This is a genomic window from Pantoea sp. GW821-FHT03E06, from assembly GCF_059420725.1.
Genome location: NZ_JBWKUG010000002.1, coordinates 1 through 115343, shown reverse-complemented (window position 1 = coordinate 115343; position 115343 = coordinate 1). Strand labels below are relative to the sequence as shown.

Annotated in this window: 91 protein-coding genes and 1 riboswitch (1 of these 92 running past the window's edge); of the genes, 37 read left to right on the top strand and 54 right to left on the bottom strand. The window is 52.7% G+C overall.

Annotation, left to right across the window (positions count from 1 at the left end; genetic code table 11):
* Together AC07WB_RS20090 and AC07WB_RS20085 are read right to left on the bottom strand one after the other, a co-directional pair.
* Positions 1 to 7422 carry the 5' portion of a hemagglutinin repeat-containing protein gene (locus AC07WB_RS20090; RefSeq protein WP_494941140.1) on the bottom strand. The gene continues 3462 nt to the left of window position 1, outside the view, so 7422 of the gene's 10884 nt are visible here — the first part of the coding sequence; the start codon lies at positions 7420 to 7422; its stop codon lies beyond the left edge, outside the window.
* A gap of 12 nt (positions 7423 to 7434) precedes the next feature.
* A complete protein-coding gene (locus AC07WB_RS20085) occupies positions 7435 to 9099 on the bottom strand; it encodes a ShlB/FhaC/HecB family hemolysin secretion/activation protein (protein ID WP_494941139.1) in 1665 nt (554 codons plus the stop codon).
* 777 nt (positions 9100 to 9876) lie between these two features.
* On the opposite strand from AC07WB_RS20085, the gene uraH reads away from it, so the two are divergent.
* Positions 9877 to 10290, top strand: coding sequence for a hydroxyisourate hydrolase (gene uraH / locus AC07WB_RS20080; RefSeq protein ID WP_494941138.1), 414 nt, complete (start codon positions 9877 to 9879; stop codon positions 10288 to 10290).
* 444 nt (positions 10291 to 10734) lie between these two features.
* On the top strand, positions 10735 to 11313 hold the full coding sequence (locus AC07WB_RS20075) for a hypothetical protein (RefSeq protein ID WP_494941137.1): 579 nt from the start codon (positions 10735 to 10737) through the stop codon (positions 11311 to 11313).
* A gap of 416 nt (positions 11314 to 11729) precedes the next feature.
* Here the strand turns inward: AC07WB_RS20075 and AC07WB_RS20070 are convergent, their stop codons facing one another.
* The gene (locus tag AC07WB_RS20070; RefSeq protein ID WP_494941136.1) at positions 11730 to 12509 is read right to left on the bottom strand and encodes a hypothetical protein; all 780 of its coding nucleotides are present in this window, start codon (positions 12507 to 12509) and stop codon (positions 11730 to 11732) included.
* 784 nt (positions 12510 to 13293) lie between these two features.
* Between AC07WB_RS20070 and AC07WB_RS20065 the strand changes: the two genes are divergently transcribed.
* Together AC07WB_RS20065 and AC07WB_RS20060 are read left to right on the top strand one after the other, a co-directional pair.
* Positions 13294 to 14310, top strand: a complete 1017-nt coding sequence (locus AC07WB_RS20065) for a hypothetical protein (RefSeq protein WP_097098293.1) — start codon at positions 13294 to 13296, stop codon at positions 14308 to 14310.
* 284 nt (positions 14311 to 14594) lie between these two features.
* Positions 14595 to 14723, top strand: a complete 129-nt coding sequence (locus AC07WB_RS20060; protein ID WP_494941135.1) for a hypothetical protein — start codon at positions 14595 to 14597, stop codon at positions 14721 to 14723.
* A gap of 40 nt (positions 14724 to 14763) precedes the next feature.
* Here the strand turns inward: AC07WB_RS20060 and AC07WB_RS20055 are convergent, their stop codons facing one another.
* On the bottom strand, positions 14764 to 15207 hold the full coding sequence (locus AC07WB_RS20055) for a VOC family protein (RefSeq protein ID WP_400457207.1): 444 nt from the start codon (positions 15205 to 15207) through the stop codon (positions 14764 to 14766).
* Between the two features lie 475 nt (positions 15208 to 15682).
* Between AC07WB_RS20055 and AC07WB_RS20050 the strand changes: the two genes are divergently transcribed.
* Both AC07WB_RS20050 and AC07WB_RS20045 read left to right on the top strand, forming a co-directional pair.
* Positions 15683 to 15916 (top strand): YgdI/YgdR family lipoprotein, encoded by a 234-nt coding sequence (locus tag AC07WB_RS20050; RefSeq protein WP_097098291.1) that lies wholly within the window; start codon positions 15683 to 15685, stop codon positions 15914 to 15916.
* A gap of 20 nt (positions 15917 to 15936) precedes the next feature.
* Positions 15937 to 16167: a YgdI/YgdR family lipoprotein gene (locus tag AC07WB_RS20045; RefSeq protein WP_345830204.1), complete on the top strand. Its 231-nt coding sequence runs from the start codon at positions 15937 to 15939 to the stop codon at positions 16165 to 16167.
* Between the two features lie 103 nt (positions 16168 to 16270).
* On the opposite strand, the gene malT is transcribed toward AC07WB_RS20045, so the two are convergent.
* Complete coding sequence (malT, locus tag AC07WB_RS20040; protein ID WP_494941134.1) at positions 16271 to 18973, bottom strand: HTH-type transcriptional regulator MalT; 2703 nt, start codon at positions 18971 to 18973, stop codon at positions 16271 to 16273.
* Between the two features lie 274 nt (positions 18974 to 19247).
* Here malT and malP point away from each other — a divergent pair, with 274 nt between their 5' ends.
* The gene (malP, locus tag AC07WB_RS20035; protein WP_494941133.1) at positions 19248 to 21641 is read left to right on the top strand and encodes a maltodextrin phosphorylase; all 2394 of its coding nucleotides are present in this window, start codon (positions 19248 to 19250) and stop codon (positions 21639 to 21641) included.
* Entirely contained in the window at positions 21638 to 23695 is a 2058-nt protein-coding gene (gene malQ, locus AC07WB_RS20030) for a 4-alpha-glucanotransferase (protein ID WP_494941132.1), read from the top strand. The genes malP and malQ overlap by 4 nt, the downstream gene beginning before the upstream one ends.
* A 193-nt stretch (positions 23696 to 23888) precedes the next feature.
* Here malQ and malM read toward each other — a convergent pair whose 3' ends face one another.
* The 3 genes from malM to malK all read right to left on the bottom strand — a co-directional run bounded on the left by malM (position 23889) and on the right by malK (position 27362).
* Entirely contained in the window at positions 23889 to 24812 is a 924-nt protein-coding gene (gene malM, locus AC07WB_RS20025) for a maltose operon protein MalM (protein ID WP_345830210.1), read from the bottom strand.
* A 97-nt stretch (positions 24813 to 24909) separates the two neighbouring features.
* Positions 24910 to 26211 carry a maltoporin gene (locus AC07WB_RS20020; protein ID WP_097098285.1) on the bottom strand — a complete coding sequence of 434 codons (1302 nt, stop codon included), beginning with the start codon at positions 26209 to 26211 and terminating at the stop codon, positions 24910 to 24912.
* A 41-nt stretch (positions 26212 to 26252) separates the two neighbouring features.
* Complete coding sequence (malK, locus tag AC07WB_RS20015) at positions 26253 to 27362, bottom strand: maltose/maltodextrin ABC transporter ATP-binding protein MalK (RefSeq protein WP_494941131.1); 1110 nt, start codon at positions 27360 to 27362, stop codon at positions 26253 to 26255.
* A 363-nt stretch (positions 27363 to 27725) separates the two neighbouring features.
* Here malK and malE point away from each other — a divergent pair, with 363 nt between their 5' ends.
* From malE to malG, 3 genes are read left to right on the top strand one after another with little or no spacing between them, the layout of a single operon-like run.
* Positions 27726 to 28916 carry a maltose/maltodextrin ABC transporter substrate-binding protein MalE gene (malE, locus tag AC07WB_RS20010; protein WP_141400280.1) on the top strand — a complete coding sequence of 397 codons (1191 nt, stop codon included), beginning with the start codon at positions 27726 to 27728 and terminating at the stop codon, positions 28914 to 28916.
* 60 nt (positions 28917 to 28976) lie between these two features.
* Positions 28977 to 30497, top strand: a complete 1521-nt coding sequence (gene malF, locus AC07WB_RS20005; RefSeq protein WP_494941130.1) for a maltose ABC transporter permease MalF — start codon at positions 28977 to 28979, stop codon at positions 30495 to 30497.
* Between the two features lie 9 nt (positions 30498 to 30506).
* Complete coding sequence (malG, locus tag AC07WB_RS20000) at positions 30507 to 31397, top strand: maltose ABC transporter permease MalG (protein WP_097098281.1); 891 nt, start codon at positions 30507 to 30509, stop codon at positions 31395 to 31397.
* 83 nt (positions 31398 to 31480) lie between these two features.
* Here malG and AC07WB_RS19995 read toward each other — a convergent pair whose 3' ends face one another.
* The 6 genes from AC07WB_RS19995 to AC07WB_RS19970 form a co-directional block, all read right to left on the bottom strand.
* Entirely contained in the window at positions 31481 to 32011 is a 531-nt protein-coding gene (locus AC07WB_RS19995) for an O-acetyl-ADP-ribose deacetylase (RefSeq protein ID WP_494941129.1), read from the bottom strand.
* 60 nt (positions 32012 to 32071) lie between these two features.
* Positions 32072 to 32551 (bottom strand): Hcp family type VI secretion system effector, encoded by a 480-nt coding sequence (locus AC07WB_RS19990; protein WP_494941128.1) that lies wholly within the window; start codon positions 32549 to 32551, stop codon positions 32072 to 32074.
* A 197-nt stretch (positions 32552 to 32748) separates the two neighbouring features.
* Positions 32749 to 33447 carry a hypothetical protein gene (locus AC07WB_RS19985; protein WP_494941127.1) on the bottom strand — a complete coding sequence of 233 codons (699 nt, stop codon included), beginning with the start codon at positions 33445 to 33447 and terminating at the stop codon, positions 32749 to 32751.
* 335 nt (positions 33448 to 33782) lie between these two features.
* Positions 33783 to 34550 carry a 3-oxoacyl-ACP reductase gene (locus AC07WB_RS19980; RefSeq protein ID WP_400457234.1) on the bottom strand — a complete coding sequence of 256 codons (768 nt, stop codon included), beginning with the start codon at positions 34548 to 34550 and terminating at the stop codon, positions 33783 to 33785.
* 77 nt (positions 34551 to 34627) lie between these two features.
* The gene (locus AC07WB_RS19975) at positions 34628 to 36076 is read right to left on the bottom strand and encodes an acyl-CoA reductase (protein WP_494941126.1); all 1449 of its coding nucleotides are present in this window, start codon (positions 36074 to 36076) and stop codon (positions 34628 to 34630) included.
* The gene (locus AC07WB_RS19970) at positions 36073 to 37155 is read right to left on the bottom strand and encodes a LuxE/PaaK family acyltransferase (RefSeq protein WP_494941125.1); all 1083 of its coding nucleotides are present in this window, start codon (positions 37153 to 37155) and stop codon (positions 36073 to 36075) included. Before AC07WB_RS19970 ends, AC07WB_RS19975 begins: the two co-directional genes overlap by 4 nt.
* A 99-nt stretch (positions 37156 to 37254) precedes the next feature.
* Positions 37255 to 37381: riboswitch (TPP riboswitch) on the bottom strand.
* A gap of 136 nt (positions 37382 to 37517) precedes the next feature.
* On the opposite strand from AC07WB_RS19970, the gene AC07WB_RS19965 reads away from it, so the two are divergent.
* The gene (locus AC07WB_RS19965; RefSeq protein WP_097098273.1) at positions 37518 to 37784 is read left to right on the top strand and encodes a DksA/TraR family C4-type zinc finger protein; all 267 of its coding nucleotides are present in this window, start codon (positions 37518 to 37520) and stop codon (positions 37782 to 37784) included.
* Between the two features lie 47 nt (positions 37785 to 37831).
* On the opposite strand, the gene AC07WB_RS19960 is transcribed toward AC07WB_RS19965, so the two are convergent.
* The 3 genes from AC07WB_RS19960 to AC07WB_RS19950 all read right to left on the bottom strand — a co-directional run bounded on the left by AC07WB_RS19960 (position 37832) and on the right by AC07WB_RS19950 (position 41881).
* Positions 37832 to 38950: a hypothetical protein gene (locus tag AC07WB_RS19960; protein WP_494941124.1), complete on the bottom strand. Its 1119-nt coding sequence runs from the start codon at positions 38948 to 38950 to the stop codon at positions 37832 to 37834.
* A 1-nt stretch (position 38951) separates the two neighbouring features.
* Complete coding sequence (locus AC07WB_RS19955) at positions 38952 to 40745, bottom strand: AAA family ATPase (RefSeq protein ID WP_494941123.1); 1794 nt, start codon at positions 40743 to 40745, stop codon at positions 38952 to 38954.
* A gap of 143 nt (positions 40746 to 40888) precedes the next feature.
* Positions 40889 to 41881 carry a helix-turn-helix domain-containing protein gene (locus AC07WB_RS19950; RefSeq protein WP_494941441.1) on the bottom strand — a complete coding sequence of 331 codons (993 nt, stop codon included), beginning with the start codon at positions 41879 to 41881 and terminating at the stop codon, positions 40889 to 40891.
* Between the two features lie 117 nt (positions 41882 to 41998).
* On the opposite strand from AC07WB_RS19950, the gene AC07WB_RS19945 reads away from it, so the two are divergent.
* Complete coding sequence (locus tag AC07WB_RS19945; protein ID WP_494941122.1) at positions 41999 to 43501, top strand: MFS transporter; 1503 nt, start codon at positions 41999 to 42001, stop codon at positions 43499 to 43501.
* 19 nt (positions 43502 to 43520) lie between these two features.
* Here the strand turns inward: AC07WB_RS19945 and AC07WB_RS19940 are convergent, their stop codons facing one another.
* The 3 genes from AC07WB_RS19940 to AC07WB_RS19930 form a co-directional block, all read right to left on the bottom strand.
* Positions 43521 to 44732: an MFS transporter gene (locus tag AC07WB_RS19940; protein ID WP_494941121.1), complete on the bottom strand. Its 1212-nt coding sequence runs from the start codon at positions 44730 to 44732 to the stop codon at positions 43521 to 43523.
* 158 nt (positions 44733 to 44890) lie between these two features.
* Positions 44891 to 45928: an AI-2E family transporter gene (locus tag AC07WB_RS19935; protein ID WP_494941120.1), complete on the bottom strand. Its 1038-nt coding sequence runs from the start codon at positions 45926 to 45928 to the stop codon at positions 44891 to 44893.
* Positions 45929 to 46077: 149 nt separating this feature from the next.
* Positions 46078 to 48765: a cation-transporting P-type ATPase gene (locus AC07WB_RS19930; RefSeq protein WP_494941119.1), complete on the bottom strand. Its 2688-nt coding sequence runs from the start codon at positions 48763 to 48765 to the stop codon at positions 46078 to 46080.
* Between the two features lie 756 nt (positions 48766 to 49521).
* Between AC07WB_RS19930 and AC07WB_RS19925 the strand changes: the two genes are divergently transcribed.
* The 3 genes from AC07WB_RS19925 to AC07WB_RS19915 are packed head-to-tail and all read left to right on the top strand — an operon-like array spanning position 49522 to position 54622.
* The gene (locus AC07WB_RS19925; protein ID WP_494941118.1) at positions 49522 to 50607 is read left to right on the top strand and encodes an efflux RND transporter periplasmic adaptor subunit; all 1086 of its coding nucleotides are present in this window, start codon (positions 49522 to 49524) and stop codon (positions 50605 to 50607) included.
* Positions 50607 to 53660, top strand: coding sequence for an efflux RND transporter permease subunit (locus AC07WB_RS19920; protein ID WP_494941117.1), 3054 nt, complete (start codon positions 50607 to 50609; stop codon positions 53658 to 53660). Before AC07WB_RS19925 ends, AC07WB_RS19920 begins: the two co-directional genes overlap by 1 nt.
* Positions 53657 to 54622, top strand: a complete 966-nt coding sequence (locus tag AC07WB_RS19915; RefSeq protein ID WP_494941116.1) for an acyltransferase — start codon at positions 53657 to 53659, stop codon at positions 54620 to 54622. The genes AC07WB_RS19920 and AC07WB_RS19915 overlap by 4 nt, the downstream gene beginning before the upstream one ends.
* Here AC07WB_RS19915 and AC07WB_RS19910 read toward each other — a convergent pair.
* The 4 genes from AC07WB_RS19910 to AC07WB_RS19895 all read right to left on the bottom strand — a co-directional run bounded on the left by AC07WB_RS19910 (position 54609) and on the right by AC07WB_RS19895 (position 59429).
* On the bottom strand, positions 54609 to 56126 hold the full coding sequence (locus AC07WB_RS19910; protein ID WP_400457252.1) for an alpha/beta hydrolase: 1518 nt from the start codon (positions 56124 to 56126) through the stop codon (positions 54609 to 54611). The genes AC07WB_RS19915 and AC07WB_RS19910 overlap by 14 nt on opposite strands.
* Positions 56116 to 56673, bottom strand: coding sequence for a lipid IV(A) palmitoyltransferase PagP (pagP, locus tag AC07WB_RS19905; RefSeq protein ID WP_494941115.1), 558 nt, complete (start codon positions 56671 to 56673; stop codon positions 56116 to 56118). The genes AC07WB_RS19910 and pagP overlap by 11 nt, the downstream gene beginning before the upstream one ends.
* A gap of 219 nt (positions 56674 to 56892) precedes the next feature.
* Complete coding sequence (locus AC07WB_RS19900; protein WP_345830244.1) at positions 56893 to 58290, bottom strand: YfcC family protein; 1398 nt, start codon at positions 58288 to 58290, stop codon at positions 56893 to 56895.
* Positions 58278 to 59429, bottom strand: a complete 1152-nt coding sequence (locus tag AC07WB_RS19895) for a M20 family metallopeptidase (protein WP_494941114.1) — start codon at positions 59427 to 59429, stop codon at positions 58278 to 58280. The genes AC07WB_RS19900 and AC07WB_RS19895 overlap by 13 nt, the downstream gene beginning before the upstream one ends.
* 114 nt (positions 59430 to 59543) lie before the next feature.
* Here AC07WB_RS19895 and AC07WB_RS19890 point away from each other — a divergent pair, with 114 nt between their 5' ends.
* Entirely contained in the window at positions 59544 to 60467 is a 924-nt protein-coding gene (locus tag AC07WB_RS19890) for a LysR family transcriptional regulator (RefSeq protein ID WP_494941113.1), read from the top strand.
* 172 nt (positions 60468 to 60639) lie between these two features.
* On the opposite strand, the gene AC07WB_RS19885 is transcribed toward AC07WB_RS19890, so the two are convergent.
* Positions 60640 to 61458 carry a LysR family transcriptional regulator gene (locus tag AC07WB_RS19885; RefSeq protein WP_097098260.1) on the bottom strand — a complete coding sequence of 273 codons (819 nt, stop codon included), beginning with the start codon at positions 61456 to 61458 and terminating at the stop codon, positions 60640 to 60642.
* Positions 61459 to 61566: 108 nt separating this feature from the next.
* Here AC07WB_RS19885 and AC07WB_RS19880 point away from each other — a divergent pair, with 108 nt between their 5' ends.
* Positions 61567 to 62301: an SDR family oxidoreductase gene (locus AC07WB_RS19880; protein WP_494941112.1), complete on the top strand. Its 735-nt coding sequence runs from the start codon at positions 61567 to 61569 to the stop codon at positions 62299 to 62301.
* A 77-nt stretch (positions 62302 to 62378) separates the two neighbouring features.
* Here the strand turns inward: AC07WB_RS19880 and AC07WB_RS19875 are convergent, their stop codons facing one another.
* Positions 62379 to 63050, bottom strand: coding sequence for a nucleoside/nucleotide kinase family protein (locus AC07WB_RS19875; RefSeq protein WP_494941111.1), 672 nt, complete (start codon positions 63048 to 63050; stop codon positions 62379 to 62381).
* 381 nt (positions 63051 to 63431) lie between these two features.
* Between AC07WB_RS19875 and AC07WB_RS19870 the strand changes: the two genes are divergently transcribed.
* Together AC07WB_RS19870 and AC07WB_RS19865 are read left to right on the top strand one after the other, a co-directional pair.
* Positions 63432 to 63638: a hypothetical protein gene (locus AC07WB_RS19870; protein WP_494941110.1), complete on the top strand. Its 207-nt coding sequence runs from the start codon at positions 63432 to 63434 to the stop codon at positions 63636 to 63638.
* Between the two features lie 31 nt (positions 63639 to 63669).
* Entirely contained in the window at positions 63670 to 65052 is a 1383-nt protein-coding gene (locus AC07WB_RS19865; protein WP_494941109.1) for an MFS transporter, read from the top strand.
* A gap of 28 nt (positions 65053 to 65080) precedes the next feature.
* Here the strand turns inward: AC07WB_RS19865 and AC07WB_RS19860 are convergent, their stop codons facing one another.
* The gene (locus AC07WB_RS19860; protein ID WP_494941108.1) at positions 65081 to 65680 is read right to left on the bottom strand and encodes a TetR/AcrR family transcriptional regulator; all 600 of its coding nucleotides are present in this window, start codon (positions 65678 to 65680) and stop codon (positions 65081 to 65083) included.
* Positions 65681 to 66368: 688 nt separating this feature from the next.
* Here AC07WB_RS19860 and AC07WB_RS19855 point away from each other — a divergent pair.
* Both AC07WB_RS19855 and cspE read left to right on the top strand, forming a co-directional pair.
* Positions 66369 to 67121: an SDR family oxidoreductase gene (locus AC07WB_RS19855; RefSeq protein WP_400457266.1), complete on the top strand. Its 753-nt coding sequence runs from the start codon at positions 66369 to 66371 to the stop codon at positions 67119 to 67121.
* 421 nt (positions 67122 to 67542) lie between these two features.
* Positions 67543 to 67755, top strand: a complete 213-nt coding sequence (gene cspE, locus AC07WB_RS19850; RefSeq protein WP_007885867.1) for a transcription antiterminator/RNA stability regulator CspE — start codon at positions 67543 to 67545, stop codon at positions 67753 to 67755.
* Positions 67756 to 67873: 118 nt separating this feature from the next.
* Here the strand turns inward: cspE and AC07WB_RS19845 are convergent, their stop codons facing one another.
* Positions 67874 to 68755, bottom strand: coding sequence for a LysR family transcriptional regulator (locus tag AC07WB_RS19845; RefSeq protein ID WP_494941107.1), 882 nt, complete (start codon positions 68753 to 68755; stop codon positions 67874 to 67876).
* Positions 68756 to 68981: 226 nt separating this feature from the next.
* On the opposite strand from AC07WB_RS19845, the gene AC07WB_RS19840 reads away from it, so the two are divergent.
* Entirely contained in the window at positions 68982 to 70169 is a 1188-nt protein-coding gene (locus AC07WB_RS19840; protein WP_494941106.1) for an MFS transporter, read from the top strand.
* Positions 70170 to 70220: 51 nt separating this feature from the next.
* On the opposite strand, the gene AC07WB_RS19835 is transcribed toward AC07WB_RS19840, so the two are convergent.
* On the bottom strand, positions 70221 to 71555 hold the full coding sequence (locus tag AC07WB_RS19835; RefSeq protein WP_494941105.1) for an aminotransferase-like domain-containing protein: 1335 nt from the start codon (positions 71553 to 71555) through the stop codon (positions 70221 to 70223).
* 153 nt (positions 71556 to 71708) lie between these two features.
* Between AC07WB_RS19835 and AC07WB_RS19830 the strand changes: the two genes are divergently transcribed.
* Positions 71709 to 72560 (top strand): DMT family transporter, encoded by an 852-nt coding sequence (locus AC07WB_RS19830; RefSeq protein ID WP_494941440.1) that lies wholly within the window; start codon positions 71709 to 71711, stop codon positions 72558 to 72560.
* Positions 72561 to 72629: 69 nt separating this feature from the next.
* Here the strand turns inward: AC07WB_RS19830 and AC07WB_RS19825 are convergent, their stop codons facing one another.
* A complete protein-coding gene (locus AC07WB_RS19825; protein WP_494941104.1) occupies positions 72630 to 73532 on the bottom strand; it encodes a LysR family transcriptional regulator in 903 nt (300 codons plus the stop codon).
* Positions 73533 to 73627: 95 nt separating this feature from the next.
* Between AC07WB_RS19825 and AC07WB_RS19820 the strand changes: the two genes are divergently transcribed.
* Positions 73628 to 74635 (top strand): zinc-dependent alcohol dehydrogenase family protein, encoded by a 1008-nt coding sequence (locus tag AC07WB_RS19820; protein ID WP_097098252.1) that lies wholly within the window; start codon positions 73628 to 73630, stop codon positions 74633 to 74635.
* 124 nt (positions 74636 to 74759) lie between these two features.
* On the opposite strand, the gene AC07WB_RS19815 is transcribed toward AC07WB_RS19820, so the two are convergent.
* From AC07WB_RS19815 to AC07WB_RS19800, 4 genes are all read right to left on the bottom strand, one after another.
* Complete coding sequence (locus AC07WB_RS19815; RefSeq protein ID WP_494941103.1) at positions 74760 to 75227, bottom strand: GNAT family N-acetyltransferase; 468 nt, start codon at positions 75225 to 75227, stop codon at positions 74760 to 74762.
* 153 nt (positions 75228 to 75380) lie between these two features.
* On the bottom strand, positions 75381 to 76457 hold the full coding sequence (locus AC07WB_RS19810; RefSeq protein ID WP_345830267.1) for a diguanylate cyclase: 1077 nt from the start codon (positions 76455 to 76457) through the stop codon (positions 75381 to 75383).
* 147 nt (positions 76458 to 76604) lie between these two features.
* Positions 76605 to 78440: a methyl-accepting chemotaxis protein gene (locus AC07WB_RS19805; RefSeq protein ID WP_494941102.1), complete on the bottom strand. Its 1836-nt coding sequence runs from the start codon at positions 78438 to 78440 to the stop codon at positions 76605 to 76607.
* A gap of 139 nt (positions 78441 to 78579) precedes the next feature.
* On the bottom strand, positions 78580 to 79023 hold the full coding sequence (locus tag AC07WB_RS19800; protein ID WP_494941101.1) for a LysR substrate-binding domain-containing protein: 444 nt from the start codon (positions 79021 to 79023) through the stop codon (positions 78580 to 78582).
* Here AC07WB_RS19800 and AC07WB_RS19795 point away from each other — a divergent pair.
* Entirely contained in the window at positions 78979 to 79122 is a 144-nt protein-coding gene (locus tag AC07WB_RS19795; protein ID WP_345830272.1) for a hypothetical protein, read from the top strand. The genes AC07WB_RS19800 and AC07WB_RS19795 overlap by 45 nt on opposite strands.
* Positions 79123 to 79329: 207 nt before the next feature.
* Here AC07WB_RS19795 and AC07WB_RS19790 read toward each other — a convergent pair whose 3' ends face one another.
* Positions 79330 to 80379, bottom strand: a complete 1050-nt coding sequence (locus AC07WB_RS19790; RefSeq protein WP_494941100.1) for an NAD(P)-dependent alcohol dehydrogenase — start codon at positions 80377 to 80379, stop codon at positions 79330 to 79332.
* Positions 80380 to 80490: 111 nt separating this feature from the next.
* Here AC07WB_RS19790 and AC07WB_RS19785 point away from each other — a divergent pair, with 111 nt between their 5' ends.
* Positions 80491 to 80922: a winged helix-turn-helix transcriptional regulator gene (locus tag AC07WB_RS19785; protein ID WP_097098246.1), complete on the top strand. Its 432-nt coding sequence runs from the start codon at positions 80491 to 80493 to the stop codon at positions 80920 to 80922.
* On the opposite strand, the gene AC07WB_RS19780 is transcribed toward AC07WB_RS19785, so the two are convergent.
* Complete coding sequence (locus AC07WB_RS19780) at positions 80864 to 81688, bottom strand: helix-turn-helix transcriptional regulator (RefSeq protein ID WP_494941099.1); 825 nt, start codon at positions 81686 to 81688, stop codon at positions 80864 to 80866. The genes AC07WB_RS19785 and AC07WB_RS19780 overlap by 59 nt on opposite strands.
* A gap of 103 nt (positions 81689 to 81791) precedes the next feature.
* Here AC07WB_RS19780 and AC07WB_RS19775 point away from each other — a divergent pair, with 103 nt between their 5' ends.
* A complete protein-coding gene (locus AC07WB_RS19775; RefSeq protein ID WP_097098245.1) occupies positions 81792 to 82679 on the top strand; it encodes an SDR family oxidoreductase in 888 nt (295 codons plus the stop codon).
* 238 nt (positions 82680 to 82917) lie between these two features.
* Here AC07WB_RS19775 and AC07WB_RS19770 read toward each other — a convergent pair whose 3' ends face one another.
* Together AC07WB_RS19770 and AC07WB_RS19765 are read right to left on the bottom strand one after the other, a co-directional pair.
* Positions 82918 to 83739 (bottom strand): Cof-type HAD-IIB family hydrolase, encoded by an 822-nt coding sequence (locus tag AC07WB_RS19770; protein WP_097098244.1) that lies wholly within the window; start codon positions 83737 to 83739, stop codon positions 82918 to 82920.
* Positions 83740 to 83869: 130 nt separating this feature from the next.
* Positions 83870 to 84508, bottom strand: coding sequence for a TetR/AcrR family transcriptional regulator (locus AC07WB_RS19765; protein WP_494941098.1), 639 nt, complete (start codon positions 84506 to 84508; stop codon positions 83870 to 83872).
* A gap of 91 nt (positions 84509 to 84599) precedes the next feature.
* On the opposite strand from AC07WB_RS19765, the gene AC07WB_RS19760 reads away from it, so the two are divergent.
* Complete coding sequence (locus AC07WB_RS19760) at positions 84600 to 85268, top strand: O-methyltransferase (RefSeq protein ID WP_097098242.1); 669 nt, start codon at positions 84600 to 84602, stop codon at positions 85266 to 85268.
* Positions 85269 to 85301: 33 nt separating this feature from the next.
* On the opposite strand, the gene zigA is transcribed toward AC07WB_RS19760, so the two are convergent.
* The 3 genes from zigA to AC07WB_RS19745 form a co-directional block, all read right to left on the bottom strand.
* Positions 85302 to 86522: a zinc metallochaperone GTPase ZigA gene (zigA, locus tag AC07WB_RS19755; RefSeq protein WP_345830284.1), complete on the bottom strand. Its 1221-nt coding sequence runs from the start codon at positions 86520 to 86522 to the stop codon at positions 85302 to 85304.
* Positions 86523 to 86723: 201 nt separating this feature from the next.
* Positions 86724 to 87830 carry an ABC transporter substrate-binding protein gene (locus AC07WB_RS19750; RefSeq protein ID WP_097098240.1) on the bottom strand — a complete coding sequence of 369 codons (1107 nt, stop codon included), beginning with the start codon at positions 87828 to 87830 and terminating at the stop codon, positions 86724 to 86726.
* Between the two features lie 114 nt (positions 87831 to 87944).
* Positions 87945 to 88697: an IclR family transcriptional regulator gene (locus AC07WB_RS19745; protein WP_345830286.1), complete on the bottom strand. Its 753-nt coding sequence runs from the start codon at positions 88695 to 88697 to the stop codon at positions 87945 to 87947.
* A gap of 393 nt (positions 88698 to 89090) precedes the next feature.
* On the opposite strand from AC07WB_RS19745, the gene AC07WB_RS19740 reads away from it, so the two are divergent.
* The 6 genes from AC07WB_RS19740 to AC07WB_RS19715 all read left to right on the top strand — a co-directional run bounded on the left by AC07WB_RS19740 (position 89091) and on the right by AC07WB_RS19715 (position 93906).
* Positions 89091 to 89483 (top strand): RidA family protein, encoded by a 393-nt coding sequence (locus tag AC07WB_RS19740; protein ID WP_494941097.1) that lies wholly within the window; start codon positions 89091 to 89093, stop codon positions 89481 to 89483.
* Positions 89484 to 89624: 141 nt separating this feature from the next.
* A complete protein-coding gene (locus tag AC07WB_RS19735) occupies positions 89625 to 90461 on the top strand; it encodes an ABC transporter substrate-binding protein (RefSeq protein WP_097098237.1) in 837 nt (278 codons plus the stop codon).
* Between the two features lie 49 nt (positions 90462 to 90510).
* Positions 90511 to 91248 carry an amino acid ABC transporter permease gene (locus AC07WB_RS19730; protein ID WP_494941096.1) on the top strand — a complete coding sequence of 246 codons (738 nt, stop codon included), beginning with the start codon at positions 90511 to 90513 and terminating at the stop codon, positions 91246 to 91248.
* On the top strand, positions 91245 to 91889 hold the full coding sequence (locus AC07WB_RS19725) for an amino acid ABC transporter permease (RefSeq protein WP_345830288.1): 645 nt from the start codon (positions 91245 to 91247) through the stop codon (positions 91887 to 91889). Before AC07WB_RS19730 ends, AC07WB_RS19725 begins: the two co-directional genes overlap by 4 nt.
* A complete protein-coding gene (locus AC07WB_RS19720; protein ID WP_345830290.1) occupies positions 91886 to 92623 on the top strand; it encodes an amino acid ABC transporter ATP-binding protein in 738 nt (245 codons plus the stop codon). The genes AC07WB_RS19725 and AC07WB_RS19720 overlap by 4 nt, the downstream gene beginning before the upstream one ends.
* A gap of 11 nt (positions 92624 to 92634) precedes the next feature.
* Entirely contained in the window at positions 92635 to 93906 is a 1272-nt protein-coding gene (locus AC07WB_RS19715; RefSeq protein WP_494941095.1) for an alanine racemase, read from the top strand.
* Between the two features lie 373 nt (positions 93907 to 94279).
* On the opposite strand, the gene AC07WB_RS19710 is transcribed toward AC07WB_RS19715, so the two are convergent.
* Together AC07WB_RS19710 and AC07WB_RS19705 are read right to left on the bottom strand one after the other, a co-directional pair.
* Positions 94280 to 94969, bottom strand: coding sequence for an aspartate/glutamate racemase family protein (locus AC07WB_RS19710; protein WP_494941094.1), 690 nt, complete (start codon positions 94967 to 94969; stop codon positions 94280 to 94282).
* 15 nt (positions 94970 to 94984) lie between these two features.
* The gene (locus tag AC07WB_RS19705; RefSeq protein ID WP_494941093.1) at positions 94985 to 97042 is read right to left on the bottom strand and encodes an FUSC family protein; all 2058 of its coding nucleotides are present in this window, start codon (positions 97040 to 97042) and stop codon (positions 94985 to 94987) included.
* A gap of 265 nt (positions 97043 to 97307) precedes the next feature.
* Here AC07WB_RS19705 and AC07WB_RS19700 point away from each other — a divergent pair, with 265 nt between their 5' ends.
* Positions 97308 to 98255: a sulfonate ABC transporter substrate-binding protein gene (locus tag AC07WB_RS19700; RefSeq protein ID WP_345830294.1), complete on the top strand. Its 948-nt coding sequence runs from the start codon at positions 97308 to 97310 to the stop codon at positions 98253 to 98255.
* Between the two features lie 237 nt (positions 98256 to 98492).
* Here the strand turns inward: AC07WB_RS19700 and AC07WB_RS19695 are convergent, their stop codons facing one another.
* The 8 genes from AC07WB_RS19695 to ssuD all read right to left on the bottom strand — a co-directional run bounded on the left by AC07WB_RS19695 (position 98493) and on the right by ssuD (position 107966).
* Complete coding sequence (locus AC07WB_RS19695) at positions 98493 to 99707, bottom strand: acyl-CoA dehydrogenase family protein (RefSeq protein WP_494941092.1); 1215 nt, start codon at positions 99705 to 99707, stop codon at positions 98493 to 98495.
* Positions 99708 to 99710: 3 nt separating this feature from the next.
* Positions 99711 to 101144: an MFS transporter gene (locus AC07WB_RS19690; protein ID WP_097098228.1), complete on the bottom strand. Its 1434-nt coding sequence runs from the start codon at positions 101142 to 101144 to the stop codon at positions 99711 to 99713.
* A 176-nt stretch (positions 101145 to 101320) separates the two neighbouring features.
* Entirely contained in the window at positions 101321 to 102196 is an 876-nt protein-coding gene (locus AC07WB_RS19685; protein ID WP_400457305.1) for a MetQ/NlpA family ABC transporter substrate-binding protein, read from the bottom strand.
* Positions 102193 to 102891: a methionine ABC transporter permease gene (locus tag AC07WB_RS19680; protein ID WP_097098226.1), complete on the bottom strand. Its 699-nt coding sequence runs from the start codon at positions 102889 to 102891 to the stop codon at positions 102193 to 102195. Before AC07WB_RS19680 ends, AC07WB_RS19685 begins: the two co-directional genes overlap by 4 nt.
* Entirely contained in the window at positions 102888 to 103907 is a 1020-nt protein-coding gene (locus tag AC07WB_RS19675; RefSeq protein WP_494941091.1) for a methionine ABC transporter ATP-binding protein, read from the bottom strand. Before AC07WB_RS19675 ends, AC07WB_RS19680 begins: the two co-directional genes overlap by 4 nt.
* Positions 103904 to 105298: an LLM class flavin-dependent oxidoreductase gene (locus AC07WB_RS19670; RefSeq protein WP_494941090.1), complete on the bottom strand. Its 1395-nt coding sequence runs from the start codon at positions 105296 to 105298 to the stop codon at positions 103904 to 103906. The genes AC07WB_RS19675 and AC07WB_RS19670 overlap by 4 nt, the downstream gene beginning before the upstream one ends.
* Before the next feature lie 74 nt (positions 105299 to 105372).
* Entirely contained in the window at positions 105373 to 106779 is a 1407-nt protein-coding gene (locus tag AC07WB_RS19665; protein WP_494941089.1) for an FAD/NAD(P)-binding protein, read from the bottom strand.
* 14 nt (positions 106780 to 106793) lie between these two features.
* Complete coding sequence (gene ssuD, locus AC07WB_RS19660; protein WP_097098222.1) at positions 106794 to 107966, bottom strand: FMNH2-dependent alkanesulfonate monooxygenase; 1173 nt, start codon at positions 107964 to 107966, stop codon at positions 106794 to 106796.
* A 272-nt stretch (positions 107967 to 108238) separates the two neighbouring features.
* Between ssuD and AC07WB_RS19655 the strand changes: the two genes are divergently transcribed.
* Positions 108239 to 110170 (top strand): sigma-54-dependent Fis family transcriptional regulator, encoded by a 1932-nt coding sequence (locus AC07WB_RS19655; protein ID WP_494941088.1) that lies wholly within the window; start codon positions 108239 to 108241, stop codon positions 110168 to 110170.
* Between the two features lie 448 nt (positions 110171 to 110618).
* On the opposite strand, the gene AC07WB_RS19650 is transcribed toward AC07WB_RS19655, so the two are convergent.
* From AC07WB_RS19650 to AC07WB_RS19640, 3 genes are all read right to left on the bottom strand, one after another.
* A complete protein-coding gene (locus tag AC07WB_RS19650; RefSeq protein ID WP_345830306.1) occupies positions 110619 to 111590 on the bottom strand; it encodes a ParB family protein in 972 nt (323 codons plus the stop codon).
* Between the two features lie 7 nt (positions 111591 to 111597).
* Positions 111598 to 112797, bottom strand: coding sequence for an AAA family ATPase (locus AC07WB_RS19645; RefSeq protein ID WP_345830308.1), 1200 nt, complete (start codon positions 112795 to 112797; stop codon positions 111598 to 111600).
* 1616 nt (positions 112798 to 114413) lie between these two features.
* Positions 114414 to 115343 carry a RepB family plasmid replication initiator protein gene (locus tag AC07WB_RS19640; protein WP_007886110.1) on the bottom strand — a complete coding sequence of 310 codons (930 nt, stop codon included), beginning with the start codon at positions 115341 to 115343 and terminating at the stop codon, positions 114414 to 114416.

Here is a 115343-nt window from a genome sequence, read left to right as displayed (position 1 = left end):
GCGCTCGCTGTTACCGGAACCGGATGCTGCGGCGTTCAGATTAATATCGCGGCCCGCTTTTAGTCCGACATCACCTTCCGCCGCCAGCGCTGCTGACTGGCTGGTAATATCCTGCCCGGCTACCAGCGTCAGGTTGCCTCCGCTGGAAACCGTCGTGCGTTCAGTACCTGAGCTATAGGTTTCCTTGTTGCCGATTTGGCGGCTTTCGCTGGTCTCAATATTGTTGAGACTGAGATCGTGCCAGGCGTTGAGCAGCAGATCACCACCTGCATTGAGTGAAGCGCCGGTGATGTTGATATCGTTGCCGGACTTCAGGCTGAGCGTATCCAGTGACGTAATCGCCGCCGTCTGGCCCATTAGCGTCTTGCTCGCCTGCATCGATCCGTTGCCGCCGATCGTCCACTGTGAGCTGACGGTGGTGTTATTGATGTCGCCGTTAACGCTCTCCAGCGCCACTTTTTTGCCGCTGATCGTCGAACTGACGTTATTGATGTTATTCAGCGCGCCCAGCTGCAGCTCGCCTCCGGCTTTAATCAGCCCGGCTTTAAGGTTGTCGATATTGTTTTGGCTGTCGGTGCTGACAGCGTTCTGCGCCACAATGCTGCTGGCGCTGTTGGTAATGTTACCGCCAGAGAGCGTGACATTGTTTCCGGCAATCACGCTGCCGTTGTTCATCGCTGCGTCTTTCTCGGACAGGTACACTTTCGGCACCATCACCGTCTGGCCATTTACCGAGGTGGCTTCCCACCAGATAATGCTCTTATCCAGTGAAGCAACCTGATCCGCGCTAAGCGACACGCCAAACTGCAGGCCTAAAGCCTGCTGTGACGCGGCGGCGTTATCCATCAGGTAACGCATCTGATCCAGATCGGAACCCACGCCATTCAGATAGCGGTTGCCCGTCTGATTCAGCACAACGTTGCTGACGTAACGCGTATCAAACGCCGCATCGCCGAGGAAGCGGTAATCGTTGTCTGGCTTGAGATTCAGCCTGTCCAGCAGATAGGACGATCCGAGGAACGCATTCGCGTCGGTATACTGCTGACGGGTTTCCTGTGGTGCACTGCCAGGCTGTTTACCCAGCAACTGATTGAGGTCACCAAACAGGCTGCTATCCAGCTGCCCAAGACCGTTTAATTTTGGGTTTACGGTGATGAGATAAGGACTGCTGCTGTCGCCCGCGACGAAGTAGCCATTGTCACTGGTTGGGAGTGGATAGGCGCTGGTATCCACCGCTGAAGCAGCATAGCTGCTCAGAGCCGAGGGTTTTACTGCGCTGCCTAACGCCAGTTCAGCGGCCTTCCCAAGGTTCGCCTTGTCCTGTTGTTTGCCATTGTGATTTGAGAGCCCAACGGTTTCAGGCTGTGCATTTTGCAGCGACGTGCCGCCGTTGACCTGCTGCAAGGCATTTTGCAGCTGATCGCGCCATTCCGGTGAATTGATCGCCACCTTATCTGTGGCGGCGAGTTGCTGGCGCTGCTGAGCCGCCACCTGGCTGATTGCGGCGAGGTGATTTAATGCAGGTGCATTGACAGTGGTGCCTGCCCATCCGGCGTTGGGCGTGGTGGAGGTGTTGCTGATATCACCGCTGAAGCTGGCGTTAACGCTGCCGCCGGCCTGAATGACGGCATGAAGGCCGTCCCCGGTATAGGTGGTTTCATATTCTGGTGCAGAAGATAATTGATAAGTCACTGTTGCAGATGAGTCGTTTCCCCTGAAAGGTGAGTACTCTGAAGTCGGAGAAAAGTATTGCATGTTACGGCTATCATTCAGCTTGTTTACGCCAATCCGCCCATCATAGTTGTAAGTCAGGTAAGTACTGGTTACTCCATTTACCCAGGATTGATTATTGAGCGTGGTACCACTGAGTGAAATTGAGTTACCTGCCAGAAGTGAGCTTGCGAGGTTGTTGAGCTGGCCTGCGGTGACATCGAGATTTCGCCCTGCAGAGATACGTCCACTGCCTCCATTAGCCTGAGCCGTCACCGTGGTTGTCTCTGTTAGATAACGTTTGACAGCTGCCTGTGCATTGGGAGCCAGATAGAAGTAATCATCATCTGAACCATTGCCTTTACCAGGGCTGCCGCCCGTTCGAACATGGATGGTGTAATAGCCCAAATCATCTACATTCATCTTGCTCAACTGATACTTTATCGATGCGCCTCCAACCCCCGCAGGCAGTCCTGATATTTGCTGTGTATTCTGCTGGGTGGTAAGGCCCTCTCTTTGATTGAGCAGATTGGCCGTTCGCACTGTGATATCACCATTCTGCGACTCAATAGTTCCCGAGGTATTGATCACCTCGCCATTGGCATTGCCCGCCGCGTCGCGCTGCATCCACACACTGTTGCCCGCCAGCATATCGCCGCGCTGGTTTTTAATGCTGTTGGCGTAAAGATAGAGATTCTGCCCGGCATACAGCAGCGCCGTATTCACAATGCTGCCCGGCGAGGAAACGGTGAGGTTACCACGCGTGCCGGTAAAGCCGTTGAGCGTGACGTCACTGCGGCTGATCAGCGCAACATTGCCACCGCCCTGCAGCGTGCCCGCACCGTTCATGCTGATGCGGTTACCACTCAGGCTGCTGTCGCCGGTTCCGGTGGTGAGCTGGCCATTGTTCGTCAGATCGCCGCCTGCGCTCAGCGTCAGCGCCTGGCCCTGCAATGTTCCCTGGTTATCAATCGCGCCATTACTGCTGATAGTCAGGCGATTACCTGCGGCCAGCGTGTTGCGTGCGGTAAAACTATTGATGAGTTTGACCGTCGCATCGCCCAGCGCCACCACCTGTCCAAGCTGATCAAATCCCGTACTTTCCAGCAGCAGGTTACCGCCGCTGAACAGCTTCCCCGCCGCCTGTTGCGTCACCTGTGTAGCTTTAACATTCAGCTGATTGGCGCCCAGCAGCGTGCCGCTGTTGGTGAGTTGCGCGTAGTTCACCGTCAGGTTTCCGCCCTGCGCGGTGCCCTGGTTCTGCAGGCTGGTGCCGGTGAGTGTCGCCTGCTGATCCGCCATAAACGTGCCGCTGTTGCTGGCGCTGGCCGCATTCATGACCAGCTGCGAAGCCTGCAGCCAGCCGCTGTTGACCAGCTGTGGCGCGCTGAGCGTGAGATCTGCCGAAGAGAGCACTTTGCCGCTGTTGCTGGCCAGGCCGCTGGTGGTTATGCGGCTGGTGCCTCCCTGGATCACGCCGTAGTTATAGAGTTCGGGCGCGGTCAGCGTCAGGCCGTTCTGGCTGAGTAGCGTACCGCTGGCGCTATTAGTGAGGCGTCCGCCGGCGTTCAGCTGCAGACTGCTGTCGCCCTGCATGCGCCCGCTGTTGGTAATAACGCCGCTGTTGAGTGATAAATTCCTGCCCTGCATTCGGCCCGCGCTATCCACGGTTGCTGCATGCACATCCAGCGTGCCACCGCTCAGCAGCGCCGCGTTTTGCTGCTGCGTCAGCGCGCCCGACAACGTGGTGGTCAGCCCTTCAACGCCCGAGATCTCGCCGCCGTTGTTAAGCGTTGCACCCTGTAACGTCAGGTTGCGGGCAATCCACTGTCCCTGATTGGTGAGGCTGAGTGCGTTCAGTGCGGCATTGCCGTTCGCCGTGATTTTGCTGCCGGAGGCGGACGTCAGCGCCTCACTGAGGTTGAGCGTCAGATCGCCTGCGCTCTGGATAGCGCCATTGTTGGCAAGGCGGGTGGCGTTCAGCAGGATTTGCTGTCCCTGCCAGCTGCCGTTGTTGGTGATGACATCCTCGGCAATGTTCAGCGTGCCCTGCGTCAGCAGCTGACCGCCAGCATTGTTGATTAATTCCCGTGCTGGCGGCGTCTGTACCGCCAGCATGCGGAAACTGCGGGCCTGCGCCGGACCGATAGTCAGAGATTGCAAGCCAATCAGACTGCCCTGATTGGTTACGCTGGCCGGGGTAATTACGAGCGTTTCGCCCTGCACGCTGCCGCTGTTATTCAGCGCAGCGCCACTCAGCGTCATCGCTTTATCCGCCAGCAGCGAGCCGTTGTTGTTCAGATCTTGCGCGCTGACCTGTGCCGTGCCTTGCGATAGGATTTCACCGCTATTGCGCAGCTCACCCTCAACCTCAGCTGACACATCAGTGGTGCCCAGCAGCGAGCCCTGATTCTGCCAGCGGTCTGCGTTGATTTGCGCCTTGTCACCCTGGATTGTGCCGGATGTGTTGAGGTCGTTAACGTTCAGCAGCAGGTCACCGCCAGTCAGCATTTTGCCGCCAGCTGTCTGTGTCAACGCGCCGCTTGACTGCGCATCCAGCGAAGATGTTCCCTGCCATAGGCCACTGTTGCTAAGGCTGCTCCCGCGTAACACCAGACGATCGGCCAGCACTTTACCGCTGTTCTGCAGATTACCCACCGTCAGGCTGGCATTGCCGCCCGCGGTCAGACTGCCACGGTTATCCAGCAGCCCGTCAGATTGACCTTTCAGTGAGTCAATACCGTAAACGGTGCCACTGTTGGTCAGCGATCCAAACTGATAGTCGATGCTATTGCCCTGCCACACACCGGCGTTGTTAGCTGTTGCACCTTTAAGTGCAAGAATACCGTTGCTCAGTAGCTGCCCCGCGCCCTGGTTGCTGAACTGTTTGAAATCCGCGCTAAGTCCATTGTCACCCTGGAGCAGACTTTGGTTCTTCAGCACATCACCTGTCGCATTTAACTGCTGTGCCGCAATCGAACCGCCGTTGTTCAGCTCGCTGGCATGAATATCCGCCTGACGCTGGGCAAGCAAAACACCCTGCCCGTTGTTATTCAGCGTGCCGCTCAGGTCTGCATTCAGATTGGTTGCGGTGATGCGCCCGCTGTTGGTCAGGTTGTGACCGTTAATGCTGAAGTCACCAGCCACCTGTAGCAGGCCCGTATTCGTCAGCTGTACCGGGGAAAGCGTCAACGAACCGCCGCTGATAAGCTGACCGCTGGCGGCGTTGGTGATACTCGCGCTATTTAACAAGAGTGAGCTGTTACCCTGCAGCAGTCCGGCGTTGGTCAGCTGAGGTGCGGTGATGCTGAGTCGGTCGGCTGCCAGCGTACCGCTATTAATGATGTCGTTGCTGATGAGGGCAAAATCATTCTGGCTCAGCAGTGTGCCACGGTTTTCCAGTGCGCCGTTCAGCGTACCAATTAATTGCGTGGTCGCCTGAGCGAGGCCGGCGTTCTGCCAGCTTTGCAACTTCATATCAAGCGTGTCGGCCTGAATGCTGCCCTGATTATCCAGGCTGTCAGCTTGAGCCGCCAGCGTGCCGGCACTCAGTAACTGGCCGCTGATCTTATTACTGAGCTTATCGCCCGCAATGGTCAGTGCATCACTGCCCTGAATCAGCCCGCTGTTAACTAAATCACTCTGCAGCGTAAGCGCCTGTGCCATCAGCCAGCCGCTGTTATCGATGGAGTGAGCTTTTACATTCAATCCCTGCTGACCAAGAATTTTTCCGCTGTTATCCAGCGTGCCGGTTGTCAAATCTGCATCGCCAGCGCTCAGCAGGTTGCCGCTGTTTTGCCAGTCAACAGCGGTGAGCGCCAGCTGTTCTCCCTGCAGTAATCCGCGGTTATCAAGCTTGTCTGCGCTGACTCTCATCTGGCCGCCACTCAGCAGCGTGCCGCTGTTAGTCAGCTGTTTGCCCTGGGTTTGCAGAGAATGATTGCCCTGCAGCGCACCCGCGTTGTCCACTGATACCGTATCGATATCCAGTCGATCTGCGGTTATCTGACCGCCGTTAATGAGCGTATTGTTCTGAAGTAGTAGCCGTTGATCGGCAATCAGCAGCGCGCCCTGCTGATTAGTGAAAGCCAGATTGCGCGCAGCGATGTCCGCCGCATTAATTTCACCGAGGTTGATGAGGTTACCACCACCCAGCGACAGCGTGGCACCGCTGGTGATCAGCCCGCTGTTATTCAGCTCCGGCAAATTCAACGCAAAGCTGTTATCAGAGCTCAGCGTGCCGCCTGCAAGGTTGGTCAGACGATTGCCTGTAATGCCGAGGGAGTTTGAGCCTTGAATCAGACCGCTATTATCGATCTGTGTGCTATCAAGTCTCAGCACCGGTGCGGAGAATATGCCTTGGTTGAAAAGGCCTTTGCTGCTGAGTGACACAGATTCTGAACCGGAAATCGCGGCGCCTTTGCGGTTTTGCAGGCTGCCTGCCGTAATCGCGGTCGTTGCGCTGGCCAGCATGCCTGTGTTGTTCAACTGCTGTGTGTTTGCAGTGAGATTTTTGCTGGCCGTAAGTTGGCCGCTGTTGTCGATACGGGTTTGCGCCTGCAGCTGAATATCACCACCCGCTTTGCCGCCTGAGGCTGAATCCACCGAAATGACTGCACTGCTAAGACGAATATCACGCCCCGCCGTCAGATTGCTGCCCGAGGCTTCAAGCGTACCTTTAGCGGTTAAACCTATCCCGACATCACTGACCAGCGCACCCGTTTGTAGTGCAATATCCTGCTGCGCATTTACCGCGATCTGCCCGGTCGCTTTGTTATTGCCGCTGAGCGTTACCGAATCCGCATTGGCTGTCAGCGCCCCACTACTCAAGCTGTTGTTCAGCGTCAGCTTGCCGCTGGCATCGAGCTGAATATCACCCTGTTTCGCCACCAAATTACCGAGGTTAACCCCAACCCCTTTCTCACTCGACACCAAATGAATACGGTTGGCGTACATGCCGCCGAGCGCACCGGTATCCACTGCCACTGATGGCGCGGCACCTTCGCCAGCAATCGGCGTCACGGAACCCTCCGCACCCACGCGGTTAGCCCCCGCTGTCACCGACAGATCTTTCGCATAGATCCCGGCGTTGATCTCCGTCGCGCGTGCGACGATCGCCACCGCATCGGCGTTGCTGCCGTCCAGTCCCTGACCTTCGACGATCACCGAGCCTTTTGTCACCTCCAGCGCCGCCAGATTACCGTTGGCATCCAGCTGCGGCTTGCCGGTGGTGAGCGTAACGTTGGGTGTGTTGATAAAGCCACAGCCGTTACAGGTGATGCCATAAGGGTTGGCAACCATTACGTTAGCGGCTTTGCCCGCTACTTCGGTGTAGCCCTGGAGCTGCGAACGATTAGCGCCAACCACTTCGTTGATGATCGCCTGCGCTTCTCGACCCGCTTTCAAATTCGGGTTGTTCTGAATCAGGCCGCCGAGCTGCGTCTGATTAAGCTGGCCGGTGGCGTTATTAAGGATTAAGCCCTCTTTGCCAACGTTGTACTGCTGATACTGGTTGTGGGATATGCCTGCGCCGTTAGGCGTAGCGATATTCACCACCGGCACGCCGTTACCGGCGGCATCCAGCTGGGTGCCAGGCGTGACCGGCGTGATTTGTGCCGCCATCGCAGGCAGCATCGGCTGTACCGCCACCAGATAACAGATGACGTAGCTCAGCGCGCGACGGGCGAGGGAAACGGGTTGACGATCGTCCATAATCTTTGCCTCTTAGAAAACCAGCCCGACGCGGGCGTAAATGCTGATGTGATCCGGCTGCAGATAGCCGGGATAGCTGAGGGGAACGCCCACGGTGTACTGGGTGTAGAAATAGCGCCCGCGCGTGCTGAGGCCCACCGCGCTGCCCCACAGCGTGCCGGTGGATTCACGGTTCTGCGCATCGCTTTTTAACCAGCCGCCGTCAATGGCGGCCAGCGCGCTGACGTCGCCTATAACGGGCAGCGTGAACAGGCTGTAGCTCAGCTCGTTGCGCAGGTAACCGCCAGCGTCGCCGGAGAGATACTGTTCTTTAAAGCCGCGCACCGAACTTTCGCCGCCAAGCGTTAGACGCTCGCTGCCGTACAGCCGATCGGGCGACCACTGTCCGTAAATGCTGCTCAGCAGCCACAGATTGTTAGCCAGCGGGCGCTGGAAGCTGCCGCTGATGCTCCACTTGCGGAATTGTGCTTTGGGCAGGTCGCCAGTTTTGCCCGCGTCATCCTCGGCATCAAACCACGGCATACCGCGGCTGAAAGCCGGGTTGAGCGTGGCAACGCCGCCAAGGATTTTCTGGGTGTGATTGATTCCCAGCTGCGTGCTGGTGATCTTGCGGCTGCTGCTCTGCAACAAAGTATTGTTGAGGTAGTTGTGGCTGGAGTAATGATTGAAGCCGAGCTGGACGCCGGTTTTAATATCGCCATTGCGGAACAGTACCCACGAACCGTTAATCCGGTGCGCGACGTTGTCGCCGTTGCTCAGCCACGTGAAGCCGTTGTTGACGAAGCTGCTGTGATAGTTGCTCCAGCTGTAGCTATAGTCGATCAGGCCGTAGCCGTACGGTACGCTGACGCCCGCCTGCAGGTTCTGCGCATCACGCCAGTCGCTGAAGGCGCTGCTGCGCCCGCCGCTGATGAACCAGCGGTCGGCCAGTCCCAGCAGGTTATTGCCGGTCAGCGCGCCGTTAAGCTGCCCAACGCCCGTGCTCTTCTGGCCGCTGTTATCGAATCCGAACGACGCGCTCAACGGAAACTCAGGTTCAGCCGTCAGGTTCACCACCGAATAGCCAGTTTTCGGCGACGGCTGGATTTCAATCTGCACCGGCTTGCTGCGCACGCGGTTAATCTGCTCCATACCCTGTTCAATATCGCGCAGGTTGAGGATTCTGCCTTCGAGCCCCGGAAAGGCCATCTGCAGAGCACGCGGATGCTGTCCGTCTAAACGAATGGCGTCTAATTTCCCCTCCAGCACCGGAATAATTAACTGGCCCTGCGATAAATCCTGCTCGGTTAAAAATGCCCGGCTGGTAATATAGCCCCGCTGCATATACCAGTCAGAAACGGCATGTACCAGCGAATTAATTTCCGTTAAATTCAGGCAGCGATTAATATAAGGCGCAATAAGATGGTGCTGCTGGCCTGCAGAGATAAGCGTGGCGTGCTGAATAATAATTTTCTGCACGGGAAAGCACGGTCCTGACGGGTTGGAGCCCGCTAATGGCGTACTCTGCGCCGTGGCGGTGTTCCACAATGCATTCCGCTGCTGCTGGTCCTGCTGCAGACGCTGTTGCTGCTGATTCTGGATGTAATCACGATCACCCGGATTTAACGGTGCCGCAACTGCTGATGCAGTCAATAAGCTGACGCATAGCGCCAGGAACTTCCCTGTATTTGCCATCATAAAAGACTTAAGTAAAATTAATTGTAAATATTTTGTAAGTTTGCTCGCGCAGAATATCACCTAAACAATGAGAAAGTTCCTGAAGGCGATATAAAACGAAAATAATTTTTTAATATTAATTAGATCGGCTTTTTGCTTTGGATTAACTCAAATAAAAAGAGGGTTGTTTCCGTACAGTGAGAAAAGCTGAAATTACCCAGATATATTCCCCCCCCCTTTCCATTAGTACCTGAAGCGGAATTAACCGCACATCGTCTCTGAATGATTAGGTAAACCGTAGCGATAGCCTATTTAGGCGATCAAAAGTTCATTCTGGTGCCAGTCGGAACCTGCATGAGACGGTGTAAAATTCGCAGGAAGACAGATTATTTGAGCTTCGAACATTAAAAGATGGCCTAATAAAAGAACAGCTTTTGAACATCATTGGATTGTCAGGAAGTCATCAGATGGAGATTTTTGCCAGTTTACCAATTGTGTTATTCTTAAATAAGATTAATGAGATTCCTGTTGACATTAAAAAATAGGAAAACAGGGTGATATTATCAACAGGCATAGAAAAAGGTGCTTACTCATTTTTTTCCCGTCATCGATACCTTTTATTGGGAAGATAGCCCGCAACAAATGAGAATGTATGAATTCTAAACATGCTCAACATTGTCAGATTGAGTCCGCACCGGCCGTTCCTTCCAGGAAATTTCAGAGATTCTATTCCGATTTGATCATTCATATTCGTTTGGTTATATCCTTCCGCCACCAATTGATCTAAAGGAAGATGATATGAAGTTTCAGCATTATTTACTGGGAAGCGTGATGAGTATGTTCAGCGTCTCTGGATTTGCCGCAGAAATGATAAATCCGATAAGCGTGCATGTACTGAATTTACAGACTGGCGTCCCGACCGCAGGCATTAAGGTCGAATTGGATAGAAAAAAAGGAAATGAGTGGTTAAAACTGGCCGAAGGAACCACCAACGCACAAGGGCGCATTTCAGCGCTTTATCCTACTGGTCAGGCAACTCAAATGGGGATTTATCGTGTCATTTTCAAAACCGGCGACTATTACCAAAAAAGCGGTGAGCCAACATTCTTCCCGGAAATTCCAGTGATATTCACTCTGGATAAAGCCGATCAGCACTATCATATTCCACTACTGCTTAGCCAGTTTGGCTACTCAACTTATCGCGGTAATTAAGCGCAACTCCCACTTTTTTTGACGGAGTAATACTGCTGGCGACAATATTACTCCGCGCAGACATGGTCGCGCCATAGTGCCAGCCAACGGCTGGTTCGAATGGAAGAAAGAAAACGGAAAAAATCGCACATGATGTAGCGCTTCCGGAGCAGGATGTTACATGGCACCCTGTAAGTAAGAAGGTTGGGAACATACTTAACCATGGCAAAGTGCTGGTTGAGCCCGATAAGTAGGCGCTCCCTTGATAGAGTTTGCCGGTGCTCTGGCCGGCATATCAGGATTGGGGCATTCTGCGTAAAGCAGGTAGTGAAATTATCTTGCTCCTAAACGGCAAGGTCTGCTGGACGATGATCGCCGCCAGCACGTCGCGGTGGGCGGGGACTTATTGACGATATTCAGGCAAATGTAGTTGTAAATGAATTTTTGAGATCACAAGGAAGTCATATGCTAAATCCTGGGTTTGTTAGTCGCAAAGCGCTTGCTGAATGGCATGATGTCCCCGCTTTGCTACCTCAGTTCCAATTTCATGAAAAACACTGCGCCGTTATTAAGACGAATTCACCTGATAAAATCCTGCCCCTGGTTACTGAATTCGACATTCAGCAAGATGCCGTTATCCGGCTAATGATGTTTGTGCGGCAACTCCCGCAAAATGTTGGGTTCAGAAAGAAAGGTCAGGTGGTAAATCGCTTCGGACTACACAGCTTTACTCTTCTGGAAAAGTCAGCATCGGAGCTTTGTTACGGCTTACGCGGAAAATTCTGGCGTGCAGATTTTGGTCTGGAAAACGTGCCTGATGCCAACGCTTACCTGGCGGCGGTCCCACCGGGAAGCGCAAAGCTTCTATTACGTTATCGGGTAGCGGAATTAAAGGAAGCTCAATATGAGCTATGTACTGAAACGTTTATCTACTGCCCGGATAAAATTACTCAGATGAAAATGGCCGCTTACTGGCTGGCGATACGTGCAGGAAGTGGCTGGATCCGAAAAAGAACGCTCAACGCTGTTCAGTCAAAAATTTAAGTCCAGATTACGCAACGGAAAAAAGCTTATGAAAAATGAATGATGCTTGGCACTGAGTAATCAATTGAGATTCAAATGGGCAGTTTTGAGCAATTTGCGGATGTCAAAAACATGATGACAAGGTAGTACTACCACATTAAATATCCCCCCATGTACTCCTTCTTTTTCTGGCGCAAAAGGGCCAGGCCCAAGGAACATGGCGTCTGCTATGAGCGAGAAGCGGACATTCGTAATTGAGTCGCCATGGATCTTGCTAACCAAACCGTGTATATCTACTGGGAATAGGTGATACTTAACAAATTGTGCATTTTAGTACTCATGCTTTGGTTTAATGAACATATTATAAAAAATCGCCGTCAGAGTGTTAGGTATGCAGAACAGGATCAGTATTGATGATTAGCGAACCGGTAGAGGGACTAGGTACAATCATCTTTTTTCTGAGTAGACATTTTTAATGGCGGGCCTAGCCACCTAGCGATTAACCAGTCATGATGCAGATGCCCATCTTTTGAAAAAAGATCCTTTCCCTGTGATAGTTTGAAGTTGAAGGTATGTTTATCACTGCTTTCGCCAGTAAAAAGATTGGCAACAACTTCAGTGTGGGCGCCATAATAGTTTTCAAAAATCTTATTAAGGTAGTCAACATAAAATGTTTCATGTATTCCAATAGGATCGTCTAAGAATACATGTATCTGACTTGCAGGAAGGAGATCCATCAGGTTGTGCAAATTTTCAAGCCGGATTGCACCGCCTATCTCAATTTCTACGGTATCGCCAGGTCTAATAGTCAGTGGAGTATTCACGTTAGCATCTGCACCGAATACACATTTCCCTTGTGAACCAGCTTTACCTTTCCCTGAATACATACCGCCCACTATGTCTGCATCGGCGCTAATTAACATAAGCGGCTCCTTGCCATAGTTCCTGACAGTTAGAATAAGAAAAGCATCATCAACGGAATGTCTCACTAAAGGCGATATTCTGAAAGGTTGAAGGCGAGCGTTGATAACTTTTAGCGGTTCAGGACGGAATACATTAGATATCATGCTCCAGCTATCATGGATAGCGTTAATGCCAGTTGCAATCGCAACTGTAACTACCGCGCTAGGAACAACATATTTAATCCACTTTGTTTTGAAAAAATAAAGTAGATTGTTAGAAAAATTATTACGCAAAAATTTTTCCTTAACCTGCATTTATAAATACCATCTCTACATGGTCTCATACACGCTAAAAAAATAAAATATTAATCGCCCCTGATTCCTGGAGGACTAAAATCATGAGCGAAAACCTTAAGTCAGACCTGAAGACAGCTCCTATTGTTTGCAACGTCCGCTTCTGGCACAGAGCGGACATTCAGTAACGCTAGTTCAGGGCAAAAGCAATCGCCGCGCCACGTTGGACGTTCAGGTTATTCTGGCCAGCGAGGCTGGCTGCATCAGCTCTACTCAAGTAGAATCGAAGCCAGTTTAAAGCCTTGGTAAAAAAATGATTGAACTAAAGTGCAGTGAGTGCGGGCAGATGAACGGCGTCAATTTTGATGAACTTCATCGGGTCAATAACGGCGCATCCGGAGAGGACACAACAGCCTTCACTTACGATGACGAGATTAAATGTTGCCGATGTGGTGCTGTTAACTCTGTAGAGTACGGTAAAGTGAAGGGGGTTACTGTAACGCAGAATTTTAATCAGCTGGCTAATCCAAAAATAGGCCGCGTCAGCGGCCTTCTTTCTGCCCCGCGTTTAATTTCAGCCGCACCCGGACAGACAGTTTATTCTGTCCAACGCGGGTAGCTTCGCTACAGATACGCAGTAGGTAATGTTCGGCATCTAAACGGCAGCTATCAGCGAGGAACGGACAGTTACAATCATCACCAAAGCCATTAGCCTCATCACGAGTATCAAGCTGTATTAATTAATGGGGAGCAGGTTAATGCGGGGTTTTCGACTTATGGATTTGATACAGGTGTCAAAATTAAAATGAGCAGTGTAAAGATAGACAAGTACATTAGGTATAGTTTTGCGCTTGTGGCGATAGTTGCCATACTCATAACTACTTTCACAACTCCCAATCCAACATCTTACCAATATACAGTTTACCGAATAGTTCTGGCTCTAGCTGCTGGATGTATTGGTGCAGTTCTGCCCGGTCTCCTGGAAGTAAAATTTAAAGGGTGGTTAAGAGCATCTGGCGCAGCGGCGATCTTCGCTATAGTGTATTTCAAAAGCCCAGCTTTGCTTCAACAAAATCCTGAATCTGCAAGTAAACCTGTACCGCCTACGATGATTGATACATATGCCGTTAATAGTTCCAATCGCGATAGATACCTCGAATTATTTCGAACAGGACAGTTTGGTCAGCGGGATAAGCTGCGCATCGGTTGTGTTGAGTGGAGCGAATCATCGTGCGTGGCTGCTGGTAATTTTTTGCGATTGTTAAGCGAAGCTGGCTGGGAAATCGATTCGGACACTGTAGTCACAATGCAACCATCCTTGCCAGTTGAGGGCGTATCGATTGTAAGCCGTGGCGATGATCTGGTCGGTTTGCCGAAAGTACCACCCCACATGGGCCGTTGGAGTCGATCAGACATTAGCTATGAAATTTTGACGGCGGCATTTAAATTGATGGGAGTCCCGGTTTATTTTTCTAGTGACCCAACATTACAACCAGGTACTACCGGAGTGTACTTTGGACCGAAACCGAAACTGGATGTGTCAAGCAAGCAAAAAGATGAAAATGTACGACGTGAGCTTCTCCGCTACGTCGGTTTGGGAATGGCTATTCAGCGAGCCTGCTCTCAGCTGTCCGTCGAACTTTGCACGGGTGAACTCTTTACCTGGGAAACGTCTGTATCTTCGTTTCTAAGTCAACAGCGATTCAACTCCGATGCCGTAAACAGATGGCTTGCCTTGCCGCAGGCTAATGCGGCTTCGGTAACTGTAGACATGAAAATAAAGCTAGATATGTTGATGCCATTTGTACTGGGCATCGAATAACTATACCTCATGTGAGGATGAATGTTCGTCTAGTGGGCCGCCTAGCAGTTAGCGCTATCTGTTTGTGTAAGCCTGCGGAATCCAACTAGTGTTCTACGATGCGTTGTTTGGCGAAGAATCAGTGTTGAAGCATTGGTATTAGACAACTAAAGCCACAATTTGCTCGTGCGTCGAAAATGCAGACGCCTATTGTATAGCACGAAGGCGATATTCAAAGGCTCACACTTGCCAAGCCACTAAGGTCTGTTCTTGGCACAAAGCGGACAGATACGGGAGCCGTTCAAATGAAGCTCGGCTACACGCCCAGTGCGGAAGCGGGCGGCCGTTTAATTGAGCCGCCAGCAAACCCAGCCTTCGTAGCGTTTTTTGCGGGCAAAGGCTGGATGCCGCCAGACAGGCGCAGCAGTAATTAACAGCCGATGTCGAATGTCGCTCTTACGAGTAACACGCTGATCAATCTCTATTTGAAAGACGGTGAGTGATAATCTCCAAACCAATCTGTTGACCGTGTGAAAGCTCAAGTGTGTTGCCATCAGGATCGGCAAAAAATGCCCAGTAACCTACCGGTGCTGATGATTGCTGCGCTGGACGACGTAAAACGCCCTCTTGTTCCGCTAAAGCCACTTTGGCATCAATTTCTTCCCTGGTTTTACAGGCGACGCCAATGTGACCAAAAGGTCCCAACGGGGTATCTACAGTAGTTTGAGACTGCACGAGTACCAATGCAAACGGACGGGTCAAATCGGAAAGCCATGCCACCTTTTGCGCTTCTGCAATCCCAGGTTCGCGCTCATGGATCACCTGCATTCCGGCGTAACGCTGATAGAAATCGACGCTACTTTCTATATCTCTCACTTGCAGCGCTATATGGCTAAAACCAATATCGTGTTCCAACATATTCCATTCCTTTAAAATAAGCAGGATTTGAATATGCCATAAATCATTAATAGCATTTGTTCTCAGGTGCTTTTACGTTCTGGCTCCACAATATGCATCTCTCACATCAGGTGCGGCATGTATTTAAACACGACATTTCTCGCTTTATTTTTTTAAATAACCCAAAAATCTTACCTAACCAAAATATAAAGTTTTAATCATGAATTCTGTATTGATATATTCAGATTAATATTCATCATCCGCCCTTGAATAATCAGCTCCGCATGGATTATTTACGTAAGGTTATCATTATATTGTTAAGTAATATTGTCTGGTAGATTTCCTGCTCAAAACGAAAACGGTGCAAGGATCGGCGCGTTTTTTATAGCCGAAATGAGGAGTTCGTGCCATGTTCTGCTCCCTCGCCTGGCTGTTTGTGAAATATGTTCTAAGCTAGTTGAGTAGTTAAAATTATTTCTGAAAGGAACTCATTACGATGAAAAAAACAGTGCTGTTAACCGCTTTTCTGGGCTCTTTTGTGGCTTTAACCCTGGCAGGTTGCTCATCTAATCAGGCAATCAAGACAACGGACGGGCGCACTATCGTCACTTCTGGCAAGCCGCAAATTGACAGTGACACCGGCCTGGTTTCTTACAAAGATGCGCAAACGGGTAAAACTGAGCAGATTAATCGCGACAAGATTACCAACATGAGCGAACTGGATAACTAATAACGCGCCTGGAGAGAGTGATGAAAAAAGCCCTATTGATCTCAATTGCTGCAGTTGTGGCACTATCCGCCCTGACGGGTTGTACTCGCACCTCTTACGCCATCCATACCAACGATGGTCGTACTATCGTGGCCGATGGTAAACCGCAAGATGCGGAAACCGGTCTGCTGGGTTACACCGATGCCAACGGCGTCAAGCAGCAAATGAATAAGAGTGATGTGAAAGAAATTTCCGAGATCCCGAAAAAATAGGTTTATGTAGTAAAGCGCCCGCTGTATGGGAAAATCCCATACAGCGGAGCGAAATTAAAACCTCGTAGCTAAATATCCGTTCGCTCTCCGCTCATCATCGCTCTCATACATATCCCATCATCCTCAACATGGCCTGCGCCTGATTCATGGCGTCTGCACGATGCGTTACGCCCAATTTCTGATAAAGATTGCGAATATGCGTTTTGATGGTGGTGGCGGCAACATCCAGTTCGCCGGCAATCTGATCGTTACTGTAGCCCGAATAGATCAACCCTAATACCTGCCACTCTCGCTGGGTGAGCGGGCTGGTGCGGATAAGCTCTGGTACATCAGGATGGTTAAGCAATCGACTCACAAAACCTTCATCAAAGTGGGCAAACTTGTGACGATGATATTTATTGATCTCACTCAGAATGCGTCTGGCGCGATGATTATCCAGCTCATCCAACGTATTGAGCTGGATGAGCTGTCGCAGCTGCTGCGCCATCGCTTCTCCCTCAATAACAAAATGGCTGACGAAACCGGTGCTGCGCGCCAGTTTTAGCGCGTCTGTTAACGCCTGCTGCGCCTCGGCTTTGCGCTCGCTTTGCCAGTAAATCTGGTTCAACAGCAGCAGGTTGCGGTTCATGTCGCTCATCAGGTTGAGCGCGCGAGCATTATCATTCAGCTCATCCAGCACCACTTCGGCCTGGCTCATATTCCCCAGCAAAATTTGTGCGCGCGCCACGTTGCGCCACTGCCCTTGTAAGAAATGGTTATTGGCAAACTCAGGTTTCGCCGTCTGCCGCATCCAGTTGCTGGCGCTCTGGCTGTCGCCGGTCATCTGCCAAAAAATCACTCTGACTTTATCGGCATTGGCGATCCAGTCGCTGTGTAATGACCCATTGTTAAGCAGGTTCTCAAGACGACTCAGGTGGCTGCGCGCGTTATCGAGATTGCCGCGCGCCAGCGAACACTGCACCAGCAAACCCAGACACTGAATCTGCTGCTGCGGCTGATACCCTTTCAGGACTTTAATCCCTTCGCGCGCGGCATGCTCCGCTTCGTCCAGCCGGCCCCAGGCCCACAGCAGCTGCGCCCGGATGCGCAGCAGAAATTCATGCATTGGGAACTGCGCCAGATGCTGCTCGTTAACCAGCGCAAAGGCTCGTTCCTGCATCTCATACGCAGACTGCAAGAAACCCTGCGCGAATAAGATTTCACTCTGCTGGATCAGGCTCCACAGCGCGTAATTCCACGCTTCTTCACGACGCGCCATCTGCTCCGTTTGGCGCATGAGCTTCAGCGAGCTGCTGAGTTCACCTTTGCAGTGCATCACTTCACCCAGCACGGACGTGGCGACAATGCAGCTGTATTGACGGCTCTGCGGCAGCACATTGAGTGCCAGCAATGCCAGACGTTCGGCTTCCTCGGCATTGCCATCATTCATGGAAACCTGCGCCAGTAGCGCATTGAATTCCCCACGCAGCGCATCGTCAATTTCGCTGCTGCAGGATTGTTCAAAACGCATCAGCAGCGTGTTCACTTCGGAAAAACGGTGCTGGCTTTGCAGCAGCCAGGCCTGAAGCAGCAGCAGCTTGGGGTTTTCCTGCAGGATCGCCCACGGCAGCGCCTTTAATGACGTCTCCAGCAGCGTAAGCTCGCTTTGATTAAACAGCGCCCAGGCATACTCAAGTAAAACATCACGTAGCATCAGCGCATCACCGGCGGCCAGCGCATGATGAATGGCTTCACCGGGAAAACCCAGCGTCATCCAGCTCTCAGCCGCCGCGCGATGCAGCGCGGGCAGTTCTGCCGCTAGCTCCCACTGACAGCGCTGACGTAAAAAATTGCCAAACAGCGGGTGATAGCTAAACCATTCGCCTGAGTTATCCATGCGCTGTAAAAACAGCCCTTGCCGCTCAATCTCTTCCAGCCGCATCTGCCCTTGTTCTTCCCCGGTTACGCAGGCGATCAGCGTGTCGTTCATGGAGCGCAGCAGCGCACTTTTCAGCAGAAATTGACGCGTGGCGTTATCGACGTTATTCAGCACTTCCTCAACCAAATAATCAGCTAAATGGCTGGCGTTGATACCAGAAAGACGACGCGCGGAGTCCTGCGCCGAGCCGGCACCCTGGCGGGTGGAGAGCGCGATCAGCTGCAAGGCCGTTGCCCATCCCGCGACATCATCACACAAGCGTCCGCTCTCATCCGACGCCAAAGGCGTGCTCAGGCGGCAATCGAAAAATTGCTTAGCTTCATGATGAGTGAATGCCAGCTGCTGGCTGCCTAATTCAATCAGCTGCTCGCGCACGCGCAGATTGGCTATACCGAGCTGTGGCAAATTACGTGACAGCAAAATCAGCGTCACATTCTCCGGCTGATTACGTAAGAAGAAGCGCATCGCATCATGGATGGCAGGGTTGGTGATGTGGTGATAATCGTCGATGATCAACCACACCGGTTGCTGCCACAACGTCAGTTCACTGAGCAGCTGAGCAAACAAGGCGTTGAGGTTGATGTATTGCCGCTTCTGCGCCAGTGCTTCGCTGCGGGCACAGCCGCCAAGCGTTGCCTGCTGCAGGGCCGCAATCAGGTAATCAACGAAACGTTCAGGCTGATTGTCGCCCTCATCCAGTGAATACCAGCCAAGATTGGGCTTGCCTGCTGCCCATTGGGATATCAGCGTGGTTTTGCCATATCCCGCCGGACTGGTTACCAGCACCAGACGATAATTCCCCGCGGCGCTCAGTTTCTGAATCAGGCGATTACGCGCTACCGTGCTCTCGAGGCGGACTGGACGGCTGAGTTTTGAGGGTATTAACATCGGCGAACGTTTCTCCCTTAACGTGGCGCATCATTATTTTACGCTTCGTAATTAATAGTCACATACGTTCAGATATTCGTTTACCTATTGCAAGCGAACCCATAAAGCAATCTTAACAAAAGCGAGGGTTATCACATTCCTGCCACGCTTTCAGATTTCCCTCAGCCTCTCCACCCCGATCATCCTCCCCCCTGAATTTTTCGCAGGAGGAGGAGCGCCAACAGCCCGTCGCGCAGAATGGCAGGTACTTCCTCTCGTACTGGATAACCTGGTTATGAAATTTGATCGCACCCGTTTTAAACACGCACTGACCCGCCAGTGGCAACGATTTGGTCTGCAGGATGCAAAAGAGATGACGCCGGATCAGTGGTGGCAGGCGCTCAGCGGTGCACTGGCCGATATGCTGGCCGACAGGCCCGCAGCGCCACCGGCCACCTCACAGCGTCATGTGAATTACATCTCTATGGAATTTTTGCTGGGCCGCCTGACCGGCAACAATCTGCTGAACCTTGGCTGGTATGACGACGTCAATGCAGCGCTAGCCGAGTGGGGTATCTCACTGAGTGACGTGGAAGAGCGTGAAATCGATCCGGCGCTGGGTAACGGTGGTCTGGGGCGTCTCGCGGCCTGTTTTCTGGATTCAATGGCGACGGTGGGACAGTCGGCCACCGGCTACGGCCTTAATTACCAGTACGGACTGTTCCGCCAGCATTTTGTTGATGGCGCCCAGCAGGAGCAACCGGATAACTGGCAGCGCGACCGCTATCCCTGGTTTAACCACAATGCGGCGCTCACGGTAGAGGTTAAGCTGGGCGGAAAAGTCATCACGCAGAACGGTGTTCCACATTGGGAACCCGCGGTGCAGATATTGGGGGAAGCCTGGGATCTGCCGGTTGTGGGTTACCAAAACGGCGTGACGCAGCCTCTGCGCCTGTGGCAGGCGAAACAGGCGCAACCGTTTGATTTGCAACGCTTCAATAACGGCGATTTTCTGCGGGCCGAGCAGCGCGGCATTGACGCTGAAAAACTGACGAAAGTGCTCTACCCCAACGACAACCACGACAGCGGCAAAAAACTGCGCCTGATGCAGCAATATTTCCAGTGTGCCTGCTCGCTGGCGGACATCCTGCGCCGTCATCATCGCGCCGGACGCCCTATTGAATCTTTGCCAGATTATGAGGTGATTCAGCTTAACGATACCCATCCGACCCTGGCGATTCCGGAGCTGATGCGCCTGCTGCTGGACGAGCATCAACTGAGCTGGGAAAACGCGTGGCAGATTACGCAGCACACTTTTGCCTACACCAACCACACCTTAATGCCTGAAGCGCTGGAGTGTTGGGACGTACGCATGGTGCGCGCCCTACTGCCGCGCCATATGATGATTATCAACACCTTAAACGCACAGTTGAAGAAGCAAGTTAACGCGCGCTGGCCTGGTGAGGACGCGATCTGGACGAAGCTGGCGCTGGTGCACAATAATCAGCTACGCATGGCAAATCTCTGCGTCACCAGCGGTTTTGCGGTGAACGGCGTGGCCGCGCTGCACTCACAGCTGGTGGTCAACGATCTCTTCCCCGAATACCACGCGCTGTGGCCAGAGAAATTTCATAACGTCACCAATGGCATCACCCCACGCCGCTGGATCAATCAGTGCAATCCCGCGCTTGCCGCGCTGATTAGCCAAACGCTCGACCAGCCGTGGTTAACCGATCTGAGCAAGCTTGAGGCGCTAGAGGTGTACGCCGATCATGCCGCATTCCAGGCGCAATACCGCGCGATTAAGCAGCAAAATAAGCTGGCACTCACGGCCTGGATTGCAGAACGCACCGGCGTGGTAGTGAATCCCGAGGCGATGTTTGATGTGCAAATCAAACGCCTGCACGAATATAAACGTCAGCATCTTGCGCTGCTGCACATCATTGCCTTGTGGCAAACCTTAGTAAGCGACCCGCAGGCCAATCTGGCGCCGCGCGTGGTGCTGTTTGGCGCGAAAGCCGCACCGGGATATGTACTGGCGAAAAATATCATCTACGCCATTAACAAAGTGGCGGCCACTATCAACAACGATCCGCGCATTGGCGACCGCCTAAAAGTCGTGTTTATTCCGGATTACAATGTGTCGGTGGCGGAACGACTGATTCCGGCGGCGGATTTATCCGAGCAGATTTCCACGGCAGGCAAAGAGGCTTCCGGCACCGGCAACATGAAGCTGGCGCTCAACGGGGCGTTAACCATCGGCACGCTGGACGGCGCTAATGTGGAGATCGCCGAGCAGGTTGGCAGTGAAAATATCTTTATCTTCGGGCATACAGTGGATCAGGTCCGCGCGCTGAAGGCCAATGGATACGCGCCTGACGCCTGGCGGAAAAAAGATCCGCAGCTCGATAGGGTGCTCAAGGCGTTAGAAGATGGCACCTTTAGCGACGGCGACGCCAGCGCTTTCGCCCCCTTATTGCAAAGTCTTAGCACTGCGGGCGGCGATCCCTATCTGGTGCTGGCCGATTTTCGCCACTACCTGAACGCCCAGGCGCAGGCAGAGGCTTTGTGGGCCGATCAACATGGCTGGACGCGCGCCGCCATCCTCAACACCGCGCGCTGCGGTATGTTCAGCTCCGACCGCGCAATACGAGACTATCAGCAACGCATCTGGCAGGCCGCGCGATGAGCAGCACCATGACACCAGCATTTGAAATCGAGTCTGCCATCGCCAGCGATTACATCGACGCGCATGGTCGTTTGCAATCCGTCTCCGCCGTTACCCGCCAGCGTCTGCTGGCGGCTATGCATCCTCGCCGGCAGAGATCCTCACCGCTGCCGCCGGTCTGGATCGTGCACGCGCAATCGGCTGAAATTGTGCTGCCCGCGTCTGACGTAAGTGCGGCCTGGCAACTGGTGAGTGAACAGGGCGAAAGCTGGAGCGGCCAATGCGTAGCCAACCAGCCGATCGCCTTGCCGTCGCTGCCGTTGGGCTACCACCAACTGACTGTGCACGCGCAGCCGCAGCCGTTGCACTGCCGTATTATTGTCGCGCCCGTTCGCTGCTATGAGCCGCCGGCCATCACGCAGGGACAATCGTTGTGGGGTGCGTGTATTCAGCTGTATACCCTGCGCTCTGCCACCAACTGGGGCATCGGCGACTTCGGCGATCTCCAGCAGATGCTGGCAGAGGTAGCCCAGCGCGGCGCGGCCTGCGTTGGCCTTAATCCTTTGCACGCGCTGTTCCCGGCACTGCCGGAGAGTGCCAGCCCTTATAGCCCGTCGTCGCGTCGCTGGCTCAATATGCTGTATATCGACGTCGCCGCCGTAGAGGACTTTAAGCAGAGTGAAGAGGCGCAGCGCTGGTGGCATTCGGCTGCGACACAGCAGGCTTTGCAGGCGGCGCGTGATGCTGAGTGGGTCGATTATTCGGCCGTTACCCACCTTAAGCTGGAAGCGCTGCGCCTTGCCTGGCAGCACTTCAGAAAGCGCGATGCTGACGATAAGCAAGTGAACGCTTTTGCTGCTTTTATCGCAGAAGGCGGAGAAAGTTTGCTGCATCAGGGCGTTTTTGATGCGCTGCACGCCGCACAAATCGCCGAGGATCCTCAACGCTACGACTGGACAACCTGGCCTGCCGCCTTGCAATCACCTGATAGCCCGGTGGTACGGGCATTTCGTATCGAGCATACCTACGAGGTGCGCTTCTATCTGTGGCTGCAATGGCTGGCCGCCAGCCAGTTCGCTGCCTGCTGGGCTGTTTGTCAAAAACACCGGATGCCGATTGGTTTATACCGCGATCTGGCGGTTGGCGTGGCACAGGGTGGCGCAGAAACCTGGAGCGATCGCGAGCTGTACTGCTTGCAGGCCAGCGTCGGCGCGCCACCGGATATTCTCGGCCCGCTGGGACAGAACTGGGGACTGCCACCGATGGATCCGCAAATCATGCAGGCCCGCGCTTACGAGCCGTGGATTGCACTACTGCGCGCCAATATGCGCGACTGTGGCGCACTGCGTATCGATCACGTGATGGCGCTGCTGCGACTGTGGTGGATCCCGCTGGGAGAAACCGCTGCAGAAGGCGCTTACGTTCATTATCCTATCGACGATTTGCTCGCCATTCTCGCGCTGGAAAGCCAGCGCCATCGGTGCATGGTTATCGGCGAGGATTTGGGCACGGTACCGGAAAAGATTATCGGCAAACTGCAGCAGGCGGGCGTTTACTCCTACAAAGTGCTCTACTTTGAACAGACGTCAAAAACGGCGTTTCGTCCCCCTTCTCACTGGCCACGTCAGGCGATGGCGGTGGCAACCACGCACGATATGCCGACGCTGCGCGGCTGGTGGCAAAGTGACGATTTGCGCCTCGGGAGTGAGCTTGGGTTGTATCCGGATAAGCAGATTCTGGCTGGGCTCCACAAAGCGCGCTTAGCGGCCACGCAAGCATTGTTCAAGACTTTGCAACGCAGCGGCTATCTGTTAGATCGGGTTGACACACCGATAATGAATCAGGCATTAAGCGCGGCGCTGCATCGCTATCTGGCTGACAGCCGCAGCGCGCTGCTGGGATTGCAACCCGAGGACTGGCTGGATATGGCGGCCCCGGTGAATATTCCCGGCACCACCACGCACTATCCGAACTGGCGACGCAAGCTGAGCGCCTCGCTGGAGGAGATGTTCGCCAACCCGCAGATTAACGCCTTGCTGGCGGATATCGATCGGCGGCGGCGGAAAGTGAAATGAATGTTGGCCATGGATGGCGATAGTGCAGAATGCGCTCACTTGTAGCGGCGCGATTTATCGCGCGATGTTATGCCACCGAGCTTATTTTTGCGCCATAAATGGCGCCGCTACGAATTGTGCGATGTGTGGATTTTAACAAAAAAAGGTGCGCCGAAGCGCACCAGATGGAACAAATCAACACTGTCGGGGCGCTTTACCCCTTGCCTTTAACACTGCTGATAAAAACTTTCCTCGCCGAAGTTGAGCCCAAACGCTCGGCCTCATCCAGCAGCTTCAACGCTTTATCGATATTGCCCTGATCGACCGCCTGACGAATGTTCTGATTAAAATAGCCTTCGGTATCGGTCATGATCGGTTCACGTTTGGCTTCCGGTGCGGGTGCTGCGTGATACACCGCAGGCGCAACCGGCTGGGTATTTCCTACCGTTACCGGCGCGGGACCAGATGAACCAAACAACGGCCCGACCAAAATGGATGAACCTGAACTGGTTTTTACTTTCAACTTCAACGTGCCTTCACGGCTGTGGCGCGCAATGGGATCGGGAATATCCGGTATCGCATTGCCGGTGCCTTTGGCGTACGCCTTAGCCGGATCCAGTAACGTAGTGGTTTCGGTCAAATCCTTATCAGTGGTGAACACCAGCAGATAAATCTTTTGCTGCCCGAGCGCAGGGGTCAGCTTCATCACCCCTTCCAGCCGATCCGCGGCCATTACGCCCGGTTGCTGATAGGTGAAGAAGCGTGCCGGGAACCAGGCCGCAGGGCGCATATTCTCATCCAGAACCAACACATTCGGCGCAAATACCCGATTCTGCTGCACTTCGCTGCTTAGCGTGATGGTGAGTTCACCGATGTTAGCCGGCAGGCTATAGGCAGCCACCGCTCCCGTTACGCCTGCGGCATTCAAATTCGTTCCCTTTTCCGTCAGCGTGGTGGCCTGGGTGCGGGACGTATCCACCGGCAGCCAGCTTAACGTTTGCAGGCTGGCTGCAGGAATCGTTGGCGCGGCAGAGAGATCCTGCGGCACCAGATTCACTTCGGCGAAGGCCGGTAAACTCTGGCCAGCCAGCAGCGCCGCGCTCAGGCAGAGCGCAAAAACCGTTTTTTTCATTCTCATTGTGATACCTCAAAAAGCTGTCAGGCAGCGGCGCGAACCAGGCAATGGCGCGCCGCGCCGAAAAGAGATGGTCTCAGTCAGGACATCAGCGGGAGCATTACCACCAAATCTCCATCTGCGCCCCGAACGTCCACTCATCGTTGTTGCCACGGCTGTTGGTTAAAATGCCGTTGCCGCTGCTGTCGTTAGACGCAAATGAGGTCAAGTCGCCGGCGCTGTCTTTGCTGTAACCCCACTTCTCATCCCACTTGGCGTAAGTGGCGAACAGACGCAATGCCGGACGCGACCAGATGCTATCGCCCGCCTGCCACTGTTGCGCCAGTGTCACTTTGTATTGGCCGTTGCGCTCGCTCACCTGCTGCGACTTCACGTTGTCGTAGCCCACTTCCAGCAAGGTGCTCATGATTGGCGTCCATTTGTACATTGGGCGCACGCCCACGGTGTACCACTCGGTACCGCGGTTGTTATCAAGATCGGTGTTCTGGTACATGGCGACATACATCAGATCCCAGCGTTCGGCGAGGTTGATCGCGCCGTGATCGAGCACGCGGTACATGCTGCCGCTGTTATTGATATTGGTGCCCTGCGGCAACCCTTTGCCCTGCGAGGTCAACGCATCGGTGGCGTATTGCAGCACGAATTTGTTGTAGCCCTTCATCATGCTTTGGGTATGTTCGGCAGTGAACATCCAACCATCTTTGGAGGCGTTATCTTCCAGACGATAGCCATCACGCGCGTTGGCGCGGCCGTAATCGACGCCCAGTTCCAGCACGCCGTCCGGGTTGGTCTCAATGCCCGCCAGACGCACATCGAACACGTCGTTCGCAGTACTGGTGGCGTAATCACGGATCCGATCGCTGGAGAAGGTGTAAGAACCGCCGGCTTCTGAGGAGCGCGTGGCGGCGAACGAAAGTTTACCGAAGCCGAGGTCAACATCTTCCAGACCGGCACCCGGACCGGAGATATCCCAGTAGTAGAAGTCGATCATGTGGACGTCATGGCGCTGATAGAAACGCTTACCGGCCCAGATGGTGGATCCCGGCAGGGCGTCAATCAGGTTTTTACCTTTTACGTTGGCTTCACGAAATGCCGGGGACGTCGCTTCCCAGTCATTCTGTTGTGAGACGGAGTAGGCGACGTTGGTATCGAAATAGAAGCTCTTATCGCCCTCTTTCCACACTTCCTGGCCCAGTTTCAGTTCAGCGTAGGTTTCACATTCGTTCCCCAAACGGTATTTACTTTGAGCACCGGTGGCCTGAAAACATTGCTGTTCCCCGCCGCTGCCGGTCCAGCCGATGCCCGAACGAGCATAGCCGGTAAAATCGACTGCCATTGACGGGGCAGAGAGCGTGCCCGCCGCGATAGCAACCGCGAGAGGGAGTTTGCGCAGAGTTAACATTTTCTATCTCCTGAGGTCATTGCTTTTATTGTTTTGCAGGGCTAAACACCGGGCTCCTGATGAAGCCTGCGACAGGCGCTGCCATCTTCACGGAAAAGATGGCAACGCTCCGGCGGCAGGCCGATGCCCATCAGGGCGCCCTCTTCTACCAGCACGACGTCCTCCTGGCGGTAAACCAGGCTTTGACGAATAGCGGGAATTTGGATGTGAATTTGCGTTTCGTGACCCAACTGCTCGACGACCATCACCTCGCCTTCGAGGGTGACGTCGGCAATATCGCTGGAGAGCAGATGCTCGGGCCGGATGCCTAACGACATGTTGCTGCCCACCTGAACGTCGGCGCTATCGACCGGCAGCCACACCAGCTGCGTGTTGGGTAAGCGCACCTGAACCTGATCGATCGCGGTGGCGGTCACTTTTACCGGTAAGAAATTCATGCGTGGCGAACCGATAAAGCCGGCGACGAAACGATTGGCGGGATAGTGATAAAGCTCGAGCGGCTTGCCGACCTGGGCAACGCGTCCGGCATCCAGCACCACGATTTTGTCGGCCAGCGTCATCGCTTCGGTCTGATCGTGGGTGACGTAAATCATGGTGCGATTCAGGCGCTTATGCAGGCGAGAGATCTCAATTCGCATCTGCACGCGCAGTGCCGCGTCGAGGTTAGAGAGTGGCTCATCCAGTAAAAACACGCGGGGTTCTGCCACCAGCGTACGACCAATCGCCACGCGCTGGCGCTGCCCGCCGGAGAGCGCTTTAGGACGGCGATCCAGCAGATGCGCCAGCTGCAGCACCTCCGCGACCTGGTTGACCCGCTGCTGGACTTCCGCTTTACGCGTTCCGGCCAACTTCAGGCCAAATGACATGTTCTCTGCCACTGAAAGATGCGGGTACAGCGCGTAAGACTGGAACACCATGCCGATGCCGCGCTCCGCAGGCGGCACTTCGTTCATGCGTTGGTCACCAATAAACAGATCGCCGCTGGTGATGGTTTCGAGACCGGCAATCATGCGCAGCAGCGTCGATTTTCCACAGCCTGAAGGACCGACAAACACCACAAACTCCCCTTCAGCTATTTCCAGGCTGATGTTTTTCGACACCTCGGTATCACCCCACACCTTGGAGACGCCGCGTAACGTAACGCTCGACATGATCATTTCCTCTCAGCTCACTCACTCTTGTCCGCAGGTTGGCGGACAGACCCCGGCGACCACTATGGGCAAGGACGTTACGCCCGACATCCTCCACCGCAGCGCATCCGCGTGGGGGAGGAGACGGGAGGAGGAGAACGCGAGGAGTCAGGCGTTAAAGCGCGGAAGGCGATGATTTTTGTGATCGATAACGCAGAGCTGCGCGGTAATTTTGTGCGCCAACCCGTGATAAGGGGGCGGTTTTGTAACGCAGATCACAGTGAATGAGCGGCAGGCGTAGAGATGGGGAGGATGAGAAGCCGAGACAGATACGCAGAATGTGGTGGGTAAAACGATTTCCGTTTCCGCTAACAGGATGGAGTTATGACAATGAAAACCGGTGCACGCATTCTTGCCCTTTCCGCCCTGACGGCCGTGCTGTTTTCAGCTTCCGCCGTTGCCAAAATTGAAGAGGGAAAGCTGGTCATCTGGATCAACGGCGATAAGGGCTATAACGGCCTGGCTGAAGTGGGTAAAAAATTTGAGCAGGAGACCGGCATTAAGGTCACGGTTGAGCATCCGGACAAAATGGAAGAGAAATATCCGCAGGTTGCCGCCACCGGCGACGGACCGGATATCATCTTCTGGGCGCACGACCGTTTCGGCGGTTACGCGCAGTCAGGCTTGTTAGCGGAGATCTCACCGGACGCCACTTTCCAGCAGAAAATTTTCCCGTTCACCTGGGATGCGGTGCGCTTCAACGGCAAACTGATCGGTTATCCGATTTCAGTCGAGTCGTTATCGCTGATTTACAACAAGGATCTGCTGCCTGAGCCGCCAAAAAGCTGGGAAGAGATCGCTGCGCTAGACAAAAAAATGCGCGCGCAAGGCAAGAGCGCCATGATGTTCAACCTGCAAGAGCCGTACTTCACCTGGCCACTGCTGGCAGCCGGTGGCGCCTATGCCTTTAAGCTTAACGATGGCCGCTACGACGTGAAGGATACCGGTGTCGATAATGCCGGCGCTAAAGCGGGCATGACCTTCCTTGTCGATCAGGTGAAGGCGAAAACGCTGAATGCCGATACCGATTACTCCATCGCCGAAGCCGCCTTCAACAAGGGGCAAACCGCCATGACAATTAACGGGCCGTGGGCGTGGAGCAACATTGATAAGAGCAAGATCAACTACGGCGTCACGCTGCTGCCTACGCTCAATGGCAAACCCTCGAAAACCTTTGTCGGCGTGCTGAGTGCGGGTATCAATGCCGCTAGCCCAAATAAAGAGCTGGCGAAAGAGTTTCTGGAAAACTACCTGCTGACCGATGCTGGCCTCGACGCCGTCAACAAAGACAAGCCGTTAGGCGCAGTGGCGCTGAAATCTTTCCAGCAGACGCTGGAGAAGGATGAACGCATTGCCGCCACCATGAATAACGCGCGTAACGGCGACATCATGCCAAACATTCCGCAGATGGCCGCCTTCTGGTACGCCATGCGCACCGCCACGCTAAATGCGCTGAGCGGTCGTCAAAGCGTGGACGCGGCACTGAAAGATGCGCAGGCGCGTCTCAACAAGTAATCCTCTCTACCAGAGCCGGATCGCTCCGGCTCATTACTGGCTGTTAAGGAAAACCGCATCATGTCAGGAAAACCGAAAACAGCACGCTACGGCGCCGTGCTGAAGGCTCTTTTTCTCGGTATCTGCTGTCTGCTGGTCGGCTATCTGCTCGTGCTGATGTATGCAAAAGGTGAATATCTGTTTGCGCTGGTGACGCTGATTATCAGCGCCGTCGGCATCTGGATTTATGCAAATCGTCGCGCCTACGCCTGGCGCTATGTCTATCCCGGGCTGGCGGGCATGGCGCTGTTCGTGCTGTTTCCCCTCGCCTGCACCGTTGCGATTGCTTTCACTAACTACAGCAGCACCAACCAGCTGACGCTGGAGCGGGCGCAACAGGTGTTGCTGAGCCGACAGTATCAGGATGGCTCGGCGCTCAATTTTTCGCTGTTTCCGGCGGGCGATCGTTGGCAGTTGGTGCTGACGGAAGCCTCCAACGGGCAAAGCTTTGTTTCCCCTGCATTTGCCTTTGGCGGCGCGCAACAGCTGAAACTCACCAGCGCCCCGCCGCCTGCCGGTGAACGTGCCACGCTGCGCATCGTCACCAGCAATCGCCAGGCGCTGAACCAGATTCAGGCTGAACTGCCGGATGGTCGTCGCGTGGTGATGAGCTCGCTGCGCCAGTTCTCTGGCACGCGTCCGCTGTTTGTGCTGCAAGCCAACGGCGATCTGAAAAACCAGCAGAGCGGTGCGCTGTATCAGGCCAATCGTGACACCGGCTTCTATCAGAACGCCAGCGGCGAAGCGCTCAGTCCGGGCTTCACGGTGAACAGCGGCTGGAAAAACTTCATCCGTGTGTTTACTGATGAAGGGATTCAGAAGCCGTTTCTGGCCATTTTTGGCTGGACGCTGCTGTTCTCATTCATCACCGTGATCCTGACCGTGGCGGTCGGTATGGTATTAGCCTGTTTGGTGCAGTGGGAAGCGCTGAAAGGCAAGGCGGTGTATCGCGTGATGTTGATTTTGCCGTATGCCGTGCCGGCGTTTATCTCGATCCTGATCTTTAAAGGGCTGTTCAACCAGAGCTTCGGTGAAATCAACGTGATGCTAAAGGCGCTGTTTGGTTTTCAGCCCGCCTGGTTCAGCGATCCGACGCTGGCGCGCACCATGCTGGTGATTGTGAACACCTGGCTCGGTTATCCCTACATGATGATTCTGTGTATGGGATTGCTGAAAGCGATTCCGGACGATCTCTATGAAGCGTCGGCAATGGACGGCGCCGGGCCGATGCAGAATTTCTTCCTGATTACCCTGCCGCTGCTATTGAAGCCGCTGATGCCGCTGATGATCGCCAGTTTTGCCTTTAACTTTAATAACTTTGTGCTTGTGCAGCTGCTGACCAACGGCGGGCCAGATCGTATCGGCACCACCACGCCGGCCGGCTATACCGATTTACTGGTGAATTACACCTGGCGTATCGCGTTTGAAGGCGGCGGCGGGCAGGACTTTGGCCTGGCGGCAGCGATTGCCACGCTGATCTTCCTGCTGGTGGGCGCGCTGGCGGTGATCAATCTGAAAGCCGTGCGGATGAAATTCGATTAAGGAGGCGTTATGGCTATGGTACAACCCAAGTCGCAAAAGCTGCGTCTGTTGATGACGCATCTGCTGCTGCTAATGTTTATTGCGGGGATTCTGTTTCCGCTGCTGATGGTCTTCGCCATCTCACTGCGCGCCGGTAATTTCGCTACTGGCTCGCTGATTCCGGATCAGATTTCCTGGGAACACTGGCAGCTAGCGCTAGGCTTCAGCGTGGAGCACGCCGACGGCCGCGTGACGCCACCGCCGTTCCCGGTGCTGCTGTGGCTGTGGAACTCGGTGAAGATCGCCGCCATCAGCGCCATTGGCATTGTGGCGCTCTCCACCACCTGCGCCTACGCATTTGCGCGCATGCGCTTTGCCGGGCGAGCCACCTTGTTAAAAGGCATGCTGATTTTCCAGATGTTCCCCGCCGTGCTGTCGCTGGTGGCGCTCTATGCGCTGTTTGATCGCCTGGGACAATATCTGCCGTTTATCGGCCTCAACACCCATGGCGGCGTGATCTTTGCCTACCTTGGCGGCATTGCCCTGCATGTCTGGACTATTAAAGGCTATTTCGAAACCATCGATGGTTCGCTGGAAGAAGCCGCCGCGCTGGATGGTGCCACGCCGTGGCAGGCATTCCGCCTGGTGCTGCTGCCGCTGTCGGTACCGATTCTGGCGGTGGTGTTTATTCTGGCGTTTATCGCCGCTGTAACGGAAGTGCCGGTTGCGTCGCTGCTGCTGCGCGATGTGAACAGCTACACGCTGGCGGTCGGCATGCAGCAATATCTCAACCCGCAAAACTATCTGTGGGGCGACTTTGCCGCTGCGGCGGTGTTGTCTGCGATTCCGATTACGCTGGTGTTCTTACTGGCACAACGCTGGCTGGTCAGCGGCTTGACGGCCGGTGGCGTGAAAGGCTAACCCGATTATTATCCTCCTTCCTCAACGTTCACTGCAGTTGAGGTTTTTGGCGGCCTTAGGGCCGCTTTTTTTATTCTGAAGAATTATTGATCATGTTGTTCATCCAACATTTTTAAATACAGACCGTAATTTTCCTCGTCAAAGCAGACCAAATTGACTCGCTCGATTTTGGGGTTATCACGCAAACTTTGGTTAATCACATCCAGCGCGATTTGAGCCGCCAGCGCTTTAGGAAATTTGTAAATACCAGTGCTGATATTGGGAAACGAAACGGTTTGAATGCCATATTCAGCGATCAGTTTAAAACAGCTCAGATAGGCATTTTTCAACAACATTTCTTCGTCATGTTTCCCATCATGCCAGTGTGGTCCAACGGTGTGAATGACATATTTTACCGGCAAATCTCCCGCCGTGGTGATGACTGCATCTCCGACTTTACAGCCACCTTGTCGATTCCTGATTTTCTGGCATTCAGCCAGAATCGCTGGCCCGCCTGCCCGATGGATGGCACCATCAACACCGCCTCCGCCCAGTAAGGAGGTGTTGGCGGCGTTCACAATAGCGTCTGCCGGAACTTTGGTTATGTCATCTTTGAGCAATACTATTTTGTTCATGTTAGTTCTCCTCCTTAAAATCAGCTGTCCTGGACTTTACAGTCACAGCATCAAACGAAATTAAGCGATCATTCTCTCATTCCATCCATCCTTGAACACAATGTTGCCGTCGACATATTTCCATGTGATCGTTTCATATCGTAGCTCAATATTTTCCAGATGCGTGCTGGTCTGGCCGTTTGGCAGCAGGGTCGGAGAGATGCTGGAGATTTTGACGTTATCCAGGAGAATATTAAAATATTCAACTTCAATGCCCGCTTCGTTAATTCGGTACATCTTGATGGTGGCAGATTTCAGCGTTCTGGCCTGACATAATGCACGCAACAGCACCGGCGTTGTTCTATCGAACTCCTTTTGAATGGATATCGGTGCATGAATCCGTGTGGCTGTCAGCCTTCCCGTATGCGAATCCACCGGAATCGTAATATTGTGCATGACCGAATTGAGCTCTATCGAACCAAGTCTTGTCGGCATTGTGCACGAACCCACAATCGGAGAACCACTTTCATCTTCTAACCAGAGATGTGCTGGAGTTGACATATTTAATCCTTTAAATTAACGAAATTTATAAACAAAAAATGTCAGAGCGCATAGATAAAATATCCCCACACTCAACATCCCACTATCTGGATAATAAATTACCTTTAACACGCCAAATATTAAAGTAGTTATAACCGGGCCATAGATACATAACAAAAACTTTCCTTCAGTTATTAACCACTGTTTTAAAAATCTCTTCATGCTTTTCTCATTAATTTCATTAAAACTTCAGCGATCTCATAATCTGAAAGCCATTCGTTTTTAAGTGCGCCTGCACGCATTAGCGTAGTTTCAACAAGGAAATACATCATTTCGAGCTCACGGACATATAATGCGTGATAATAAGGCGGATGCATTAACTGCAGGCGCTTCGCGCTATCTGCTGCATTCTGAACTACCCCATAAATTCCCAAGCCACCGGCCATAACCCCAACGACTTGTCCAATGTTTCTTCCAACAGGTAGCGTAATGTTGAGTCCCGCTACGACCGCAAGAGTCGCGCCCAGACTAAATGAAGATGAAGTGAGTGTACTTGCAGCGATATGGATGTTAGCCCGCATTAGATGCATTTTTATTACTTCAAGCTGCCGGAAGTTTCTGTTTTGCAGTTGATAATCTAAGTATGTTTTTAGCAGTGAGAAAACAATATTTCGCTCTTTTACTAACTGCGCTACCCCCATCAGGAATCGATTATCTTCGATCGCCTGTTTTTTACAAACATCATAATATTCATCAGTAAAACACGATGCATAAAATGAAAGCCGGGTCGCCCCTTTATTGATCTTACTGACTTGATCCGAAACGGCATCAATAACGCCTGCAACCGCATTGTCGAGTTTTTCTGCCAGAATCCTTTGCGCCTGAAGCTGCCGTATCACCGCATCACTGTGGTACATAAATATCCCTATCGTTAATTCTGTTAACCACAAAAACTATAGGGAAATGATAAAATTCAGTGAAGCTAAATTTTAGCCAGTTGTGATCCGTATTCATAAAAATAACATCGCTGAAAACCGCCCTTAGCAATGCGATTTACTCTTTCAACTAAGGAAATTTCTGAGGTAGATCAGTTAGCGTATTATCTATAATTTAATGCGCTAACTCACCGTTGATTAGCACAATTAGTTGCGGCGCGATTATCGCGCGTATTGCTGACAGCACTGCGCCCATCCACATATTGCGCAATAAATTGCGCCGCTACGACGCGTGCAGATAGGTTTATGCGCACGCATCAGCTCATCACCAATCCACCATCCACATACAGCGTCTGCCCGGTGACAAACTCGCTCCAGTCTGATGCCAGAAACAGCACCGGTCCGGTGATATCTTCCGGCCGTGCGATGCGGCGCAGCGGGGTTTGTGCGGTGAGGAAATCGCGCACCTCTTCGCGCGTTGCCTGGCTGGCATCGGTGGGATAAACCAATCCCGGAGCCACGCAGTTGACGCGAATCCCCAGCGGGCCGAGTTCTGTGGCCAGCGTGCGGCTAAAACCGATCAGCCCCGCTTTCGCAGTGATGTAATCGTGATAAGGCACGGAAGGACGCGCCACCAGATCACTGACGATATTGACGATGCTGCCGCGCACCCGTGCGCGCATCAGCGGCAGCGCCGCCTGGCACAGGTTATAGGCGGCTTTGACCGAGCCATCGAACTGTGCCTGATAGGCTGACCACGGCGTTTCCCAGAAACGCTGGCGATGGTCGGTATCAAACACATAGGGGGCAAAGGCGTTGTTGATTACGGCATCAAGGCAGCCGGTGGCGCTGACGATCTGCTCCATCATGGCGTTGACCTGCTGCTCAGAGGTGACATCTGCCGCGATGGCTAATGCCTCGCCGCCCAGCGACCGGCACGCCTCAACCACGCTAGCGGCGGCGTCTGCATTGCGCAGATAATTGACCACCACAAAAGCGCCTTCCGCGGCGAAGGCTTTGGCAAGGGCAGCGCCAATACCCCGGCTTGCACCGGTAACCAGCACCGTACGGTTAGTGAATTTCATTAAAGGCTCCTGAAATATGGGATGTGAATCTTAGAGGTGTCTGGGTATGTATGAATGCGCGCCCTACAAAACGCATATCAGTCTGCATAGGGCGCGAATCGTTCAGCCGCCGCCTCTGCGCCCTGCTCGATCTCGGTGATAGTGACCAGATCAAGCAGGCTAAAACGGCCATCGTGATGCCAGCCCGCTTCAGGCGACGTCATGTCACCGAACGCCGTAATGCGGGTAACACCCGCCTGGCCCAGCAAAGCGGAAAGACGAAACAGTTCGGCAGGCGTTGCAGCCACGCCTGCCGTCTGGAGAACCTGGCGCTGCTGCGCTAACGCCTGTATGGCCTCCTCCAGCGCATCAACGGCGACCACTTTCAGCGTGCGTCCGAGTGCGGAAGGTAACAGCGCTTCCGCTTGTGCCACGCTCACCACCGCCCAGCCGTCGGTGGGATGGCCGTAAAGCGTTCGGCCATCCGCCAGCGCACGCATCTCTTCGCCATTACGCCATGCCGCGAGGCTGTTCATCTCTTCAATAGCCAGTGGGCGGCGCGGATGTTTACGTGCCAACGCGGCAAGTTCATGCGCGATATAGGCGGCGAATTCGTCCGATGACACCGCTCCTCCGCGCTCGACAAACAACATCTGCGGCGAGTAGCAGCCGGCCTGGTCGTAACGCATCACGTCATAAGCCACGCGTCGTGCCAGTTGTGCGCCCTGACGGGTATTGAGCGCCGAGGCGGCTACCAGCCCAACGCTGATTTTATGGCCATGCGGCAGGAAACGCGTGGTGACAGGCAAACGCTGCTGAATGGCGGCGAGCGTGTTGTTGCCACCATAGGCCAGCACCACATCCGCTTGCCGTAACCAGGTCGGCTCAGTTTCCGCGCTGCCGCCCTGCCACCAAACCACCGCCAGACACGCGCCAAGTTGAGGATCGATTTCGGCCAGCAGCTGCGCAAACCAGCTCGCCATCAGCGGTTCATTGCCGGGTAATTTGCCAATGGTGCCGGCCTTCACCAGCAAACCACAAATCAGGCTCCACAGCGGTAAGCCCGGCACATTGCCAGCCCAGATATGCAGCAGGAGTTCCGGGCCAAACGCACGGGCAAAACCGCCTTTGGGCCGTGGCTGAAAATCATCCAGCATCTGCGGATGGGCGAAGTCCTCCGCCAGAAAGCGCTTAAGCTGCGGCTGGCGAAATGTCTTGAGATAACCGGTGAGGCCAAGGCGCACCATGTCTGCGTCATAGCCCGTCACGATCGGCAGCAGCTTTTCGGCCTTAATGCGCAAGGGATGCGTGCGATCCAGCAGTCGCGCCACCGCTTCATCAATAATGGTGATGATCTGCGCCACGCTCAGCTGATGCAGATAGGCGCGCGCATTGGCGCGTACGCGGGCAGTCAGCGCGATGATTTGCGCTTCGTCCAGCGCCGGAACATCCACTTCCACGATCTCACTACCCTGACCAAATCGCAGCGTGTGCCATTGCACTTCGCTGGCGCATAAGCCCGGCAGATGCCCCGCCACTTCTTTCACGGATTCACCTGCGCGGCAGCCAGAAAATCTTCCATGGTCAGTGAGCATCCCTTTGCATCCGCGCCGTTTACCCGTCCAAGCAGGTGAAAACCACCAGGCACGATGATGCCTGCATCCTCCGTCAGCAAAGCGGAAACGGAATTGAAATGGGCCAGATCGTGATGTACCAGCACGCCAACTTCGCCATCGGGCATGTCGTCGCCGGTTAATGGGTTCACAACACGCGTGCGGATCCAGTGCGGGCCGGATTTGACCGGCGGGCAGATTTCATTGCCCTCGTCATAAAATTGCGTGCTGATTTCCGTCATGCCGTACATGTTGATGCACTGCGCGCGTGGAATGCCAAAGGCATTGGCAAGCGATGTGTAAAATGCCTCTGCGGCAACCTCGCGGGATTGGCCTTTAAATCCGCCGGTGTCAAGAATACGGCTGCCGGCGGGAAGGGAGAAACGACGCTGCTGGCGCTGCATTTCGTCCAGCAGCGGTACAAAGCTGTAGCTGGCACCCAGCAGCGCATAGGGTTCACCGCTGTGTTCAGCCTGCTCAAGCGCGGCGAATACGCGTTCCACGTCGAGGCCGTGTTCACCCACCATCACTTCACTTGCGGGTGTACCAAAGGCCTGTACCGCCAGCGCCAGGTATGTCGCCAGCGAGGAGTTCGGCATCGCGACGGTATCCGGAAACAGAATCCCCATACGAATGCGATCGACGCCTGCCATAAAGCGCTGGCGGAAATTCAGCATCATCGAACATTGCCAAACGTCCAGCGTTGGATGGTAGCTGCGACCTTTGACTGTACCGGTGGTGCCGCTGGTCATAAAAACAGCCTGCATCGCTTCGATGGGGCCACAGCTCAGGGTAAAGTCTTTGAAAGCGGTAATCGGAATCGCCGGAATATTGCGCCAGTGTTTGACCGTCAGCGGCGTGCGTCCTCGCTGGATGGCGAAGCGGCGATAGGGTTGGTTGTGGGCGAATTGATAGGCGAAGATTTCGAGGGCCAGCTGGTTGAAATCGTCATCCGAGCTGTCGCTGCGCTGGAGGAAAGCCAGCAACGTTGAGATTATTGCCGATTCGGTCATGTTCGTAGCCACCTTTGCGATTGCATTAAAACTCCCCGGCATCACCCGAAGAGCGCGAACTGTCCGCTACAAAGCACAAAGATGGAATCAGGGCGTGCAAGCCCTGCGGTTCCGCATCCCTACGCCGGTATTAGCCGGATCAGGTTCGGAGGGTCACTACGATGCCAGTAAAAAACACCAGCCGGTAGAATCTCAGCCCCCTAACAGGGCACCCCTTGGAACAAGCCGCAGTCTAGGATGGCGCCTGATGATGTGTCAATAGGAGTAAAAAGACGGCTGATGTTGCACGGCATCTTTGCCTGACCGGCATTTATTGCATGTTGCCTTATACTTAGTTCATGGCTTTGCGTAAGAGGTGAAATATGGCGGGCGGTTGGTCTGATGATGGTGCAGTAAACAAACAAATTGATGCCACGGTAGATGATGCAGTGGCACGGGCGCGCAGTCATCTCGGACACGGTGAAAGCGCCGAGTTTTGCGACGAGTGCGGCGCTCCCATCCCGGAAGCGCGCCGTGCGGCGTTAAAGGGCGTGCGTTACTGTGTAAATTGTCAGAGTAACATCGATAAAAAACAGGCGGCGATTGGCGGTTACAACCGTCGCGGCAGTAAAGATAGCCAGCTAAGGTAATCAAAAGATGATCTCCCCAACAAGAAAAGTACATACCCCCAGTGACGCTAAAATATGTCCTTTGAAAATAAAATGTCCTTTGTTAACTTTGCGAGTGGCGTGGCCGATATAACACCGTCTTCAATGGTGGTGTTGAAAAGCATTACCCTCAACTGACTATCGGTGATCGTTTCCTTTAAAATCCCCTCCAACGATTTCTTATAATTTTGATTGTATAAGTTTGACTTCGTGAGCAGGTTAGCAACATCCTGCTTATGGTTTTCATATATTTCGGCCGCATTGAAGAATGAAAGCTGGTGATAATAATCATTGGCTTTATTTAATGAGATAGATATGTCACTTGGATGATAAACAGTTTTAACACTCTCTGTGTTGATGAGGAAGATGACATCATCATTATTTTTATCAACGTAAGGATACTTATAGGGAAAAAGAAAATCTCTTTTCAAGATCGTATTGCAGTATGCACAAGAAGGAATGAAATTAGCTAACGTCAAGGAGAATAAAGAAAATACTGACTTATTATAGAAATGATCCAATTGCGCGATGGCTTCGCCTTGTTTGTCTTTTTTGTAAGTCTCGATGTACTGCCTATTACAATAAGGACAGATTGGGACATTTATTTTTTGAATAATATTATACCTCGTTTCTTTATCAATAAAAGAATAATCAAATACCTCCTCGAAATTAACGTTAATTAATTTTAATTCTTTAAGAATCAGATCATAAAACGCCCAGTACTTTTCATTACTTTTTTTGGCATCATCGATAAGATTTGCGTTTACCAGCCCAATCAGCGGAGTAATACTGTTACCTCTGAGGTCACGGTAAATGCCCTTCATTTCATGATTCTTTACATTCACAAGAGATTGGCGTTTAACATAATCAAAATACGCTTTCCCTTTGATTAAAAAATCTTTCAACAATAAATACCCGGAGATAAATAATTCTCCTTTCAACCCTTTAAGATTATTGTTGTCAAAAGGGTTAGTCAGGATAACTTCGATAAAATCATTGTCTAGCGACACATTATTTGGCAGAGTAAGTAATTTATGCTTAATGGTTAACCGCTTGCTGGCTGGTAAGGTCATCTTTTTTGAAATGAGATCGATGTAATTCTTAACGAAACTTTCATCATCAAATGGCGTACTGGCGAGATTGATCATTTCAAAGCTCCTTTTTTAATTGCGCAATACGTTTTTCAAGTTTTTCAATCTCAGCTAAAGTGCTTTCATTCTCGCCAAATGTAGAATGAAACATTTGTAAAATCCTGTTTTTTATTAATGGATCACCGATTAAGTCAATTACATTTCTGGCACTACTTACAGTATATTCTGCGGTGTTCTCACCCCTAATGAAAGCAATTAACCCTGCTATTTTCGTATTAGCAAATTCTCCAATGGGCGAATCTAAAAAAAAGCTATCATTAATAATGTCATAGATGTTACTGCCGAAACCAAAGTTAGAGTGAGAAACGGACAGGCTATCACTCACTCGAGAGATTCTCAGGATGTTCTCTTTCGGCAAATCGCTAATAAGATACGGTGAATGCGTTGTCATTATTATTTGAAATCCTGCCGTATCTTTATACTTATTTAATACCGAAAGCAGTCGACTAAGAAACGTTCTGTTCCATTCGGGGTGTAAATGCCGATCTATTTCATCAATTAATATGAGGAATTTTATTCTACCATACTCAAGGTTAGTTTCTATTTTGCTGTATATCGAAGCCATGATCTTGATAATTGAAAACTCACCATCACTTTTTTCCGGGAACTTAATTTTGAAAGGATTAACTATACAGCCTTTACTGCGTAACGTTAGCAAATCAAAAACCCTACTATCATACTGACCTAATGTTATGGTTAAGCAGCACTCGTTATTATTATAAGTGAAATAATTCTCCGGGAATTCTTCCAGAAGATTGACAATAGCGCTCCAATCCATTTCAGTAGGAATCCCATGAACCTTGTCGGCGATATTCACAAATTCATAAAGTCTATCTAATAGAAAATACTTTATTCCAGGATAATCATTAAGCTTACCGCTATACAAGTTATTATTATAAACCATAAATTTTGCAGCAATTTTTTTATCTATTGATTGATCAATGCTGTCAGGAAAAGGGTCTTTCGAGCTTAATAACATGTGTTCGTTAATCAGCATTTCAAGCATATGCAATATAAACAAGTGTTTGCCATTTTTTATTTTATCGAATTTTTTAATACCTCTTTGATAAATCCTTTCCTTTGTATAAAATCCATCCAATTCATCATATAGAAGAATATTATCTAAATCACTGATGTCGGAAGATGAAAACCGTGAAGGAATAAAGAGTTTCACATGATCATGTTTAACTCTATCATCTAACTCGGCATATTCTTCAAGAAGGTATTTATACACCCATTGATTTTCGATTAATAAATAATCTCTTTTAAATGAGATATTAGCATCCTCCTGAAAACTAGGCTTCCTTTTTTTCATTTCCGCAAAATGCAACACAACAGATTGATTTTTGAAGAGATTTATCTTCTCGGCATTGAGATCCCACTGATATATGGCACCAGGATTTTTTTCGTTAAAATAGAAAATAAAATCCTTTTCGACCTGGATGGGACTGCAAAGTAGCAATTCAGAGTTGTATCCCTCAACCGCAAAGAGATCATCTTCAAGGTGGTAAACTGCAAACCATTCAGCGGGAGAAAGCTCAAACCTACGGTCTATTTTTTGCAGACCTAAAAGTGACAAAAGTGTGCTTTTACCTACACCATTCCTCCCTACCACTGCGTTAATATTGGTTATATGTTTATCAAACAAACCTGAGGCACTATTATCATTAGGGCCAATATCTATTTTTTTATCTTTTTTATTGTAAGCGACCTTATAAGATCCATTAAATGCAAACTCCAGGTCGTAACTTTGACCTCTGACTGTTTTTACATAGATAAACAATAATTCCATTTAAACGTCCTTTTACGCTTGTAAGCTCGAAAGTGGTATTGTTTGACCAAGATAAGTCTTTCTGACGACAATAATAAGTTCAATAAGCAGGTCAAGTTTTTAAAAAACTTCGTTGATTAAGACGATCAATATCATTTAATTCGTTAACGCGCACTAAACGCCTTGCGCCACTTAGTCGGCGTGGTGTTAAGCCGCTGCCGAAAGTGATGGCGCAACGTTTCGGGCGATCCAAAACCGGCCTGCTCGGCTACCCGCTCAATACTCAGCATGCCGCTCTCAAGCAGCGCGCAGGCTTTCTCCAGACGAACGCTCAACATCCACTCGCCGGGTGTGGTACCGGTGGCATCATGAAAGCGACGCAAAAACGTGCGTCGACTCATACCGGCTTGCCTGGCCAGCTGCTCAATAACCAGCGGCGTATTCAGATTGCCGCGTAAATCATCCAGCAGCGGAGAGAGCGTTTTTGCCTGACGCTGCGGCACCGGTTGCTGAAGCAACTGCGCCTGATTGCCTTCACGCAGCGGCGGCGTCACCATTCTGCGGGCGGTACGATTGGCGACTTCAATACCATAATCCCTTCGAATCAGGTGCAGACATAAATCGACACCCGCCGCACCGCCCGCTGAAGTGATGATGTTGCCCTCATCGACATAAATCATGCCATGCTCAACGTGAACCGCCGGGAACCTTTGCGCCAAAATATCGGTGCTATTCCAGTGGGCCGTGGCACGCTTTCCATCCAGTAATCCGGCCGCTCCCAATACAAAACTTCCGGCACAGATGGAAACAATGCGCGTCCCCTTGCTGTGCGCTTGCTGTAACGCCGCAATCAGCCGGGGCGATGCAGGCTCATGCACGCTACGCCAACCAGGAATAACAATGGTGCCCGCGGCTTCCAGCAGTTCAAGTCCGCCATCCACCACGAGGCGAATTCCCCCCTGCGCGCCAAAGGTGCCCTCTTCCACTGAGGCTACGCTCAAATCATATAACGGTGCGCCAAAAACCTCGTCTACCCGACCGAAAGCCTCAACGGCCGTACCGAATTCAAAGGTACAAAGGCATTCATACGCAAGAAGCACCAGGCGGCGATTGATGGGTGCAGGAGAATCGGCGCAGCGCGCTGAGGTGATGTGCATATAAGGTCTATCCGCAATATTGGCATGATCTTGACGATATATGGCATCGCGCGCAATTTCCATCATCACGTCACTGTTTCATGCTGGCACTCACTTACCGTTTTACAGGGATTGCGTATGAAGAACATGTTAGCGCTGATGGCGGTTTGTCTCGCCGCTTTAATGTCTGGTCTGGAAATATCCAGCGTGCCGGTAATTTTGCCGGCGCTTGAGCGCGAAATGCACGCCAGTTTCCGCGAGTTGCAGTGGATCATGAACGCCTATACGCTCGCCTGCACCGCAGTGCTCATGGCCACCGGCACGCTGGCGGACACCTATGGACGCAAGCGTGTTTTTCTCATCAGTATCTTGGCGTTTGGCCTCACCTCACTGATGTGTGGCGTGGTCGACAGTGCGCGCTGGCTGATTATTGGACGCGCGCTGCAAGGCTTAAGCGGTGGTGCCATGCTGACGTGCCTGATTGCCATCCTTTCATCCCAGTTCCCGCAGGGAAAATCACGCAGCCGCGCGTTTGCGGCATGGGGGATGACGTTTGGCTTTGGTCTGGGTTTTGGGCCGATCATTGGCGGCATGCTGGTGGCCTGGTTCAGCTGGCAATGGGTATTTTTGGTACACGGTTTTATCGCGTTACTCACCCTGATTCTGGCGATGAAAAACGTGGTGGAGTCACGAGATAGCGACGCCAAAAAACTCGATTTTGGTGGGCTGGTGACGCTATCTCTCAGCGTAGTGGGCATCACCTACCTTATCACCCAAGGGCGTTCCCTGGGTTGGGGCAGCGCAATCGTGCAGCTCTGTATGCTGGTCACCGCGGTCAGCGCGCTGCTGTTTGTGTGGATTGAAACGCGCCATCCTCACCCGATGTTTGATTTCACCGTGTTTCGCATTCGCCCATTCTCTGGCGCGCTGATGGGCTCGATTGGCATGAACTTTAGCTTCTGGCCGCTAATGATTTATCTGCCGGTTTATTATCAGAGCGGTCTGGGCTACAGCAGCATGGCAACCGGGCTGGCGCTGCTGGCCTATACCTTGCCTACGCTACTGATGCCGCCGATTGGTGAAAAACTGGTGGTCCGTTTTGGCGCGGCGCGCTTGATTCCGCTGGGTTTGTTGAGCATCGGCGTGGGCTTCATATTGATGAAATTCGCCGCTGAATATCACACCAGTTTATTACCCGGCGCGCTGCTGGCAGGCATGGCGTTGGGGCTCACCAATACACCGGTGACAAACACCACCACCGGTTCAGTGCCCGGTAACCGAGCGGGCATGGCATCAGGAATTGATATCAGCGCGCGGCTGATTACGCTGGCAATCAATATCGCCTTGATGGGGAGTTTGCTGGTAGCCAGCGTGGCGGCAAGTTTGAAACGCATCATACCAACCCTCAACGATGCGCACGCGCTGGCAGAACAGATTGCCAGCGGTGGCGAGGTTGCGCTTGCTCATGACGTGGCGCAGCAGGTGCTTACTGAGGGATTTTCAGCGGTGCTGACGTATGGCGCGACCGGCGTGTGCGGCCTGGCGCTGGCGAGTTATTGGTTATTCAACGGCAAATCGAAGCGCACGCGTACCATCGCCGATAAGGGCTTTGTCGGGTGCACTGTTAAGCGCACCCGCTAGAACATAGCCCGAAATCTTCCTATTCAGGCGTCTGTGAGGAGGAACGATTATTCGATGACAAAGAGATGCCCAGGCCTAATGCCGCCATTGCAACGACTGGAATGCCGATCATCCACGGCAGGGTAAACGTCACAGCAAACAGCGCCGTGCCCGTTGCCGGCCCCACGGAGTCACGCAGATCGCTGACCACGGATAGAGCGGCCATATAGGTTGCCCGCAGCCGGACCGGAGCCAGTTGATTGACTGCTGCGGGCATCAACGGTCCGACCATCATTTGGGAAAGGGAGTAGAAACAGACGGCCACGATCAGGGAGAAGAGATGAGAGAAAATCAAAAGCACGGCAAAAGCCAGTATCAACGTCGCGCCAGCACTGAGAATGATGAACATCGGCGAACGCAGAGCCAGCATTCTGGTCAATGTTAACTGCCCAAGTGTGTTAAGCACCGCGCCCAAAGTGAAGAGCAGCCCGACATTGGCGCTGCTGATCCCCAGTTGATTATAGGCATAAAGCGGCATGACGGCTTCGACCCAGCTGCCAGCAACACCCAGCAGCAGCGCCCAAATCAATAATGCGGCAAGTCGGCGATCGCGAAAAGCGGGCATTAACGCACTAAAGCCCTCCTCCTCTTCAGCGTCTTCGTCTGCAAGTTGCTGCCGGGTTTCGGGCAAGAGAATAACCAGCATCACGCCACCGCAAAGCATAGAAATGCCACTGGCCAAAAACACGTAACCCAGGTTGCTTTGCACGATTAGCGCTCCCAGCAGCGGCCCCGCGATCCCCCCCGCGCAGGCGAAAACGCGAGCTTTACTGAATTGGTTGCGATGCTCAGCCTCTGGGGTTACATCAGCGATCAGCGTGTATATCGTCGGATGAAGTACGGATTCAAAAATCCCGATGATAACCAACACGCAGGCGGTTTCTACCACGCCATGGGTGAAAAAGAGGGCGATGAAACCAAGGCCGATGCCGCTAGCCGACCCAATTAGCACCGGCCTACGACCAATGCGGTCGGCAATGCCGCCAATAAACGGAGCGGCGATCAGTTCACCGCCGGCATAGCAGCCAAACAAAAAACCGATTAGACCAATGGGAATCGCCGCCGAGTGCTGAGCCCAAAGTGGAAAGAAAGGCACCATAAGACCGTCAGCGAAGCCCGCAATAAAGAAGAGAATGAAGCCAGCAATTTGTGGGTGGGGAAATGAAATCAGCGGAAGAGAAATTTTAGACATGTAATCGTTACCTGCACACCAGAAATACTCCATTTCGGAGTAGGAGGATGTGCGTTGGCTAACGTAAACGCTTACGACCTTGTTAGGGCTCTGCTAAAGTAATCAATAATTTTTTAGCATTCAACAATAATGTGCAAACTGCCTACAGCTTCAGGGTTTTATTCTGCATTATTGCGGGCTTCATTCACCTGTTGCTGAGCGTAACTCGCCAGCCACATTTTTTTCAGCAAAAAGGTTAGCGGAATGGCCAAAATCGCGCCAATGATGCCGAGCAGCGATTGCCAGATCAGGAATGCCAGCAGTTGCGTAGTTAGCGCCATATTCAAACGCTTGCCTAATAACAACGGCTCAATGACTGAACTGAGTAGTAAATTCAGAGCGACAAAGAACAGCGCCACTATCACCGCGGTTTGAATATCAAACAGCATATAACTTTGCAGAACCGGTGGGATCGCTGCCATAAACGATCCCAGCACCGGAATATAGTTAAACACAAACATCAGTACGCCCCAGAAGAAAGCGAATTTAAGTCCGAGAAAGTGCGCGCCAGCCCAGACAACAATGCCACCGAGAATACTGGTGAGGGTTTTGACCTGCGCATAAACGATCACGCTTTGAATGCCCTGTTCAAGCGCAATGTAATAGGGCTGATATTTATCCGCGGCGCGTTTATGTAGCGCGAGTTTTAGGTTCTTCATTTCGTAGAGCATAAAAAACAGCATCAGAAATACCATCAGCCACCAGGAAAGGATGCTGGGTATTTGCGTGAGAAACCCGGTAACAAAACGCACCACTTCACCGGCATCAATAAAGGCCAGCATATCGTTGGGCGTCAGGACAATACCCAAATGGCCAAAAGCCTGGGTAATGGGTTCGAAGCGATCGGCCAGTAGCTGCGGCGCCTGGCGGCTCAGCTGTATAAGATCGGGCGTTAAAACAGTGAGTTTGATGATGGTCAAGACAATCACCAGCAGCAGTAAAACAATCACCAGCAGTGATGAGACCACGCGTGGCACGCGCTTTCGCTCGAGTTGATTAATGAGAGGATCAAGCATGATCGCCAGGAAAAGAGAGAGTAACACCTGACTAATTAGCGGGGAGGCGAGATAAATGCCGGTGAGAATAATGGTCAGCGTGGCAAGAATGAATAGCACGCGCAAAAACATCGGCCAAAAAGAAAATCCATTCAGTCCCATCTTGAAGATCCTTTAGCAAATACCACGGATATTATAGAGAAAAATCTATCCGCCGAACCCTCTTTAACACGTCTTGGAGAACGATGATATTCCCGACATCCAGACCCGATGATTGCTGGCCTGGATGTCATCCTCTGCTATCTCCGCAATTACCGGGTTCTGAATCGCCTTGTGAGGGGTTTCTCAATTTCCACTATCAAAAACATCACGAAGCCGATGAGTAGGGTAATAACCCAATAACGGAAAGGCAGCGCGGTAGTACCAAACAGCAGTTGCATAAAGGGTGCATAGATAATCAACAGTTGCAGCACCAGCAGTACCGCACTCACAATCCAGATGCCTTTATTCAGCAGCAAACCTTTGCTTAATGAAAAACCGTCGGAGACGCGGCAGTTCAGCATATAGAACCACTGAGCCGTCACCAGCGTCTGCAATAACACGGTGCGAATAAACTCGGGCGAATAGCCGCGCGGTTGTAACCATGCTTCCAGCACAAAGGCGCTGATGGCAATCATTGAACCGACAAAAATGACTCGCCAGATGGCAAATCCATCCATCACATGCAGCTTAGGATCGCGCGGCGGGCGTCGCATAATATTTTGCTCTCCAGCCTCAAAGGCCAGGCCGAAGGAGAGCGTGGCGGAGGTAGCCATGTTCATCCACAGAATTAATACCGGTGTGAGCGGAATTAAATTCCCTGCCAGCAGTGCAATGATGATCAGTAACCCCTGCGCGAGGTTCGTCGGCATAATAAAGAGAATGGTTTTTTTCAGGTTATCATAAACCCGCCGCCCTTCTCTGACGGCGCTAGCGATGGTGGCAAAGTTATCGTCTGTCAGCACCATGTCCGCGGCTTCTTTAGTGACTTCGGTACCTTTGATTCCCATGGCGATGCCGACATCTGCCTGCTTCAATGCAGGCGCATCATTCACGCCATCGCCGGTCATCCCGACGACCTCTTTTTTGCTCTGCAGCGCCTGCACCAGGCGGAACTTATCCTCGGGGCTGGTACGGGCAAAGATGTCATAAGATTGCGCCGCTTCACTGAGTTGATGATCGTCCATCACTTCCAGTTCACGTCCGGTAATGGCGCTCGCGGCGTTACCAATACCCAACATCTGACCAATACTCATGGCCGTTTGCGGGTGGTCACCGGTGATCATTTTGACGCGAATCCCGGCTTGCAGGCAGTCGCCAATTGCGGTGATGGCTTCCGGCCGCGGGGGATCCATCATTCCGGCAATCCCCAGCAAAATCATGCCGTGATGCAGATCCTGATGGGTTATTTCACTTTGTCCTGGCGTGGCGGGTTTCCAGGCCGCTGCCACCATGCGTAATCCTTCGCGCGCATACTCTTCAATTTTGGCCTCCCACCAGGCGAGGTCGAGTGGCTGCAGACCGGTTTCCGTCTGCTGCTGCTGGCAATGCCTGAATAACACATCGGGTGCTCCGGTGAGCAGCACACACTCCTCTTCACCAATGCGATAGTGGGTAGACATATATTTGTATTGCGAATCAAAAGGAATCTTACTGCGCAGCTCCGTGATCACCGACGGTAGCTGCCCTTTTGCCGCCAGCACCTTCAGCGCGCCTTCGGTGGGGCCGCCAGTGATCTTCCATAGCCCGTTCTCATCTTTAATCAGCTGGCTGTCATTACACAAATCAATGGTGCGCAGATAGCGCTCCAGCAGCGACCCTTGGATAATCGTCACAGGTGCAGCATCGTCAGCTTTATGAATGGCCCCCACCGGTTCATAGCTTACGCCCTCCACGCGGTAAATCTGATCGGCGGTGATAATGGCCTTTACGGTCATTTCATTCATGGTCAGCGTGCCGGTTTTATCCGAGCAGATTACGGTCATCGCCCCCAAGGTTTCCACGGTGGGCAATTTACGAATGATCGCCTGCTGCCGGGCCATGGTTTGCACACCCAGGGAAAGAATGATGGAGATAATGGCGGGTAATCCCTCGGGAACCGAGGCAACGGCAAGGCTAATCAGTGAAAGCATGAGCTCGGAAACCGGCATATCGCGGAACAACACACTGAAGACAAACAAGGCTGCCATCATCGCCAGAATAATCAGGAAAATGGCTTTACCCAGTTTGTCCATTTGCACGAGTAGCGGGGTGCGATGCTTCTCGATATCGGACATCATCTGGTTGATGTGGCCCAGTTCTGTTGCGCCGCCGGTCGCCACCACCAGCCCTTTTCCGCCCCCCGAACTCACGGTGGTGCCGGAGAACAGCAAATTCGTGCGATCGCCCAGCGGCAGTTCTCCACTCAGGGCCTCTGTACCCTTCTCAACGACTGTGGATTCGCCGGTAAGAATCGCTTCTTCAACCCGCAGATTATGGGCTTCGATAACGCGCAGATCAGCCGGGATGCGATCGCCTGCGCGGATAACCACCACATCGCCGGGTACCAATGCGGTGGTTGCCAGCGTCTCGTGATGACCAGCGCGGATAACCACCGTTTCACTGGAAAGCATATTGCGAATGCTCTGCAGGGATTTTTCCGCGTTGCTCTCCTGAATGTGACCAATCAGGGCGTTCACTACCGCAACACCGAGGATCACCAGCGTATCCACCCAGTGGCCCATCACCGCCGTCAGGACCGCGGCCGCCAGCAATACATAGATTAAAACATCGTTAAAATGGGCCAAAAAGCGCAGCCAGGCTGGCTTGCCGGGCTTTTGAGGAAGCGCATTTTCTCCATACTGCTTTAATCTTGCTTCCGCTTCGGAACCACTTATCCCCTCGGTTGAACTGCCGGTATGCGTCAGCGCTTCATCGACAGAAAGCTGATAATAGGTACTTTCCGGTTTAGCTGTATTCATCGCTTTCTCCTCAAATCCTGTTTCGGAAATCAAGGCGGTGATATCCGGTTATGCACAGATTGCCATTAAACGAAAAGCGCAGACTCATTATTCCAGGCTGGAAAGAGGCGCGCTCAGGATTGAAAAATAGGTAATTAATGGCTGCCAGCCCTAAGCTGAGCAGCTAAAAATGCTGTAAGGCCAACGCTATAAATTTGAAAAATGAACGCTATAAACGTAGCACAGGTAAATTCAGCGCATTCATTTAGCAAAAGAAATAAGCAATGTGAGCGCGAAACTTATTCGCGCCCTTCACATCGCAATAGATAATAAAAAAATCAGAGTAAATTCATTGTAATGCTAGAGTTTCAACGTCTATTATGAAAACATTATGGCGATACAAAACTCTAGCCACTTGGATTTAATAACTATAAAAATATCATTTTGTGGATTTTTGTTTTATTGATTTCAATAAAAATATTACAAATCATCTCCCTTTACTTTTTTTGACTTATCGGTCTATGCTCATCCATAACAAAATATCTCATTGAACCCTTTCCCGTTTATAGCGATGACGCCGTTTTACTGCGGCCCTGGTTAATGGAGGCAGCTATGCCTGTCTACAGCCTTTTTCGTATCAGCCTGTATGTTGTCCTGGCGATTATCACATGCTCTGCCGTTGGCTTATTTACCTACGCGGTGGTTTCGATGTTGGGAAACTAATAAGCCACTAATAATAAAGTTGATAATTAACGCATTATTTCTGAGGGTAATACAGTGACGCGTTATTTTACTCTGCTTGCCATTGTTATTTTTATAACAACCGCTTGCGATCAAAAAAAGCAGGAAGTCGCTCCGCCACCGCGCATGGTTAAAGTGTTTGACGTTATGGCTTCCGGCGCATCGCAACAGCGCATATTTCCGGCTCGCATTGAGTCTGGCGATTCCACAGAGGTGTCATTTAAGCGTGGAGGGCAGATTGAGTCATTGGATATTCGTCAGGGAACCCGCGTGGTGCAGGGGCAGCAAATCGCCAGATTAATCGCACGCGAAGCCCAGCAACGCGTTAATGAACGACAAACTGCCGCCACGCTTGCCCAGCGCCAGTTTGCCCGTTTTCAAACGCTTTCAGGCCGGCAGGCAATTTCGCAGGCAGAGATGGACGTGCAGCGTGCCAATCGGGATGCCGCCAATGCAGCGCTACAAATCGCGCGCGAAGAGTTGGGTCAAATGACGCTGACCGCGCCCTTTAGCGGTATTGCCGCTACGGTTAATGTTCGCAATCATCAGGTGGTTGCCGCCGGTCAAACCATCGCCACCCTCACCCGCACCGATCTACTCGACGTGGTGTTTAGCGTGCCGGAGAACCTGTTTACCGCGTTAGATATGCGCAACATGACTTATCGACCCGTGGTGCGCATTAATAGCCTGCCGGATCGTGAATTCCAGGCAGAATACAAGGAACACACCGGCAGCAGCAGCAGTAACACCCTGACATGGCAAATTATTTTGACTATGCCGCGCCCAGCAGATTTTCCTGCAGTAGGCGGAGTGAGCGGCACGGTAACGATTAATCTCGCCAATTTGCCAGCCAATGTGGATCGTGAATTCCTCGTAGTACCTGTTGAAGCCGTGTTCAATCCGGATAACAGCCAGCGTAACGAACCCCACGTATGGGTTGTGCAGGGCAGCGGCGATCGGCTGCACGTGGAGGATCGAAAAGTCAGCGTCGGTGCAGTGACCGATCGCGGCGTGGTGATTACCGCCGGACTTCAGGCAGGGGAACGCGTGGTCGCCGCCGGGGTGAATGAACTGCATGCCCAGCAGCCGGTGCGCATCTGGACGCGTGAGCGGGGGTTGTAATGGATATCTCCCGGCAGTTTATCGATAATCCGGTGCGCGTCTGGCTGGCGATTTTGTTACTGGGCGTCGGCGGTATTTTTGCCCTGCTCAATATTGGTCGCCTCGAAGATCCCGCGTTTACCATTAAAACCGCGGTGGTGGTTACGCATTATCCCGGTGCCTCCGCTCAGCAGGTGGAAGAGGAAGTCACTTTGCCACTGGAGAACGCGCTGCAGCAGTTGCCGTATCTGGACAACGTCAGTTCGATCTCATCTAATGGGCTGTCACAGATTACAGTGAACATTGCCTCACGCTACCATTCCCGCGAATTGCCGCAAATATGGGATGAACTGCGGCGCAGAGTGGGCGACGCGGCGCGTTTCTTTCCTCCCGGCGTTGCTGCACCTTTCGTTAATGATGATTTCGGCGATGTCTTCGGTTTTTTCTTCACGATTTCAGGCGATAACTTCAGTAATCCGGAGTTAGTGCAGTACGCGGAGCAGCTGCGTCGTGAACTGGTGCTGGTTCCGGGCGTGGGGAAAGTGGCGCTCGGCGGAGTGATCCCACAGCAAATTAACGTCGATGTTTCGCTGACGATGATGGCTGCGCGCGGCATCACCCTGCCGCAACTTGCCAGCGTGCTGAGCCGCCTGAATGTGGTTTCAAGCGCGGGAGAGATCAAAGCCGGGACGGAATCTATCCGCCTGCATCCCACCGGTGAGTTTCAAAACATCGAAGAGTTAAGCAATCTGCTGGTGAGCCCGCCGGGCGACCACGCCACCACCCGATTACGCGATATCGCTACGCTCTCGCGTGGGCTGAGCGATTCGCCCTCCAGCATCTACCACGCGAGCGGACGTCCGGCGGTGACCATGGGAATTTCGTTTATCCCTGGGGTAAACGTGATTGACGTTGGTCGTGCGCTGGAGGCCAAACTGCAGCAGATGTCGGCAGAAAAGCCAGCGGGCATCCAACTCAATGTGTTTTACGATCAGGCTGCGGAAGTGGCGCACTCCGTGAATGGCTTTATTGCTAATTTCCTCATGGCATTAGCGATTGTGGTCGGCGTGCTGCTGATTTTTATGGGCGTGCGCAGCGGCATAATTATTGCCCTTTCACTGGCGCTGAATGTGCTGGGCACGCTGCTGATCATGTATCTGTGCGGTATTGAGCTACAGCGTATCTCGCTGGGCGCGCTCATCATCGCCCTCAGTATGCTGGTGGATAATGCCATTGTGATTGTCGAAGGCGTGCTGATGGCGCGCCAGCAAAACTCGCCCCTCATGACCACCATCAACTTCGTTATTCGCCGCACCGCCTTCCCCCTCTTGGGAGCGACAATCATCGCCATTCTGGCATTTGCCCCCATCGGATTATCGCAGGATTCTACCGGTGAATACTGCAAATCGCTGTTTCAGGTGTTGCTGATTTCCCTGCTGCTGAGCTGGTTTTGCGCCCTCACTATCACACCGGTACTGATCAAATGGTGGCTGTTTAACGCGCAGGCGTCAGCCGCCGCCGCGGTCAGTGTCTCACCTTATGAGGGTGGCTTTTATCGGCTTTATCAGCGGGTGTTGCAGGTGCTGCTCACGCAGAAAACCCTCACGCTTTCTCTGATGGCGGTGCTGCTGGCGTTAGCAATTTGGGGATTCGGCTCGGTACGGCAAAATTTCTTTCCGTCTGCCAATACGCCGATCTTCTTTGTCGATCTCTGGTTACCTTACGGCACCGACATCAAATCTACTGAAAACATGGCCAGCGAAATTGAGAAATCGATTACCGGCCAGCAGGGCGTGATCTCGACGGTAACCACCATTGGTCAGGGCAGCATGCGCTTTATTCTCACTTACAACGGGCAGCGCCAGTACAGCAATTACGCGCAGATCATGGTGCGCATGGACGATCAGCGCAATATCGCCGCCCTTACCCGGCGTATTGACAGCTACATTGCACGCCAGTATCCGCAGGTGAACGCCAGCACCAAACGGGTGATGTTTGGCCCTTCCGGCGGCAGCGCGATCGAGGTGCGTATTAAGGGACCCGATCCCGACAGAATGCGGCTGATTGCCAGCCAGGTTGATGCCATCCTGACTCAGGATTCCGCCACTGATAGCGTGCGGAATGATTGGCAAAACCGCAGCAAAGTTATTCGCCCGCAGTACAATCTGGCGCTTGGTCGTGAGTTAGGCGTGGATAAACAGGATGTTGATAACGCGCTGGAGATGAATTTCTCAGGCAGCCGCGTGGGGCTTTATCGTGAAGGCGCCGATTTGCTGCCGGTAATGGTGCGGCCACCGGCCAGCGAGCGGCAGGACGCCAATCATCTGAATAATGTGCTGGTGTGGAGCCAGAGCCAGCAGCAGTATATTCCGCTCAGTAATGTTGTAAGCGGCTTCAGCTTGCAATGGGAAGATCCGCTGATTCTGCGCCGCGATCGCAGCCGGGTGCTGACGGTTCAGACCGACCCGAATCCGCTCAGCAACGATACGTCCGGTGATATTCTGGCGCGCGTAAAGCCGCTGATTGATCACATCCCGCTGCCGCACGGATACAGCATCGAATGGGGAGGCGATGCCGAAAGTTCCAGTGAGGCGCAGCAAGGAGTGTTTACCTCGCTGCCGCTGGGGTATCTGGTGATGTTCGTCATTACCGTGTTGATGTTCAGCTCACTGAAGAATGCCGTTGCCATCTGGCTGACGGTGCCGCTGGCGCTAATCGGTGTCACGCCCGGTTTCTTGATCACCGGCATTCCGTTTGGTTTTATGGCCCTTATTGGCCTGTTAAGCCTGAGTGGCATGTTGATCCGTAACGGAATTGTGCTGGTTGAGGAGATTGAACAACAGAAGCTGTTGAAGCCGCAGGGAGAAGCGATCCTCTACGCCGCCACCTCGCGTTTGCGCCCGATTTTGCTCACGGCTTTCACTACCGTGCTGGGACTCGCGCCGCTGCTGCGTGATGTATTTTTCCAAAGCATGGCGGTGGTGATTATGTTCGGCCTGGGCTTTGCAACCGTTCTGACGCTGCTGGTTCTGCCGGTGATCTATGCCTGCTTCCATCGCCAAACCGCGTCATGAATAATACCGGGCTCAATGTCATCAAAACCCTGGGTTGCATGGCGGCAGTGACGTTCTTCACCCTGTACAACACCTGGGATCGCTACGATTATGATTACCACTGGATTCTGGCGTTTCTTACCTTTATTTCCACCATTGCTACGCCGCTGTTTTTTGTCGTCGCCGGGATTATGGATGCGCGCACCGAGCAGGATGTGCACTGGCAGATAGGAAAGATCAGAAATGTGGTGATCGTGTTTCTCTTCTGGATGACGATCTATTACCTGTGGGAACCTTATCAGCGCGGCTATTTGATTCAACCGTGGTTCGTTTTCTCATTCATTATTATCTACAGTTTTCATCCGCTGCTGCTCTGGCTTAGCCGGCATCGGCTGCTGTTCTGTGGGCTGGTGTTTAGCCTGCTGGTCTTTTCTTACGGCTACGACCTGCTCTCGGTTTTGTATCCTGATGAGCACCTCTTTAGTCTGGAACCGCAGTATCGCCTCTGGACGTGGCTGCTGTTTTACTTAACCGGCCAGCTGCTGGGCGATGCGCTAATTGCCGACTGGATGGCGCGCAAAAAGGTGGCGCGCGGCGCGATTATCGCCCTGCCCGTTATTTATCTTTTCACCTGGTTTTACGAGCAGCACTTCTTCTTTGCGCTGTTTAAAGCCGATCGCAATGCCTTCATCCTGACCGGATCGCAAATCTATCTGCTGGTGGTGGCGCTGGTCATTGCCGCCAGCGAGGTGCGCTTTCGCCGCAATGCGGCCATAAAAGAAGCCCTGCTGGGGACCATTAGCAAAACCATGACCGGAGTCTACATCCTGCATTATTCGGTATTCCACCTGGTGACAGCGCTGATTCCGATTACCTCCTTAGCCACCAAGCTGACGCTGATTGTGGTCACCTTTGCCGCCTCGGTGTTGCTGTCGCGGCTGATTCTCGCCAGCGGCTGGTTGAAACAAGTCATAACGCTTTAAGGCAGGGTTGAACATCAGCCTGGCTGCTGCAATCGATGCGCCCTTTTATCTGCAGCATCATAAAATCAAAAAACGGATTGGATGTATTGCGCATCAGGGTATCAAGCCCAACTATCAGGCTGGCGGTTTCGCCACGCAGTGAAATGGTGCCAAAGCTAATGCCATAACGGTTCCTTTCGCTCGGTTCGCGACCATACAACGAATCGCTAAGCGGAAATGGCAGCGCAATATGCGATAGAGAATACGTATCCTGCGGCCACGCCGCATGCAATGAACGCACTCTCTCTTGAGTTTCTTCAGCCGGGGTAATACGCGCCACGGTGTCATAGGTATTGGGCGACGCATTGGTGATCACCGTGGATGTGTAGCGACGCGGTGCCGGGGGCAATAAACTGTTTGCTGCCGAATACAGTGCGGGTCTGAAGAGCGCGCGTAGGTTTGCCGCCTGATTAATGTCGAACATCACCAGCTCGCTGCCGTTATCCGGTAAATAGCGATAAAACGCATTCACGACCGCGCGGGTGCTGACGGTGGAATCCAGCACGGACTGGAAGGTCAGCACCGGTGGAAATGCCTGCATTGTTCCGCTGCGTATGATGTGCAGCATTTGATCCTGCATGGCCTGGGTTAGTAGCCAGGATTGACGCGCGGCGCGCACAGGAAATGAGTTGTATTTAAAGGGATTATATTCCGGAACGATACTCAGCCAGGCGGCTTTGGCGAATCCTGGAATGGCAGCTGGCCAGCCTGCTAATCCGGCAAATCGCGCATAGGCGGTGACGCCTATCATCGGCGACAGCAGCACGATCTGCTGCGGTTTACGCAGCGCGTTATTTTGCAGGCTATCGAGGCTGTACTTCACGGCTAATGCGCCGCCGTTGGAGTAGCCAACCAGATGCAAGGGCACATTGTTTCCCGCCAGGCGCGTGGCTTCGCGCACCGCTAAGCGGGTCACCGCCATCCACATTTGCCAGTCGACTTTAGTGAGCGAGCCGGGTGCCGTGCCGTGACCGGGCAAGCGCGGCACCACCGCTACAAAGCCCTTTTGCTGATAGGCCTGCGCCAGATAACGCATACTGTAGGGCGAATCGGTTAATCCATGCAGCAATACCACAGCACCTTTCACCTCACCTTCTGGTTCAAGGATAAAAGAGCGATTCCAGTCGGTATCAAACCGAGCTGGATAAACTGAACTGTGTTGGTTAAAGCGGTTAAGCGGCGTTTTATCCTCATCACTGAGTTGATCGGTTACATTGACTTTCATGTCATGGAAAATGGCATCTTCTCGCGCCAGATAATCAGCGAAGCTGGCGCGATCAATCTCATCTTTCGCCATTTCATGTGCGGCCCAGGTATGCCAGCGGTGCAATGGCGGCCCCTGCTCGGATTGATAACCGCGAATCCCCAGAAACACGATGAGTAAAACCAACACGCCCACGGCTGTTCGCTTAAGGAGTTTGCCAATTTTATCTTTGTACAGTGCGTTAGCGGCATCAGAACGCATAGCGTAACCAGGCGAACAGCACGTTGCCGTTATTGTAGGTGCCGGGAATGTAAGTGAACTGCACATTGAGGCGTTTATAGCCCGCAGAGAACAGCGGCAGGACAATGGGCAGCGGGACATAATTGGCGAAATCATCCCGTGCCGTAATGCCAGCGGTTAGCCCCAGACCGAGACGAAAATCGCGCTGCTGGTCCAGATACCACCCTTTCTCCCAACCATAGCCAACAATCGGCTGCCATTCATTATGCGAATCTTTAAATGCCATCGCATAGAGCGCGCTCCAGTTACCCTCTTCATTGATGCGTGAAACGCCGAAGCCACCGCCCCACGGCGTTTCATTATAGTTGTCCGTTTTCTCTTTATCGTAAGCGAAGCGCGCGTGCCAGCTAATAAAGGGCAAATAGAGATCGTAATACTGCGGTTCCTGCCAGGTTTGAGAAACGTCCTGCTTGAGCCATTCCCAGCCATCACTCAGCGTGCCAGCCGCGCTGGCAGGAAAGACATTCAGAATCAAGATAAGAGACCAGGTCGCCTGAAGACTTCGCATAGTTTATGCCTCTGAAATTCATCGACATGAAAAGGGGGTGGAAAAGCTGACGTGCTAAGAGAGCAGATCAAGCCACTTAACCGGGTAGATTATAGTTGCTTGTTATTGCTATAGGAAATTTCTGACGGGCCAAATGCCCATGGCTATGGGCCGATAAAATCCGTTTTATAAACGTATCAGAAGCGGCCAGGAAGCCCTTTCGCGCTTCCTGGTTTTATATCAGAACGGTCCCCAGTTTATCGCCACGCCAATCAGCAGCATCACTACGCAGATAACAAACCACACGGCGATGACCGGCGCAACAAAACGCAGCCATTTGCCAAACGACACGTTCGCCGTGGCCAAAACCGCCATCAGCACGCCTGATGTAGGGCTCATGCAGTTTACGATGCCTTCACCCAGCAGCACCGTCTGCACCATTACCTGACGCGTCAAACCAAGGTTATCGCCGAGCGGTGAGAAGATGGGAATCAGCAAAGCAGACTCGCCGGAACCGGAAGAGATGCCGAAGTGCATTAAGGCGGCACTGATAAACATGCCAATCGCTGCTGCGGTTGGCGGAATAGGCGCCAGCAAATCAGACAGAAAACCGACAATCGGGTCCAGCACGTTGCCCTGCTGCAGCACCAGCGAAATCGAGGCTGCCATGCCGACGATAAACCCGCCCTTCACCAGCTTCGAACAACCGCTGAGGAAGGTGTTGGCGATATCCGAACCCGACATGCGCCCCATCAACCCCACGGCAATTGAGAGTAAGATAAACATCGCCGACATCTCACTGGTGCCCCAGTGAAACTTCACCGCCCCGCTAATGAACAGCAGCAGCGACAGCGCGACCGTACTTAAAATGAGCTTATGACGACCCGTAACCTTCGCCGTTTGCTCAGCGCCCTGCGCCTGTTTTGGCCGCAGATACCCATCCTGACGCGCGCGACGGATTGACCAGATCAGGTAAGCAATCGCGCTGACGACAAACAGCAAACAGGTAATACCGCGAAGTAGCATGCCTGAGAACAACGGCAGCTGTGCCAGATGCTGAGTTAAACCGGTGGTTGCCGGGTTGAGGATTGCCACGTTGAAACCCGCCGCGCAGGTGAGGTAAACCAGCGACGCGCCCAAAATTGGCGGCAACCCCATTGAACGCGCCACCAGCAGGCCAATGGGCACAAACGCCACCACCGCGTTGACCACGACACCGGTAGTGCCTAACAAGGCAAAGATAGTGCCGAAAATCAGCACCATGCGCGTGTCACTGAGGCGCGTGCTGCGCGACAGGGAATTCAACGCCGTGGCGATGGCACCCGTTTCCTCAACCACCGCTAGCACGCCACCGGTAAATAGAATCAGAAAGATAATCGGTGCGGACTTCACCATCCCTTTGGCAATCGCCGTAAAGATTTCCAGCGGATAAACCCCGCTTTGCGGTACCGCATGCAAACTGTCTTTTACGGCAAATTTGATCCCGTCACGCGTGACGAAATCAAAGACGCCGGCCGGAATCAGCCATGTTGCTACCGCCGCCAGAACCAAAATGATAAACAGCAAAAGATAAGGACTCTGCCCGCTTTCCTGCACGGGCGCTGCGCTGCTGGCCTGCTGAATGTTTAGTTGTGACATGGCGTGGCCTCCTCACTGTCTGCGAGGATCATGCCTGCCACTAACGCTGCGCGCGGGACGATGTCAGCAATAATAATGTGCTCATGACGTGCGTGGATGCCCGCACCGGTTGCGCCGAGACCGTCCAGCGTCGGTAATCCCAAAGCCGCCGTAAAATTGCCGTCGCTGCCGCCGCCGACCGATTTTCCTTCCAGCGAAAAGCCCAGTGCCTGTGCCACCCGTTGGGCGCGCGTTAACAGCAGCAGCGAGGCGGGCGTCTGGCGCATCGGCGGACGTTTCTGTCCACCGCTGATGCGTAAACCAATCCCCGCGCTAAATGGCTGAAGTTGATTGATGGCCGCATCAATGCGCTGTGCCTCTTCTTCGCACGTGACGCGCGTATCAATACCGAGTTGCGCGTAATCCGCCACCACATTGATGCGACCGCCGCCGTTGGCGATGCCGACATTGACCGTGGTGCCGCGCTCTGGCGCATTCAGGGCATGCAGCACCAGAATTTGCTGGGCCATCTCCTGAATTGCACTCACGCCCTCTTCCGGATTATTGCCGGCGTGGGCAGCTTGCCCGGCGATGGTGATGTCATAACGTCCGGTGCCTTTGCGCGCCACTTTCAGCGCCCCGCTGCCCGCCACGGCAGGCTCAACCACTAAAACCTGATCGGCTCCCGGCGCATGTTGCGCCAGCCAGTCGCTGGAGCTCGGGCTGCCTAACTCCTCATCGCTGTTACACAGGAAAACAATGCGTTTGCCCACCAGCTGATCCAGCGACTGCAAGGCGCGCACTGCCCAAATCGCCTGGACCAGCCCGGCTTTCATATCCAGTACGCCTGGCCCGAATAACTTGCCCTCTTCTTCGCGTAGCGTCAGTTCGCCCCGATCCCAGACGGTATCGAAATGGCCGATGATAGTCGTTTGCGGCCCGCTATCGCCCAAGGTGAATTTGAGGTGATTGCCGTACTTCTGCTGCCGCGACACGCTAGCGCTAATGCCTAACCGTTGCTGAAACAGGCTTTGCAACACTTCACCACACTCGTCAACCGCCAGTTTGTCGTGCGAAGGCGATTCCGCCGCCACCAGACGTTTGATGTCTCCCAGAATTTCATCGGCATGGTGCTGCAAATAATCTTTTATATTTTTCATGTTATTACCCATCTGTCTTAGTGTCACAGCCAGTATGCGCAGAAATATTGACGTTAAAAAATGAGGAGTAAATGTTAATATTGTTGCTCTGAGAGCAACAGATTGGCAAAAAGTATGACGTTGTCCACTTATCCTGAGAAATCCATAAGCTATTTGTATGAAGTTGGATTGCATGGCGGTATTCGCCGCGCGGCAGATGCGCTGGGAATCAATCCCTCAGTGATTAGCCGGCAGCTTTCATCTTTGGAACGCAGCCTGCAACTGCCGCTGCTGGAGCGGCGCGGACGCAACGTGGTGTTGACCGAAGCGGGCAAAATGCTGGCGGAGGATTTCGCCCAAACCAGCCAGCGCCGTAAGATGCTGGAGCGTCAGCTGCAGGATTTGCGTCATATGCGCGGCGGCTCAATTAACCTGCGCGTCGGACAAGGCATGGTGGACGATGTCGTCAGGCATGTGGTGCAGGCATTTTCTCTCGCCTACCCTGGCGTGTTTGTGAACATCATGTCAGGCGATATGCAAACCACGGTGATGCTGATAGCAAAAGGAGAAGTGGATATGGCGGTGAGCTTCGGCCCAGCGGGACCGCCGGGCGTGAAATGCCTGAGTTTTCAGCGCGGCCCTATTTGCGCCATCGTGCCGCCGGATCATCCGCTGGCAGGGCTTACAGCCGTCAGCGCCAGCCAATTAACCCAGCATCGTTTAATTGCCATGGATGAAAAGTTTGGTTTGCAGCGTTACATCAACGCCATCTTCAAAAGTGAAGGGATTATTTTTACGCCTTCCTACTGTTGCAATCTGTTTTCCAGCGCCATTGCGCTTACGCAGGCCGGTTTAGGCATCTCATTTATGACTGCTCAATCGGTGAAAGCACCGCTGCAACGCGGCGAACTGGTGGCTGTTCCCATTGATCATCGCATCGCCAAAGAAAGTCAGTGTCATCTGCTGCGCAGCGCCGATCACCGTTTGACGCCTGCCGCGCATTACCTTTGGCAGCTGCTGTGCCAGTTCTTTACGGCTTCATTAGAGGATGAAGCTTGAGGTTCATTCCTCGCTAACCAACTGCGATGGGGAACACGATAACCCCAGGTTACGCTCATAATTTTTGATGACACCCAATGAATTTTCGTCATTTCACGTCCCGGTAGAGGTGATAACGCCGAAGTTATCTACGATCTACTGGATATGATGTCGTTACCTCTAATCAATCACTTTATTCACTGACGTTAGCCAGTAATTGTTCAATTATTGGATTTAGCTGCGTATGCATCGCATAGCAAATTCCGGTTCGGCGCATGAGTGGATAACCGGGAAGTGAACGAAAAGCCACATTACACTGCTCTTCAACTAATGAAACCGGAGCGATAGTTAAGCCAACACCCGCGGCAACCAGGTTCAGTGCTAACGTGAAACTTCCCGCGTTAGCACGAGGAAAATTGCCAGAAGTGCCATATAGCGGCAGGAAACGCTGATGGGATTCGTGCTCCGGAGACATCACCCAAGGTTGATCGTTGAGCTGCTTAGCGGTTAATTCGGTGATTTGACTCATCGGGTGATTGAGTGGAAAAGCCAGCACATAGCGCTCATCAAACAGTGGAATAAAGAGTTCGTCTTCGCAAAGCTGCCCTTCGCAGCCCAGGCGGATATCGCCGCTACATCCAGGCGTCAGCGTTAATAACACATCTGGCAAATTATGATTGATTCGTTCCAGCAGGGTGATCAGTTGGGATGAGGCAATATCCTGTTCAATACCTAAACTGAGCGGAAACTTATCATGCTTTTTGCGGAATCGAGCGGTTAACGCACTCATTTCGCCCATCATTCGTCGGGCGTGAGGATAAAGGACTCGTGCGTCTTCGGTCACCTCCACTCCACGTGGTTTACGCACGAATAACTGCGTACCTAACTCTTCTTCAAGAGCTTTGATGGTAGCGGAGAGTGCGGGTTGGGTCAGACTTAGCTCTGCTGCCGCCCGGGTAATATTGCGTTCTTCAAACACACAAAGGAAAGCTGTCAGCTGTCGCTTATCCATAATTAAATTTTATGCCTGTAAAAGAAATAAACGATTTTTCATCAAAATTACGCCAATTTAAAGTGATGCCCACCATTAAGCTATCATTTTTATTTATGAGGAATGTTGATGAGCAATTCAGCCAAAGCTTTAGTTGTTATTACTGGAGCGAGTTCTGGTATCGGGTTGGCCACCGCTAAGTTGTTGTCTGCTCGCGGCCATGCGCTGCTGCTGCTGGCACGCCGTGTTGACCGTATGAGCGCCTTAAACTTGCCCAATACGCTGTGCCGTGCGGTAGACATCACTGATATTGATGCATTTACTGCAGCAGTAAATGAAGCTGAGCAGCAGTTTGGGCCGGTAGATGCGCTGGTTAACAACGCGGGTGTGATGCTGCTGGGCACTGTTGAACATCAGGCCCCACATGAGTGGGAGCAAATGCTTAATGTGAATGTGAAAGGCCTATTGAATGGCGTCCATGCTGTTACTAAGGGCATGATTGAACGTAAAGCGGGCACCATTATCAACATCAGTTCCGTTGCGGGGCGTAAGACTTTCCCAAATCATGTTGTTTATGTTGGAACCAAATTTGCCGTACATGGTATGTCAGAAAATTTACGTGAGGAGCTCTCCCCACATAACGTGCGCGTTATTGTGATTGCACCCGGAGCGGTTGAAACCGAGCTGCTAAGCCATACAACGAATGATGATATCAAAACCGGATATAACCAGTGGAAGCAAGAGATGGGCGGTAAAGTATTGAGTGCGGAAGATGTGGCTCATGCGATTGAGTATGCCTATTCGCAACCTCAATACGTATGCGTTCGGGAAATTGTGTTAGCCGCGACGCGGCAGAATGCTTAAAACGGTTTTTTTGAGGGGCTTGAGAGCCCCTTGTTCTAATAGGGTGTTGTGACAATCCAGAAAGACGCATCAAATAATTATTGTATTTCTGAGCTTAACATTACCGGGGTGTCATAGTGGGTATTATCCAGTACGATGTCGGAGATCGCTTTGGGAGAATCCTCTTCCAGGTAACGATGGTGAACAGGAATATATCGACTTCTGTATAAATCGAGAATGCTGTGCCCAAATTTCGGCACATCCCGGACGGTTCCCCGTCGTAGCATTTCCTTGTCCGATATATCCAAAAAAATCTTATAGTTTAAAAAAGGCAGTATGGGCGCCCGGAACAGCAAAACCCCCTCCAGAATAACGATGGTTTTTACATCAATATCCAGGTGAAGTTTTTTCGTGTGCTGACCGCTGCCGAGATCTATACAGTCAATTTCTTTGTTGAGTACACCTTTTTCTTCCAGTGGGATGAGGACTTCATTAATGAGTTTCCCGCTATCGAAGACCTTATTATAAAAAGCATTTATTTCGTCGTCACTTCCATCTGTCCACTGTATGGCAGGGAAAGGATGATGAAAATCATCATAATGAATAATCTGAACTTTCTTTCCCTGACTCTGTAAGTACCGGGCGAGCCCTGCCGAAAAAAGGGTTTTACCAGAAGTGTACGTTCCGCTGATACCGATAATAAACGGAGGATGAAGAGCGGAAATGTTTTTTTCAATCAGAGAAAATAACTGCTGTGTATTGTTTATCATCTGTAAGGTCCTTTTTCGGTCATGACTCGACGCTATTGTATTTGGTCCTTTCGCTCTATACGACCATTAAATTTTCATCCACTGCAACTGTACACAGGTCGAATAACGACCCTAGCCACTGATGCCCGCCCCCTTCTTTCTCGTCAACTTTCTGTCGCTGATCCCAGGCTGGTGCTACCCGAACGATTCTTTATTCAATGCTGCCTGTAATCTATGTCTATGAAAAACAGCTATTAAGTTACATCAACTTTCGTAATTCATATTGATCTATTCCCCGTTAAGCGAAAAAACCTCGTCAACAATGACATACGGCGAACACCCTTCCTATTGATAAACGTAATAACCCTACGTATATTAAACGTAGTTACACTACGTTTACACATGGGTGATGAATTGAAATACGAAAATCATGTAGCAGTTAACACCGCCATGAGTGTTGCAGCGTCGCTGTCAGGCTTGATGAGTGCGCTGGCGCGATCACGTGTCGGAATGAAAGCCATGATGCTGGAGCGTTCAGCATGGAAATCGCTTCAGTCATTCATTCACCTCAAAGTGAAACATTATTCTCTCGAATCTCTCCCCCGCTGATATCAACAGATAACCAAGAGTAAACAAAACAATGGAAATCACTGAACCAATGAGGCAGCGCGATCTCGATGCCCCGAAAATGACTGCGCACCAGAAGTTAATCGTTGTGTTACTTCTCGGTGCCAATTTTATGTTGTCTGCCGATTTCTCAATCCTGAACGTTGCGTTACCCGAAATCGGTCAGGCTGTCGGGCTCAGCGTGAACGAATTTCCCTGGATTGCAACGGCGTTTGCACTTCCCGCCGCAGGGCTTTCGTTGCTGTTTGGACGACTGGGCGATCTCCACGGACTGCGGCGTATGTTTATGCTTGGCCTGGCGCTTCTCGCGGCTTCATCGCTGATGGGAGGAATTGCAACCGGCCCCGTGTCGCTGCTAACCGCACGTGCACTGCAGGGTATTGCCACGGCAATGACGGGGCCGGCTGGACTTGCGTTACTTATAACGTCTTTCTCAGACGAACGGCAGCGCGCTTACGTGCTTGGTCTCAACGGAGCATTACTTTCAGGTGGCTTCACCTTCGGTGCGCTGGTCGGAGGATTGCTGGTCGGCATTCTAAGCTGGCGCTGGGCTTTTCTTATTAATGTGCCTATTGCGGTTGCCATCCTGCTAATTACGCCATTAGCCGTACCCGCGGCACGCCCCCGCAGGGAGGTTCATCTTGATATTCCGGGCGCTGTGTCTGTCACGCTGGGCCTGTTTGCGCTTGTTTTCGGCTTTACGGAACGTTCACTGATTGCTTTGCTTCTCGGGCTGGCACTCCTTGTTCTGTTTGTGCGGATCGAACGACGGGCCACAATGCCTCTGGTGGCGATGGAGATGCTCGCGCTGCCTGCGGTTCGCTGGGGAAATGTGGCAATACTTGCCATTTTTGGCATGGAAGCGGGTCTGATTTACCTTGTTACGCTTTACCTCCAGGAGGTTCTGCATCTCGGCCCCATCATCTCTGGCCTGGTATTTGGCATACCCGGCATAGCATCCATTGTGGCAGGCTTAGTCGCCAGCCGGTTCATTGCAAAAAATGGCGCGAACCGGGTATTGCTGATCGCTTTTCTGGTTCAGGGCGTGTTTACGGCACCATTACTTCTGTTTGGCACCGATATGCTCTCGATGTGGTTGCTGATCCCAGCGCTATTTATCGGGTTCTTTGGACATATTACGGCGGTGGTGGCAGCAACGGTAACCGCTACCTCTGGTGTCCCGGAAGCCAGTAAAGGTCTCGCCTCCGGTCTGATGACAACCAGCCAGCGTGTCGCCTCGACGGTCGGCATCCCGGTACTGGCAGCTGTCATGATTTTGGGAACGGATGTTTTGAGTGGTTTACGCTTCGCGTTTGCCGCTGATGTCATCTTTACCGTAATCGCCGTGATTGCCCTTGGGATGGGTCTGAAGCAAGGCAGGTCTGCTGGCAAGTAAATAAGATTCCCACTGATGCAATTGGCTCTTAACTTACGGGCCATTGCATCTTTTGCTGCAAACCGCTCAGCAAAAGATCCACCATTCGTAACGCTTGCTGTTTCCAGTTTATACCTGCTCTAACGTGTGCAACGCCGGATAACGCACGAAGCAGGTCAAGTGGCTCGATATCTTCGCGAAATACACCGGCCTCTACACCACGCGAAACCAGGGCTGTAATCGGCGTATCAAGCCGATGGGGTGTCTTGCTATAAACGGATTCCGGACCGCCGATAAGCGTGTCCATAACATCGGCTATATCATGTTTTGTATCAAGAAATTCAACAAAGAGGATCAGCCATTTTCGCAGAGCTGTAACCGGTTCCTGCTCGTTTATCAGGCTATCTGCAGCGTCCATCAACATGGTGACTTCCTGTTGATATACGGCGGAGATAAGATCGTCACGAACCGGAAAATGCCGGTAGAGGGTGGCAATACTGACGTTTGCATCTCGAGCAATATGGTCAAGAGCAACGCTCGCCCCTTTTTCAGCAAAGGCACGCTTAGCGGCCTCAATCAGGCGGATTCGATTTCTCTCGCCGTCTGCACGTGGGCGTCGGGATGATTTCTGCGGGGTCTGATCCTGCAAATGAATAATCTCCGGGTAAGAATTAAATTTCTGGGAACAATAAAACGTTGAAGTAGGATATTTTACCCTACCCGACCGTGTTTTGAAACCGGGCAGAATGAACGCTGATAGTAGCTTGCCAGAAAGGGATTACTAAATAATACGCAATCCTAATCCATAAAAATAAAAGGCTATATCTGGCCCTGCTGAATTTTGATAAAAATATGCGGATGATTGAGATATTTCATCTTATTGATTAATCTTGTCACAGCCTCTGCTGATATTTCGTTTGGTTAAAATAAAACTGAATTGACAACAAATAACTATATTTTGGGTCTATCAATTTAAGGTATCACTCGTGCGGGCGTGCTGCGGTAATACGCAAATCAAGCGATAAAGCGGTGCGGCAGACGGACGGGTTGACAATTGTGAGGCCTCAAAGATACAGTTGATTTCGCAGCCATCTTTATGGTCTTGCCGCAGGCGTTATCGTTATCCAACGCGCCCAATACCGAGAGGGCCTCAGCAGAGGGAACTCGGAACAGGCGCCACGGTATTGCCTTCATTCTTCTCTTTTTGGTGGATCCCTGAACCGAACCTGCACAGTATGGCTACATTAGCCATGTGGGCTTTCGAAGATCCCCTGCACCAGAATTCATGAAAATTATCGTGGCCTTCCCCTTAGCACCCTGATGGAAAGGTAACCACCATGAAGATGACTGAAAACACTATTCTGATTACTGGCGGCACAAGTGGTATAGGCCGTGCGCTCGCTGAGGCATTTCATGACCGCGGAAATCGCGTTATTGTCACTGGGCGCCGTCAAAACTTGCTCGACGAAATTATTGCAAAACGTCCAGCTATCGTCGGCTTACCGCTGGATCTCGGCGACCCTATTTCACTGGCCCGCCTCGCTGAAGACATCCACGCTAGATTTCCCGATCTTAATGTACTCATTGCAAATGCCGGCATTTCTCGGTCAGAGGACGTCACGGCGGATAGCTGGGACGTAACGGACGCTGAGGAGATCATCGAAACTAACATCCTGGGCGTAGTCCGCGTGACGTCGGCCCTGCTGCCAGTGCTGAAAAAGAATCCAAATGCGACAATCATGGCAACCAGTTCTGCTCTGGCATTCCTCCCTCTTACCAGTTATCCAACCTATTGTGCGAGTAAAGCTTTTCTACATTCCTGGCTTACGTCTCTACGTCATCAACTCCGCAAGATTCCTGTGGAAGTGCTGGAGCTTTCACCACCCTATGTGCAAACGGAACTGACGGGCGTACAGCAGGCCGCCGATCCTCGCGCCATGCCGACTGGCGACTACATCGCACAGGTGATGCAACTTCTCGAACGCGACGAGATCCCCCGAGGAGAGCTTCTGCTGGAGCGCGATCATGCGCGGCGGTGGGCTGAGCGAGATGGCACCTACGATGCTATCTTTGGAGCCATGAACCCGTAATATTAAGCTCCAGTGCAGCGCCCATAACATCACACTCGACGTTTAAGGTGTGCTTCCGCCAATAATTATTAACGTTACTATTTTGGGGCTTTTATCTGGCCCCTTTCTCAAAGAGCTTCAGTAAAAAAACAACAATTACCCTGCAATCAGCTGAAATTTACAGGCATATAGCCATCTGGGCATTTAAGCGGTTAAAATAATTATACCTTAATGTTGCTAAATTAATTTCTCTATGTCTTAATAGCGCCATCGGTTTGGAATACAGACCTTATGAAAGCAGTTTTAGTAAAGCAGTCCTCAGTTCAGGTGTTATCTCAAGATACCCTTCTTCGTGAGCCTCCTCCTAAGTGCCCAATAAGTCACTCTCTAACTACAGGCCATCATCGCCGCTCTTAGTGGCTCATCAATTAAGGAAGTATCTATGTCTAATAAAATGACTGGTTTAGTAAAATGGTTTAACTCCGATAAAGGTTTTGGCTTTATCACGCCGAACGACGGCAGCAAGGATGTATTTGTCCATTTCTCTGCGATTCAGAGCGACAATTACAAAACCCTCGATGAAGGTCAACAAGTCTCTTTCACCATTGAAAATGGTGCTAAAGGTCCAGCTGCTGGAAACGTTACGCCGCTGTAATCGGCGTTATTATCAGTGACGCTTACAATAGCGATGAAGACAATAGTCTGAGCAGTTAAGCTCTCGTGATAATAAAATAAACCCGCCCAGCGCGGGTTTTTTATTACCTTTATTTTGCTCATGGCAGCGCCAATTTATCTTTCTGCTCATCGAATACGGCAATTAAATGATCAGCGATTGCTCTGACTCTGCGTGAGCCAGCTAAGTCAGAATGCATCACCAGCCATAATGCCTGATCCGCACCGATATCAGCGGTCAGGCAATGCAGACCGTTTTCCCTCGCCATAAAGTGCGGTAACACGCCTAATCCCAGCCCCGCAGCCACTGCTGAAACCTGCGCAACCAGCGTGTTCGCCTCTAATCTGCATGGCCTGCCTCGAAGTTTTCGTGTGACCCAACGCGCAGCAGGCAGGTGCTGATGTGCGTCAGTCCAGGTCACATATTGGGCCTCGTCCAGCGGTAAACTCCCGAGATCTTCAAGATACTTTTTGGCACCGTACACGCCAAAACCTACGGTTCCCAACCGTTTTAACGTCAGATTCCCGGCATCAGGCTTGACCATGCGAATGGCTAAATCTGCGTCCCTGCGGTGCAGGTTGACGGACTGCACGCCGCTGTGTAACTCCAGCCGCAGGTCGGGATAGCGATTTAGAAGCTTTGTCAGTGACGGCAAAATAACATGCGTGGCCAGATTGTCCGATGTTGCCAGCCGAACCAGCCCCGCCACATTACCCTGCAGTTTCGCCGTCTCGCCGAATGTAAGGCCTGCATATTCCAGCGCCTCCGCCCGCTCCAGCAGTGCCTCACCATCGTCCGTTAGCCGGTATCCACTTTGGTGCCTGCTGAAAAGCGGTATTGCCAGCGATTGCTCAAGCCGATCCAGCCTTCTGGAAATCGTAGCAATGCCCATATCTAACGCTTCAGCCGCGCCACTCAACGTTCCCGCTCGAGCAATGGCCAGGAAAATCCGCGTGTCGTCCCAGTTGAAATCTCTCTTCATGCTTTTTCCATTTATGGAAAACGGCTATCCGTTTTCGGCTCTGTTTTATCACTTTAAGAGGGATGATACTGCAACCTTCACAAGGAGATAAACATGCAAACACATAATTCGAGGTTATCACTCAACGTATCCGCCAGAAGGGATGAAAGGCGTAGGTGCCTGTATCTAGCCGGTCCTAAACGTTCCCTCGCAGACTTCTCACGATTTATTGAAGGATATTGATTACATGAGCGATACCGTTTTACACGTACGGCCGTCACCTGCACGCGCCTGGATAGCTGTGATCGCGCTGGGGATCAGTGCTTTTTCCATTGTAACCAGCGAGCTGGCACCTGTTGGTATGCTCAGCATGTTAGCGAAGGATCTGCAGCAGACTGAATCTGGCACAGGTCTTGTTGTGACAGCCTATGCCTGGGTTGGCGCACTGGCCGCGCTACTGTCCGGGACCATACCAGCACGGATTTCCCGCAAAGCGCTGCTTGTGGTTCTTATGCTGGTCCTTGCGCTTTCATGTATGGCGGCGACCCAATCCCACTCATTAAACGCGTTTATGAGTGCGCGTATGGCAGGCGCACTGGCACACGGGGCTTTCTGGGCACTCATCGGCACCGTGGCAGTACAGTTGGTCCCCATCGAAAAGTTGGGGCTTGCCACCTCAATTATCTTTGGCGGCGTTTCGGCTGCCAGCGTTCTGGGTGTTCCGCTGTCCAGTTTTATTGCGGATATCGCCGGATGGCGTAATGCATTTATGGCCATTTCTCTGCTGGCACTTGCCACGGCCTGTGCTTTGTTCTGGACGCTTCCGACGCTGGCGGCATCGCAACCCCTAAAGCTGCAGGTTTATTGCGGGATCATCAAAAACCCGCTGCTCCTCAGCCTTTACGTTGCAACCGCCTGCATTATTTCGGCGCACTTTGCGGCGTTCACCTACCTTGAACCCCTGCTGACGCAGGCTCAGGCGGTACCGGCGGCCTCCATTTCTGGCCTGCTGCTGACGTTAGGGCTTGCCGGTCTGGTGGGAAACGTTATTGCCGGTAAGCTGATTGATCGTCATATCAAAGGGCTAATTTTCATTGCACTTCTCATGAGTGCTGGCGCACTCGGCCTGCTTGGCCTGGGAAGCGCGGCTCCTCTTCCTTTCTGGTGCACCGCGCTGCTGCTCGGAGTGTGGGGCGCAGGGATCTCCATTGTGTTTGTGGGGTTGCAGACGTGGTTGCTTCGTAGCGCTGGAGAGGCGGCACAACCGGCGTCAGCTATATACGTGGCCATTTTCAACGCTGCGATCGGAACCGGTGCACTAGCCGGAGGCCGGGTGATAGCTGAAGCCGGTCTTCAGGGCATGGTATTACTGGCCGCCGTTGTCATCATCGGCAGCATGGTTCTGGTCTTAAGGCTGAAAAAACCTGAGGCTTAGAAAGATGCGTTATCAATGATGATGGGCAAACCGCTTTGTCGGGTGTGCGAGTCAAATATATCGCTGATATTGAATAACGTCGCCCACTTTATCCAGCGCCACTTTCAGCTTATCCAGGCTCACTGACCCCAGAGCGAGACGTATTGCGTGCGGAACGTTTGGGGCAGTACTGAACGGCTCGGCTGTTGAAACAGAAATATGCTGGTTCAACAGCTGGCGCACCACCTGTTCCGCGCGGATCTCTTCTGCCAGCGGTAGCCAGATAAAATAAGAATTCTCATGGCTAACGTAATCGAGCGATCCCAACCTTTCCCGCGCCAGAGCTTGCCGCTGGCGAGCATCTTTCCGTTTTAATGATTCCAGCCGCCTGATAGTCCCATCCTGCAGCCAACCGGCCACCAGCGTCGTCATCAGCGATGGCGTGTTCCACACGGTGGCGCGAATAGCTCGCTCGATCGCTGGGCGAAATGCTGGCGGACATACCACCGCACCCACCCGCAGCCCGGCAGCAATATTTTTAGCAAAGCCCGTCACATAAAGGGTTCTTTCGGGAGCGAGCAAGGCAAACGGCGGCGGAGAACGCTCCGCCAGGTAAGCGTAGGCAGCGTCCTCAATGATCACTAAATCATGTTCGCGAGCGATGCCGGTGATCTCGCGCCGCTGCGCATGGTCGAGCACCCAGCCAAGCGGATTATGCAGAGTCGGCATCGTGTAAATGGCCTTGATACGGCGCCGTTTGCAAAGCTGTCTCAGTGCATTGAGATCGGGTCCGGTTGAGGTGACGGGCACGGGAGCCAGCTCCAGCTGATACAGCGTGGCCAGAGCTTTGAACCCCGAATAGGTCAGCGCATCAACGGCCACGACATCCCCCGGACGGAGCATCCCCATCGCGGCAACAGTCAAGCCATGCTGTGCGCCGTTCACGATGAGAATGTTTTCAGCAGCAGGCTTGAGGCCAAAACCGGTAAGCCAGCTTGCAATTGCCTCACGATCGTTCTGTCTGCCTGCATGAGGCTGATAGCGCAGCAGCGATTCCAAATCACCTGAGGTTGTGAGATTGCGTAGCGCATCGCGCAGCAGTTCGGCCTGGTGAGGTAATGAGGGATAGTTGAAATTGAGATCCACCACGTCGGTGGCGACGACTTGTTGATCCATGCCAAGGCCCGCTGGCAGGGAAATCTCCCGTACAAAGGTACCCCGTCCGGCTTCGCCGCTAACCAGCCCCATTTTCTCAAGTTCGGCATAAACGCGTGTGGCGGTGGCCAGTGAAATGCGGCGGGTCGCAGCTAAGACCCGGTGCGTAGGCAAGCGTGTACCGGCAGTCAGCTCACCCAGGCGAATGGCCGCCGCGTATTCATCAACAATTTCCTTATAGCGCGCTTTCATCCAATGTATCCATGACAATATTTTGATTGTTATGGATTGTGGCGTTTACCATTCGTAGCGTCAACGCGTGTAGAGAAGCGTCGTCTTCATCCATCCATTGAAAAGAGGTTTAGCGTGGCTAATACGGTGGTGCATAAACATGATAAAGCTGCGATGTCTGGCTGGCTGAACGGGCTACTGGGCGTGATTATTTTCAGCGGCTCACTTCCGGCAACGCGCATTGCCGTTCAGGATATCGACCCTTTTTTTTTGACCTTCAGCCGCGCGTCAATCGCGGGAGCGCTGGCGCTGATGCTTATCTGCGGCTTCAGAGAAAAGCGCCCTTCTCTTCGCCACATCGTCTCGTTAATCGTGGTATCACTCGGCGTGGTGGTTGGTTTTCCGCTCTTGACCGCAATGGCTTTGCAGCATGTTACCTCGGCCCACTCGATTGTGTTTTTAGGCCTGCTGCCGCTTGCCACCGCCCTGTTTGGTGTGATTCGTGGAGGCGAGCGGCCACGGCTCGCTTTCTGGATTTTTTCCATCATAGGTAGTCTGCTGGTGGTTGGTTTCGCGCTTTCTCAGAACGTCGCCGTCTCTTTAACCGGCGATGTGCTGATGCTTGCAGCCGTGGTGGTCTGTGGTTTGGGCTACGCAGAAGGAGCCAAACTTTCACGCCAGCTAGGCGGCTGGCAGGTCATCAGTTGGTCACTGATCGTGTCGCTCCCTTTAACGCTGGCGGCGTCGTTTGTCACTTTGCCTGAATCCGTTAGCCAAATTAGTACTTCTGCCTGGCTAGCGCTTGGCTATGTTTCCCTCTTCAGCATGCTGATTGGGTTTATCTTCTGGTACAAAGGCCTCGCTAGCGGTGGCATCGCTGCAGTCGGCCAGCTTCAGCTATTACAACCCTTTTTTGGCCTTGGCTTGTCTGCTTCGTTACTGAATGAGGCCGTCAGCCCTTTGATGATTGCTATCACGCTGGGAGTCATTCTTTGCGTGGTAGGATCGCGCAAGTTCGCACGTTAGGTGTTAAGCCGTTCGTGCATCAGGGCTGCATTGCCCTGAAAATGCAGCCCTGATGCGTGCCCGCCCTCTTCACCAGCGTGGGACAGCAAACCACGCGACCAGCCACTCAGTTAATGCACCAATCTTCGCTGACTGTAACTGGCTGGAAGGCTTCATCAACCAGACGCCATCTTCCCCAATCGCCTGCCAGTCCGACATTACCGGCACTAACGATCCCTCGGCCAACTCTTTTTGTACCAGCCAGTTGGCCGCCAGCAACACGCCCATACCCGCCTGAGCGGCCAGGATCAGCGCATCCATCTCATCACTCTCATAACGTGTTTGCACCGGGACTGCGATCTGTTGGCCCTCTTTTTCCAGTCGCCATTCTGGCCAACTGTGCATCGGCGTGAATCCCAGACAATCGTGCTGACGAAGATCCTGCGGGTGCGTTAACACGGGATGTTGCTGCAGATACGCTGGCGCAACGCACAGTATGCGTCGGGTGTCCGCCAACTTGCGCGCAACCAGCCTGCTATCCGTAAGGACACCAATACGGATCGCCATATCAAAATTGTCCCCCAGTAGATCGACATAGCGGTCGCTGCAATTAAGCACAATGCGGATATCAGGATAAGCCTGTAAAAAGCCCGGTAGCGCATGCACGACCCAGCTTCGCCCAAAGGATGCGGGTACCGTTAGACGAATAGTACCCGCCGGGCGGGCTGCCAACGCACGCGCTTCTTCTTCCGCTTCACGCAGCATTTCATCGGCTAACTCTATTTTATGCCGATAGCGCTGGCCTTCTTCTGTGGGTCGGATGCGACGCGTGGTACGTTCGATGAGACGAATACCGAGACGTTTCTCTAACGCAGCGATACGGCGGGAAATAACCGAAACATCACGTCCCAACGCGCGTGCCCCTGCACTAAAACTCCCGGCACGTACCACCGCTAAAAAAGCTTCGCGCTGACGGAAATCGTCATCCTGCATTATTGCTCCCTGTGCAACAGTTATTTGGTTTTGGCATTAATTATAGCGCCTGTTTATACCCCACACTGGTTGCACTTATTTAACAGGAGAACGCTATGCAAGCCATTCAGCTAACGGCCCCCACCATTAACAATCTTAAATTCTGTGAACTGCCACGCCCACAACCGGCCTATGGTGAGGTGGTGATTCGTCAACATGCGGTGAGTCTTAACTACCTTGATTTAGCCTTGGCTACCGGTCAGTTTGGTACCCTCGCGCAGCCCATTATTCCGGGTGCAGACAGCGCGGGAGAGATTGTTGAGTTAGGCGCAGGGGTGAGTGACTGGCACATCGGCGAACGAGTGGTGCCCGGCATGATGTACAGCTGGCATGCTGGCGCGATTCACCCTCAGCATCTTCACGCCTTGCGCGGTGTTACGATCAATGGTGGGCTGGCGGACTTCGCTGTGGTGCCCGCTGATTCGCTGGTGCGTATACCTGATTCACTCAGCTGGCAGCAGGCCGCAACGTTACCTATCGCCGCCACTACGGCATGGAACGCCATCGTACGTGGCAAAGTTCAGCCTGGCAGCACTGTTTTGCTGCTCGGCACGGGTGGCGTGAGTCTGTTTGCGCTGCAATACGCCAAAGCCGCGGGCGCACGGGTGATTATTCTTTCCTCCTCCAACGAAAAACTGGCCAGGGTTAAAGCGCTGGGCGCCGATGAAGGCATTAACTATCACGAAAAGCCCGAATGGGAACTTGAGGTACGCAAGCTGACGAACGGTCATGGCGCAGACCTGGTACTGGAATCGGTTGGTGCTGCAACATTCGCAAAATCGATCGATGCCGCAGCCTTCAACGCAACGATTTTTGTGATTGGATTTGTGGGCGGGGCAGAGCTAAAGGTGCCGGTGCTGCCGATTATGCAGAAAATGTTGAATATCGTGGGCAATAATACCGGTTCGACGGCGGATCTACGCGCTGCGGTCAGGGCGATTGAAACCAGTGCGATTAAACCTGTAATCGATCGTGTTTTTGCTTTTGCTGAAGCGCAGGAAGCTTATCGTTATCTGCAATCTGCCGCACATGTCGGGAAGGTGGTGATTGATTTGCATGTATGATGCAAAGCGCTGTGGCCGGCCGGATTCCACATAGGGCGGCATAATAGTGGCCGCCCTAATACCAGGGCGGACGCTGCCTATTCAGGAGTGAGTAAGCCAGCGGTGAACGGAATATCAGTGTAAGTCAATCACGCTTATTTTCATTGGCATAAATATCTGGCCGGGTGATAGTCCATGCATAGTTTTCCCGGTTAACAGGCTCGTAGCCAAACTTTTCATAGAGCCAGGGCGCTGTTGTTGTGAACAGCATGATCCGGCGTAGTTGCTCAAATACTGGATGATGATGTATGCATTCCATCACCCATTTTCCAAGCCCCTCACCCTGATATTCTTCAAGAACGTAGACATCGCAAAGGTAAGCGAATGTAGCATAATCGGTTATCAAACGAGCGAAACCTATCTGGGCTCCATCATGATAAACACCAAAGTTAAGGCTATTTTCAATTGATGCGCTGACAACAGCCAGATTAATGCCTTTAGCCCACGAGGATCTCGTCAGATAGCGATGGATAGCCTGCACGTCAAGTTTTTCCCTGTCTGTACTTACCAGGTAGTTATCCTTATGCCATTCATATTTCTCTGAAATACTCACGTTCGTTCCTGCTTATAAGGTTCATGGAAACCTAACCTTATCATTTGATGGAAAATGGGCCACCTCTATGCGATGGCAGCATTACGCCAAAAATGGCGTTCTTACGGTAATACAGAGTAATGCTGTAGCGTGCGCGTTGTACGCATGCGGGATTCAGGCCGCGCCGGCCAGCGAGGGTTGCCATAAACGCACGCCGTTGCGTCCGGCACGCTTCACCTCATACAACGCTTCATCGGCGTGACTGAGCCAGTGGCGCATCGTCTCAGCATTAGCCGCCGAGGCGATGCCAATACTCACCGAACAGCGAAACTCCGCCGACGCCGGTAAACGCACCTGGGCGATTTTCTCTTTAAGCCGTTCTGCCAGTAATACGATCGATTCGTCAGTGGCGTGATGCACAATCACGCCCAATTCATCGCCGCCAAAGCGTGCCGGAATATCCAGCAAACCCACTTGATTGCGCAGCAGTGCGGAGATCTCCGCCAGCAGGAAATCTCCGGCTTCGTGGCCCCACGTATCGTTGACCGATTTAAAGTAATCGAGATCCATCAGCAGCAAATAGGCGGCGCTGTCGCCACGGCGCGTGCTGAGGAATTCGCTTTCGAGGCGACGCTCGAACAGACGCCGATTTGGGATCTCCAGGCCGGGATCCATCAGCGCAATACGCTCCAGCTCGCGATTACGCTGGCGCAGCTGCCAGGTGAGATTGTACGACGCCACGCTGAGCACCAGCATATAGCTCGTTGCCAGGGGTAACGTCAACCAGACGGTTTGCATGCTAAACGTCAGATTTACCCCCGCGCCATCTACCAGCCACACCATGACAAACGCACAGAGAAAGGCCTGCATCGCCGCAATCAGCTGGGCTGGTCCCCCTGCGGCATAACGATCCGATGCCAACACCGCCATGATGATAAATGAAGGCAGCGGGCTCAGCGCCATGAGCGCAACCCAGATACCGCCGAATGCGGCATCGAGCGTTAAATTATGGCGCTCTGTGGTGGTGGAATCTTCAGCCGCCAACGCCCGACGATAAGCCAGCCATGGCCAGAGGAAAGCATTCACAAATAACAGCGCGCTAAACGCCAGATCGCGTTGCATCTCCATCAGGACCGAGAGAATTGGGAAAAAACATAAAATCGTGCCGAGCTGGCGCATGATGAACATGCGGCGGACGAAGCGTTGAGAGCGCCGCTTAAGGTGGTTATCGTCTGGTGAGTAGTAGCTCATGCACGTGAAGTATCAGGTCGACAAGATCAGCAGTTTAACGGGAAAAGTTATCAGCGGATCGCTTTATTTTAAGAATATTCACCTTGCACTTCACCGCTCAAGTAAAACGGTGGAAATCGAACTGCATCGATCTCCACCTTAAGGGTTTTACTGCCCTACCCCTTGCAGCCGGAACTGTGCGACCAACCGTTCCAGCATCATCGCCTGCTCTTCCAGCGAGTTGGCCGAATGAGAAGAGGCGCTGACCAGCGTAGCATTCTGCTGCGTGGTGGTATCCAGTTCGCCAACCGCGCGCGCGATCTGCTCAATGCCGCGACTCTGCTCATCCGATGCGGCTGAGATCTCTTCCATGATCTCATTAACGCGCGCAATGCTGCCGAGGATCTTATCCATGGTTTCACCCGCGCGTGCTACCTGCTGGTGGCCATTGCTAATACGTCCCACCGACTCACTGATCAGTTGCTCAATATCCTTTGCCGCGCCGGCGCTACGCTGCGCCAGATTGCGCACTTCACTGGCAACCACTGCAAAACCGCGTCCCTGCTCACCAGCGCGGGCAGCTTCTACCGCGGCATTCAGTGCCAGAATATTGGTCTGGAAAGCGATGCTATTAATGACTGAAGTAATATCAGCAATCTTTTTCGAGCTATCAGAAATTTCACCCATGGTGTTCACCACATCGCGTACCGCAATGCCGCCTTTACTGGCGTTTTGTGAGGCTTCCGCGGCAATCTGGCTGGCCTGACGCGCATTGGCGGCGTTGTTCTTCACCGTGGCGGTCAGTTGCTCCATGCTGGCAGCGGTTTGCACCACTGCCGCAGCTTGTTGTTCGGTGCGCGAGGATAAATCGAGGTTGCCTTGATTGATGGCACTGGCTGCCTGCGACACGCTGCTGACGCTGCTCAACACATCGCCAATCATGCTGCGCAATCGCTCGTTCATGCGTCCCATCGCCGACGTCAATTTACCCAGCTCATCTTTCCTATCGGTTGCGAAATGCGAACTAAGATCGCCGCTGGCGATACGCTCCGCCAGCTGCAGGTTGTGGAACACCGGCCGGGTGATTTGGCGGATGATATACCACGCCACCAGCACGCCAAACAGGATCGCTAAACCGCCCATCAGCAACGACATCGTCGCAGAATCGTTGGCGAGCTCATCGTTGCGCGCTTTAACGATGCTGATGATCTGTTGGATTGCCGCGCTGCTTTTATCACCCGCCACTTTGACTGTATCTTCCGCAGCGCGCAGCTGACCATACGCATCCGCCGCTTGCAGGCTGAGGTTTTTGAATTTTTCGGTGTCCTGCCACAGGGCGTTAAATTCGCCCTGCTGTTCCGGCGGTAACTGGGAAAGTAACGCCTTCATGCCCCGATCGGCCTGCTGAACATGGTTCTCCAGCGTTTCACGTAGCGTCGCGCTCACGTTAAATCGTAATGCCCAGGCTTCTTCACGTACGTTGCTGATAGCAAACAGTTGCTCGTAGATCTGCTGCGTCAGTTCGGGATTGATGACGGGGGTGCGGATGAGTTGGGTGTAACGAGAGGTCATATCCTGCTGGCTCAGTGCATCAAGCTGGGAACGCAGGCTATTGAGCTGCTGCGTGGCCTGCGTCATTGCGCCGATGCTGTTTTGAAAGCTGGCGAGATGCGTGGCGAGTTCATCAACCCGTTCCCGCGCCCCTTCCGTCCATGAAAGCTGTTTGGCTTCGCGGGTGAGCTGCTGCGCGTGGCTAACGTAGTCCGTCATCACCTGACCGGATTTGTCATCGCCATAAAGATATTTGAGGCGGTTAATTTTGGCCTGGAACACGTCGATGTTGATGTCATAAATCAGGTTCGTTTTCTGATAGATGTCATGAATGGCGTTAAAGCGCTGCACGCTCAAGCCGGTCGCCAGCGCCACTAACAGCAGCACGATGCCAAATCCTGCCGACAATTTGCGGGTAATGCGCACGTTACGTAATCGGGATACCAGCCCCATGTTCCCTACTTCTGCGTATATTGTTTTTATAAAGTTCTTAAGCAGTTATCGGAGCACGCGAGGAAATGTTTATTGCGGATTGAGCAAAAAGTGATTGCAGAATGTGACGCGTTACGGCAAGTACGCCAGCATGTTTGTATCAGCGGAGGCCCTCAGCAACCTTTTCGATTACGCCACGAAGCCACTGATGGGCTGCAATCTCTTGCGTGCGGCGATGCCATAACAAATGAAATTGCATGGTCGGCATCGCCAGCGGTGGAGTGAACATGCGGATCTGTTGCGGGTTTCCGGCTAGCGTCATCACGCGACTCAGCACCGTGGCGACATAAGCAGATCCTGGCAACAGTGCGGGAACGGCAAACATATTCGGTAATGTCAGGCCAATGTCGCGCGCCAATCCTTGCTCGCGCAGCTGTGCATCCACCAAACCGTAATGATTGCCCTCGGGCGAGACCAGAATGTGCTTCATGCTGAGAAACTGCACTAAATCCATCCCCTCGCGAGCGGCCGGGTGATCGAGCCCCATCAGGGTGAGTTCATGGGTATTGCGGCTACTGGCCGTCGTATTAGCGTGCGACTGCATGAATTTCACCTGCTAGACGGTGAACGTGTGACCACTACGTGGCATATGGAAGACTGGATGACGATGTTCCAGCAGCTGGGCCACTTTCCGCCTGCCTAACCGAAAATAAGGTTATGCAGACAAGGCTTCGCGCCGAGACAACGATAACTACAGTATGTTGTAACTAGAAACGCTAATAAATCGTTTTGGCGAAAATTATTGTTATTATTCTGTTGATATTCAATAGCATCAGTCGGTTGCAGCGCGTAATCGCGGGCGATTTCAGCCTGAAATCGCCCGCAGCATCTCGCCTAACGGCGAACGTTTTTACCAATGCGTGGCTTGCATGTCGATGACGAAACGGTATTTCACATCACCTTTCAACATTCTTGCAAATGCCGTTTCAATCTCTTCACCCGCAATCAATTCGATATCTGCGGTGATGTTATGTTCACCGCAGAAATCCAACATCTCCTGCGTTTCCTGAATACTGCCAATCGACGATCCGCTGATGCTCAGGCGGCGATTCACTAGCGGCGTTACGTTTGGTGACTGATGCGGCTGTTCTGGAATTCCCACCAGCACCAAACGGCCGTTGGTTTTTAGCGTGGCCAGATAGGGATCAAGATCGTGCGGCGCTGACACGCAGTCTACGATAAAGTCCAGCGAGGTCTGAGCAGAAGCCATTTGCTGCGCATCACGTGAAACGACCACGCGCTTCGCACCCAACCGCAGCGCATCTTCCCCTTTAGCCGGAGAGGTAGTGAACAGCGTAACTTCCGCGCCCATCGCACTCGCCAGTTTAACCGCCATATGTCCCAGGCCGCCCAAACCCACTACACCCACTTTATCACCGGCTTTCACGCCAAAATGACGCAGCGGTGACCACACGGTTACTCCCGCGCACAGCAGCGGAGCCACACCCGCTAACGGTAATGCCTGCGGAACAGAGACGACAAAATGCTGATCGACCACAACATTTTGCGCATAGCCGCCCCAGGTACTGTCGCCGGTGTATTTATCGATGCCGTTATAAGTGGCAGCAAAACCGGATTCGCAATACTGCTCCTCTTTTTGCTGGCAGAAATGGCATTGGCGACAGGAATCCACCATCACGCCCACTCCCACCACATCACCCGGTTTGAAATTCATGACGTCTGCGCCCGTTTCCACTACGCGACCCACGATTTCATGGCCGGGCACCAGCGGATAGCGGCTCACCGCCCACTCATTGCGTGCCATATGTAAATCTGAGTGGCATACGCCGCAATAAAGGATCTCAATTTTTACGTCCTGCTGCTGCAAAGGGCGCAGCGTAATCGCGCTGGAAGAGAGCGGTTTTGCCGCGTCGTGCGCAACTAATGCATTGATTTTCATCGTGCCTCCGAATTGGGCTGGCTTTGGCTAACTGAAGGCGGCAGACTATAGTGAACATGGTGCAGAATTGATAGTAGTTACCGTTTGGTAACCTTAAGAGAGGCGCAAGCAATGCCCGCGATTGTTGACGGAAAACTGTTCTTTTACGCGGATTCCCCGCCGCGACGTTTAATGGATCTGTTTTCAGTGAAATGGAGCAGCATGGTGCTGCATGCGTTGTACCACTGGCCGAATCATCGCGCACGAACTGGCGAGTTGCAGCGCAGCCTGCAGGGCATTTCGAAAAAGATGCTTTTTCAAACGCTGAAAGAACTTGAGCAGCGCGGACTGATCGCCCGCCACGTTTATGATGTCATTCCGCCGAAAGTCGATTACCGGCTCACGCCGCTGGGCAAGACCTTTGCCGCGCCGATTGAGCAGATGTATCAGTGGGGACTGGAAAATCAGGCAGCGCTGGATGAAATGGAAGCGAGTTATCGCACGGCTACGGACGCGCCATCAGACGTGCCACACAATCGCGATCGTGCTGCTGACGCGGATTGAACACCACCAGACTTAAACCCGGTTTACCTTCTACCGCGAAAGTACTGTATTCCAGCTCCAGCACGCCTTCATCGGGCAACCACAGCTGTTTTAGGCCTTCGCCATGCTGGCTGACCTCTTGCGACAGCCACAGCTGGCGGAAGGTTTCACTCATCTCGCTGAGTTCCTCCACCAGCGCACGCACGTGCTCAGTCGCCCCTGTTCGTGCCACGTCCGCACGGAAGTTTGCCACCATGCCGCGCGTCACCCGATGCCAATCCGGCAGGCGCTTTTTCATCTCTTCATTACGGAACATCATCAGCAAAATATTGCGCTGTTCCGGCGGCAGTTCGGCGTAATCAACAAACACTTTGGTCGCGGCACGATTCCACGCAACGACTTGCCACTCGGCGGTTTTAATCAGCGCGGGCGTATTGTCCATGCTATCAAGCACACGCTGCAGCGACGGTGAAACGTCCACGCCCGCTTGCCATGTCACTCCCGGCAAGCGATTTTGCGCCAGCAAAAACAGATGGTCGCGCTCGGCGGCGCTCAACTCTAACGCTTTGGCTAAGCGTTCAAGCACCTCTTCCGATGGCGCACCGCCTCTGCCCTGCTCCAGCCATGTGTACCAGGTCGTGCTGACGCAGGCGCGCACGGCCACCTCTTCGCGACGCAAGCCCGGCGTGCGACGCCGTAGCAGCGGGTAACCCAATTTGGCGGCATCCAGCCGCTGGCGGCGTTCGCGCAAATAGTTACCGAGCACGTTGTCATCTTGCATGGTCATGGCGTTATCCTGTTAGTCCTTATACCTGTATAAGCTCACGGCTGTTCGTCGTGGCGTAGGGTTTTATCATAGTGCTTCAACTTTGATGAAGTGGAGCACGATTATGCGAATTTTTGTGACCGGGGCGAGCGGATTTATTGGCTCGGCCATTGTGAAAAAACTGCAGACACGCGGTTATGAAGTGCTAGGTTTAGCACGCAGCGATGCTTCAGCTGAAAAACTACAGCAGCAGGGTGTTCAGGTGGTCCGCGGCGAACTGGAAGATGTGGCCAGTTTACGTAACGCCGTTGAGCAAAGCGATGGCGTGATTCATGCCGGTTATATTCACGACTTCAGCCGCATGGATCATGCCGCCGAGGTCGATCAGCGCGCCATTCTGGCAATGGGTGAGGTACTGGCCGGTTCTAATCGCCCGCTGATAGTCACCACCGGCACAGCGTTAGTCTCGCCAGGACAACTCGCCACGGAACACATTCGCCCCGTGGCCGGCGCGCATCCTCGTTCAAATTCCAACGTTGCCGCCCTGGCCATGGCCGATCGCGGGGTGCGCGTGGCGCTGGTCCGTTTGCCACCGACGGTACATGGCGCTGGCGATCACGGTTTTATTCCAATGATCATCAATATGGCGAAAGAAAAAGGCGCGGCGGTGTATGTTGGCGAGGGCGAAAATCGCTGGCCGGCGGTGCATCGTAACGATGCCGCTGAGCTATTTTGCCTTGCGGCCGAAAAGGCCGAAGCAGGTGCAATTCTGCATGCCGTACAGGAAGAAGGCATTCCATTCCGTCAGATTGCCGAAACTATCGGAGCAGGATTAGCGCTGCCGGTTAAAAGCCTGACGCTGGAGGAGGCAAAAGCCTGGCTCGGTTGGATGGCCTTTTTCGCTTCAACGGATAATCCTTCGTCAAGTGCATGGACGCGCCAAACGTTCGGCTGGCAACCCACCGAACCGGGATTATTACAGGATATGCGTGAGGCGGGTTATTTCAGCTAAAGGCAGATTGGTTGCCAAAAATGGCGTAATGTTCGTCAGTTAGGCGCCGTATCAAATCACCGCACCTTCCGTAGCGGCGCGATTTATCGCGCAATAAATTGCGCCGCTACTAGGTGTGCGCTCGGTAATAAAGTTTTTTTCATCTCTTAATTGATAACCATTACATCATGAATGGCGACCCAACGTTTATAGCGGGATTTTTGTAGGGTGCGCATTCATGCGCACCTGGCACTCTCATTTAACCAAATGGCTCTTCTCGCGCCAGCAGACGAGCAATAACGTTGAGTGCGCCTTCATCATTGTTACTTTCAGTTTTATAACGCGACACCGCACTCACCGGTGCTGCCGCATTCGCCATAGCGAAGCTATAGCAGGCCTGGCGCAGCATTTCGATGTCATTCGCGCTATCACCAATCGCGACCACTTCACAATCATCAATGCCCCATTTCTCCTGCAGCAGTGCGATGCCGTGCGCTTTATGGCAGCCGGGGATGATCAAATCGACAAAGCCAAAGCCGCTGGATACCGGATGCATGATGTTTTCAATCGCGTTTAGTTCTGCGTGCAAGCGCTCCATCAACGCATCCACACCTTCATGCGCCAGATTCAGCGAGAATTTGAAGATGGTGTCATCGATATCGTACAGATTGTCGCGTTTTTCCAGGCGATGATAGTGATTCGCCAGCATAGCGATCACCTCGTCGGACATTGACGTATGCACATATGCGCCATTGCGGCCGCATACTACGGTGCTGATATCCGGCTCTTTTGCCAGAATATCGAGGATTTGATGCACGCGCTCCGGCGCCAATTCGCCGCAGAAGATCTCTTCATTACTATCAGAAACCCAGGCGCCATTTTCCGCTACAAAAGCAATTTCATCTTTAATCTCAGGGAAATAGCGCAGTAACTGATAATACTGATTGCCACTGGCGACCACGAAACGGATCCCCTTCTCTTTCAGCAATGCGTACTGGCGAGCAAAACGCTGCGCATTGTACTGCTTGTTGTCATCGAGAAAAGTCCCATCCATATCCACCGCAATCATTTTTACTGCCATTTTGCTCTCCCGTATTTGTTCGCTTGCTGCATCCAGCTAAAAGGTTTTCTTAAGCTTACTCGCGGTGTGGATTATTGAGAATGTGAATAATGAGTTTGTTAACCGCTTTCAGAGATTTCCAGTCCATCTTTTACTGTAAATCAGCGCCTTTTTCCCTGATCCAGGCACAAAACATCTGCGCCATTTCCTGCGCATACGCCTGGATCTCTGCAGGCGTACGCGGTGATTCGGAGAAGTGTTTGCCCACATTGCCCAGCGTGCTATTGATTAAATCCGCGGCGCGCGCACGATCGTCCTCATTGGATTGCGGCAGCAGTTCCAACAAAAAATCACTGATGACATTATCACCCGCCGCCCGCGCTTCCTGTACTTCAGGTGCATCACGATATAACGGTGCGGCGTCATTAAGCGCCGTGCGCATTGCTGCTTCTTCACACTCCGATTGCAAAAATGCCAGCGTGAGATCGTGCAAACGCTGGCGCGGCGACACCGCGTTATTGCTCAAGATTGCAGCTAATAAATTGCCGGTGCGTTGCCACTCTTCGCTTTGCAATCTGAAAAGAATAGCCGCCTTATTGGGAAAATACTGGTAAAGCGATCCAATACTGACGCCGGCTCGCTCCGCCACGCGCGCGGTGGTGAAACGCGTGGCCCCTTCCTGCTCTAAAACCTGAGTAGCCGCTTGCAAAATGGCCGAAACCAGCTCGCTCGAACGCAACTGCTGCGGCCTTTTTCGCTCTGAAATCTTAGTGTTACGACGCTCAGCCATAGGCTCTCCTGAACACGAATAGTGAAATGCGATTAATTCATCGTATTCTGTTCGCACAGCATAATCCATTTTTTCATGTCCGGAGAAAACCATGAACACCTTAACATCAGCGCCGTTAGCACCGCTGTTGAACTACCTGTTTGAGCTGGCCGATAATATGGCGCATCCCACCAATGAAGCGTTCCGTAAGATGTCCGATGCCGAACAACATCGCCTGCTGCAAAGTAAAACTGATTACCTTGAGCTGTATGGTCATCTGAAAGATGTACCGCTGGCGATATCCCGTGAAACCGGCAAACTGCTGTATATGCTGGCGCGCAGCAGCAATGTGCAATCAGTGATTGAGTTTGGCACCTCATTCGGGATTTCCACCCTGCATCTGGCCGCAGCAGTGCGCGATAATGGCGGTGGCAACATCATCACCTGTGAATTTGAGCCAGGTAAAGTAGCGCTGGCGCGGAACCATTTTGCCGATGCGGGCGTCAGCGATCTGATTGAGATACGCGTGGGGGATGCCTTACACACGTTGAGCCGCGATTTACCTGCATCCATTGATATGTTGATACTGGATGGCGCAAAAGCGATCTATCCAGAGATTTTGACGCTGGTAGAGCCTTATTTACGTGCGGGCGCACTGATCGTTGCGGATGATGCCGATTTCAGCCCAGCCTATCTTGAACGCGTGCGCAGCAGTCGCGAATTCATGTCGCTGCCGTTCAACGATGGCGTGGAAGTCTCCATGTGGTTGGGGAAAATGTAGGGAGGCCTGCCCGCCTCCCGTAAATACGGTGGATCAGTTAAACCACGGCTGGAAAGGATCGGGGAGCGCGATCCAGTTATCTGCGCCAGACGCCATTTCCTCATCAGTGAGTAGCGCCTCCTCAAGCTTTTCACGCAGCGCGGCTTCGTCCATGTCAATGCCAATGAAGACCAGCTCCTGACGAGCGTCCCCCGTTCCGTCCACCCAGTTATCGAGGATGTACTGCAGGTTTTCTTCATCCTCAGGCCAGCGCTCTTTCGGCACGCTAGCCCACCACATTCCTGCTAATCCCTGACGTGATACGCCGCCCGCCTGCGACCAGGAACCCGCATGACGCGGGCGACTGGCTAGCCAGAAGTAGCCTTTGGAACGCACTACGCCGTGCATCTCGTGTTCAATCACCTGAGCGAAACGCACGGGATGGAACGGGCGACGCGCACGGAACACAAAATTGCGAATGCCATACTCTTCGGTTTCTGGCGTATGTTCGCCGCGTAGCTCCTGCAGCCAGCCCGGCGCCTGCGCCGCAGCGTCAAAATCGAACAAGCCAGTATTGAGAACCTGCTCCAACGCGACCTTGCCGAATTCAGAGGTAATGATGTTGGCACGCGGATTAAGCGACGTCAGAATCGCCATCAGCCGCGCCTTTTCCACTTCATCAATCAGATCGGTTTTATTGAGAATGAGCACATCGCAGAACTCGATTTGATCAACCAGCAAATCCACCACCGTGCGCTCATCTTCTGCGCCAAGGGATTCACCGCGCGACTGAATGCTTTCATTCGATTCATAGTCACGCAGGAAGTTGAAGCCATCGACCACCGTCACCATGGTGTCTAGCGCCGCCACAGCAGACAAACTTTGGCCCTCCTCATCGGCGAAGGTAAAGGTTTCCGCCACCGGCAGCGGCTCAGAAATGCCGGTCGATTCGATCACCAGGTTATCGAAGCGCCCATCCTTCGCCAGTCGATTAACTTCCAGCAGCAGATCTTCGCGCAGCGTGCAGCAGATGCAGCCATTGCTCATCTCCACCAGCTTTTCGTCGGTGCGCGACAGCTCTGCCCCGCCCTCGCGCACCAGCGCGGCATCAATATTCACTTCCGACATGTCATTGACGATCACCGCCACGCGACGGCCTTCGCGGTTATTCAGAATATGATTTAGCAGCGTAGTTTTACCGGCACCGAGAAAACCGGAAAGCACAGTGACCGGCAGCTTTTTAGACCCATGGGTAGATGGGGTTATTGCGGACATAACAACTCCTTCATATGACAGCGAGCACAAGTCGTAGTGACGCATGCGGTAAAATTGTTATGTTATAACATAACAAATTGAGATGTCATCGAAGAATGTTGATTGGGGTAAAATAAATGGATCGCCATGAATGGCGACCCTATGTGTATTGAGCTGGGTTTTCGTAGGGTGCGCATTAATGCGCACCAGGCATACGAAGGATTACTGATTATTGGGGTAACTCAAATCAATTGCTTGATCCGGCAGAGTAGTGAAGGTCTTAACGAGGGTGCGGAAATCGGCGGTCGGCTTCAGATCGGCAAACTGCTGCGGATAGAGATCCTTCGCCAGAATTTCCATGCCAATGATGTTGTACGGATGGTTATAGAAGTGGTGATAAACGCCGTACACGCGGCCCTGCTTCACCGGTTCGATCTGCGATAAGCCGGTGCGCTTCAGCAACGTATCGAAGGTCGCCTTAACTTCCTGCGGCTGAACGCCATAGCCAAACGGCAGCACATTAGTATTGGGCCGTTTAGATCCCGTCATAATGTAGACGTCAGGTTTCATGGCGATGATTTTTTCCAGCGCCACAAATCCGGCATTGCCCGGCAGCAGTTCAGAGCCAATGTTTTTCCCGCCAACCGCCTCCACCAATCCGCCCCAACCGTTATGGCTGTGAGTAAAGCAGCAATTATCGCTGTTACCGGCGATCGGTTCGATAAATACCGTCGGTTTGTTCTTTATTTTCGCTACCGCCTGGGAAATGCGCTCAAACTTCTGCTGATAGAAATCGGTATAGGCTTTAGCCTGCGTTTCACGGTTCAGCACTTTACCCAACAGCGTCACGCTTGGTGCGGTGTTTTGCGCCGGATGCAGTTCGTAATCGACAAATACCACAGGAATATGCAGATTATTCAGGGTGTCAAGCACGCCTGACTGCTGCAAGGCGGGTTTGGCGCGCAGTTGGGCAATCATTAAATCCGGTTTCTGTGCCAGCACGCTTTCGAGGTTGACCTGGCCCTGATCGCTAAAGCCCATATCGACAATTTTTGTCGCTTCCGGCCAGCGGCCTTTCAGCGCGTCCCAGGTTTGCGTATCTTGTTTTTTCGGCAAGTTGTTCCACGCTACCACGCGCTTAAACGGATCGTCTCGGTCAAGCAGCGCCAGCGTCAGAATGTCGCGACCATCCTGCAAGATAATGTGCTGAGGCTCTTTATTGATGGTTTGCGTTTTACCGTCCATATCGGTGACGGTCAGCGGATAGGTCGTGGCGGCAGCCGCGGTTGAAGCCAGTAAACCCATTGCCAAAAGCAGGCGCGTTTTCATCCTAAAACTCCGTGGTAAAAAGAATAGTTATTATTATCAATTACCTTAACACAACCTTAAGTGGCGGAAATAAACGCCACTTCAATCAGTTGTAACGGAGTTTTACGGCTGCGCTTAGGTGAAATCAGACAGTTTCTGCCCAGACGTGATCAGCTCCTGCAGCAGCATCTGGCGACGCTCCTGCGGCGTATCACGGCTCACCATAAAGCAAATCGCGGCCACGGCCTGGCCACTGCGTGAACGAATCGGCGCGGCCATGCAGCAGGTGAAGCTTTCAGATAAGCCTTCGGTCATGCAGTAACCCAGTTTTCCCGCATGGTGAATTTCATCAAGAAACGCCTGCTTATCGAGGATTTGACCGCTGGCGAGGCGATAATCCTCTTCCGGGATGAGATCCAGAATCGCGCTGTCAGACCAGTTGCTGAGCAGTAAGCGGCCGGTAGCCGTCCAGGTAATTGGCACGCGCACGCCGATATCTGAGGTGATCTTGAACGGATGGGCATTACTTTCCGAAAGCACCACGGTGTATTTATTGCCTTCCAGCATGCAGAGCTGCACGGTTTCCCCATGGCGCGCCACAATCTCCACCATCAGCTGATGCGCCCGGCGAATGAGGTCGTTGTGCGCCATGTAATCCGCACCGTAATAGTGCATTTCCCGGCCAAAAAAAACGGCGCCTTCGGCATCCAGTTCCAGCAAACCGGCTTCACTCAGCAGACTAACTAATTCATAAATGCTGGATCGCGGCGCTCCCGTCGCTTCAATCAATTCACGCATCGCCATCGGCTGGCGCGCACTGTGCAACTGCCGAAAAATATCAATAACCCGGTCAACGCCGCGCGCCCGTGAGGGTTTTTCATCCGGCATACACTCACTCTCCTGCTGCTCTACTACGAATAGTTAAGGGGGATATAAGCAAAACATCATACACGTGGCTTATGCTTTTACCCATCTCAGATTAAATAAAAATTATTCATCAGAATTTTATTTAGGTGTTCTTTTTTGGGGCCTCATTTTGGCGCACTGCACCGCCCTCGCTTTTATAAAATCACGATAACGATCACATTCTCATTTAAAAATGAACGGTCGCTTAATTTTATTTTGCGATCCCGACTACATCACAAAAAATTAAATACCCATGCACATATTGCAAAAGAAAAAATCCTGTGCAAATCTTGCCCTATCCAGTATTGCAGATTGCAGTCTGGTATATCAGACAATGAGAAAGCCACGCTTTCGTGCAAACAGGAGCAGGATGGGATGACGATTACACGTTATGGTGTAGAAGGTGGAACCGGGACGGGTGGGCAAAAACTGCCCTTCGCTCGTGCAGTTGAAGCCGACGGCTGGCTTTACATCTCCGGCCAAACGCCAATGCGCAGTGGTGAGGTCGTTGAGGGTGGCATCATCGAACAGACGCAACTGGCGTTCGAAAACTGCCTCACTATCATGCGCGAGGCCGGCTATCGCGTCGAAGATGTGGTGCACGTCACCGCGGTATTAACTGATGCACGCTATTTCAGTTCATTCAATAAGGTGTTCAGTGAGATATTCAGCGGCAATCCACCCGCGCGTATTTGTAGCGTGCAGGATTTAGTGGTGGACTGCAAAGTGGAAGTCGATATGAAATGCTTCCGTGCCGATCGTAAATAATTATTAACCTCAAAACAGGCTGGCGAAATTCACTTTAAGCGCCTGCACCAGGACAGCCTGTTATTAATTAATGCCTTTCTATTTTGCTGTGAAATAACGGCGCGATGCCGTCTCGTCAAAATATCTAAAGAGAGCATATAAATGAATACAACATCGCTAAAAATAAGCGTCAAAGCGGTAGCCAGTGCGCTGGTTTTACTGACTCTGGCAGGCTGTACGCCCACGGAAGAGAAAAAAGACGCTGGTGCAGCACCACAATCTGCACTGCAAACCGTGTTGCAGCGCGGCACCTTACGCGTGGGCGATTGCCTGAGCTTCGCTCCCTTCGGGTTTTACGATAAAGACGGCAATCCCGACGGCTACGATGTTGATCTCGCCAAAGCATTGGCCAAAGAGATGGGCGTGAAGCTTGAGATGGTCAATACCACCAGCGCCAACCGCATTCCCAATCTGCAAACCAATAAAGTGGATGTGGTGTTCTGTAACTTCACCCGTAATCTGGAGCGCGCTAAAGAGATCGGCTTTACCAACCCGTATGTGGTCGCGAGTGAAGCGATGCTGGTGCGTAAAAATAGCGGCATCCAATCTGCCCACGACATGGGCGGCAAAACGATCGCCACGGTGAAAGGTTCCACCAACGGCGACGAAGTACGCAACCTCGGCATCGACGTGAAGATTCAAGAATATGATTCATCGCAGGCGGCGATTCTCGCGGTAAAACAGGGCCAGGCCGATGCGATGATCGAGGATAACAACTTCCTCGCCTATCAGGCCAAGCTCGACCCGACGCTTACCGTCACCAATGAAGCGCTGGTACCGCTGGAATACAACGCCTTCGGCGTGAAACAAGGTGACCAAGTGTGGACCAACTATCTAAACGAATTCCTGTTTGAAATTAACGCTTCCGGCGAAAACGCCCAGCTGTATCAGAAATGGTTCGGCAACAAGCCGCGCTACCCGCTGAATCCGCAATATTGATGGCACGCGGCGCGGCAGAACATGCTGCGCCGCCCCAAGGAGCAGAACCATGAGTTATCAATGGCTAACCCTGTGGCGCTATGCCGACACATTTCTCGAAGCCGCCTTGCTAACCCTGCAAGTGACATTGCTGGCGTTTGCGCTGGCGGTCGCGCTGGGATTGCTCTCCGCGCTGGCTAAAGCATCGCCGCTGGCGCCGCTGCGCTGGATCAGCCACTGCTACGTTGAATTCATCCGTAATACGCCGGTGCTATTGCAAATTTTCATCATCTTCTTTGGTCTGCCGTCGCTCGGTATCACCATGAGCGCCTTTACCGCAGGCGTGCTGGCACTGGGGATCAACGTGGGGGCTTATCTCTCCGAAACCTTCCGCGCGGGAATTCAATCGGTACCCAAAGGCCAACTCGAAGCCGCGTGGGTGCTGGGGATTCCGCGGCGACAGATCTTCCTGAATGTGGTACTGCCACAGGCAGCGCGTGCGGTGTGGCCGGCCATTATCAATAACCTGATTCAGCTGTTGCTTGGCACCTCGTTGCTCTCAGCTATCGCGCTGCCAGAACTGACCGGCACCGCGACGGTGATCAATGCGCGTACGCTGCTCTATATCCAAACGTTCAGCGTGGTCGCGCTGGTGTATTTAGTGCTGAGCAACCTGTTCTCGTGGCTGGGAACGCTTGCAGGACGGCGCATGTTCCACCCGCCGCTGGTGACGCCAGTAAAAAAGTCCGCATGGTGGTGGGCAAGAAAATGGCTGACTAATCCATTGAAGCGGGAGCGCGCGCTATGAACGACTTAATCATCAGTTCGTTACCGATTCTGTTGAAAGGGCTCGGTATCACGCTGCTATTGTCGGTGGCGGCGATTATTGGCAGCACGCTGCTGGGATTGCTGGCCGCGGTGCTGCGCACCAGCCGCCTGCCGGTCGCCAGGCAGATCGCTGTGATCTATACCGAACTGTTTCGCGGCACGCCAGTGCTGATCACACTGATGTTCATTTACTTCGGCGTGGCTTACTTCGGCTACGACATCAATTTGTTTGCCGCCGGCATTCTGGGGCTAAGCATTTATCAGGGCGCATACATCGCCGAGGTGTTCCGCGCCGGTATTGAAGCCGTGCCGAAAGGTCAGTGGGAAGTGTCATGGATTCTTGGCATGTCGAAGCGCCAGACCTTCATGAGTGTAGTCCTGCCGCAAACGCGTGGCATCGTGCTGCCACCGCTAGCAGGGCAATATCTTTCACTGATTAAAGATACCTCGATCGTCAGCATGATCGGCATGTCCGAACTGATGCATCAGGGACAGGCGATTGTCGATCGCATCGGCCAGCCGGTGGTGGTTTACGGTCTGGTTGCCCTGCTCTACTTCGCTATCTGCTTCCCCATTTCCCGTTGGGTACAACATCATCAGACCAGGAGCCAAATTTCATGAGCAAATCCGCCATTACGCTGAGCCGGATCACCAAATCTTTTGGCTCTACCCAGGTTTTGAAAGAGATCAGTCTGGATGTTTCACCGGGTGAAGTGCTGGTGCTGATCGGTGCCTCTGGCTCGGGAAAAAGCACCGTGTTGCGCATTATGAGCGGACTGGAGATCGCCGACGGCGGTGAAGTCTGGGTGAATGAAGTGCCGCTGCATGAACGTAAGCGCGCCAACGAAATCTGCGGTCACGTTGGCATGGTGTTCCAGCAGTTCAACCTGTTTCCTCATAAAACCGCACTTGGCAACGTCACGCTGGCGCTTGTTAAAGCACAAAAACTGTCTGAAGCGGAAGCCACAAAGCGCGGAATGGCGGCGCTGACGCGCGTAGGCCTCGCTGAGCGCGCACATCATTATCCGGCACAGCTTTCCGGCGGCCAGCAGCAGCGCGTTGCGATTGCCCGTGCGCTGGCGGTGGAACCAAAAATCATGTTCTTCGATGAAGCCACATCGGCACTGGATCCAGAGTTGGTGGGTGAAGTCATGGAAGTGATGCGCAGCCTGGCGCGTGAAGGTATGACGATGGTGGTGGTGACGCACGAAATGGGCTTTGCGCGGAAAACCGCCGATCGCGTGGTGTTTATGGACCAAGGCGTTATTGCTGAGCAGGGTTCGCCCGAGCAGATTTTCGTTAATCCACAAAATCCGCGCACCCAGCAGTTTTTATCACGCGTGCTTGAACACTAACAGGAGGAGATATGTCGATTCGCTTTCCGCTGCAGGCGGATGGTTTATTAGATGAAGAGTTGCTCGCGCCGCGTTTTAAATCCGTAGCGGGTGCCGGAGATGCGCCGTTGGCAAGCGGTACCTCGGTGCTCAGTAGCGATCGCGTGTTTTCACCCTTGATGGTCATGAAACAGTCGGCGCTGGAGAATAATCTGCGCCAGCTGGCGGCCTTCTGTAATGAAAAAGGCGTGATGTTAGCGGCGCACGGGAAAACCTCGATGTCGCCCGCCATTCTGCGTCGCGCTATTGCGGAGGGTGGCGCATGGGGTTTAGGTGCTGCCACACCCGCTCAGGTACGCGCGCTGCGGCAGTTCGGCATTCGCAATGTCTTTCTCGCTAACGAGTTGGTCGATCCGGCGGGCATTCGCTGGATTGCACAGTGGCAACAGCAGCATCCCGATCACGGCTTCCTTTGCTATGTAGATTCACTGCAAGGGGTAAAACTGCTGGAACAGCACCTCGGTGATAGCCAGATTTCGGTTCTGCTGGAGATGTCCGTTAGCGGTGGACGTACCGGTTGCCGTTCCCAGCAGGCAGCCGTGGCAATTGCTGAAGCAGTTGCAGCCTGCCCGTCGCTCAAGCTGGTGGGTGTTGCCGGTTATGAAGGTGCACTTGGCGCCGGTCGCGATCAATCAGGTATTCAACGCGTCAAGGATTACTGCCAAATGATGATCGCAACGGCAGCAATACTGGCGGAGAAGCAGCTGTTTGGCAGCGACCACATTATTTTAAGCGCCGGTGGTGGAGCCTGGTTTGATGTGGTGACGGAGTGCTTTACCGCGGCAAAACTGCCCTTGCCGATGACGCCGTTGATCCGCTCTGGCGCTTATATGGCACACGATAGCGGTCTCTACGCTCGTATCGCGCCCTTTGCGCAACCTGGCGCATCACACCATTTTGAGGCCGCGCTCGAGATTTGGGGACGAGTGTTATCACGTCCAGAGCCGGGATTAGCGTTCGTGGATTTTGGTCGGCGTGACGTGCCATTTGATCAGGATTTGCCCAACCCGCTGTGGATCCGCCGTGCCGATGGCAGCGCACCGCGCTCGGCAACGCATCTGCGCATCAGCGACGTTAACGATCAGCACGCCTATTTGCTGCTGCCTGAAGATGACCCTCTGCAGGTGGGCGATTGGGTGGGCTGCGGTATTTCGCATCCGTGTACCGCTTTTGATAAATGGCGCTATCTGCCGCTGGTCGATGATGATTATTGCGTCACAGATTCACTGGAAACAGCGTTCTGATGGTTTTATGAACCGTTTTAACCAGGTCGCCATGAATGGCGACCCTACAAAATGTGCAGGCTTTGTAGGGTGCGCTTTCATGCGCACCAGGACACCATGAGTGGCGACCCTACGAAAATGTGCAGGCTTTGTAGGGTGCGCTTTCATGCGCACCAGGACACCATGAATGGCGACCCTACGAAAATGTGCAGGCTTTGTAGGGTGCGCTTTCATGCGCACCAGGACGCCATGAGTGGCGACCCTACGAAAATGTGCAGGCTTTGTAGGGTGCGCATTCATGCGCACCAGGACACCATGAGTGGCGATCCTACGAAAATGTGCAGGTTTTGTAGGGTGCGCATTCATGCGCACCAGGACGCCATGAGTGGCGACCCTACGATAACGCCAGCTTTACCGCGTCTTCGGCATGAATCAATGTGGTATCGAACAGCGGTACGCTGGCATCCTCTGCGTTCACCAGCAAAGTAATTTCGGTACAGCCCAGGATAATCGCCTCAGCGCCCTGCTCCACCAGCTCAGCAATAATCTTGCGATAATGCGCACGTGATTCCTCACGAATGATGCCGAGGCAGAGTTCCTGATAAATGATGTCATGCACCACTTTGCGCCCTGCTGTATCGGGCACCAGCACCTCAATCTCCGCCTGATTAAGCCGTCCTTTATAAAATTCTTGCTCCATGGTGAACGCCGTTGCCAGCAAACCCACCTTCTTCACGCGCGCCTGACGAATGCGCTGTGCCGTGGCATCAGCTATATGCAGCAGCGGAATGCTGACCGCATCGGTAATCTGCTGCGCCACTTTGTGCATGGTATTGGTACAGAGTACGATGAAATCTGCCCCGCCCTGCTCAAGGCTGCGCGCGGCATCCGCCAGAATCTCACCCGCCTTTTGCCACTCGCCCGCGGCCTGTAGCTGTTCTATCTCATGGAAATCGACGCTATACATCAGGCTGAGTGCAGAGTGTAAACCGCCCAACTGCTGTTTCACCTGCTCATTGATAATGCGGTAATACAGCGCGGTAGATTCCCAGCTCATGCCGCCAATCAAACCAATCATTTTCATTTGCTTAACTCCATTTTAAATGCCCTGCTCAGCACTGTACGGGATTTCCGGCCAACGCGCTGAAGGAAACAACGATAAGCGGATATTGAACAGGTGGAACATCGGCGCAAACAGCATGTTTTCCTGTATCGCTGCCGCTTCAAGATGTAACAGCAACGTATTGAGTTCTGCCAGCAGCTGCGGCTGCGGTGAGCTTTGTAACGACTTCAACCGACGTTTCAAAAACTGGCTGAGTTCATGGAACATCGCCGCGCTCTCAATATGATGTGCCAGCAAAAGTTCACGATGGCGCGTGTAGTAGTCGTAACAGTTCGCGCCCAGCCAGGCTTCGGCGATCAGATTACCGCCGGAGACTAAATCCGGAGCCGGATCGACACGTTTACGCGGCAGGATGATGTTGACCTTATCCAGCGTGCGCGACACAAACTGCTGACGCGCCGTCAGGGTCACACTGTTAAGACGCACCGTGGCGATAAAGTGCAGCAGCTCGCGGATCCCTTTGCGCACTGCGCGTTTGGCGGTCCACGAAGGACGCTTGTTACGGATCAGCGCCGTGATCACCAACGCAAAGGCAATGCCTACCAGCGTTGATAGCATGGCATTCACTATAAGCTGCAGATCGGGTTTGAAATGGTGGCTCATACCGATCAGTCCGGGGATTTGCGTGGCGACAATCAGGCCAATCAGATTGGTAGCAGGATTGGCGATAACCAAACCTAACGCCAGCAAACCCGGCGCAAGGCAAATCACTAACGCCTCAAAGGTCACGGCCTGCGGAATGAACAGCGTGATATACATCAGGCTGATTGCCATCGATATTAATACACCTTTAAGAAACAGCTTCATGGGCGCGATAGGACTGTCCATGCCAGCAAAAAACGAGCACAGCACGGCTGCCATCATCGGCGCAGTCGCCCCATCGGACCAACCGCTGCCAATCCAGAACACGCAGGTCGCGAAAGTGGCGATAAACGCGGTGAATGACGACAGCAGCAATAACCCTTTATCAACGTGCTTGTGCGCACGCGCCATTTTTCCCGCTTTAACTGCCGGTGTCCATTCACTCACCCGCTCGCTAACGCTTTGATAGGCATCGACAATGCGCACAAAATTGAGCAGCCGCTCCAGTAAACCAATCAGCAAAATAGTCTCTTCGCTGTTAAGCCTGCCCTCCTGCCATGCATGTTTCAGCTGCTCTTGCGCGGCAGCGAGCTTATCGCGCACCGGCAGTTGCTCCTCACCGTTAAGCCACAGTAAAAATTGCTGGAACACTTCAGCTACATACTCAGGAAAACGAATTTGCTGCTGCGCGAGCAGATTAAGACGCGTTTCGATGGCTGTCAGCGTTGGAATGAAATATGACAGATGCTGATACTGCACGCTGACGAGGCGCACCAGCCGCCGCGCCGCATCGCCTTCATAGACGCAGTGGGTAATCAGCGTTTCAACGTTGAGCGGATAGTTGGCCATCTGCACCAAAATATCGTCGCGCTCCACCGACTTCTCGGCGGGCATGGCGGTAACCAGTTCGCTGCAGAGTTTGCGCGCGTTCTGAAACCACAGGTTGACGCTCTGCTCCAACAGATTGCGCATCGAAACGGGCCAGAGCAGCCGATGTACCAGGCTACTGCAAACGATCGCCACGGTAATCTCCTCAATACGCGAAATCACCGTGTAAGTAATGGCCGAAGGGGAAACCACGTCCGGAAAGCCCATGATCGCCGCACTGTAGCCTGCCAGCATAAATACATAGCTTTTCGGCGTGCGATCGTGCAGAGAAAGGTAGAGGCATACCGCTACCCACAGCGAAATGCACAGGCTGAAAAGCAGCGGATCCTGCACCGTGGCGGGATAAACCAGCAGTGTGAACAAGCCACCCAAAAGCGTACCGAAGAAGCGGAAAATGGATTTCGACACCGTCGATCCCGAGTAAAGCTGCGAGGCAACGTACACTGTAGTCAGTGACCAGGCCGGTTTATCGAGATTGAGTTCCAGAGCGATATAAAAAGCCAGAAAGGCAGCAAGACATGTTTTGGCAGAGAACAGCACTGCGCTTTTTGAAAACCACTTCATAGAACAGATAAAACCTTATGCCGGCAGCGGAATTGCTTATCCTGACAGAAGCTTTTCGCCATGGCATTTTGATTTGTTATACAAATTATTACCGTGCTAATTATATGGGCATCTATGGATATCGTTGTTTCAAGGACACGCTGAATGCTGACTACAGTGAATGATCCAGATCACATAAAAATCAGTTATAAGCGATCGAAATTAGTTATTTATTGGTTATATAAGCGCTTTGCTAAGGTGGCAAAAAAACCACGAGAGAAACATCATGAAAGTAAAACTTCCTGTCCTGAGCGCGTTGGCGCTCAGCGTTGGCCTGCTCTCCACACACGCCTTTGCCGCTAATCCAGAGACCGTTACCATCGGCTATCAAAAAGCCAATATCTTTGCGCTGCTGAAATACCGCGGCACGCTAGATGAAACCTTCAAAAAAGAAGGTATCACTATTCGTTGGGTAGAATTCCCGGCGGGCCCGCAAATGCTGGAAGGGTTAAACGTTGGCAGCATTGATTTGGCGGCGACGGGCGATGCCCCACCCGCCTTCGCGCAGGCGGCAAAAGCAGACTTGATCTATCTCGGCCATTCGCCAGCAAATCCCAAAACCGAAGCGATTGTGGTGCCAAAAGATTCGCCAATTAAAAGTGTGGCTGATTTGAAAGATAAACGCGTTGGCCTTAACAAAGGCTCTGATGTGAACTACCTGCTGGTGAAGGCGCTGGAAGACGCCGGGCTTAACTACAAAGATGTTAAGCCGGTGTATCTGCCACCCGCCGATGCCCGCGCCGCTTTCCAGAAAGGTGCGATTGATGCGTGGGTGATTTGGGATCCGTACCTTGCTGAAGTGGAAGCGAACGCCGATGCCCGTGAAATCCGCAATGCCGAAGGCTTAGTACCGCATTACACCTTCTATCTCGCCAGCCGTCCGTTTGCCGACGGCCATCCTGATACTGCTAAGCAGGTCGTAGATGAGCTGAGCAAGCTGAGCGACTGGGCGAATAAGAACCAGGATGAAGCCGCCGCGATTCTGTCGAAGTCCACCGGGCTGGATAAAACCATCTGGCAAACCACCTTAAAGCGTCTGCCATATGGCGCATCGCGCATGACACCGCAGGTGTTTGACGAACAGCAGGCGTTGGCGGATACCTTTACGCGAGTTGGCTTGCTGCCAGTGAAAGTGGATGTGCGCAGCGCAACCTGGTCACTGGATAAGAAGTAAGTCATTACTGACTGGTCGCCATGAATGACGTAATGCCGACCAGTTAATCACGGTATCAAATCAGCGCACCTTCCGTAGCGGCGCGATTTATCGCGCAATGAATTGCGCCGCTACGGAAGGTGCGCTTGTTAACAAGGTTTTTCATCTGTTAACTGAGCGGTATTACGCCATGAATGGTGACCCCAGGATTATTTAGCAAGGCTTTGGTACGGTGCGCATGACGCGCACCTGAATTTATCAGCCCTCTCCCGCGCCAATCTGCCAGATGCTGGTGGGTGCGTTGCCATTCACTTTCCAGTTACCGATATCACGCGCCTTATAGACCACCGGATTATGTGACGAGACAGTTCGTGCATTGCGCCAGTGGCGATCCAGCGCCTTGCTGACGCGCGTATCGGATGCCCCCAAAGCGTTAAACAACTCGGTCGCTGCGCGCGTGACCAGCTCGCTGGCTATCACCTGTGCCTGGCCCGCTTCGGCTTCAGCCAACACATTCGCCGCCACGATTTGCGCCTCATCGCTGCTCACATGGGCAACATATGCTGATTGCAGTGAATGTGTCGCGCGAATTACCGTGGCTTCGACTGCAAACGCCAGACTGGTGATTTCGCCGATCACCTGCAATAGCTGCGCATCTTGACGTGCCGCCCCCGCGTTGCCATGGCTGTAAACTCGCTTGCGCGCTGCCACCGATTGTGCGCCGTCTCGCGCCACCGCGCGTCCGATTCCTGCAAGCGTCGCTAACAACACATGCTGATAAAAAGCAGTCTGATAGCGGAAACGCGTCGCGAAATCATAGACGTGCTCCTGCTCAACATGGGCATTGGCGAAACGCGTGGTGCCGCTGCCGGTTAAGCGCTGGCCAAATCCGTCCCAGTCATCTTCACGCGTGACGCCGGGTTGGTGAGTGTTCACCAGAGCGATAACATCGCCCTGGTTGTCGTTGCGGCGTGCATAGACGTCAATCCAGTCGGCGAACAGCGTACCGGTGCTGTAAAACTTCTCGCCGTTCAGCGTCCAGCCCGCTTCACCAGGAGTGACCCGGGTAATCACATCACCCAGTTTTACCGCGCCAATTTCCGTCCAACCGCTGCCCACCAGCTCACCATCAATAAAGCGGCGGAACCAGCCATCACGCTCTGGGCTGTCCGGCTGGTTGAGTCGATCTTCAACAAACGCAAAATGTGCGCGCAGCGCCTGTGGCAGATTAGAGTCAGCTTCCGCCAGCTCGATTAGCAGCTGGAACAGCTGCGGCAGCGATGCGCCCCACCCGCCCTTCTCTTTCGGAACCCGCACCGTGCCGAACCCCGCCTCTTTCAACCAGATGATGGGTTGATGGGGCAAAGTGCGCACATGCTCGCGTTCCACCGCACCTTGTGCGATGCGCGCAAACACCGGACGGAAATGCGCCGCCAGCGTGTCGTAATGGGTTTCTGTCACTAATAAGCTCATGGCTCACTCCTGATGTGAAAGATCATCGATGTCATGGCGCGTAGGCTCGTGGCGCACCGCCAGCAGGAAGAAGATCGGAATAATTGCTGCCAGTGAAACCACCCAGAACATATTGGTGCCAAGTGCCGCCTGCAGAAGCGGCAGAATAAATAGCGCCAGTGCGCTACCAATGCCTGAGAGCGCACGACTAAAGCCCACGCCGGTGGCGCGAATAGAAGTGGGATAGGAAAGCGCCGGATAAACCATCAGCTGCGCGCCTGGACCAAAACCTTCGGCAAACAGCCACAGGCCAAGCATCAGGATGGCGAAAACAATACCGGCAATCGCTTCAGGATGACCAATCAACGCCAGCGCAATCAGCGCAAAGAACTGCAGTGCAAATCCGGCAATTGCCACGTGGCGCGACGGATATTTCCACGCCAGACGCATACCGAGCAGACCGCCAGTAAAGGCAAACAACGCATTGAGGCCAAGCGACGCCGAAATGGTTTCAAACACCCCCGCTCCCAGGAACTGCGCGAGAATCGACGGCAGGAAGAAGGCAATTGCGGTGTATTCAAATGAGATGCAAATGTTCATCACGCCCGCGACGATGGTGCGTTCACGCCAGGGTTTTTGGAATAGCACGCGGAAGCTGACCTTCGGCGCGGCAGCAGCTGGTGGCGCTTCCGGTTCGGCTGCATGGGCATGAATACCATAGGAGTCGCGCAGGATACGCACAGCCGACTTGAGATCGCCCTGATTAGCGGCCCACAACGGCGACTCGTTCATAAACTTGCTGCGCACCGCGATGATCAACAGCGCGGGCACCGCACCGAACAGCAGCGACGCACGCCACAACCAATCAAGATGATCTTTCGGCAGCAGGAAATAGAGCGCAAAGATCAGCAGGAAGCAGAGCGTAGAAGCGGCATACCACATCGGGCACCAGGCAGCGAGTCGCGCTGCTTTGTTGCCTTTACCGGCAAATTTGGAGAATTCCGCCAGATAGGACATAGCCACCGGTAGATCGATACCTACGCCGACACCCATCAGGAAACGCGCGCCAATCAACACCCACACGTTTGGCGCTAATCCTGCGGCAATTGCCGAGACGACAAAGAACAGCATATCGGCCATAAACACCGAATAGCGGCCATATTTGTCCGTCAGCCAGCCGCCGACCAGGTTGCCGACAATGGTGCCAACCATAATTGATGATGTAACCAAACCGGTCAGCAGCGGCGAGAGTTGAAACTCGCGCACCACATCGTCAATACCGTAAGACAGCGTGGTGAGATCGTAGGCGTCAAGAAATACGCCGCCGAGCGCGAGGAATACAATCATTCGCGCATAATTGTTGGTTTTACTGCGGGTGTTGATCAGTCTTGCCACATCACTGACCGAACGGACCGGTTCTGAAACCGGGATGGTGTTTTCTAAAGGAAGAGAACTCATAACGCCTCACGTTGTTGTTTTGTAGTGCAGGTGAGGGAGTTATAAACGCTTATTAAGCCGCGCCAAAACAACATTTATTGATATTAATTTACATAAATATCAATTAGTTAAATAAAAAACCAAACAGAAAAACCCGGACGCGCACGGCGAGTCCGGGGGATGGGTTAACCTGCAGATTAGTCAGCAGAAACCGGCACCAACACCCCTTTCACCAGCGGATCGTCGGTAGTCTTCAGCCATTGCTGTACGCGCGGATCGGAGAACGCTTTTTTCAGCTTCTCGATGTTTTCCTGGTCCAGATACGGCGTGCCGATTACCAGCTGCGAGGCAAAAGTGCGCGGCGCAGGTGGGAAGAGAATGCCTTTCTCGCGCGGCACCTTACCGGCATCAAACTGCGACACGTAGCCAATCGCCGCATCAACCGAATTCAGCGCACGCGGCATAGTCAACAGATCAAGCTCTTTAAAAACAAATCCATGTGGGTTGCCGACAATATTCTTTAGCTTCGCGGTGCGCGGCTCGACATTTGGATCCAGCGTAATTAAACCCTGACGCGCCAGTAACCAGAGTGCCTGCCCCTGATTGGCACCGTCATCCGGTACGACAATCGTTGCGCCCTGCGGTAAATCCGCCACTGATTTGTAACGATCGGAGTAAATACCAAACGCCCACTGGAACAGCGGCAGTGCCGACGTGAGCGCGAAGCCGTTGGCATCTACTACTTGCTTCAACCACCACTGATGCTGATACACCGTGGCGGCATATTGCCCTTCCGCTACCGCGCGGTCCGCCTGCACCGGGTCCTGCACGCCCACGGCTTCGAGTTTCAAACCATAATCCGGCGCGATGTGCTCACCGACGTATTCAATCAGCTTCTGCTCGCCCGCCATCGCTGGCTCAAAATGTATTTTTAACGTGGTGCCAAATACCACGGCCTGCGGCTGCTGGCTGCGCCAGAACCACCCGCCTGCGGCGAGCACAACGACCACTATAATCAGTAGCAACCATGGCCAGCGCCGCGTCTTCCGCAGCTCAAAATCTTGTGTTGTCATAGCGATGTCCCCTGAGGATGACGTAATGCGGTGACCAAACGGTCGCCGAGAAATTGAATCGTTTGAATAAGCGCGATCAGCACCACGATGGTGGCGATCATGATGTGGTTGTCGAAGCGCTGGTAGCCGTACACTACCGCCAGATAACCAATGCCGCCCGCGCCGATGGTGCCGGCAATGGCGGAGTACTCAATCATGGAGATCAGGTTCAACGTGACGGCGGCGACAATCGCCGGCAGCGCTTCACTGAGCTGAGCCGAACGGATGATCTGCCAGCGCGAACCACCGCATACCAGGCCAACGGCCGTCACTTCGCCGGGCAGTTCGCGCAGTGCGTTATCCACCAGCCGACCAAAGAATGGAATACCTGCGGCAATCATCGGCACCACCGCCGCCGGAATACCGATGGTGGTGCCCGTCAGCCAGAAGGTAAACGGAATGATAGCCGCCATTAGTACCAGAAACGGCAGCGAACGGCCCATGTTGACGATCCAACTCAGCACGCGATGAATGCCACGATGCGGGAACAGACCGCGTGCCGAGGTGTTAAACAGTACTACGCCCACCACGCCGCCGAATGTGACCACAAAGAGCATCACGATAACCACCATCAATGCCGTTTCGCCAAGCGCGGGCAGCATTAATGCCGGAATTTCTGGCCACGGTGTATCCTGGCTCATTACCGACACGCTCATACTGCCTCCCTCAATGGCAATACGCTGCCGGAAACGCTGGCTATCAGGCCCAGCTGCTCAAACTGGGCCAGTAAACGCGCCAGCGGGAGACGCTCATGCTGGAAGTGAACGCCCACCTGCAGGCGTCCAGCTTGCAAACCGTTAACCTGCTCAACGTGCGCACCGAGTAAATCAATGCGCAAACCGAACTGCTGACTAAGACGTGAGATCCAGTCGCTGGTGACCGGCACATCGGTGCGATAACTGAGCTGCAACACCAGCTCGGCATCACTCGCTTGTGCTGCCAGCGGGAGCAACCGCTGGCCCAGCGCAGAGTCAGGCTGCGCCAGCAACGCTTTCACCACGCCGTACTGCACAATCTGGCCGTCGCGGATTTCTGCCACCGCATCGGCAGCCTGACGTACCGCGTCCATTTCATGGGTGATTAGCACAATCGCCAACTTGTAGTCATCACGCAGCTTTTTCAGCAGATCGAGAATGGTTACCGTGGCTTCAGGATCGAGTCCGGAAGTCGCTTCATCCGCCAGCAGAACCGTCGGACGCAGCGCCAGCGCACGCGCGATGCCGATACGCTGACGCTGGCCGCCGGAAAGCTGGCTGGGATAGGCTTTGGCTTTGTGACTGAGGCCAACGCTCTCCAGCAGTTCACCGACGCGTGCGGTAATATCGCGATCCACCACGCCGAGATAGCGCAGAGGTAAAGCGATGTTTTCCCACGCCGTTTTGCGTTGTAGCAGCGCGGAAGACTGGAACACCGTGCCGATTGAGCGACGCGCCTGGCGCAGCGCTTCGCCATCCAGCCGGGAGAGATCGCTGCCGTTGACGCGAATACTGCCCGAGCTCGGTTGCTCCAGCAGGCTGATGCACTTCGCGAGCGTGGATTTTCCCGCACCGCTTGGCCCCACCACCGCAGTGATATTGGCCTGCGGTACTTGCAAATTGATGGATTGCAACACCTCGGTTAGGCGCCCATCGGGTGCGCGATAGTGCTTACTCAGCTGATCTATCTCGATCATGAGACCTCCTGCGGCGCGGAGGTTTTCACGCGGTAACCCGCGCCCGGATGCGGCGCTTGTAGCTGTGGACCGGCGGCGAATAGCTTTTCGCGCAGCGTGCCCTGCGCGTACTCTTTTTTATAGACGCCGCGCTTTTGCAGTTCCGGAATCAGTAGCTCAACGACATCTTCAAAGGTTTCGTGCGTCAACGCATAGGCAAAGTTGAAGCCATCAACGTCGGTATCCTCTACCCAGCTCTGCAACTCATCGGCGACGGTTTCCGCGCTACCCACAATCAATGGACCAAAGCCGCCAATACCAACCCAATCCGCCAGCGCTTTAACCGTCCACTGGCGATCGGGATCGGCGGTGGAGAAGGTTTCAACCGCCGACTGAATCGCATTGGTGTGGATATATTTCAATACCTGGTCCGGCTGATACTGGCCGAAGTCGATGCCGGTCCAACCTGATACCAGCGCCAGCGCGCCTTCATAGCTGACCCAGTTGGTGTACTCTTTCCATTTCGCCTGCGCCGCCAAATCGGTTTCGCCAACAATCACGGTTTGCAGATTGAAGATTTTAATACTGTACGGATCGCGTCCCGCCTCTACGGCACGGCGACGGATATCCGCGACGGTTTTCTTCAGCAGGACTTTTGAAGGCGCCGCCACGAATACGCATTCGGCATGCTCAGCAGCAAACTGTTTGCCACGGCTTGAAGCACCGGCCTGATACAACACGGGTGTGCGCTGCGGGGACGGCTCGCACAGGTGAATACCGGGTACGTTGAAGAAGGTACCCTGATGATTGATAGGATGGATTTTGCTCGGGTCACTGAAAATACGGCGCTCTCGATCGCGCAGTACGGCATCCTGTTCCCAGCTGCCTTCCAGCAGCTTGTACACCACCTGCAGATATTCATCGGCGTAATCGTAACGGCTATCGTGATCGGTTTGCGCCTTGTGGCCGATATTGCGTGCGCCGCTCTCCAGATAAGAAGTCACGATATTCCAGCCAACGCGCCCTTTGGTGAGGTGATCGAGCGTGGACAGGCGGCGTGCAAACGGATAAGGATGTTCAAATGATAACGACGCGGTAAGGCCAAATCCGAGGTGTTCCGTAACCAGCGCCATCGGCGTGATCAACGCCAGCGGATCGTTAACCGGTACCTGCGTAGCCTGGCGAATAGCTGCATCACCGTTGCCGTTTAATACGTCATAGATGCCAAGCACATCGGCAATGAACAGACCATCGAATTTACCGCGCTCTAACAGGCGCGCTAAATCCACCCAATATTCCAAATCTTTATACTGCCATGAGCGGTCACGCGGATGCGCCCACAGGCCCGGCGACTGGTGTCCGACACAGTTCATATCAAACGCATTCAAGCGTATTTCACGTTGCGATGGCATAGCAATCTCCATAGCGAGGCCGTGATCGTGTTACGACCCGGCGTTCGTCAGTTAATTTTTAGGATGTTGAGAGATTAAAGCGCTGAAGGGGGACATCGCTCGGCGTGAGCGATTTGCAATTCTTCTAAAATCTGGGTCGCCACGTCGGCAGCGTGATCGGCTACCTGCGGTAAGCCCATCAGTTCACCAAAGTGCGCTCGTGCAGCCGGGCCAACCACAAACAGGCGCGCGTTTGGCTGGCCTTCGCGGTTGAGCGTATGCGAATGGCTATCTACATCGATGCCAAAACCCAATTGGTCAGCGCGAATCACACCTTGCTGGCTCAACGATTGCAGCAGCGGCTGGCTGGCGGTTAAGGCGGCATGTCCGGGCCCGGTGGTGACAATTAAATGGTCGACATGGTGTGTCTCCACGGAGCCATTGCGTAAGCGCAACGCGATCGCTAACCGATCGCCCTTTGCGGCGATATTGTCAAGACGCGCAGCCAGCACCTTCAGGCTGCCCAGCTGCTGACGTTGACGGATGACGGTGGAAACCTGCGGCGCAATGCGGTAGCGATGAACATCCCACCACGAGCGTAAATGACGAGCAAACCGCTGCTGTTCGCGCAGCGGCAACGATTGCCAGATCGCCTGCCCCTGCACGCGCACCTGATCCAGCACGCGCTGCCACGGTAACTGCTGTTCGGCGGCACGCACCACTTCCGCCCGAATGTGATGAAGCCACGCGCGTGCAGTGGGGACGATCTGCGGAGCCAGCGTCCACTCCGGCCAGTCACCGCTCAGATTGTCACGAGAAAGCTGCCCACGGCGCGAGAAGGCGATGAGCGAGCCTTGATGCTGGCGGGTGCCTAACGACGCCACGACATCTGCCATACTGAGCCCGCTTCCGATGATCGCTACTGATGCGTCAGGTTTGATGGCATCGAGAACGCCATGCTGCCACGGATTGGCAATCAACCCGGGATGTGACGTGAAAGGCCGTAACGCACGCGGCAACGACGGTGGCGGATGACTTACCGCCAGCGCCAGCACGTCTCCCTGTAACGCCTCACCATTACTGAGTAACAGCTGCTCTCCTTCCCAGGCGACCGCACTGGCCTGAATGTGGCGCAGTGTAATCTGTGGATGCGCTTTTGCCGCCGCAGCAAACTGTTCCGCCAGATAACGTCCAAACATCCCGCGCTGCGGATAAACGGCGCCGTCAGCGCAATGGGCTGCTGAATCCAGTGAACATTCTGGCTGATTGCGAAACCAGCGATCAAATGCGCCCTGCTCTTCCCCACTGAGTTGCATGCGCGCAGCGGGAACATTAATGCGATGCGCAGGTTCCGGTGTGGAATAGGCAACACCGCCGCCAAGAGTGGCACGTGGTTCGACCACTGTAATCTGTAACGCAGTTGACGACTGACGCGCGAGATGAATCGCCAGCGCCGTACCGCTGAAGCCGCCACCGACGATGATCACCCGTGCAGTTGCCATTGCCTTCTCCTGCATTAGCTGGCGCTCGCCTGTTTTGAAGGACGCTTATCGCCGCCAATAGTTTCGCCAAACGGGCCGGTATTAATGGTGCGCGCGCGCTGCTGCTGTCCGTTCGCAAGAGGGAGCAACGGTAACAACAGTTCAGCCACGCGATGGGCTTCTTCCAGATGCGGATAACCTGACAGGATAAAGTTGGTTACGCCTAACGCCTGATATTCGCGTATCCGTTCAGCTACCTGTTCAGGGCTGCCGACTAACGCGGTTCCTGCTCCGCCACGCACCAGCCCCACACCCGCCCACAAATTTGGCGAGATGTAGAGATTATCGCGCGAGCCGTTGTGCAAGGCGCTCATACGCGCCTGACCGGCGGAATCCATACGCGCAAAGATCTTCTGCGCCTGGGCGATAGTCTCTTCATCAAGATGGGCGATCAACTTCTCTGCCGCCGCTTTGGCTTCGTCTTCAGTCTCGCGCACAATAACGTGCAAGCGGATACCGTATTCAAGCTTACGCCCGCGCTGCGCCGCACGTGCACGCACCACTTCCAGCTTCTCAGCTACCTGCGCAGGCGGTTCGCCCCAGGTGAGATAGGTATCAATCTGCTCCGCCGCAACATCGATAGCGGCATCGGATGAACCACCAAAATAGAGCGGCGGACCGTTTTCCTGTACCGGCGGGAACAGAACTTCTGCCCCTTCAACGTGAATGTGCTTTCCTTCGTAATCCACTTTCTCGCCACGCATCAGCCGACTATAGACATCCAGAAACTCTTTGGTGACCTCATAGCGTTCACTGTGGTTAAGGAAAATGCCATCTCCTTTGTTCTCAATCGGATCACCACCTGTCACCACATTAATCAGTAAACGGCCTTCAGACAGACGATCAAGTGTGGTTGCCATACGTGCGGCGAGCGTAGGCGGCTGCAGACCGGGACGTACCGCAACCAGATAACGCAGACGACGCGTAATTGGCGCTAATGCCGACGCAACCAGCCAGGAGTCCTCGCAGCTTTTGCCCGTTGGAATTAACACGCCATAAAAGCCGAGGTTGTCTGCGGCGAGTGCAACTTGCTGCAGATAGGCTAAATCGACTGGGCGACCGCCTTCAGCGGTGCCCAGGTACCGTCCATCACCGTGTGTCGGTAAAAACCAGAAGACATTAATTTTATCGTTCTCGGAATCGGCCATTATGCTTTTCCTATATAACTTTATTAAAAAATGATCAATTTGAACTGCTTATTTAGTTATATAGCTATTAGCAGAATCCGTGCCAGGTTGGAAAATAATGATAACCACTTAAATTCAACCAGTTACCTTTTACAAGTGCGGACTGCTTAGTTGCAATTGCAACTCACACACAACAGCTATTGCTGCATATGCAACAGCTTATGCTTTTTACATGGTGTTAATAGCCTCTGTGAGCATTTAGCTTAGCGCTATGCTGTTTAAGGAGTGACTCCATGTTAACCACCTATGCCAACCATACCGATTCTCCACGCCTGGTCGACCCGGCTTCACTGGCGTTCCAATCTCTGCTGGATAAATTCGCTCCAACCGATGCAACCGTGCTGATAGTCGGTGAAACCGGCACGGGTAAAGAAGTGGTCGCGCGCTATTTGCATCATCATAGCCAACGGCGCCACGGCCCTTTCCTGGCGGTTAACTGTGGCGCATTAACCGAGAGCCTGGCTGAGGCGGAACTGTTCGGCCATGAGAAAGGGGCATTTACCGGTGCTACGCAGGCGCATCCCGGCTGGTTCGAATCGGCACAAGGCGGAACATTACTGCTCGATGAGATCGGTGAACTGAGTCCGTCATTGCAGGTTAAACTGCTGCGCGTTTTGCAGGAGCGTGAGATCACACGTGTAGGTTCACGCAAATCAGTAAAGGTAGATGTGCGCGTGATTGCGGCTACCCACGTTGATTTGGCGCAGGCGATCCGTGAACGGCGCTTCCGCGAAGATCTGTTTTATCGTCTCAATATTGCGGTGGTTCCTTTACCTCCGCTGCGCCAGCGTCGCGAAGACATTCCACTGCTGGCTCAACATTTCCTCGCACTCTATGCCCGCCGACTCGGACGTCCTGCAAGACACCTCTCGCCAGATGCTTTGGAAGCGTTGCTGGAATACAGCTGGCCCGGCAATATTCGTGAGCTGGAAAATACCTTACATAATGCCGTGCTGCTTAGCCGCGAAGAGACATTAACACCCGCTCAGCTACGTATTGCTGGTTACAGTGAACGAGGCTTGCATGAGTTGTCAGATTCCACTCTCGACAGTTTTCTGCAACAACAGCTGATCAGCCAGCCGCAGCAACTCTTCGATCGCGTCATCAATAGCCTGATTAGTAACGCGCTTGAAATGACCGACCAGAATCAAACTCAGGCAGCGGCGCTATTGGGCATTAGTCGGCACACCCTACGTACGCATTTGGCAAATCAGGGAATGATTAAAGGACGGCGCAAAGCGGCATTGTCATCACCGAATGCCTTTATTCAGGGTAAAGAAGAGCGAGAATTACGTATTGGTTATCAAAAATTTGGCAATCTGGGTGTATTGAAAGCACGTCAAAGCCTGGAACACGTCTTCGCTGAGCAGGGGATCAGTGTGCTCTGGAGTGAATTTCCTGCTGGCCCACAATTGCTCTACGCACTGCAAAACAATGAGATCGACTTTGGAACCACCGGTGAGGTGCCTCCTATCTTTGCACAAGCTAACGGCAGCGGTGTGACCTATATCGCCTGGGAACCGCCCGCACCGAGCAGCGTGGGTATTGTTGTGCCGCGCGGAAGTGATATTCGCACAGTCGAGGATCTGCGCGGCAAACGCATATCGGTCAATAAAGGTTCTAACGTTCACTGGTTACTGCTGCAGTTGCTGGAAGAAGCAGGAATTGGCCTGGAGGAACTGAAAGTGGTCTACACTCCGCCAAAATATCCTTTGACGGCTAGCGATTATCTTTCGGTTGATGCATGGATGATGTGGGACCCGCTACTTAGCGCGGCAGAAAGTAATCCTGAGCTGCGCATTTTAGTTAATGGTGAAGGGCAGGTAAATAATCACCAGTTCTATCTTGCTCGTCGTGATTATGTTGAAAAGCACGATGATATTCTCAGACAGCTGGTGGAGAGCTTACAGCAAACTGGCTCATTCATAGATAGCCATCGTCACGAAGCATCTGCAATGTTAGCGCAAGAGCTAGGGCTGGAAATGGCAGCAGTGGAACGTGCACTGACGCGCCGCAGTCATAAAACCCGTGCAATGGCTTTTGAAGTCATAAAGGAACAGCAGATAATTGCCGACCGTTTTTATGCGTTGGGACTGATTAATAAACCGGTGCGCGTGCGTGATGCGATTTGGCAGTTTTCATCAGCGTTGGCACTCATTGAGTAGGCCAGGACAGTAAAGTTATCCACGCTTTCTGTGGATAAATCATTGCATATCATCTGGCTCATAAAGTTTTATTGCATCATCGCGAAACGGTGCCAAAGCGTATACAGGGCGATTTCAGGCTGAAATTAATTACAAAAAGCCCTTATAATCATTAAGTTATACATGAAATTAGTATGGCGAGCCTTTGAAATTTCATGCATGCTAATTGGATGAACTTTGCATAGTACTATTGAAGCTGATTAAGCATTCAGCTGGTTAAATAGGCCGCAGCAGGTTAAAGATTTCTGGTGAATTTAACCATGCTGACAAAGTAGATAGGCTTGAAATGTTGGCGATTTCAGGCTGAAATTTCTTCGCTGATAATCGATAATTCATACAGTTAGCGATGAAATAGTGCTGGCGAGAGTGGAAGAAGGTATAAAAAAACCGCCCGAAGGCGGCATTATCATCACTGGTTAAGGTATTTATTGAGCGTCTCATTAATCACTCTATCCAGCTCTTCCTGCAACTCTTTGGACTGGCGGTTAAACTCATAGCTAAACATGCGGCCGCGCGTTTTCTTGCGCGCAAAGCGATCTTTATCGGCAAAGCTCCAAAGCGGGGTGGCAACAACTTTATCTTTCGCTGGAGACTGCATTAGCGTTTGGCTGCCATTACGCACTAGGCGCAGAATTCCATTCTTGACTTCATCTTCCGCTAACCCATCACGTGCACATACAGTATCGACATCCATCCCGATGGTATCGATCAGCGCATCTACCGTTTGGCCCGTTTCCTGCAATTTCTCGTAAGCCTGCAATAATGCTTTGTAATCAGGATAGGTGAGTTCCGAGTGGTTGGGGAACAACGTCACCAGCTCCAGCGGCACGCTAGCGGCCTGCAGGGCTCGGGTAACCTTAGCCTGCGATAAGCCTTCACTCTGCGCGATTTCCTTTTGTGACAAGCCACTGTCCTTAAGGGAAAGTAAACGCATACCCACTTCACGCAGGTTATGTTCACGCGCAGTTTGAATATCCTGGGCCAACCGGCGCGCTTCATCAGCAGTAATAGCAACCTCTGTGACCAGTACATCCAGCCCAGTTTTGCAGTGCAACGCGGCTGCACGACGACGGGAGCCGTCCAGAATTTCAATGCGATCGTCGCGCTTCACACCTATAGCCGGGAAGAATTGCTGCAATTTGATGGTGCGGATAATGTCGCGCAGTGATTCAGGGGTTAGGCCAGACTGATCGCGGCCATTGGTTTCCATTTTAACGAAGGTTTTTTCTTCAATCTCTTTCGCGGTGATGTGCTCAAGTGTGAACAGCGCACGTTTACCCGTTGAAAGAATGAAAGTCTGAGAATGGCCATCGGCGCTTTCCTCAGTCTGCAAAGGAGTTTGGCTGAAGGTGCGGCCAATCGTGATTCTTTTTGCGCTCATAATAACCTCAGTTCAGGCGAATGAATTCAATACGGTCAAATACGGCTTTAGCGAAATCTTCCGCTGCTGAACGCGCATTCTTTAAAGCTTCGGTGCTGCCTACATAGGTTGATGGATTGGCTGAGATAACGGTGTCAAACGACTCACCACAGCGCTCAAATCCATCCAGACGCGGCAGTGCTGCATCAAGCATATCGCCGCCAAAAATTTCTTTCGCCAGGCTGTGACACAGCTTGTGGTCGGCTTTATTAGATAGTTTAGACATGAAGCCGATATTGCCTTGCAAGCGGCAGGCCGCGCCTGATTCTTCAATGATGCCTATCAGCTCAGGTAAGCGCGTCAGGTACTTCAGCGTAGAGTGGAAATCCACTTGCGCGGGTGGAACCGGCGTCATCAACAAATCTGAAGCGGCAATGGCATTTTTGAGGAAGGCATCCAGATGCGGTCCGCTATCGATAAAGATAAAGTCGTAATCCTTTTTCAGCTTGGCTACTACATTGTCATAGAGCACAGCATGGACGTTATGATCCGGCAAATGCGCGGCGCACAGCTCTTCCCAGCGTGAGGCGATGAAGGCGTCATCAATAGAAGCGGGCAGCACATCCACGCCTGGAATAATTGATGAAACAATGAATTCGTTAAGTAACTCTTCACGGCTCACGTTTTGCAGCATAGCCTGGGCGGCAGTTGCCTCAACTAATCCTACTGAACGCTCGTGGTTCAGGAACATCGTTGCAGAAGATTGTGGATCAAGATCGATAACTAAAATGCGCAAATCTTCGAATAACAAATGTGGATGCGCGCGGAGTGCGTGAGCAAGAGAGACCGTAGAAACGGTTTTCGATACTCCACCTTTCAGATTACCAACAAAAATGCTGAACGCTTCAGGGTGGCGGTCACGATATTTGGGTACGCCGCGATGATGATAGATATCGATAATATTTTGAATCGACATGGCATACTTGGTTGAGCTACCTGCAGCACGCTTATCGAACGGATAACCGTTCTCTTCCATTTCATTAACGGCGTAATCAACGCTCGCACGCGTTAGCTTTGGCAGTTTGGCTAACGCCGCTTTCGCGTAAACCTGATAAAAAGTGTTTTCCTGCAACTCTTCTTTCTGCGCTTGAATTTGCTCGGTCAAACTCATCAGCATTCTTTCTGAACGTTGTGCAACTTTCAGAACTTGCTTCTCATCGTTAGCCATACTTGCTCCACACATGTAGGATTTATGACTTTATACATAAATCCTGCACACGAGGCAAATATATCTCTTCTGCACAGGAACAGTCAGTTCTGAGGAAATACCTTGGCTGAGAACGATTTAAGCCAAATATTCACTGTAATCAGTGCACACCTTTTAGTCTTCAGCCTTTTATTGTTCAAAATTAAACCGTGCATTACTTGCTCATTGAATCAAAGGTTCACTGTAATCAGTAGTCACTTCTATTTGTCACTGCTTGCCGTAAGCATGAAATAGGGCAGTTGCGGCTGAAATCTGAGAACATTCACTGTAATCAGCAAAGCTTGTCTAGGCTCCCTTAACGTTCACTGTATTCAGTACACGGTTCACTATAATCAGCAATCATCTGATGAACATTCACTGTAATCAGTGGCCATACTTCGAGGAAGAAGCATGAAGCCTGAGTAGCATCTGTTAGATGCCTGGAGTTCGTGTTCACTGTAATCAGTAACTCTTGATGATCATCTCTTCGCGTTTTCTACGTTCACTGTAATCAGTAGCATTGGCAATGGGAGGTATCAGGGATTCACTATAGTCAGTAAAACCACACTCAAGGGCAGGTTAAACATTCACTGTAATCAGCAAAGCAAAGTTGGTTTGTACAAGCTCATTCACTGTAATCAGTAAAAGTGATGACATAGAGAACAACGTTCACTGTAATCAGCAATAAGTGGTTTTACAATTTCGGCAAAGATTCACTGTATTCAGTAGATCAGGTTTAAAGCCTTAACCGTTGGATGAACTCATCGCAGGGGGAGAAGGCGATAAAGGAAAGCGCACATTCACTGTAATCAGCACGCACTTCTTAGTGGTTCCATCCACCGCTCCAGAGCATTGCTGCAAGTGTTCACTGTAATCAGTACATTCAGCTCGTTCGGCATGTATCCGAACGTTCACTGTATTCAGTAAAATTGGGAAAGGCTGTGAAACGGCAGGGCGTGCGCAAAAGGGGGAGGGCAGGCGCTATGACTATAACATTCACTGTAATCAGTGACAGCGTGACGCACAGATTCAGGACGCCAACATTCTTCCAAAACGAACAGTAATCTCTTTTCGCTATAGCGTTGAGATATCGTTAATGTTCACTGTAATCAGTGTTGTGACCAACCCTGTCACTTTTACTGTTTGTATTAACAGGGAACGTACTGACTACAGTAAACCCGAATAAGAAGATTAATTTTTAGTGTTATAAATCATTAAGTTAACCATTATAATTTACTGTAATCAGTAAATAATGTCATTGGTATCATTCACTGTAATCGGTAAATTTAGCGGGTGATCTGAACGTTCACTATGATCGGTAAACGTGAAGTGAAGGGTGCTATGCGATAATATATCAGCGCCCTTGTAAGTACTCACTATCATTATAACCCAGTAATAATGGGCACATGACCACGTCCACAACAGATAATGGAATTGAGATAGAGCTGAATTACTGATTATAGTGAACACAACTGATTACAGTGAACAGCTAAATAACTGCTGATTACAGTGAACGTTATGAAAAGAGCAGATGTCACTTTTGCACAAAAAGTGACACTGCCGGAGGAGGGGTTACTGATTACAGTGAATGGGGGAGATCACTCTTCGAACTCGATATCTTCCAGCGAATCGATGCTTTCAAGATTACTGATCCCATCCAGCTTTGGCGTTCTGCTATGGATGATAAAGAACACCGAGCGACCACGTTTCACTTCCGAATAATCAAGATAGCCAATCTCTTTCAATTGCTCCATCGCACGGCGTACTACGTGATTCTGCGTTGTGGTCTTAGATCCCAAATTGAGACGCATACGTAAACGCGCAAGGGAAATTGGCGCCGGATTGGTCGGTAAACTTTCTAGATAGGTATACAACGCCTGCGCTGACTCTTTGCGCTTCAAACGCGAAATGGCGCGCAGCTGCAACAGTACTTTGTGGTCGAAATTATAGAGTTCAAATAGCTTTGGATCAGCCTGGATTCGTACCAGATCCTTTTCACGATCGTAATACGCCGATTGCACGAGGTGAGTGTGGTAGGCTTTACCGTTACCTTCAAAGGACAAGGTATTGGTCGCAATACGTCGTAAAGACGCGTCCAGACGCTTACGTAATGCGGCTGACGAGTTTGCTGATGGGATCCCACACATCTTAACAAAATCAATAAATGGCAGCGTCACGGTATCACCCTTAGAGGGATAACGAGAAAAAGACTGAATGATGCCGGCCCAGGTTTTGAAATCATTATCCATATCCAGCCGTGCGCCAGTGATGGTAATCTTTTCATAACCTTCTGATTTTACTAATGAAAGGTTCTTAAGCTCTTTCGTCGCATCGGTCGATGCCATCGCACCTGACTTACCGCGCGCGGTCGATTTCAACGTAGGAACAAACAGACCCAGGCGCATCAAAGCGACCGGTTGTACGGTGTTATTTTTATTTGGGTGGAGTTGAATAACTTCACCACTATTTTTTGTCACCGACAGAAAAGGCTCGAGTAACGCCTTGTTTTCACTCTCTTTATCTGCCAT

Coding starts and splice junctions, on each gene's coding strand:
- AC07WB_RS19880 (WP_494941112.1), top strand. CDS start 61,567: ATGAGCAATTCAGCCAAAGCTTTAGTTGTTATTACTGGAGCGAGTTCT.
- AC07WB_RS19670 (WP_494941090.1), bottom strand. CDS start 105,298: ATGCCATCGCAACGTGAAATACGCTTGAATGCGTTTGATATGAACTGT.
- AC07WB_RS19695 (WP_494941092.1), bottom strand. CDS start 99,707: ATGAGCTTATTAGTGACAGAAACCCATTACGACACGCTGGCGGCGCAT.
- AC07WB_RS20055 (WP_400457207.1), bottom strand. CDS start 15,207: ATGTTGGAACACGATATTGGTTTTAGCCATATAGCGCTGCAAGTGAGA.
- AC07WB_RS20045 (WP_345830204.1), top strand. CDS start 15,937: ATGAAAAAAGCCCTATTGATCTCAATTGCTGCAGTTGTGGCACTATCC.
- AC07WB_RS19995 (WP_494941129.1), bottom strand. CDS start 32,011: ATGAACAAAATAGTATTGCTCAAAGATGACATAACCAAAGTTCCGGCA.
- AC07WB_RS19775 (WP_097098245.1), top strand. CDS start 81,792: ATGCGAATTTTTGTGACCGGGGCGAGCGGATTTATTGGCTCGGCCATT.
- AC07WB_RS19875 (WP_494941111.1), bottom strand. CDS start 63,050: ATGATAAACAATACACAGCAGTTATTTTCTCTGATTGAAAAAAACATT.
- AC07WB_RS19870 (WP_494941110.1), top strand. CDS start 63,432: ATGGGTGATGAATTGAAATACGAAAATCATGTAGCAGTTAACACCGCC.
- AC07WB_RS19645 (WP_345830308.1), bottom strand. CDS start 112,797: ATGGCTAACGATGAGAAGCAAGTTCTGAAAGTTGCACAACGTTCAGAA.
- AC07WB_RS20060 (WP_494941135.1), top strand. CDS start 14,595: ATGAAGCTCGGCTACACGCCCAGTGCGGAAGCGGGCGGCCGTTTAATT.
- AC07WB_RS19655 (WP_494941088.1), top strand. CDS start 108,239: ATGTTAACCACCTATGCCAACCATACCGATTCTCCACGCCTGGTCGAC.
- AC07WB_RS20070 (WP_494941136.1), bottom strand. CDS start 12,509: ATGCAGGTTAAGGAAAAATTTTTGCGTAATAATTTTTCTAACAATCTA.
- AC07WB_RS19845 (WP_494941107.1), bottom strand. CDS start 68,755: ATGAAGAGAGATTTCAACTGGGACGACACGCGGATTTTCCTGGCCATT.
- malE (WP_141400280.1), top strand. CDS start 27,726: ATGACAATGAAAACCGGTGCACGCATTCTTGCCCTTTCCGCCCTGACG.
- AC07WB_RS19745 (WP_345830286.1), bottom strand. CDS start 88,697: ATGCCGGATGAAAAACCCTCACGGGCGCGCGGCGTTGACCGGGTTATT.
- cspE (WP_007885867.1), top strand. CDS start 67,543: ATGTCTAATAAAATGACTGGTTTAGTAAAATGGTTTAACTCCGATAAA.
- AC07WB_RS19900 (WP_345830244.1), bottom strand. CDS start 58,290: ATGTCACAACTAAACATTCAGCAGGCCAGCAGCGCAGCGCCCGTGCAG.
- AC07WB_RS19760 (WP_097098242.1), top strand. CDS start 84,600: ATGAACACCTTAACATCAGCGCCGTTAGCACCGCTGTTGAACTACCTG.
- AC07WB_RS19665 (WP_494941089.1), bottom strand. CDS start 106,779: ATGGCAACTGCACGGGTGATCATCGTCGGTGGCGGCTTCAGCGGTACG.
- AC07WB_RS19785 (WP_097098246.1), top strand. CDS start 80,491: ATGCCCGCGATTGTTGACGGAAAACTGTTCTTTTACGCGGATTCCCCG.
- AC07WB_RS19940 (WP_494941121.1), bottom strand. CDS start 44,732: ATGTCTAAAATTTCTCTTCCGCTGATTTCATTTCCCCACCCACAAATT.
- malT (WP_494941134.1), bottom strand. CDS start 18,973: ATGTTAATACCCTCAAAACTCAGCCGTCCAGTCCGCCTCGAGAGCACG.
- malG (WP_097098281.1), top strand. CDS start 30,507: ATGGCTATGGTACAACCCAAGTCGCAAAAGCTGCGTCTGTTGATGACG.
- AC07WB_RS19960 (WP_494941124.1), bottom strand. CDS start 38,950: ATGATCAATCTCGCCAGTACGCCATTTGATGATGAAAGTTTCGTTAAG.
- AC07WB_RS20085 (WP_494941139.1), bottom strand. CDS start 9,099: ATGATGGCAAATACAGGGAAGTTCCTGGCGCTATGCGTCAGCTTATTG.
- malM (WP_345830210.1), bottom strand. CDS start 24,812: ATGAGAATGAAAAAAACGGTTTTTGCGCTCTGCCTGAGCGCGGCGCTG.
- AC07WB_RS19950 (WP_494941441.1), bottom strand. CDS start 41,881: ATGCACATCACCTCAGCGCGCTGCGCCGATTCTCCTGCACCCATCAAT.
- AC07WB_RS19720 (WP_345830290.1), top strand. CDS start 91,886: ATGAGCAAATCCGCCATTACGCTGAGCCGGATCACCAAATCTTTTGGC.
- AC07WB_RS19980 (WP_400457234.1), bottom strand. CDS start 34,550: ATGAAATTCACTAACCGTACGGTGCTGGTTACCGGTGCAAGCCGGGGT.
- AC07WB_RS19780 (WP_494941099.1), bottom strand. CDS start 81,688: ATGACCATGCAAGATGACAACGTGCTCGGTAACTATTTGCGCGAACGC.
- AC07WB_RS19935 (WP_494941120.1), bottom strand. CDS start 45,928: ATGGGACTGAATGGATTTTCTTTTTGGCCGATGTTTTTGCGCGTGCTA.
- AC07WB_RS19725 (WP_345830288.1), top strand. CDS start 91,245: ATGAACGACTTAATCATCAGTTCGTTACCGATTCTGTTGAAAGGGCTC.
- AC07WB_RS19705 (WP_494941093.1), bottom strand. CDS start 97,042: ATGAAGTGGTTTTCAAAAAGCGCAGTGCTGTTCTCTGCCAAAACATGT.
- AC07WB_RS19990 (WP_494941128.1), bottom strand. CDS start 32,551: ATGTCAACTCCAGCACATCTCTGGTTAGAAGATGAAAGTGGTTCTCCG.
- malF (WP_494941130.1), top strand. CDS start 28,977: ATGTCAGGAAAACCGAAAACAGCACGCTACGGCGCCGTGCTGAAGGCT.
- AC07WB_RS19945 (WP_494941122.1), top strand. CDS start 41,999: ATGAAGAACATGTTAGCGCTGATGGCGGTTTGTCTCGCCGCTTTAATG.
- AC07WB_RS19920 (WP_494941117.1), top strand. CDS start 50,607: ATGGATATCTCCCGGCAGTTTATCGATAATCCGGTGCGCGTCTGGCTG.
- AC07WB_RS19675 (WP_494941091.1), bottom strand. CDS start 103,907: ATGATCGAGATAGATCAGCTGAGTAAGCACTATCGCGCACCCGATGGG.
- AC07WB_RS19825 (WP_494941104.1), bottom strand. CDS start 73,532: ATGCAGGATGACGATTTCCGTCAGCGCGAAGCTTTTTTAGCGGTGGTA.
- AC07WB_RS19650 (WP_345830306.1), bottom strand. CDS start 111,590: ATGAGCGCAAAAAGAATCACGATTGGCCGCACCTTCAGCCAAACTCCT.
- AC07WB_RS19965 (WP_097098273.1), top strand. CDS start 37,518: ATGGCGGGCGGTTGGTCTGATGATGGTGCAGTAAACAAACAAATTGAT.
- AC07WB_RS19805 (WP_494941102.1), bottom strand. CDS start 78,440: ATGGGGCTGGTATCCCGATTACGTAACGTGCGCATTACCCGCAAATTG.
- AC07WB_RS19680 (WP_097098226.1), bottom strand. CDS start 102,891: ATGAGCGTGTCGGTAATGAGCCAGGATACACCGTGGCCAGAAATTCCG.
- malK (WP_494941131.1), bottom strand. CDS start 27,362: ATGTCGAGCGTTACGTTACGCGGCGTCTCCAAGGTGTGGGGTGATACC.
- AC07WB_RS20065 (WP_097098293.1), top strand. CDS start 13,294: ATGAGCAGTGTAAAGATAGACAAGTACATTAGGTATAGTTTTGCGCTT.
- AC07WB_RS19915 (WP_494941116.1), top strand. CDS start 53,657: ATGAATAATACCGGGCTCAATGTCATCAAAACCCTGGGTTGCATGGCG.
- AC07WB_RS19820 (WP_097098252.1), top strand. CDS start 73,628: ATGCAAGCCATTCAGCTAACGGCCCCCACCATTAACAATCTTAAATTC.
- AC07WB_RS19750 (WP_097098240.1), bottom strand. CDS start 87,830: ATGAAAACGCGCCTGCTTTTGGCAATGGGTTTACTGGCTTCAACCGCG.
- AC07WB_RS19800 (WP_494941101.1), bottom strand. CDS start 79,023: ATGCAGTCGCACGCTAATACGACGGCCAGTAGCCGCAATACCCATGAA.
- zigA (WP_345830284.1), bottom strand. CDS start 86,522: ATGTCCGCAATAACCCCATCTACCCATGGGTCTAAAAAGCTGCCGGTC.
- AC07WB_RS19690 (WP_097098228.1), bottom strand. CDS start 101,144: ATGAGTTCTCTTCCTTTAGAAAACACCATCCCGGTTTCAGAACCGGTC.
- AC07WB_RS19910 (WP_400457252.1), bottom strand. CDS start 56,126: ATGCGTTCTGATGCCGCTAACGCACTGTACAAAGATAAAATTGGCAAA.
- AC07WB_RS19885 (WP_097098260.1), bottom strand. CDS start 61,458: ATGGATAAGCGACAGCTGACAGCTTTCCTTTGTGTGTTTGAAGAACGC.
- AC07WB_RS19985 (WP_494941127.1), bottom strand. CDS start 33,447: ATGTACCACAGTGATGCGGTGATACGGCAGCTTCAGGCGCAAAGGATT.
- AC07WB_RS19770 (WP_097098244.1), bottom strand. CDS start 83,739: ATGGCAGTAAAAATGATTGCGGTGGATATGGATGGGACTTTTCTCGAT.
- AC07WB_RS19890 (WP_494941113.1), top strand. CDS start 59,544: ATGACGTTGTCCACTTATCCTGAGAAATCCATAAGCTATTTGTATGAA.
- AC07WB_RS19895 (WP_494941114.1), bottom strand. CDS start 59,429: ATGAAAAATATAAAAGATTATTTGCAGCACCATGCCGATGAAATTCTG.
- AC07WB_RS19640 (WP_007886110.1), bottom strand. CDS start 115,343: ATGGCAGATAAAGAGAGTGAAAACAAGGCGTTACTCGAGCCTTTTCTG.
- AC07WB_RS19795 (WP_345830272.1), top strand. CDS start 78,979: ATGGGTATTGCGGCTACTGGCCGTCGTATTAGCGTGCGACTGCATGAA.
- AC07WB_RS19710 (WP_494941094.1), bottom strand. CDS start 94,969: ATGAAAATGATTGGTTTGATTGGCGGCATGAGCTGGGAATCTACCGCG.
- AC07WB_RS19855 (WP_400457266.1), top strand. CDS start 66,369: ATGAAGATGACTGAAAACACTATTCTGATTACTGGCGGCACAAGTGGT.
- malP (WP_494941133.1), top strand. CDS start 19,248: ATGAAATTTGATCGCACCCGTTTTAAACACGCACTGACCCGCCAGTGG.
- ssuD (WP_097098222.1), bottom strand. CDS start 107,966: ATGGCCGATTCCGAGAACGATAAAATTAATGTCTTCTGGTTTTTACCG.
- pagP (WP_494941115.1), bottom strand. CDS start 56,673: ATGCGAAGTCTTCAGGCGACCTGGTCTCTTATCTTGATTCTGAATGTC.
- AC07WB_RS20020 (WP_097098285.1), bottom strand. CDS start 26,211: ATGTTAACTCTGCGCAAACTCCCTCTCGCGGTTGCTATCGCGGCGGGC.
- AC07WB_RS19830 (WP_494941440.1), top strand. CDS start 71,709: ATGTCTGGCTGGCTGAACGGGCTACTGGGCGTGATTATTTTCAGCGGC.
- AC07WB_RS19790 (WP_494941100.1), bottom strand. CDS start 80,379: ATGAAAATCAATGCATTAGTTGCGCACGACGCGGCAAAACCGCTCTCT.
- AC07WB_RS19740 (WP_494941097.1), top strand. CDS start 89,091: ATGACGATTACACGTTATGGTGTAGAAGGTGGAACCGGGACGGGTGGG.
- AC07WB_RS19715 (WP_494941095.1), top strand. CDS start 92,635: ATGTCGATTCGCTTTCCGCTGCAGGCGGATGGTTTATTAGATGAAGAG.
- AC07WB_RS19835 (WP_494941105.1), bottom strand. CDS start 71,555: ATGAAAGCGCGCTATAAGGAAATTGTTGATGAATACGCGGCGGCCATT.
- AC07WB_RS20050 (WP_097098291.1), top strand. CDS start 15,683: ATGAAAAAAACAGTGCTGTTAACCGCTTTTCTGGGCTCTTTTGTGGCT.
- AC07WB_RS19955 (WP_494941123.1), bottom strand. CDS start 40,745: ATGGAATTATTGTTTATCTATGTAAAAACAGTCAGAGGTCAAAGTTAC.
- uraH (WP_494941138.1), top strand. CDS start 9,877: ATGAAGTTTCAGCATTATTTACTGGGAAGCGTGATGAGTATGTTCAGC.
- AC07WB_RS19700 (WP_345830294.1), top strand. CDS start 97,308: ATGAAAGTAAAACTTCCTGTCCTGAGCGCGTTGGCGCTCAGCGTTGGC.
- AC07WB_RS19685 (WP_400457305.1), bottom strand. CDS start 102,196: ATGACAACACAAGATTTTGAGCTGCGGAAGACGCGGCGCTGGCCATGG.
- AC07WB_RS19865 (WP_494941109.1), top strand. CDS start 63,670: ATGGAAATCACTGAACCAATGAGGCAGCGCGATCTCGATGCCCCGAAA.
- malQ (WP_494941132.1), top strand. CDS start 21,638: ATGAGCAGCACCATGACACCAGCATTTGAAATCGAGTCTGCCATCGCC.
- AC07WB_RS19840 (WP_494941106.1), top strand. CDS start 68,982: ATGAGCGATACCGTTTTACACGTACGGCCGTCACCTGCACGCGCCTGG.
- AC07WB_RS19970 (WP_494941125.1), bottom strand. CDS start 37,155: ATGACCGAATCGGCAATAATCTCAACGTTGCTGGCTTTCCTCCAGCGC.
- AC07WB_RS19810 (WP_345830267.1), bottom strand. CDS start 76,457: ATGAGCTACTACTCACCAGACGATAACCACCTTAAGCGGCGCTCTCAA.
- AC07WB_RS19730 (WP_494941096.1), top strand. CDS start 90,511: ATGAGTTATCAATGGCTAACCCTGTGGCGCTATGCCGACACATTTCTC.
- AC07WB_RS20075 (WP_494941137.1), top strand. CDS start 10,735: ATGCTAAATCCTGGGTTTGTTAGTCGCAAAGCGCTTGCTGAATGGCAT.
- AC07WB_RS19765 (WP_494941098.1), bottom strand. CDS start 84,508: ATGGCTGAGCGTCGTAACACTAAGATTTCAGAGCGAAAAAGGCCGCAG.
- AC07WB_RS19735 (WP_097098237.1), top strand. CDS start 89,625: ATGAATACAACATCGCTAAAAATAAGCGTCAAAGCGGTAGCCAGTGCG.
- AC07WB_RS19930 (WP_494941119.1), bottom strand. CDS start 48,765: ATGAATACAGCTAAACCGGAAAGTACCTATTATCAGCTTTCTGTCGAT.